Origin of the sequence: Nostoc sp. ChiQUE01b (genome assembly GCF_034531255.1) — a bacterium.
Taxonomy (GTDB): domain Bacteria; phylum Cyanobacteriota; class Cyanobacteriia; order Cyanobacteriales; family Nostocaceae; genus Nostoc.
This window is the reverse complement of sequence record NZ_JAVRBM010000005.1, coordinates 57,672-173,014: the sequence shown is the minus strand read 5'-3', so window position 1 is coordinate 173,014 and position 115,343 is coordinate 57,672. Positions and strand designations below refer to the sequence as shown.

The 115,343-nt window shown below is 41.5% G+C and carries 99 protein-coding genes, 5 tRNA genes and 2 pseudogenes (1 of these 106 only partly in view); 41 read left to right on the top strand and 65 right to left on the bottom strand.

What is annotated here, in order from left to right; all coding sequences use genetic code 11:
• Positions 1-965: 965 nt before the first annotated feature.
• Complete coding sequence (locus RMY63_RS05710; RefSeq protein ID WP_322727767.1) at positions 966-2,207, top strand: VCBS repeat-containing protein; 1,242 nt, start codon at positions 966-968, stop codon at positions 2,205-2,207.
• Positions 2,208-2,316: 109 nt separating this feature from the next.
• Here the strand turns inward: RMY63_RS05710 and RMY63_RS05705 are convergent, their stop codons facing one another.
• The 11 genes from RMY63_RS05705 to RMY63_RS05655 all read right to left on the bottom strand — a co-directional run bounded on the left by RMY63_RS05705 (position 2,317) and on the right by RMY63_RS05655 (position 16,758).
• Positions 2,317-3,084 (bottom strand): MBL fold metallo-hydrolase, encoded by a 768-nt coding sequence (locus tag RMY63_RS05705; protein WP_322727766.1) that lies wholly within the window; start codon positions 3,082-3,084, stop codon positions 2,317-2,319.
• 3 nt (positions 3,085-3,087) lie between these two features.
• Complete coding sequence (locus RMY63_RS05700) at positions 3,088-3,687, bottom strand: aminodeoxychorismate/anthranilate synthase component II (protein ID WP_322727765.1); 600 nt, start codon at positions 3,685-3,687, stop codon at positions 3,088-3,090.
• 475 nt (positions 3,688-4,162) lie between these two features.
• On the bottom strand, positions 4,163-4,618 hold the full coding sequence (locus RMY63_RS05695) for a diacylglycerol kinase family protein (RefSeq protein ID WP_322727764.1): 456 nt from the start codon (positions 4,616-4,618) through the stop codon (positions 4,163-4,165).
• Positions 4,619-4,771: 153 nt separating this feature from the next.
• Entirely contained in the window at positions 4,772-5,299 is a 528-nt protein-coding gene (gene ybeY, locus RMY63_RS05690; RefSeq protein WP_322727800.1) for an rRNA maturation RNase YbeY, read from the bottom strand.
• A gap of 160 nt (positions 5,300-5,459) precedes the next feature.
• A complete protein-coding gene (locus RMY63_RS05685) occupies positions 5,460-5,615 on the bottom strand; it encodes a DUF3285 domain-containing protein (protein ID WP_104904774.1) in 156 nt (51 codons plus the stop codon).
• Between the two features lie 133 nt (positions 5,616-5,748).
• A protein-coding gene (gene prfB, locus RMY63_RS05680) for a peptide chain release factor 2 (protein WP_322727763.1) occupies positions 5,749-6,871 on the bottom strand; the annotation gives its coding sequence in 2 pieces (ribosomal slippage) (positions 5,749-6,798 and positions 6,800-6,871; 1,122 coding nt in all).
• A 172-nt stretch (positions 6,872-7,043) separates the two neighbouring features.
• Positions 7,044-8,151, bottom strand: a protein-coding gene (locus RMY63_RS05675) for a PCRF domain-containing protein (protein ID WP_322727762.1) whose coding sequence is annotated in 2 segments (ribosomal slippage) — positions 7,044-8,075 and positions 8,077-8,151 — 1,107 coding nt in all. Because the reading frame shifts where the segments join, the coding sequence is not laid out codon by codon here.
• Between the two features lie 234 nt (positions 8,152-8,385).
• A complete protein-coding gene (locus RMY63_RS05670) occupies positions 8,386-9,114 on the bottom strand; it encodes a Bax inhibitor-1 family protein (RefSeq protein WP_322727761.1) in 729 nt (242 codons plus the stop codon).
• A gap of 112 nt (positions 9,115-9,226) precedes the next feature.
• Positions 9,227-11,980, bottom strand: a complete 2,754-nt coding sequence (locus RMY63_RS05665) for a pPIWI_RE module domain-containing protein (RefSeq protein ID WP_322727760.1) — start codon at positions 11,978-11,980, stop codon at positions 9,227-9,229.
• Positions 11,973-15,452 (bottom strand): hypothetical protein, encoded by a 3,480-nt coding sequence (locus tag RMY63_RS05660; RefSeq protein ID WP_322727759.1) that lies wholly within the window; start codon positions 15,450-15,452, stop codon positions 11,973-11,975. Before RMY63_RS05660 ends, RMY63_RS05665 begins: the two co-directional genes overlap by 8 nt.
• Complete coding sequence (locus tag RMY63_RS05655; RefSeq protein ID WP_322727758.1) at positions 15,445-16,758, bottom strand: Fis family transcriptional regulator; 1,314 nt, start codon at positions 16,756-16,758, stop codon at positions 15,445-15,447. Before RMY63_RS05655 ends, RMY63_RS05660 begins: the two co-directional genes overlap by 8 nt.
• A gap of 638 nt (positions 16,759-17,396) precedes the next feature.
• Between RMY63_RS05655 and RMY63_RS05650 the strand changes: the two genes are divergently transcribed.
• On the top strand, positions 17,397-17,594 hold the full coding sequence (locus tag RMY63_RS05650; protein ID WP_322727757.1) for a hypothetical protein: 198 nt from the start codon (positions 17,397-17,399) through the stop codon (positions 17,592-17,594).
• Entirely contained in the window at positions 17,555-18,340 is a 786-nt protein-coding gene (locus RMY63_RS05645) for an RNA polymerase sigma factor SigF (protein WP_229498888.1), read from the top strand. The genes RMY63_RS05650 and RMY63_RS05645 overlap by 40 nt, the downstream gene beginning before the upstream one ends.
• Positions 18,341-18,406: 66 nt before the next feature.
• Here RMY63_RS05645 and bchD read toward each other — a convergent pair whose 3' ends face one another.
• On the bottom strand, positions 18,407-20,437 hold the full coding sequence (gene bchD, locus RMY63_RS05640) for a magnesium chelatase ATPase subunit D (protein WP_322727756.1): 2,031 nt from the start codon (positions 20,435-20,437) through the stop codon (positions 18,407-18,409).
• Between the two features lie 120 nt (positions 20,438-20,557).
• Here bchD and RMY63_RS05635 point away from each other — a divergent pair, with 120 nt between their 5' ends.
• From RMY63_RS05635 to rnc, 4 genes are all read left to right on the top strand, one after another.
• The gene (locus RMY63_RS05635) at positions 20,558-21,145 is read left to right on the top strand and encodes a Uma2 family endonuclease (RefSeq protein ID WP_322727755.1); all 588 of its coding nucleotides are present in this window, start codon (positions 20,558-20,560) and stop codon (positions 21,143-21,145) included.
• 54 nt (positions 21,146-21,199) lie between these two features.
• Entirely contained in the window at positions 21,200-21,808 is a 609-nt protein-coding gene (locus RMY63_RS05630) for a hypothetical protein (RefSeq protein WP_322727754.1), read from the top strand.
• Between the two features lie 531 nt (positions 21,809-22,339).
• Complete coding sequence (locus tag RMY63_RS05625; protein ID WP_322727753.1) at positions 22,340-23,083, top strand: NYN domain-containing protein; 744 nt, start codon at positions 22,340-22,342, stop codon at positions 23,081-23,083.
• A gap of 137 nt (positions 23,084-23,220) precedes the next feature.
• A complete protein-coding gene (gene rnc, locus RMY63_RS05620) occupies positions 23,221-23,907 on the top strand; it encodes a ribonuclease III (RefSeq protein WP_322727752.1) in 687 nt (228 codons plus the stop codon).
• Positions 23,908-24,059: 152 nt separating this feature from the next.
• Here the strand turns inward: rnc and ftsH2 are convergent, their stop codons facing one another.
• The 8 genes from ftsH2 to RMY63_RS05580 all read right to left on the bottom strand — a co-directional run bounded on the left by ftsH2 (position 24,060) and on the right by RMY63_RS05580 (position 35,168).
• Positions 24,060-25,946 carry an ATP-dependent zinc metalloprotease FtsH2 gene (gene ftsH2 / locus RMY63_RS05615; protein WP_322727751.1) on the bottom strand — a complete coding sequence of 629 codons (1,887 nt, stop codon included), beginning with the start codon at positions 25,944-25,946 and terminating at the stop codon, positions 24,060-24,062.
• Positions 25,947-26,296: 350 nt separating this feature from the next.
• Entirely contained in the window at positions 26,297-26,791 is a 495-nt protein-coding gene (locus RMY63_RS05610; RefSeq protein ID WP_322727750.1) for a hypothetical protein, read from the bottom strand.
• A gap of 223 nt (positions 26,792-27,014) precedes the next feature.
• Positions 27,015-28,460: a glutamate--tRNA ligase gene (gltX, locus tag RMY63_RS05605; RefSeq protein WP_322727749.1), complete on the bottom strand. Its 1,446-nt coding sequence runs from the start codon at positions 28,458-28,460 to the stop codon at positions 27,015-27,017.
• Positions 28,461-28,599: 139 nt separating this feature from the next.
• A tRNA-Asp gene (locus RMY63_RS05600) sits at positions 28,600-28,673 on the bottom strand.
• Positions 28,674-28,776: 103 nt separating this feature from the next.
• Positions 28,777-30,303 (bottom strand): serine/threonine-protein kinase, encoded by a 1,527-nt coding sequence (locus tag RMY63_RS05595; RefSeq protein WP_322727748.1) that lies wholly within the window; start codon positions 30,301-30,303, stop codon positions 28,777-28,779.
• 101 nt (positions 30,304-30,404) lie between these two features.
• On the bottom strand, positions 30,405-32,027 hold the full coding sequence (locus RMY63_RS05590; RefSeq protein WP_322727747.1) for a serine/threonine-protein kinase: 1,623 nt from the start codon (positions 32,025-32,027) through the stop codon (positions 30,405-30,407).
• 324 nt (positions 32,028-32,351) lie between these two features.
• Positions 32,352-33,536: an esterase-like activity of phytase family protein gene (locus tag RMY63_RS05585; RefSeq protein ID WP_322727746.1), complete on the bottom strand. Its 1,185-nt coding sequence runs from the start codon at positions 33,534-33,536 to the stop codon at positions 32,352-32,354.
• A 183-nt stretch (positions 33,537-33,719) separates the two neighbouring features.
• Positions 33,720-35,168: a TM0106 family RecB-like putative nuclease gene (locus tag RMY63_RS05580; protein ID WP_322727745.1), complete on the bottom strand. Its 1,449-nt coding sequence runs from the start codon at positions 35,166-35,168 to the stop codon at positions 33,720-33,722.
• Between the two features lie 331 nt (positions 35,169-35,499).
• Here RMY63_RS05580 and RMY63_RS05575 point away from each other — a divergent pair.
• A pseudogene (locus RMY63_RS05575) lies at positions 35,500-35,676 on the top strand (IS701 family transposase); the annotation flags it as partial.
• A gap of 104 nt (positions 35,677-35,780) precedes the next feature.
• Positions 35,781-36,464: a hypothetical protein gene (locus tag RMY63_RS05570; RefSeq protein WP_322727744.1), complete on the top strand. Its 684-nt coding sequence runs from the start codon at positions 35,781-35,783 to the stop codon at positions 36,462-36,464.
• A 184-nt stretch (positions 36,465-36,648) separates the two neighbouring features.
• Here RMY63_RS05570 and RMY63_RS05565 read toward each other — a convergent pair whose 3' ends face one another.
• Both RMY63_RS05565 and RMY63_RS05560 read right to left on the bottom strand, forming a co-directional pair.
• Positions 36,649-37,068 (bottom strand): hypothetical protein, encoded by a 420-nt coding sequence (locus RMY63_RS05565; protein ID WP_322727743.1) that lies wholly within the window; start codon positions 37,066-37,068, stop codon positions 36,649-36,651.
• Positions 37,068-37,925, bottom strand: coding sequence for a ParA family protein (locus RMY63_RS05560; RefSeq protein ID WP_322727742.1), 858 nt, complete (start codon positions 37,923-37,925; stop codon positions 37,068-37,070). The genes RMY63_RS05565 and RMY63_RS05560 overlap by 1 nt, the downstream gene beginning before the upstream one ends.
• Before the next feature lie 99 nt (positions 37,926-38,024).
• Between RMY63_RS05560 and RMY63_RS05555 the strand changes: the two genes are divergently transcribed.
• The 5 genes from RMY63_RS05555 to RMY63_RS05535 all read left to right on the top strand — a co-directional run bounded on the left by RMY63_RS05555 (position 38,025) and on the right by RMY63_RS05535 (position 41,312).
• On the top strand, positions 38,025-38,804 hold the full coding sequence (locus RMY63_RS05555; protein WP_322727741.1) for a class I SAM-dependent methyltransferase: 780 nt from the start codon (positions 38,025-38,027) through the stop codon (positions 38,802-38,804).
• A 74-nt stretch (positions 38,805-38,878) separates the two neighbouring features.
• A complete protein-coding gene (locus RMY63_RS05550) occupies positions 38,879-39,718 on the top strand; it encodes an urease accessory protein UreD (protein ID WP_322727740.1) in 840 nt (279 codons plus the stop codon).
• Between the two features lie 42 nt (positions 39,719-39,760).
• Complete coding sequence (gene ureA, locus RMY63_RS05545) at positions 39,761-40,063, top strand: urease subunit gamma (RefSeq protein ID WP_322727739.1); 303 nt, start codon at positions 39,761-39,763, stop codon at positions 40,061-40,063.
• A gap of 120 nt (positions 40,064-40,183) precedes the next feature.
• Positions 40,184-40,852 carry a hypothetical protein gene (locus RMY63_RS05540; RefSeq protein ID WP_322727738.1) on the top strand — a complete coding sequence of 223 codons (669 nt, stop codon included), beginning with the start codon at positions 40,184-40,186 and terminating at the stop codon, positions 40,850-40,852.
• Between the two features lie 154 nt (positions 40,853-41,006).
• A complete protein-coding gene (locus RMY63_RS05535; RefSeq protein ID WP_322727737.1) occupies positions 41,007-41,312 on the top strand; it encodes an urease subunit beta in 306 nt (101 codons plus the stop codon).
• A gap of 55 nt (positions 41,313-41,367) precedes the next feature.
• On the opposite strand, the gene RMY63_RS05530 is transcribed toward RMY63_RS05535, so the two are convergent.
• Positions 41,368-41,634: a hypothetical protein gene (locus RMY63_RS05530; RefSeq protein ID WP_322727736.1), complete on the bottom strand. Its 267-nt coding sequence runs from the start codon at positions 41,632-41,634 to the stop codon at positions 41,368-41,370.
• 142 nt (positions 41,635-41,776) lie between these two features.
• A complete protein-coding gene (locus tag RMY63_RS05525; protein ID WP_322727735.1) occupies positions 41,777-41,989 on the bottom strand; it encodes a hypothetical protein in 213 nt (70 codons plus the stop codon).
• A 187-nt stretch (positions 41,990-42,176) separates the two neighbouring features.
• Here RMY63_RS05525 and ureC point away from each other — a divergent pair, with 187 nt between their 5' ends.
• Together ureC and RMY63_RS05515 are read left to right on the top strand one after the other, a co-directional pair.
• Positions 42,177-43,892: an urease subunit alpha gene (gene ureC, locus RMY63_RS05520; RefSeq protein ID WP_322727734.1), complete on the top strand. Its 1,716-nt coding sequence runs from the start codon at positions 42,177-42,179 to the stop codon at positions 43,890-43,892.
• A gap of 3 nt (positions 43,893-43,895) precedes the next feature.
• Positions 43,896-44,849 (top strand): transposase, encoded by a 954-nt coding sequence (locus RMY63_RS05515; protein ID WP_322727733.1) that lies wholly within the window; start codon positions 43,896-43,898, stop codon positions 44,847-44,849.
• On the opposite strand, the gene RMY63_RS05510 is transcribed toward RMY63_RS05515, so the two are convergent.
• The 4 genes from RMY63_RS05510 to RMY63_RS05495 form a co-directional block, all read right to left on the bottom strand.
• The gene (locus RMY63_RS05510; RefSeq protein WP_322727732.1) at positions 44,823-44,963 is read right to left on the bottom strand and encodes a hypothetical protein; all 141 of its coding nucleotides are present in this window, start codon (positions 44,961-44,963) and stop codon (positions 44,823-44,825) included. The two genes, RMY63_RS05515 and RMY63_RS05510, sit on opposite strands and share 27 nt — an antisense overlap.
• A 105-nt stretch (positions 44,964-45,068) precedes the next feature.
• The gene (locus RMY63_RS05505; protein ID WP_322727731.1) at positions 45,069-45,665 is read right to left on the bottom strand and encodes a hypothetical protein; all 597 of its coding nucleotides are present in this window, start codon (positions 45,663-45,665) and stop codon (positions 45,069-45,071) included.
• Positions 45,662-47,695: an AAA-like domain-containing protein gene (locus RMY63_RS05500; protein ID WP_322727730.1), complete on the bottom strand. Its 2,034-nt coding sequence runs from the start codon at positions 47,693-47,695 to the stop codon at positions 45,662-45,664. The genes RMY63_RS05505 and RMY63_RS05500 overlap by 4 nt, the downstream gene beginning before the upstream one ends.
• Entirely contained in the window at positions 47,695-49,278 is a 1,584-nt protein-coding gene (locus RMY63_RS05495) for an AAA-like domain-containing protein (RefSeq protein WP_322727729.1), read from the bottom strand. Before RMY63_RS05495 ends, RMY63_RS05500 begins: the two co-directional genes overlap by 1 nt.
• 348 nt (positions 49,279-49,626) lie before the next feature.
• Here RMY63_RS05495 and RMY63_RS05490 point away from each other — a divergent pair, with 348 nt between their 5' ends.
• Complete coding sequence (locus tag RMY63_RS05490) at positions 49,627-50,772, top strand: hybrid sensor histidine kinase/response regulator (protein WP_322727728.1); 1,146 nt, start codon at positions 49,627-49,629, stop codon at positions 50,770-50,772.
• Positions 50,773-50,956: 184 nt separating this feature from the next.
• Positions 50,957-52,339: an aldehyde dehydrogenase gene (locus RMY63_RS05485; RefSeq protein WP_322727727.1), complete on the top strand. Its 1,383-nt coding sequence runs from the start codon at positions 50,957-50,959 to the stop codon at positions 52,337-52,339.
• Between the two features lie 182 nt (positions 52,340-52,521).
• Here the strand turns inward: RMY63_RS05485 and RMY63_RS05480 are convergent, their stop codons facing one another.
• From RMY63_RS05480 to RMY63_RS05470, 3 genes are all read right to left on the bottom strand, one after another.
• Complete coding sequence (locus RMY63_RS05480; RefSeq protein ID WP_322727726.1) at positions 52,522-53,127, bottom strand: sulfite oxidase-like oxidoreductase; 606 nt, start codon at positions 53,125-53,127, stop codon at positions 52,522-52,524.
• Between the two features lie 284 nt (positions 53,128-53,411).
• A complete protein-coding gene (gene rpmF, locus RMY63_RS05475) occupies positions 53,412-53,585 on the bottom strand; it encodes a 50S ribosomal protein L32 (protein ID WP_094328804.1) in 174 nt (57 codons plus the stop codon).
• 184 nt (positions 53,586-53,769) lie between these two features.
• Entirely contained in the window at positions 53,770-54,261 is a 492-nt protein-coding gene (locus RMY63_RS05470; RefSeq protein WP_322727725.1) for a hypothetical protein, read from the bottom strand.
• A gap of 203 nt (positions 54,262-54,464) precedes the next feature.
• On the opposite strand from RMY63_RS05470, the gene RMY63_RS05465 reads away from it, so the two are divergent.
• Positions 54,465-56,342, top strand: a complete 1,878-nt coding sequence (locus RMY63_RS05465; protein WP_322727724.1) for a caspase family protein — start codon at positions 54,465-54,467, stop codon at positions 56,340-56,342.
• Between the two features lie 98 nt (positions 56,343-56,440).
• Here the strand turns inward: RMY63_RS05465 and RMY63_RS05460 are convergent, their stop codons facing one another.
• Together RMY63_RS05460 and RMY63_RS05455 are read right to left on the bottom strand one after the other, a co-directional pair.
• Positions 56,441-56,818 carry a Mo-dependent nitrogenase C-terminal domain-containing protein gene (locus RMY63_RS05460; RefSeq protein WP_322727723.1) on the bottom strand — a complete coding sequence of 126 codons (378 nt, stop codon included), beginning with the start codon at positions 56,816-56,818 and terminating at the stop codon, positions 56,441-56,443.
• Positions 56,819-57,804: 986 nt separating this feature from the next.
• Positions 57,805-59,847, bottom strand: coding sequence for a zinc-dependent metalloprotease family protein (locus tag RMY63_RS05455; protein WP_322727722.1), 2,043 nt, complete (start codon positions 59,845-59,847; stop codon positions 57,805-57,807).
• 642 nt (positions 59,848-60,489) lie between these two features.
• Between RMY63_RS05455 and RMY63_RS05450 the strand changes: the two genes are divergently transcribed.
• Positions 60,490-60,774 (top strand): hypothetical protein, encoded by a 285-nt coding sequence (locus tag RMY63_RS05450; protein WP_322727721.1) that lies wholly within the window; start codon positions 60,490-60,492, stop codon positions 60,772-60,774.
• Between the two features lie 217 nt (positions 60,775-60,991).
• On the opposite strand, the gene RMY63_RS05445 is transcribed toward RMY63_RS05450, so the two are convergent.
• The 3 genes from RMY63_RS05445 to RMY63_RS05435 all read right to left on the bottom strand — a co-directional run bounded on the left by RMY63_RS05445 (position 60,992) and on the right by RMY63_RS05435 (position 65,116).
• On the bottom strand, positions 60,992-62,764 hold the full coding sequence (locus tag RMY63_RS05445) for a ribonuclease J (protein WP_322727720.1): 1,773 nt from the start codon (positions 62,762-62,764) through the stop codon (positions 60,992-60,994).
• Positions 62,765-63,044: 280 nt separating this feature from the next.
• The gene (dapA, locus tag RMY63_RS05440) at positions 63,045-63,929 is read right to left on the bottom strand and encodes a 4-hydroxy-tetrahydrodipicolinate synthase (protein ID WP_322727719.1); all 885 of its coding nucleotides are present in this window, start codon (positions 63,927-63,929) and stop codon (positions 63,045-63,047) included.
• A 149-nt stretch (positions 63,930-64,078) separates the two neighbouring features.
• The gene (locus RMY63_RS05435; RefSeq protein ID WP_322727718.1) at positions 64,079-65,116 is read right to left on the bottom strand and encodes an aspartate-semialdehyde dehydrogenase; all 1,038 of its coding nucleotides are present in this window, start codon (positions 65,114-65,116) and stop codon (positions 64,079-64,081) included.
• 964 nt (positions 65,117-66,080) lie between these two features.
• On the opposite strand from RMY63_RS05435, the gene tig reads away from it, so the two are divergent.
• The 4 genes from tig (at position 66,081) to RMY63_RS05415 (ending at position 70,957) form a co-directional block, all read left to right on the top strand.
• Positions 66,081-67,520, top strand: a complete 1,440-nt coding sequence (tig, locus tag RMY63_RS05430) for a trigger factor (RefSeq protein ID WP_322727717.1) — start codon at positions 66,081-66,083, stop codon at positions 67,518-67,520.
• 345 nt (positions 67,521-67,865) lie between these two features.
• Complete coding sequence (clpP, locus tag RMY63_RS05425; RefSeq protein ID WP_104905916.1) at positions 67,866-68,564, top strand: ATP-dependent Clp endopeptidase proteolytic subunit ClpP; 699 nt, start codon at positions 67,866-67,868, stop codon at positions 68,562-68,564.
• Positions 68,565-68,573: 9 nt separating this feature from the next.
• The gene (gene clpX, locus RMY63_RS05420) at positions 68,574-69,914 is read left to right on the top strand and encodes an ATP-dependent protease ATP-binding subunit ClpX (protein WP_292775233.1); all 1,341 of its coding nucleotides are present in this window, start codon (positions 68,574-68,576) and stop codon (positions 69,912-69,914) included.
• 125 nt (positions 69,915-70,039) lie between these two features.
• Positions 70,040-70,957, top strand: a complete 918-nt coding sequence (locus RMY63_RS05415) for an alpha/beta hydrolase (protein ID WP_322727716.1) — start codon at positions 70,040-70,042, stop codon at positions 70,955-70,957.
• An 84-nt stretch (positions 70,958-71,041) separates the two neighbouring features.
• On the opposite strand, the gene RMY63_RS05410 is transcribed toward RMY63_RS05415, so the two are convergent.
• From RMY63_RS05410 to RMY63_RS05400, 3 genes are all read right to left on the bottom strand, one after another.
• Positions 71,042-71,629 carry a Uma2 family endonuclease gene (locus RMY63_RS05410; RefSeq protein ID WP_322727715.1) on the bottom strand — a complete coding sequence of 196 codons (588 nt, stop codon included), beginning with the start codon at positions 71,627-71,629 and terminating at the stop codon, positions 71,042-71,044.
• 255 nt (positions 71,630-71,884) lie between these two features.
• Complete coding sequence (locus RMY63_RS05405) at positions 71,885-73,084, bottom strand: FAD-dependent oxidoreductase (RefSeq protein ID WP_322727799.1); 1,200 nt, start codon at positions 73,082-73,084, stop codon at positions 71,885-71,887.
• 200 nt (positions 73,085-73,284) lie between these two features.
• The gene (locus RMY63_RS05400; protein ID WP_322727714.1) at positions 73,285-74,268 is read right to left on the bottom strand and encodes a GntR family transcriptional regulator; all 984 of its coding nucleotides are present in this window, start codon (positions 74,266-74,268) and stop codon (positions 73,285-73,287) included.
• Positions 74,269-74,582: 314 nt separating this feature from the next.
• Between RMY63_RS05400 and RMY63_RS05395 the strand changes: the two genes are divergently transcribed.
• Both RMY63_RS05395 and RMY63_RS05390 read left to right on the top strand, forming a co-directional pair.
• Positions 74,583-75,323 (top strand): dienelactone hydrolase family protein, encoded by a 741-nt coding sequence (locus RMY63_RS05395; RefSeq protein WP_322727713.1) that lies wholly within the window; start codon positions 74,583-74,585, stop codon positions 75,321-75,323.
• Between the two features lie 128 nt (positions 75,324-75,451).
• Positions 75,452-76,354 carry a S1 RNA-binding domain-containing protein gene (locus tag RMY63_RS05390; protein ID WP_322727712.1) on the top strand — a complete coding sequence of 301 codons (903 nt, stop codon included), beginning with the start codon at positions 75,452-75,454 and terminating at the stop codon, positions 76,352-76,354.
• 355 nt (positions 76,355-76,709) lie between these two features.
• Here the strand turns inward: RMY63_RS05390 and RMY63_RS05385 are convergent, their stop codons facing one another.
• On the bottom strand, positions 76,710-77,267 hold the full coding sequence (locus RMY63_RS05385) for a GUN4 domain-containing protein (protein ID WP_322727711.1): 558 nt from the start codon (positions 77,265-77,267) through the stop codon (positions 76,710-76,712).
• A 95-nt stretch (positions 77,268-77,362) separates the two neighbouring features.
• On the opposite strand from RMY63_RS05385, the gene RMY63_RS05380 reads away from it, so the two are divergent.
• The 3 genes from RMY63_RS05380 to RMY63_RS05370 all read left to right on the top strand — a co-directional run bounded on the left by RMY63_RS05380 (position 77,363) and on the right by RMY63_RS05370 (position 80,297).
• The gene (locus tag RMY63_RS05380; RefSeq protein WP_322727710.1) at positions 77,363-77,518 is read left to right on the top strand and encodes a hypothetical protein; all 156 of its coding nucleotides are present in this window, start codon (positions 77,363-77,365) and stop codon (positions 77,516-77,518) included.
• Between the two features lie 331 nt (positions 77,519-77,849).
• Positions 77,850-78,725, top strand: coding sequence for an SDR family oxidoreductase (locus RMY63_RS05375; RefSeq protein ID WP_322727709.1), 876 nt, complete (start codon positions 77,850-77,852; stop codon positions 78,723-78,725).
• Between the two features lie 63 nt (positions 78,726-78,788).
• Complete coding sequence (locus RMY63_RS05370) at positions 78,789-80,297, top strand: HlyD family efflux transporter periplasmic adaptor subunit (protein ID WP_322727708.1); 1,509 nt, start codon at positions 78,789-78,791, stop codon at positions 80,295-80,297.
• A 107-nt stretch (positions 80,298-80,404) separates the two neighbouring features.
• Here the strand turns inward: RMY63_RS05370 and RMY63_RS05365 are convergent, their stop codons facing one another.
• From RMY63_RS05365 to RMY63_RS05340, 6 genes are all read right to left on the bottom strand, one after another.
• Positions 80,405-82,249, bottom strand: a complete 1,845-nt coding sequence (locus RMY63_RS05365) for a S8 family peptidase (RefSeq protein ID WP_322727707.1) — start codon at positions 82,247-82,249, stop codon at positions 80,405-80,407.
• 583 nt (positions 82,250-82,832) lie between these two features.
• Positions 82,833-83,051, bottom strand: a complete 219-nt coding sequence (locus RMY63_RS05360; protein WP_322727706.1) for a hypothetical protein — start codon at positions 83,049-83,051, stop codon at positions 82,833-82,835.
• A 3-nt stretch (positions 83,052-83,054) separates the two neighbouring features.
• On the bottom strand, positions 83,055-83,984 hold the full coding sequence (locus RMY63_RS05355) for an SPFH domain-containing protein (protein ID WP_322727705.1): 930 nt from the start codon (positions 83,982-83,984) through the stop codon (positions 83,055-83,057).
• Positions 83,985-84,200: 216 nt separating this feature from the next.
• Positions 84,201-86,948 carry a peptidase domain-containing ABC transporter gene (locus RMY63_RS05350; RefSeq protein WP_322727704.1) on the bottom strand — a complete coding sequence of 916 codons (2,748 nt, stop codon included), beginning with the start codon at positions 86,946-86,948 and terminating at the stop codon, positions 84,201-84,203.
• Positions 86,897-87,679 carry a peptidylprolyl isomerase gene (locus RMY63_RS05345; RefSeq protein ID WP_322727703.1) on the bottom strand — a complete coding sequence of 261 codons (783 nt, stop codon included), beginning with the start codon at positions 87,677-87,679 and terminating at the stop codon, positions 86,897-86,899. The genes RMY63_RS05350 and RMY63_RS05345 overlap by 52 nt, the downstream gene beginning before the upstream one ends.
• A gap of 286 nt (positions 87,680-87,965) precedes the next feature.
• Entirely contained in the window at positions 87,966-88,763 is a 798-nt protein-coding gene (locus RMY63_RS05340; RefSeq protein ID WP_322727702.1) for a TIGR00297 family protein, read from the bottom strand.
• 323 nt (positions 88,764-89,086) lie between these two features.
• Here RMY63_RS05340 and RMY63_RS05335 point away from each other — a divergent pair, with 323 nt between their 5' ends.
• Complete coding sequence (locus tag RMY63_RS05335; protein WP_322727701.1) at positions 89,087-89,518, top strand: VOC family protein; 432 nt, start codon at positions 89,087-89,089, stop codon at positions 89,516-89,518.
• A 55-nt stretch (positions 89,519-89,573) separates the two neighbouring features.
• Here RMY63_RS05335 and RMY63_RS05330 read toward each other — a convergent pair whose 3' ends face one another.
• Positions 89,574-90,209 (bottom strand): triacylglycerol lipase, encoded by a 636-nt coding sequence (locus RMY63_RS05330; protein WP_322727700.1) that lies wholly within the window; start codon positions 90,207-90,209, stop codon positions 89,574-89,576.
• 517 nt (positions 90,210-90,726) lie between these two features.
• On the opposite strand from RMY63_RS05330, the gene RMY63_RS05325 reads away from it, so the two are divergent.
• Complete coding sequence (locus RMY63_RS05325; RefSeq protein WP_322727699.1) at positions 90,727-91,317, top strand: hypothetical protein; 591 nt, start codon at positions 90,727-90,729, stop codon at positions 91,315-91,317.
• On the opposite strand, the gene RMY63_RS05320 is transcribed toward RMY63_RS05325, so the two are convergent.
• The 5 genes from RMY63_RS05320 to sir all read right to left on the bottom strand — a co-directional run bounded on the left by RMY63_RS05320 (position 91,296) and on the right by sir (position 96,418).
• Positions 91,296-91,652 (bottom strand): after-VIT domain-containing protein, encoded by a 357-nt coding sequence (locus RMY63_RS05320; protein WP_322727698.1) that lies wholly within the window; start codon positions 91,650-91,652, stop codon positions 91,296-91,298. The genes RMY63_RS05325 and RMY63_RS05320 overlap by 22 nt on opposite strands.
• Positions 91,653-91,848: 196 nt before the next feature.
• A complete protein-coding gene (locus RMY63_RS05315) occupies positions 91,849-92,913 on the bottom strand; it encodes a tetratricopeptide repeat protein (RefSeq protein WP_322727697.1) in 1,065 nt (354 codons plus the stop codon).
• 68 nt (positions 92,914-92,981) lie between these two features.
• The gene (locus RMY63_RS05310) at positions 92,982-93,731 is read right to left on the bottom strand and encodes a 16S rRNA (uracil(1498)-N(3))-methyltransferase (RefSeq protein WP_322727696.1); all 750 of its coding nucleotides are present in this window, start codon (positions 93,729-93,731) and stop codon (positions 92,982-92,984) included.
• A 13-nt stretch (positions 93,732-93,744) separates the two neighbouring features.
• Positions 93,745-94,389, bottom strand: a complete 645-nt coding sequence (locus RMY63_RS05305) for a Uma2 family endonuclease (protein WP_322727695.1) — start codon at positions 94,387-94,389, stop codon at positions 93,745-93,747.
• 112 nt (positions 94,390-94,501) lie between these two features.
• The gene (gene sir / locus RMY63_RS05300) at positions 94,502-96,418 is read right to left on the bottom strand and encodes a sulfite reductase, ferredoxin dependent (RefSeq protein WP_322727694.1); all 1,917 of its coding nucleotides are present in this window, start codon (positions 96,416-96,418) and stop codon (positions 94,502-94,504) included.
• A 396-nt stretch (positions 96,419-96,814) separates the two neighbouring features.
• Here sir and RMY63_RS05295 point away from each other — a divergent pair, with 396 nt between their 5' ends.
• Together RMY63_RS05295 and RMY63_RS05290 are read left to right on the top strand one after the other, a co-directional pair.
• Positions 96,815-97,756 carry an ADP-ribosylglycohydrolase family protein gene (locus tag RMY63_RS05295; protein WP_322727693.1) on the top strand — a complete coding sequence of 314 codons (942 nt, stop codon included), beginning with the start codon at positions 96,815-96,817 and terminating at the stop codon, positions 97,754-97,756.
• Between the two features lie 87 nt (positions 97,757-97,843).
• Positions 97,844-98,794 carry an ADP-ribosylglycohydrolase family protein gene (locus RMY63_RS05290; protein WP_322727692.1) on the top strand — a complete coding sequence of 317 codons (951 nt, stop codon included), beginning with the start codon at positions 97,844-97,846 and terminating at the stop codon, positions 98,792-98,794.
• A 4-nt stretch (positions 98,795-98,798) separates the two neighbouring features.
• On the opposite strand, the gene RMY63_RS05285 is transcribed toward RMY63_RS05290, so the two are convergent.
• The 4 genes from RMY63_RS05285 to RMY63_RS05270 all read right to left on the bottom strand — a co-directional run bounded on the left by RMY63_RS05285 (position 98,799) and on the right by RMY63_RS05270 (position 103,488).
• On the bottom strand, positions 98,799-100,391 hold the full coding sequence (locus tag RMY63_RS05285; protein WP_322727691.1) for a gamma-glutamyltransferase family protein: 1,593 nt from the start codon (positions 100,389-100,391) through the stop codon (positions 98,799-98,801).
• A 417-nt stretch (positions 100,392-100,808) separates the two neighbouring features.
• On the bottom strand, positions 100,809-101,813 hold the full coding sequence (locus tag RMY63_RS05280; protein ID WP_322727690.1) for a transposase: 1,005 nt from the start codon (positions 101,811-101,813) through the stop codon (positions 100,809-100,811).
• Positions 101,814-101,834: 21 nt separating this feature from the next.
• A complete protein-coding gene (locus RMY63_RS05275; protein WP_322727689.1) occupies positions 101,835-102,686 on the bottom strand; it encodes a hypothetical protein in 852 nt (283 codons plus the stop codon).
• Between the two features lie 142 nt (positions 102,687-102,828).
• On the bottom strand, positions 102,829-103,488 hold the full coding sequence (locus RMY63_RS05270; RefSeq protein WP_322727688.1) for an Npun_F0813 family protein: 660 nt from the start codon (positions 103,486-103,488) through the stop codon (positions 102,829-102,831).
• A 357-nt stretch (positions 103,489-103,845) separates the two neighbouring features.
• Here RMY63_RS05270 and RMY63_RS05265 point away from each other — a divergent pair.
• Positions 103,846-103,918: transfer RNA gene (locus RMY63_RS05265), tRNA-Arg, on the top strand.
• Positions 103,919-104,620: 702 nt separating this feature from the next.
• Here the strand turns inward: RMY63_RS05265 and RMY63_RS05260 are convergent.
• Positions 104,621-105,058, bottom strand: a pseudogene (locus RMY63_RS05260) (transposase); the annotation flags it as partial.
• Here RMY63_RS05260 and RMY63_RS05255 point away from each other — a divergent pair.
• Both RMY63_RS05255 and RMY63_RS05250 read left to right on the top strand, forming a co-directional pair.
• Complete coding sequence (locus tag RMY63_RS05255) at positions 105,014-105,514, top strand: tyrosine-type recombinase/integrase (protein ID WP_322727687.1); 501 nt, start codon at positions 105,014-105,016, stop codon at positions 105,512-105,514. The pseudogene RMY63_RS05260 and the gene RMY63_RS05255 sit on opposite strands and share 45 nt — an antisense overlap.
• Positions 105,515-106,033: 519 nt before the next feature.
• A complete protein-coding gene (locus RMY63_RS05250; protein WP_322727686.1) occupies positions 106,034-106,222 on the top strand; it encodes a hypothetical protein in 189 nt (62 codons plus the stop codon).
• Between the two features lie 283 nt (positions 106,223-106,505).
• Here the strand turns inward: RMY63_RS05250 and RMY63_RS05245 are convergent.
• The 3 genes from RMY63_RS05245 to nadA form a co-directional block, all read right to left on the bottom strand.
• A tRNA-Thr gene (locus RMY63_RS05245) sits at positions 106,506-106,577 on the bottom strand.
• Positions 106,578-106,661: 84 nt separating this feature from the next.
• A tRNA-Tyr gene (locus tag RMY63_RS05240) sits at positions 106,662-106,744 on the bottom strand.
• A 124-nt stretch (positions 106,745-106,868) separates the two neighbouring features.
• Positions 106,869-107,843 (bottom strand): quinolinate synthase NadA, encoded by a 975-nt coding sequence (gene nadA, locus RMY63_RS05235; RefSeq protein WP_322727685.1) that lies wholly within the window; start codon positions 107,841-107,843, stop codon positions 106,869-106,871.
• Between the two features lie 149 nt (positions 107,844-107,992).
• Between nadA and RMY63_RS05230 the strand changes: the two genes are divergently transcribed.
• Both RMY63_RS05230 and RMY63_RS05225 read left to right on the top strand, forming a co-directional pair.
• A complete protein-coding gene (locus RMY63_RS05230) occupies positions 107,993-108,913 on the top strand; it encodes a TIGR04168 family protein (protein WP_322727684.1) in 921 nt (306 codons plus the stop codon).
• A 131-nt stretch (positions 108,914-109,044) separates the two neighbouring features.
• Positions 109,045-109,129 (top strand) — tRNA-Ser (locus RMY63_RS05225).
• 78 nt (positions 109,130-109,207) lie between these two features.
• Here RMY63_RS05225 and RMY63_RS05220 read toward each other — a convergent pair.
• The 3 genes from RMY63_RS05220 to RMY63_RS05210 all read right to left on the bottom strand — a co-directional run bounded on the left by RMY63_RS05220 (position 109,208) and on the right by RMY63_RS05210 (position 111,480).
• Positions 109,208-109,966, bottom strand: a complete 759-nt coding sequence (locus tag RMY63_RS05220) for a hypothetical protein (RefSeq protein WP_322727683.1) — start codon at positions 109,964-109,966, stop codon at positions 109,208-109,210.
• 7 nt (positions 109,967-109,973) lie between these two features.
• Positions 109,974-110,243 carry a hypothetical protein gene (locus tag RMY63_RS05215; protein ID WP_322727682.1) on the bottom strand — a complete coding sequence of 90 codons (270 nt, stop codon included), beginning with the start codon at positions 110,241-110,243 and terminating at the stop codon, positions 109,974-109,976.
• 100 nt (positions 110,244-110,343) lie between these two features.
• Positions 110,344-111,480, bottom strand: coding sequence for a hypothetical protein (locus RMY63_RS05210; RefSeq protein ID WP_322727681.1), 1,137 nt, complete (start codon positions 111,478-111,480; stop codon positions 110,344-110,346).
• 175 nt (positions 111,481-111,655) lie between these two features.
• Between RMY63_RS05210 and RMY63_RS05205 the strand changes: the two genes are divergently transcribed.
• The 3 genes from RMY63_RS05205 (at position 111,656) to RMY63_RS05195 (ending at position 112,989) form a co-directional block, all read left to right on the top strand.
• On the top strand, positions 111,656-111,922 hold the full coding sequence (locus RMY63_RS05205) for a FitA-like ribbon-helix-helix domain-containing protein (RefSeq protein WP_322727680.1): 267 nt from the start codon (positions 111,656-111,658) through the stop codon (positions 111,920-111,922).
• Complete coding sequence (locus RMY63_RS05200; protein WP_322727679.1) at positions 111,919-112,377, top strand: type II toxin-antitoxin system VapC family toxin; 459 nt, start codon at positions 111,919-111,921, stop codon at positions 112,375-112,377. Before RMY63_RS05205 ends, RMY63_RS05200 begins: the two co-directional genes overlap by 4 nt.
• Positions 112,378-112,545: 168 nt before the next feature.
• Complete coding sequence (locus RMY63_RS05195) at positions 112,546-112,989, top strand: thioesterase family protein (RefSeq protein ID WP_322727678.1); 444 nt, start codon at positions 112,546-112,548, stop codon at positions 112,987-112,989.
• Between the two features lie 40 nt (positions 112,990-113,029).
• Here the strand turns inward: RMY63_RS05195 and RMY63_RS05190 are convergent, their stop codons facing one another.
• Positions 113,030-114,430, bottom strand: coding sequence for a 2-succinylbenzoate--CoA ligase (locus tag RMY63_RS05190; RefSeq protein WP_322727677.1), 1,401 nt, complete (start codon positions 114,428-114,430; stop codon positions 113,030-113,032).
• A 23-nt stretch (positions 114,431-114,453) separates the two neighbouring features.
• Positions 114,454-115,343 carry the 3' portion of an o-succinylbenzoate synthase gene (locus RMY63_RS05185; RefSeq protein ID WP_322727676.1) on the bottom strand. The gene runs 130 nt beyond the window's last position, so 890 of the gene's 1,020 nt are visible here — the last part of the coding sequence; the start codon falls outside the window, past its right edge; the stop codon is at positions 114,454-114,456.

Here is a 115,343-nt window from a genome sequence, read left to right as displayed (position 1 = left end):
ACAGATGATGCTTCTTAATAGTTGCTAATCTAAGTTATTCTAACCAATATTTGTTTCCACTCAAGTTATAAATTATTGGAGAAGAATAAATTATCTCGAAACACTCAAATTTTCTAGTTTTTAAACAACTTGGAAATCTTGTTGTTATTAAATGATTTAGGATATCTATGAAATAATTTATAACGCTTTATTTTATTTAAATTTCATAAATCTAACAACACACAGTAAAAAATAGTGAATTTTCAGCCAATACTTGAGAAAGTGCCAAGAAAGCAAAGGTAAGATTATACAAATCTATTATGAATAATGTAGCGATCGCATCTATCTTCTGTAAGTCGGTATAATTAAACTTTAAAGAAAATTCTAGTTCGTAGTTAGAGATTCATCGCTCAAAACAAGGATTATCAAGACTATCTAAGTTTAGAAAAATATGTAGCTAGTGTGGATATTTTTATCTTACTGATTACCAGTTAAAGATACAATTAGATTTTTGATAAAACCTTTAAATGTCAAAGAAAATAGATAAAATAATCATTGATTGTCTAGCAATAATCATATATAGGACTACTATTTGATTTTTGAAAAGATACGTAGGGGAGCCAGTGCGTTGCGGAGGTTCCCTCCGTTGTAGCAACTGGCGTTGCGTTAGCGATAGCGTAACGCACCGAATCCTTAAGAATGGTGCGTTACGCAAAACGCGAACGCACCCTACAAATACCTAATTTTATTCAAAAATCAAATCGGATTATTATATAAAATACAAAAAATATTTTGTAATTGCTTATCTAGAACTTGAAAACTTTAGAATAATAGTTTAAAACAAATATTTATCTTCAAAAAATGACATTAATAAATAAAAAATAGTTATAAAGAAATCTTGAAGCTCAGGTAAATGTTATTTCGTTACAGAAAGAGATTGCCAAAAAAAGTTAAAAGAATATAACAACCAACCATAAAAATACACCATGTCTGGAAATCAAAATTCCTCACCCTTATCTTTGAATACATCTCGATTGTTATCAGATTCTTTTGCAAAATCAGAAATCTTGACAACTTCTCTTAAGAGTTTAAATTATGATTTGGGGTTTGGAAATAAGAGTTCTTCACTAGCAATAGAAAGTGAACCAGTGACTGCGCCTGTTAAAACGTCAGCAAATCCCAATCCTAATCCTTACTTAACTAGTGCGGCGATTACTCCTGACTTTAACGGTGATGGTAAAACAGACAAAGTTTGGGTCAATTCTTCAACTGGTGAGATTATCATTCGGTTGATGGATGGCACAACAGTTGTTGAACAGGGTTCTTTGGGTCAATTTGATCTATCCGCCTATGATTACAAAATTGCTGACTTCAATGCTGATGGCAAAACCGATTTCTTATTACGCAATAAGACAACCGGTGAGAATAGCATTGTCCTGATGGATGGAACCAAAGTTGGTAGTGCGGCTGCTCTAAGTAGCGTCGATCCAGCCTGGACTCCTCAGATTGGAGATTTCAACGGCGATCGCAAAACCGATATCTTCTGGCATAATGGCACAACTGGCGAGAACGCTATCTGGGAGATGGATGGCACTACTGTTCTGAATGCAACTGTTCTAGACACTACAGACACAGCACTAACTCCTACCATTGTTGATTTCGACGGCAATGGCAAGAGTGATATCTTCTGGCGCAATCAGACAACAGGCGATAACACAGCTTGGTTTATGGATGGTACGCAAAAGACTGAATTGGCACTGCAATCACAAGATCCCGCCTGGACTGCTAGCCTTGGTGATTTCAACGGCGACTATAAGACTGATATTCTGTGGAGAAACGCTCAAACCGGTGAGAACAAGGTTTGGACGATAAATGGTATCTTAGTCACAGAGGGTGCTTTGGGCACACTTGACTCATCCTGGACTTCCAAAATTGGTGACTTCAACGGTGATGGCAAGACCGATATCTTCTGGCACAATGGAACCACAGGTGCAAACACCGCTTGGTTGATGGATGGCACAACAGTTGCGACTGAAGCTTTCTTACCAGCTAATAACGCGGCCTTGACACCATCCCTTGGCGATTTCAACGGCGATGGTAAGACCGATATCTACTGGCGCGATCAGACAGCAGGTACAGACAACATTTGGACTATAAATGAAACGACAGCAGTTGAGAATCCCATCAGCGACGCAGATAAGCTTGGCCCAGAGTGGTATACGTTCTAAAGGCTGGAGTTAGGAGTAGAGACGCGATTAATCGCGTCTGTACAAAAGTTAGGAGTTTGGAATTCTTCCCCTGCTCCTTTCCCAGTCCCCAGTCCCCAGTCCCCTTTATTCAAAATTTGTAACTCAAAACCTGAATTTCCCCCTTTTCCGGCAATTTACCAGGGCTAATGGAAATACTATCTCCGTTACTACGCCGCACTGTCATCCCTTGCATCAAGGTCAGAAAATTATCCAGTGGCGAGAGATCGCACTTAGCAGCATCAGCCGCTTGTGTACGGTAATGGGTCGGAATCACTAACTTGGGATTTAACACTTGAACAGCCTGCTTTGCTTCCTCAGCATTGTAGGCTTTTGCACTGCCTCCCACTGGAATAAACGCTACATCGGGACGCCCCATCAGGATTTTTTGCTCAATGGAAATGGGTGCAGCGGCTCCGCCTAAGTGTAGGATATTAATTCCGCCTTGCTTCCAACTCCAAGCAGTATTTGAACCAAACTGTCTACCACCTTTGCGATCATGGTCTATGGCAACTCCTTGGAATTTAATACCTTTAAACTCATAAACTCCTGGTTCGTAGATGAGTTTTGCATTTCCCGGTAGTACATCCACAGCACCTTCATCTAACAGTTGGCTGCTAATCAGTACCAAATCTGCTGCAACTTTTGGTGGACGATACCCAGCAGTACAGCCGACCGTCCGAAATGGATTGACGAGAACTTTCGCACCACCACCAGTAAAAAGAAAGCAAGTATGACCCAACCACTGAACTGATAAACCGCTAGATTGTGCGTCAGCTTGAGATTCAGAACCCAAGGTAGTAACCAAAGCTGTGACTAACCCCGCCCCAGCATAGCCCATCAACTGTCGTCGTTTCATTAATTATGCTCTTGACTGTAACTGTTCCAGAAAATTTCGCAATAACTGTTTTCCTGAAGATGTCAGGACACTCTCTGGGTGAAACTGGACGCCCTGAATGTGAGGATAGTTCCGGTGTCGCACTCCCATAATGGTGTTATCTTCAACCCAAGCGGTGATTTCTAACACATCTGGGCAAGTCTCACGTTCGATTACCAAACTATGATACCTGGTGGCGGTCAGAGGATTTTCTAATCCCCGGAAAACCCCCACTCCAGTGTGAGACACTTGAGAGGTTTTGCCATGCATCAACTCTGGAGCAGAAATTATTTTACCACCGAACACTTGACCAATGCTTTGATGTCCCAAACAGACACCCAAAATTGGTAACTCTTGTCCTAGCTGTTCAATCAATTCTAAAGAAATACCGGCATCTTCCGGGCGACCTGGCCCAGGAGAAATAACTACAGCTTCTGGCTTTAATGCCCGAATCTCATCTATGGATATCTTGTCGTTACGAAAAACTTTAATATCATCTGCCACTGGGAACTCTGAAGCCAATTCTCCCAGGTACTGTACTAAGTTATATGTAAAACTATCGTAATTGTCGATAACTATAATCAAAGTTTATAACTCCTGGCTTCTATCACTCATCAGTTGCAACAGCATAGACAAATATCTCATACTAAGTGAGTGGGCGTGAATAATTAAAGGTTTGTAGTAAGTGACTTTAGCCCTTAAAATAGAGTTAGAGTCGATTACTACCAACCAATTTAATTTATTTCACATTGCGTAACATAATTTGATTTATTCTTGCCTACTTATTTATTTGTTCGCTAGATGTAAAAATAACCTTAAAGTGGACACGTAAATATGAAGCGGCTACTCTACGATAAGCCACTTGTTCAATTCTAAATTGCTTATAATGTATTCTCCAGGGGATCGGACATGCGATCCTCTTATCGGCTCACTTGACGATACCTACGGTGGTCACTGAGCTTTGTCGTACCACTTGCCTACGGCACGCTACGCGAACGTGGAAGCAAGCTAGCAAGAGCGTCTTGTAGAGAAGTGCGGGCTACATTGGAGCAAATCACTTCTACAAAGCCGATATAATTAACGTTACCAGGGGAGGGAGCAATAGCGTACCTGCTACTAACATCGCTACGAAAGCAGAGACAAGCACTGCACCAGCCGCACAATCTTTAGCAATTTTTGCCAATTCATGGTATGTCTGCTTAACGGTTAAGTCCACAACAGACTCGATCGCTGTATTTAGTAACTCTAATGCCAAAACTAAACCACTAGTTATACCAATTACCGCTATTTCCACCGCTTGCAGATGCAAAAAAACGCTTAAAGCGATCGCTAAAGCACAAACACTTACGTGGATGCGAAAGTTACGTTGAGTTTGAAAACTATAGCTGATTCCAGCCCAGGCATATTTAAAACTAATAAATAAATTAGAGGCTACTTTCCAGGAGAATTCCCGTTCGTTAGACACTAGTGTTTGTAACGAGGTAGGCGTTGGTGAGGGAGAAATTTTTTGGGACATACACTTAAAAACACAAGAACAGAGTTGCTACAGTGGGAATATTCGCCGATCTTAATGGCAGAATTAACTTTGAGGCAATCTTTAGGCAATTTTCCACAGAAGTATTATAAAAGTATTACCCAAAATTGACATTAAGAGATACATCAGCTACTGCTATTCCATGTCAATAGCAATACCTATTGCATTCAGCAATCTCACTTGCTGTTTTAACATTCGCTCTAAACTTTTTTCATCAGGATGATCCCAGCCCAACAGATGTAATAAACCGTGAGCAGCTAACCAGGCTAGCTCAGTAGGTAAGCTATGTTCCTGTTGTTGAGCTTGGCGTTGTGCTGTATCTACAGACACAATAATATCACCTAAATATAATGGTACAGAGGCAAGCATTTCTTTGCTTTGAGGAAAATCCACCTCTAAAGCAGCAAAGGCTAGAACATCTGTCGGCTTATTTTGCTGACGATATTGAGCGTTCAGTTCTTGAATTTGCGAGTCATCTGTCAAACGCAGCCCGATTTCATAACTTGGTGCTGGTGGAATCTGAGGCTGAAGAATTTCCAACCAGTGATTAAACCAGTTTTCCCAAGTTTCAGGAGTAATTCGGACATTAGTCTCGTCAATCTTTACAGATATTGTCGGGGACAAATCATAAAAATACTCCTCCACATATAGTTCAACTCTCAGAGGCACATAGTCTCCTTGTCTGAGGTTTCCGATTTGTCGTTAAGAGTGTCCTTTGTCATTGGTCATTTGTCCTTTGAAATATAAATGACTAATGACAGCCCTCTCCTGAAGGAGACGCTGCGCGAACACCAGTAAAGATACAACTTAAATGCGTAATAGCTTAGTGAGTGAGGTAAGCAAGACCAACAAGCAGAGCTAAAAGCCCTACAGCAGTCAACGCAAAATGCTTTAAGGAAGTTCCACCCTTCCGCACCATGTTTCGCATGGCGAGTTTAACGTAGCTAGGTTGAGGTTCTGTTGAAGGAGAGTTGCTCATAGTTATTTGTCTACAGACTCTTTTATAACTGTAACAGTTGGGTCTGCTATGGGATTGCGATCGCCCATATATTACTAAGGCGTTTCAAAAAGAAACGCCTTAGCAATCGGGATGTTATGTATTGAGCAAAATTCTATACCAGAGTGTTTTCTACTAGTTTATTTTCTTGGCGGAGATAAGTTTGGATGAATGTATCAAGTTCGCCATTCATCACATCGCCAATCGCTGTTGTTTCCGTAGCTGTACGCAAATCTTTCACCATTTGGTATGGATGAAATACATAGTTACGGATTTGGTTTCCCCAGGAGGCTTCTACCATATCGCCACGAATTTCGGCAATTTCTTGGGCACGTTGCTCTTTGGCGATGACCAACAGCTTTGCTTTGAGGCGATTTAGGGCTTTTTCTTTATTTTGCAGCTGCGATCGCTCTTCTGTACAGCGCACGGCAAGACCCGTGGGAAGGTGAACAATCCGTACCGCAGTTTCTACTTTGTTGACATTTTGGCCACCTTTACCACCAGAGCGAGTTGTGGTGATTTCCAAATCCTTGTCTGGAATATCTAATTGTACAGAGTTATCAATCTGCGGCATCACTTCCACCCCTGCAAAACTGGTTTGCCGCTTACCGTTAGCATTAAAAGGGGAAATTCGCACTAAACGATGTGTACCCATTTCTGAACGCAAGTAACCATAAGCATAACGACCAGTAATTTCTAGGGTTGCCGATTTAATTCCGGCTTCATCACCCTCCGACTCTTCAGCTAAAATTACCTTATAGCCGTGAGCTTCGCCCCAACGGGTGTACATCCGCATCAGCATAAATGCCCAATCTTGAGCATCTGTGCCACCAGCACCAGCAGTAATTGTCAGTACAGCACCTTCGGCATCATAGGGGCCAGAAAGTAACTGTTGTAACTCCCACTGATCGAGGTCACGATTCAGTTTAGTGATGGTAGATTCGGCTTCTTGGAGTAGTGCCTCATCAGTTTCTAACTCCAATAATTCAACAACTGCTTTAGTATCTTCTAGATTGGCGTGCCAGCGATCGTATTGCTGGAGGTGGGCTTTCAGGTCGTTGAGTTCTTGCAGTGTTTGTTGGGCCTGGGTTTGGTCATTCCAGAATTCTGGCTGTGCTGATATTTTTTCGAGGTCTTGAATTTTGGCTGTCAGTGCAGGTACGTCAAAGATAGTCCTGGGTTTTACCCAGGCGGTTAGACAACGTTTCGATTTCGCGTTTTAGTTCTAAAACTTCCATAGGGCTTGCTGAATGATAGATAGAGCGCTTTGGATTGGAAAATTGCTCTTTCTTCTACTTGTATTTATTAATTTTAGCCGTAGTTGAGCAAATTCTCTCTGCACCACTTAGGAAGTTACAAAAATTACTTTGAATTATCAAGCACTTCTTTCGTAAAAGAGGTGGTTTGATTTTATTGTTGCAGATAGGCTTTGATAAACAAATCAATTTCACCTTTTAAGACCGCTGCCGCAGCAGGTGTTTCTACATTAGTGCGTAAATCTTTCACCTTGGTGTAAGGATGCAAGATATATTCTCGAATGAGCTTGTTGGATAGAGATTTTATCTGCCGGGGTTGAATTTGGTCAATTTGCTGGACACTTTGGGCTAGTGCGTAGGCGTAGCCCGTCGTAGACATCGCAAACAGTTTACTCTTGAGAATAGCTAAGGCTTTCTCTTTGTTTTGCATCTGACTACGCTGTTGGTTAGAAGATACACTAATCCCAGTAGGAATGTGAACCATTTTTACCCATGTTTCTGTCCGGTTGACATTCCCCCGATAGCGAGGCCAAGTAATTTCCAAATCCTTCTCTGGAATCTCCCACTCAACAGACTCACCCAATATTGGGATAACTTGCACACTAGCTAAACTTGTCCGCAAGGTGTTAGTAACATCGAAGGGCGATATCTGTTGTAGTTGATGTGTGCCTGTTTCTGATTTGAGGTAGCCGTATGCACAACGTGCTGTAATTTCTAAGGTTGCATACTTAATTCCGCCCTCATTACCTTCAGAAATCTCTACTACATCCACTTGATAATTGTGGCTTTTTCCCCAACGCCAATACATTTGCAGCAACATATATGCCCAGTGCTGACTGTCTGCATTATCAACCTCAGCAGTAATAGTGAGTAATGCAGCTTTTTTGTCGTGGGGGTCAGACAATAATTGTCGTATTTCTGCTGTTTCGAGTTCTTGTTGGAGTTGGGTAAGGTTGGTTTGCGCCTCTTGCCACAATTGCTCATCGGCTGATAATTCCAACAATTCCAGTGCAGCCTTGATATCTTCTAGAATCGAACACCAGCGTTGATATTGCTGATGCTTGTAGAATATGGAGTATTCAATTTCTTGAAGTGTCTCATAAGCAAGGGTTGGATTATTCCAAAAATCACGTTGAGCAATTACTTGATCTAAATATTGAATTCTTGCAGTCAAATATTGAAGGTCAAAGACAGTCTTCGGCCTTCCCTAAGATATTAGACAATCTTTCTACTTCGATTTTGATGTTTAAGAATTCAAGCATAGTTTTGCTCACTTGAGGCTTAACTTATCTACATATTCTACTTATATTATAGGACTTACGCAAAACATAACGAAAGTAGCGGTAATTCATGAATTACCGCTACGCAATAATCAGGTTTTCAGGCACATCTTGCGTAAGTCCTGTATTAAACAAATGAAAAAAACCGTGGAGGCTAAAAATTTAACCACGGTTTTTACTTTATAAAACTTTACTTTTGTGAGTGCCTACAGACAATTAATCGCGGCCATTTATGGCAATTAGCAACCGCAAGATAAAGACGAACAAGTTGATGTAAGTTAAGTACATCGACAAAGCAGCAGGCAGATATTGGTCATCGCTGTAAGTGCGGGGCAAGATGTAGAAATCGACAACAGAAACCCCAATAAACAGGAATACTCCTAAACCGGAGATGGCAATTTCTAACCAATTTGGCGTGTAAACACCAAACATGGCAAACCCAAATTGGGCAAGGCACACAACCACCAAGGCGATAACGCCAAGATTGATTGTTTTTGTCAAAGCCATACCGTCTTGTTCAGAAAGATTTGAACCTATTTGACGGGCAGCAATAAAAGTGACACCACAACCAAGGGCAGCCAACCCAATCCCTTGAATGCCAACACCTTGGGATCTCAAAGCGACATACACCAATCCACTGAGAGTATATCCAGACAATAGGCTGTAGGTTGCCAATAGGGGTAATGCAAGACCCTTATTACCTTTTTGGGCAACATTTTGGGCAACAAAGAACAAAATTAACTCCAAAATCACTGCACCAATGAAGGTGGGAAAGAATATTTCGGGGTTAGTACGGATAACTCCCAAACCGCCGTAGGTTCCTAATGCTGTTAGCACTAATCCACCACCAACGTAGGGGAGGGCGTTGGCGATTACATTTGGGCCAACGAGGGCGTGAGATTTAGCCTCACGGATAGCTTCACGAAAATTACTGGTATTGCTCATATTGAAAAACTGTTTTTTAGGAAAACGTTCTGCTTATTCCTATTCTTACCAATCTTTGGGGTTAACAGCCACTGATTTAGCCTCGTTGCCAAATCTGAAGGGGGCTTTATTGTTAAAAGTTCGATTCGTCAGTCTCTGAGGATTCCAGAGGATCTTTAGTACTGACAGCATACTCTTTAGCCTTAATTGCAAAGGGGAAAGGCAATGGTAGAACAACGTCATTTGCAAAATAAGGCCAGCGACTCCTTAGAGAATGAACAAAGTAGGCTAGCTTGTCCTCTGCGATTTCTGGGTGGTGAATAAGGACTATTTCTAATATTCTGGCTTTTCCTGCTTGCCTATTGCCATTATCAAGGCGAAACTGCCATTTGCGTAATATGTCTTGTTCAGTATTTAGACCCTTTCTGATACTAAGGTAGAGCGATCGCTCCCCATCATCACATACATTCTGCCATCGATAAACACCACTGGTTCGACTACCGGGAGAATCTTTAACAATAGCGACTGGCACTTCACCATTATCTGCAACTCGTAAGCGCACAATCCATAGGCGATTTATTTCTTCTTGTGAAAGGTGCTGTTTCAGCGTTTGTAGTGGGTCATTACTTAGTAGATTTTTGTTTTGTAGCCAGTTGAGCGTTTTGCGGGCATTTTGTGCTTCTGCCATGAATAGCACACGCGGGGATTTATTATCAGTAATTGGAGTATTTAAGCAATCTTGCAAACATTCAGCAACAAATTTATTGATTAATCTTTGTTCTTTTGTTTGCTCCTTGCGCTTTTTTTCCTCGTCAAGTTCTTCATTACTTTCATCATAAGAGTTGGAGTCCCAGTCTTCATCAGAAAGGTGTGCGAGTCCGACAGGATATGATACCCAACCTTGTTTATTAAATAAGTCAGGTGTTGTTAACTCTACTTTTGCTGTAAATGGATTAACTCTAATCATCAAAACAACAGTTTTGGGAATATTTTCAGCATTTGTTTTGCGAGTGCGACGTAGGACATAAAAGCACGTTAACCAGACATCAGGAGTAATACCATCTTTTTTAGGATTGATTAAAGGAGTATCAGGTAAAATTCCAAATTGTCTAAGTAAGTCTGATACCGCTCGTTTTACTGGTTCTAAACCAGATTTTTTCAGCTTTTCCGGGTCTGCTTTAGTGGTTATTCGGTGGATGTGTTGATTGAGATAGCCTGCTTTCATTGCCCCAATTCGCCACGCCAGTTTAGGATCGGCTTCTGATATGAACGGTTTAGGTCTAATTTCGATTAAAGCACCACTTAGTTCTTTAGTTTGGGGTAGAAATGCAGTAATCTTGTTGATGCGTTCTGCTAATAAATTAGGGCGTTGCTGTTGATAAGTTTTCCTCAGTTCAGAGAAATTTTTAATTTCCAGGTCTTGTGTGAGGTCGCTAACGTGCTGAGTCTTGATGCACAGGGAACCGTAGAAACCTTGATAGATATTTTCTATTTTTGTGGGTGATAAATACAGTAATTGGCAAATTTCAGCAATCAGTGCATCACGACATTGTGGAGTTTCCCACAAAACAAGTATAGTACGGAGGGGATTTTCAGTTTCACGAAAAACTGCTGGTGCTACTAATTTTGGTCGCAGCATTGGGGTGTGTGAATGATTTGGGTCGTCAGATTTCTTTGCTTTTTTAGGTTTATTAGATTGGTTTTCTTCGTCAGCAAGCAGAGGAACAATTTTCTTTTTGGGTTTTTCTGAAGGCCAGAAAATAAAAACGTTACCTGTCACCCTCTCAGCCTCACCCACTCTTTGAACAGGGAGACGTGCTTCAATAGCTTGATCTAAACTAGCCAAATCCTGTGGACTGACACCAGCGTAGCAGGGTGGATCTCCTAATTTAGAAGTGTAGGCGATCGCAGCTTGGATACCATTAGGAATTGTGTTGACACTTGACCAGTTATGATTTGGGTTAGAAACGAAATTATTTGCGTCAGGAAGTTGAGAGTCATTGAGAGAAAAAAGATTGCTGATGGCTTGAGGCCATTTCACTTCCTTTCCATAACGGTTCATCATTAGTGGAATAAAACAAAAGGGTTGGCGTTGACCATCTAACCACCGACGGTTATCACCAATATGAGCTTTCACACCTGGATAAGGTACATATTTCAAAGGTTTAGTCAGCCAACGTCGAATTGATAAATGATGATAAACAATAGGTTTTTCGCGCCAGGGAACGGTTTGCAAAACAAACTCAATGACAAATGAAATGTAAGCTGTTTCTGTTGTTTCTTTTCCTGTTGTTACCGTAACTTGACAGGGAGGCCATGACATCAACTCAGCACCTTGGAGGCTCACCACTCGGTAAAATATCAGTTGATACTGCTCATCGACACCAAAGGAAACTGTTGGATTTTGGAGAAACTCCTTGGCAAGGTAATCTGGAATAGCTTGGTAAAGGTTGCTTGTTTCAACCTTATCTTGAGGATGAAGTAAATCATAGATTTTTGGCTCTTCCCAGTGCCAATCATCATTATTCAGATTTGCAAGCTGTGACTCAACATCTTCTAAAGAACTGAATTCTTCAATCAACCAATCTTTGATATAGTTACCCAAGTCAGAAAGGTCTGTGGTTTCTGTTGCTAACAACCAAGGTACATTGCCTCTCTGCCAGCCATTACGCACAGTCTTGATAATTTGAGGGAAGCTACCAACTATCAAAGGGTCAAGAGAATAAACTGGTACAGCTCGATAACCTTGACCTCTGAATCTGGCACGCTGTTGAGCAAGGTTGTTGGCGACTTGTCGCCACGCAGTAGGAACATAGATTGCAGAGAGTTCGCATGTTGGATTCGTTGCAGTAAGTTCCCAAGCACCAGGAAGAATAATTTTAGTCATAGTTTAAGTTTCTTTGTTGCATTTGTTGAAGTGCGTTCAAAAAAGTGCCATAAAGCGATCGCGCCAAAACATCCTCGCCTTCGATATAGGGTTCCAGCACCTTGATGATGGCAACCAAAAGTGAAGTGCTTTCGCTGTCTTGTTCGCCAATGGCTGAATTTGGGGCAAATTTCACATCGATAAAATGGACTACTGCTGGTACACCACCACGCACCAAACGCCCGATGATTTGCCAGATACTCACTAACTGAGTCCAGCAAAGTACTGATCGCTCCTCTTTTGTTAATTGCTTAAAAGCCCATGCCGTGTAGTTCAGGTTGACCATTTCGGCAGCAGCATTCTGGTAAAAGATATCTGCAACCTGAGTTAGGGTTAGGTTTCCCAATATTGATTGAGCTTCTTCGTAAAGAGTGGAGTCTTTTTCGTGCTTAAGCGCCCAAGCATTGAGTTGCTGAACGGTAGATTGCCAGCTATCAGGTATTGGCATAGGTCTATTGAGGAACAGGACTGCACCGAATGCGGCTTTACCTTGAGCATTCAAGATATTGTGACCCCGTTCTAGAGCCATCAAAGGAGCAACTACAATTTGAGTGGGTAAATGTTGTAAATTCCGAATTTCACTCCGAGGAATACCATGAAGATGAGCGGGAGCATTGTCACGCCGGAGGGTAGCAATACCGTCATCATTGATGTTTACGTCGAAACGGTAGCGCGATTGTAAGATAGACGCGACCCATTCGGACTCGTCATAGCTACCTACAACAATCAAGATGCGATCGCGATCGTTCCACCATTGGGGTTGCTGTTGTTTTCGCTGTGATAAATCCTGAAATACCCCATCAAGAAAATTCTCTGCACCTCTTAGTGAGTGGCACATAGCCTCGACCATTTCTTTAGCAGCAAGTTTGCGTTTTGCAGGTGGTAATCCTGATAAAGCAATATAGTTCGCTTCTCGATTCTGTTTGGGACTAAAGAAAAATTGACTCTCAGTTATACCTGCCTCACCCGTTCTAGGTTGCAGCAACACGGTAGGTTTTATGTTGATGTGATAGGCTGGCGAACCAGGAGCGTAGCTAGTACCTGATATCAGAACAGTATGTGGGCCTTCCCAGCCATCAACTGCGAACAGTTTTGGGAAATTTAACAGTAAAGCACGACCTACACCCACATAGCGGAAATAGTCCAGTTTGCCAGCATTTTTATTGCTACGTTCTTGCTTATATAAAAAGCCTAGAATATTTCCTACTGGTGATTCTGGTAAAACTGGGAGAAAGTCTTTTGGTGGGCGATGCAAGAGGTCTTGGTTCAAATCGTGCAAGTTCATTGCCCGACCAAGATCGCTCAAGTTATCAACTAAAAAACCTAGTCGGTTGTCGAGTATGGTAGTTAAAATCGCAAACTGAAGATTTCGGATTAGTTCCTCAAATTGAGCTTCATCTGGTAGAGAAATACTGTGATTTTCTAACCATCTTTCGCACCACGGGGTAATTTCAGCTAATGCTTGACGATCGCTTTCCGCAGTCAGTATTGTCAATGCCAAATCTGAAAGTTCACCACCACGACGGCGGTTAAGCGGATATTGCAAAAATCCGTCTAGTTCGTCCATCATTTGTTTGCGGCGGCAACGTTGTTCTGTGGGAGCCAAATCTGCTTCAATGATGCGTTTACGCCGTTCTTCCATGATTTGTTGGCGAGTTAGCTTTGGTTTCCCTGAAACAGTAATGTTGGGAGGATCAACGAGGTCACGGATAATCCGAGCAAATAGAGAACGACCTGTAAACGGAAGTGGCCCCAACCACGCAACCAGTTTAGAGTGGGTAAGGAGTAGATGATAGATGCGGTTAGTAGCATTTTGGGTGTGGTAATGTGCGCTTGTCCAAGCAACAACGCGATCGCCTGCCATGTCACCGCGATCAGAATTGTAAATCGTGGCAAGATTCAGTCCGAGTTTATTTAAAAATGAGTTTCCAGAAGCATCAACTAAGACTTCATCAGGGGCAAACTCTTCGTCAAATTGAATCTGTATGCGATCGGCTTCGTCAACAAAGAGATACTTGCATTCTCGATAAACAGCCTCAGCAAAGGTCAAGTCTTGTTCAAATCCCTGGCGGGGTACACGAGTATGAATGAAACTAGCAGGAGTGAAAATCCAAACTAAGGCTGTAGCAATATCATGTTCTAAATGGTGACGTGGACATTTGTAATAAAAGGGACAAGTATATTGTTTATAATCGCTTTCTTGCAAGTCTTCATCATCAGAATCATCATTCTCAGCTACAGAAACTTTTTGATAAAGCTTGTGACAAGGTTCATTACCAAATTCCCACTTCTCTTCTGATTGCACTAAAGCTAAAAGTGGGCAGACTGGACTAAACCAACGCCATGCAGGGTGCATCCCTCCCTTAGTAAGTTCCTGACCCTCACTTTTGAGAATTGGTTCATAGACTTTTATCAATTGTTCTTGGCGGTTACTACCCAGCACTGGTGCAGCAGGAATTTCTAATTTGTGGCAAAACAAAGAAGCGAGGCGAACTGCAGTAGCTACATCATTCACCATCAACCCACAGCGATATCCTTGTTTAGCCAAGAGGTAAATCAGAATTTCCAACAGCGTAGACTTGCCCACATTCAAAAGTCCAACAATGTGGATCAGCCCCTCAAAATTCAGCTGATTACCCTGATGGAAATTATCTGATTCAGCATCGTATAGCTGGAAGAGAATGTTTTCCAAGCGGTTATGATAATTTTCTTGTTGCCCAAACTGAGATAATTTATCGTCCATTTCTTGGGCAGCTAGTAATAATTCCTCACGGGTGATGCTATGCGGTGGATTCTGCTCAGTCCGTGTGCGGTGAAGGGATACTAAAGATTTGGTGGCTATATTAGCGACTTCACTGGGAATATCAATAGGAATCTCTACTGGGGAGTTACCTTTTTGAGAAATCTTCGCATACCATCGCCCCTCAGTCGCTAAGTTGACTTTTCGTGGTCTGTGCCGTGGGGTGTTTAATAAGATTGGGCGATATACATTCTGTAAACGAGTTGGGTAAATACTGGATGGAATAAGTTGAGGAACATTCCTTGCCTCTTCAAGGCTGTAGATTCTAATAATTTCAGGTAAGTTGATGTACTCTTGAAGCACTCGTAGCCATTGTCTACCTTTGCGCTGAATCAAATAGAAACGAGCATTTTGTATAAGTTGCCAGTTGCGATCGCTTTGTAGTTGTGCAACTGGAAAGCGATATCCTTTCAACAAAGCTTCCACAGAAGTTGCGGGTTCTTCTGGTGCTACTTCCTGAAGTAAGGTTAATCCCAATTCCACATCAGCAATGAGTTGGGCAAGACGCTTCATTTCTCGCTGACGTACTTTAGCATCTGCATTATTTAAACTAGATGCTACATACTCTTTTAATTCATCTGAGTTGCGGAGTTTTTTGCACAGATCCTTGCGCCAGCTAACAATATCACGCATTATTTTTCTTCCCTAAAATTGCTTGGGCTTGAGTGATGATTTCGCTAAACAAACGCAAGCGCACCCCCTCAAGTTTGGGTTCTAGTTGTTCGCGCACAACCTTTATCCGCAAAAAGTCTTCACGTTCATCTGGAAAAACTACAAAAGTTTCCGTTGCATCACGCCGATACTGCACCTTTTGCAAACGTTCTTCATCTACAGATGCCCAATCTTTGAAATCAATTGCCCAGCGAACTTTGCGCGGGAATTCTACAAGTAAGTCAAATTCATCGACAAAAGGCCAGAGAGTAACGCGTAAACCCAACTTTGTCAGTTCTTCTTTAAGTTGAATTTCCCAAATTCCTGGCAGTGTGCCATACAAATGCACGCCTGGCGTAACAGCTTTCCAATCCGCTGCTTTTTCTTTAAGAATAGGTGGCAATGGTTGAAGTTTTTTGGTTGCACAAAGTTTTTCACACCAAGGGTTACGGCAGCTATAAGTACCATCAGGGCGTTGGCGTTGCACATACTTGCAGCGCGGACACAGATGATAGACGTTGCCCTCTGCTAACTTATCCATATCGACATAGATTTCTAGCCGCGACAATAACTCGCGCAGTGGTCTGAGTTCGGGTAAACGTAGCTGTTGGCGATATTCTGAGTAATGAAGAGTGGGTTTAGGAATGATTAGTAGTCGAAAAGCCCGATAGGCATCGTTTAGCTGATTTCCCCGACAGTATTCCAGTACATCTTTCAACACTGACTCTTGTACCTGCGCCACCACATCATTACCCGAAACTTGCCATTCTCTAGCAAAATCGGAAACTACTCCGTCTTCTATAACGCTGACATCTGGTGAAAGGTATTTAATTTCTTGAGCTGGTTTCCAGAAAGTAATAGATGTTTCCGCCCAATCAAAAAATTGCGGTAGGTTCTCTGGGGCTTGTTCTCCCCGCAGTAACGAAGTTAAGTACATACGGGACATACCAATGCGGAGGGCTTCAGGTACTTGATTTCGCTTTTCTAGCTCTAGTTTTTCCCACTGCATCACGCCAGTAGCTAAATATCGCAGAGTGTCTGTCACAGATATTTGTAGAGATGGTGTCTCTGATTCAGATTGAAGGAGGCGGAGGCTGCGGGCGCTATGGTCATCCCATTCAACGTCTATACCGCGCATAGTCTGCAACCACTTCTGAACTGTTGCTTTCTGACGCGGTTGCATTCCGAGTTCTAGACACAATTCCTCCAAAGTTGGCCCCTGTTTATGGATTCTAAACCATTGCTCAAGTGCATCGAGAATTTTTTGTCGGTGTTTAGTGATTTTCATGGTTCACCCTGCTACTTAGGAGAAGTGTGACACCCAGCAAGCTTACGTGTCAATAAAGTGTTTCTATGTTTCTACTAAGTTTCTAAAGTTTCCATTTTTGCAATATTGAATGGAAATCTTCGGATATGTCCCTCAATACCCAACTAAGTACAAATCACCATAAAAATGAGTCAGATTCTGTTTTTTGTAGCTTGAGTTTTGTTCTTCAATCCAACTGCCAATTTGGATTTTTGACCTTTATTAACGGGACTAAAACATTTTTGAAGGAAAAACAAGTCTCAAACCCATGTATGGTAAGGGAAATACACCAAATGCTCAAAAATAGCCCAAACTCAGATGTATTAAGTTAAGCAAAACGATGTCAAAGTCTTTCTGTATAGAAATTTGAGGTTCTTTTTTGGGTTTTTTGTCTAAGTCCCATTAATGACGATGCGTACTAAGAGATAAAATTGCCCAGTCTATTTTGTGATTAATTCATTACCGATCCACTTGCACTCAGTATGACTGATAGGTATTAGGTCAGTCATGCATTTTTCAGCATAAATAGCTAGTTTTTGTTGCAAAAGCTAAAGATTATTTACCATTCAACAGTTATATAAAAAGCAAAAATAACCTGTAACAGAGAGGTTCACAAAATCATGCGTACAAATACTGAATTGTGGAGTTCGACCCCTGATAAGTTCAGTGAAACGACGATGGCTTATTCTGCCTTGACTAACGAAAATAATTACAGCTTAGAAGAAAATATACGCAACTCCATTTGCTCAGAAATAGGAGTCACAACAAAGGAATGTATATGGCAACAAGTGAGTCCTCTTTACGAACTGATGGTATAGAATTATTACACTTGTACCACCAGAATCCTTCTATTAAACTTCGTAATAAACTTGTACAGTTACATACTGGCTTAGTACGGAAGATGGCTCATAAATTCAGCCATCAATGTAATGAACCTTATGAAGATTTAGAACAAATCGGTTATTTTGGTTTAATTAGGGCAATTGAGCGCTTCGACCCAAGCCAAGGATATGCTTTTAGTTCCTTTGCTGTACCATATATTCGCGGTGAGATGCTGCACTTTTTGCGCGATCGCAGTACTCTATTAAAAATTCCTCGTCGTTGGCAAGAATTATATAATGAAGGACAAAAGATTCGCAAAGACTTATCAATCTCTTTAGGTCGCCCGCCCAAGGATGCTGAAATTGCCAGCCAACTTCGGGTATCGGTGCAAGAGTGGCAGGAAACTAAGTTAGCTGCTCAAAACCGGATGCCCTTGAGTTTAGATGCAACTGCAGTTAACTATGTTGATTGCCAAATAACCTTGGGTGAGGCACTTCCTTGTCCTCGTTCTCATGTGCTTCTCCAACAAGAAGAAGAACGCCAACAACTCCAAGGCGCAATAAATATGTTGGAAGAAAAACCCCGCATGGCAGTTGAAATGGTATTTTTGAAGGAACTTTCTCGCAAGGATGCTGCTAAAAACATTGGTACTAGTCCAATGACAGTAACGCGCTATCTCCAAAAGGGAATTCAAGATTTGATTTGTTATTTACAACCACAGGTAATGCCCACTGGCTCGTAGTCATTAGTCAATGGTCAGTGGTTAGTAGAAAAGCAACTGACAAATGACAAATGACAAATGACTAAATTATCTAGATTTTAAATCAGCGATCGCACCTTTGGTCATGGCAGCAATAGCTTGGTCTGTCGCTTTCGGCAAATGATAATATTTACCGCCTGCTGTTTGCGATAATTCTTTAGCAAAGCCCGTGGACACAAATTTACTTTCTGTATCAATTACTAATAGTTGCATCCCCAAAGCTCGGATTCTGGCAGCAATTTCTAATAATTCTCCTTTGATATCTGGCTTTTCTCCTGGTTCTAGCTGTTCGCCCAAAGAACGCGCTAAGGGAATATTACCCCTTCCATCGGTGATTGCTACAAGGACAACTTGCCCAATATCTCCACTCATCTGAGCATTTAAGCCGACGCGCACAGCTTGAGTTAAACCATGCGCTAGGGGCGAACCCCCACCACAGGGCAACCTTTCCAAACGGTTACGCGCCAAAGCAATAGAACGTGTTGGCGGCAATAGTACCTCTGCCTGTTCTCCTCGGAAGGGAATTAATGCTATTTGGTCGCGGTTTTGATAAGCTTCTGTCAACAGTTGCATCACCGCACCTTTAGCCGATTGCATTCGATTCAAGGCCATTGAGCCAGAAGCATCTACCACAAATACTACCAACGCCCCTGCTTTACGTACCAGGCGTTTCGAGCGAATATCAGCCTGTTCGACAATAACTTTTCTATCTGGGTGTCTTTCTCTTCGTGCTTTTTGATAAGGAGCCGCAGCTCTGAGGGTAGCATCTACTGCAATGCGTCGCGCTTTCCCCTTGGGCAACATTGGCTTAATGTAGCGTCCCCTGTCATCAGAAAAGATGACGCTGCGACTACCAGATTTACCTTGCCGCTTCGCCATTTGAGTAAAGTAAAGCACGGTGTCATCAAGAATTACCCCTTCTGGATCGAAAATGAATTCTTCCGGGATGCTAGGGGGTTCTTGCTCTTGATTTTCTTCCTGTTCTTCCTGTTCTTCGTCTTCCTCTTCTGATTCGTCTGGGGGTTCTTCTTGATTCTGTGGTGGAGGCGGAGGCGGAGGTGGTGCTTGTTGTTCTGGTGGTGTCTGCACAATTGTGGCGCGTGGCACTATTACCAATTCCACAGCATGGCGCAAATCTTCGGCATTCACTGTTGTTCGTCCCTCTAAAGCCGCCGCCGCCTTCGCAACCCGCGTGGCAAATAACTCGGCGCGATGTCCCTGAACTCCGCCGCGAATCGCTTCATCTACTAAGTAGGCAATTTGTTCGTGGGTAATGGTTACTTCTTTCAACCATTCCCGCGCCAAGATGATTTGGGTTTTGAGCGAGTCTAAATCTTCGTTGTACTGCTGAAGAAAATCTTGGGGAGATTTAGAATAGGCGATCGCTTGATCAACTGCTGCTACTCTTTGATCTAAGCCGAGTACACCGTCAGCAGAGAGTGCGATCGCAATTCTATCTAACAAATGCTCTCGTAATCCGCCTTCTTCTGGGTTGTAGGTGGCAATGAATAGGGATTTACACGGATGCTGAAAACTAATCCCTTCCCGTTCGATCTGGTTGCGTCCCTCAGATAATACTGTTAAAAGCTGATTTGATATTTGGTCATCTAATAAATTAATTTCATCTACGTACAGTACACCCCGGTTTGCTGTAGCGAGTAATCCGGGCTGAAAAATAGTATCACCTTGCTTTACCGACTTTTCCACATCTACTGAACCGAGGAGTCGGTCTTCGGTGATACCTAGAGGAATTTGCAAAAAAGGCGCAGGGATAATTTCGACGGGAACATCTTGAATGTCTTTGTCTGCGTACTCCGCCAAAAGTTGATCGTCCCAATCATCTGGGTAGTTGGGGTCACAATTACTGATTGAGCCTTTGACAACTTCAATCGGCGGTAGTAGAGCGTGGATAGCACGAGCCATTACAGATTTTGCCGTACCACGACGACCTGCGATCGCTACTCCCCCCAAACCAGGATCGACTGCCGCTAACAGCAAGGCTAATTTTATTGCTTCTTGACCAACTACGGCTGTCAAGGGAAAAGCAGTGATGGTGGGATTGATAGTAGGCGCAGGCATTGTTTGCTTTCATAGCGAGTCTTGGCCTTTAGCATACCAATTTCTGACACATTTAGAATATAAGTGCGATCGCTTCCAGTGGGCGGTTACACCATCGCATTTCCTTTGGGAGGAAGATTTATGAGTATTGCCCAAGCTAAACGCTTCACACTAGCTGAATACCACAGGCTTGGAGAATTAGGCTTTTTCCATGAAGATGACCACATTGAATTAATCAACGGGGAAATTATTGAAATGGCATCCAAAGGTACAGCCCATGAAACTTGTTTGCGAAACTTGTTGCGGGAACTTCCAAAACTTGTAGGTGATAGGGCAACTTTGCAATGTCAAGCTCCGATTGCTTTGCCACCTAATAGTGAACCTGAACCGGATTTTGCTATTCTTCAAAATCGAGATGATAATTATCTATCTGGTCATCCTCAACCTGATGAGGTGTTATTAGTGATGGAGGTTTCAGATTCTTCTCTGGATTATGACCAACTTGTGAAAATACCTCTCTATGCTAAAGCAGGTATTACTGATTATTGGATATTCAATTTATTCGATAATTATTTGGAAGCTTACAGTGAAGCATATCATAATAATCAAGGTAAATATAGTTATTTAAATAAACGAATTATTTTATCGAATCAAGTAATAAATTTTCCTTGCTTCCCAGATTTATCTCTTGATTTAGTGAGGGTGTTTCCGCCCAAACTGAATTTTTAAGCTTTGCTATAGCAATGAGATAAAATTCAGTCATCAGACCAGGGAGTAAGTTTTATGGCTTATAGTGATTTCAAACTTATTGAAATTATTGATTCTTTTGGGTTAATTATCCACGAGTCATCTGGACTATTTGCAAATGTGCAGGAGCAAGAAAGCAGTGATTTATTATCTACTATACTTAAAGAAAATGTTGATTTAGCGGTAGCGATAAGTTCGGAAAAAGCTCGAAGTGAAATGATAATCAGTCCAATTTTATTAGAAATTAGACGTAAATTTAATTATGAAATAAGTTTGTTTTCTGGAATTGATTTTACTGTTGATAGCCAGCGAGGATTAAACGGATTTTGTGATTTTATTTTGAGTCTTTCTTCGGAGCAGTTGCTTGTACGTAGTCCGGTAATTGTCCTAGTAGAAAGTAAAAATGAAAATTTGAGGTCTGGTTTAGCGCAATGTATTGCGGAAATGGTAGCTGCTCAGTTATTTAACGAGAGAGGTGGAAATCAAATCAAAGCTATATATGGTGCTGTTACTATCGGTACAATCTGGCAATTTCTCAAGCTTGAAGGAGATGTAGTTTCGATTGATTTGAGTGAATATTATATTAAGGATGTTAAGAAAATTTTAGGTATTTTGTATAGTGCGATCGCGCAAAGTAAGCCGTAAATTATTTATTAACTATAATATTTGTTTAAATAAATGATGGCTTTGAGAAAATACCATAGATGATTTTTAAACTTGATGGATATGGGCGATCGCTTTGACGAATCTTCATAAATAACTATATTGACAATCCAGCATCATTTATACTAAGGTATATCCAAGACAGCAAAATAACCGCACTCTAAAGCGCAGGTTTTTGGTGTTGTCTCAGCAGCAGAATTCCTAGTTTCCTGCCGAGCTTCGTGTCATCCCTTCGGCTGAATATTCAGCCCAATGTCAGGTCAACTGATTGACTAGACTTTCAACGGTAAGACAAGATGTTTGGGTGGATTTTCAGGGGAAAGGATGACGCAAAACTTGGTAGGAAGCCAGGAATTCTACGGCTGAGACTTGAACCAAACCAAAGCGACGGTAGATAGCTTTATTGCAGGAAGTACTTTTTGAGTACAAATTCTTCATATAAAGCTATGCTGCTGATTGAGGTGTGATTTTTTAATGCTGTCGAGCAAAAATCACAATTTTTAAGGTAAGAATATGGCTCGACAAATAAGCTTGCAACAATATTTAGTTTCAATGTATTGGGACTATCAAAATATCTCAGACCCAAAAATAGCCAAGGATTTGTTACTATTTGCTAGTTCACTAGGCTTTATTGCCAACCGAAAAGTTTATAGCAATTGGTGTGAAGGAAGTAAAGCTAAATCAGTTCTAGCAAGCCTGGATTTTGACTGTATCCATGTATCTCAGAAATTTACAAATGCTGTAGATTTTAAACTTGTCATGGACTGTGGTTGCGACAGTTCAGATATAGTTATCCTTATTTCTGGAGATAGCTATTGTGAAATTTTAATTGATTCTTTACATCTCAAGGGTAAAAAAGTGATAATTTTTGCTCATGAGAAAAGTGCAAAAATTAGCTTGAAACATCTCGCTGATATGTTCTACTTTGTCGATGATTTGCCTAAGTTAGTTGAAAATAAGACTCAGTTTAAAACCACTTCACTGGATGCAAAAATTAATTACAATGAGGCTATAGAATGCTTGACTAAAGCTATCACAACTACTTTAAGTCAAGGCAAACGTACAGAATTTGGCTACATTGACAAATTGATGCGTCAGCATTGTGTTAGTTATCAAGGGTTTTCCTCAATACATACACCTGATGGCAAGAAGTTTAAAAGCTTTGGTCAGTTTGTTGATGCTGCTGTCAGGGATTGTAAAGTCCAAAAGCAAGGTCATAAATTGTTTTTAATGGAGTTAGACAAACTAGCTGCCTAAAATAGCTTTTAAAAACCCAGTTTTTTACTCAACTGGGTTTTAGAAAAACCGCAAACTGCGGTTTTCTCATGTCTGAAGATAATCACACTTGTATAGTTTCCCAACAGTCAATTTACGCAACAAAACACAAGAGAAAAATGCACACACTTCTAATATTCCATGATGAAAAACTTCTACGCCGTGCGCTTACCCACCGTTCTTACGTCCATGAAAACCCCGGAGAAGGCGAACACAATGAACGCCTAGAGTTTCTTGGTGACGCTTTGCTAAATTTCTTAAGTGGCGAATATCTATATAGTTGTCACCCAGAAATGGGAGAAGATGAATTAACACGACGGCGTTCGGCGCTGGTAGATGAGAAGCAATTGGCAAAGTTTGCTGAAGAGGTAGGTTTAGACTTTAGGATGCGGTTAGGAAAAGGCGCAATTCGAGATGGAGGCTACCAAAATCCTAATTTGCTCAGTAGCACCTTTGAAGCAGTTCTTGGTGCTTACTATTTGGATAATCAGTCCAATATTGAAACAGTTCGCGCAATTATAGAACCACTATTTGATTCTGTAGATCCTAAGCATATAATTGTGTCTCGTTCTAATGTAGATTCAAAAAATCGCTTTCAAGAATGGGTGCAACGCAACGTTACTCCAAATCCCCCCAAGTATTTCACAGACCAAATAGGAGGCCCTTCTCATGCACCAGAATTCATCGCCAAAGTATTGGTAGATGAAAAAATTTATGGAGAAGGTAAGGGACGCAATAAAAAAGATGCAGAAAAAGCTGCTGCGGAAGATGCACTAGCTAAGTTGAAAAAACAAGGTTGGTTGTAGAGTTTATGGATTTATAAATTTTGAGAATTTTAAAATTAGAATCTTCCTAACACTAAAAAATCGCAAAAAAAATAAGGATGGTATACGCCATCCTCATTTTACTTTTTGTTACTTGACTCTTTTCTAGATACCATCAGGAAAAGAGTCAACTATTACAGTTGCGGTACGTACTGTTGCTTCTCAGGTACTTCAGCGTACTCAGCCACAATCTGGCGGAATTCTTCGCCATCAATGGTTTCCTTTTCAATGAGCAAATCTACTAAGCGATCGGTGACAGTGCGATGGTCACGGATGATCTTCTTAGCATTGTCGTAGCACTGCTCAACAATTTCCCTGACTTGTCCATCAATGCGGGAAGCGATGGATTCGGAATATTCAGATCGCGTTGTCCAGTCACGACCCAAGAATACTTCTCCCTGCTGGCTTTCTAACGACAGTGGGCCTAAGTCGGACATCCCAAAACGAGTCACCATTTGCCGAGCCATTCCCGATAATTGCTGCAAGTCTCCACCAGCCCCAGTTGTGACTTCCGCAGCCCCAAAAATCACCTCTTCGGCGGCGCGACCACCCAAAGCACCAGTAATTCTCGCTTTCAATTGAGAACGGGAAATTAATCCCTGTTCTTCGTTGGGCGTAAACCAAGTTAAACCCTGTGCTTGTCCCCGTGGAATCAGGGTAACTTTCTGTACTGGGTCATGGTCTTTTAACAAAGTCCCAACCAAAGCGTGTCCGATTTCGTGGTAGGCAATTAAGCGCTTGCTCTTGCTATCTACCAAGGGAGTGCCTTCCATCCCAGCTACTACCCGATCCACTGCATCATCAATTTCGCGGAGGGTGATGGCTTCTTTGCGTCTTCTAGCTGTCAGAATTGCTGCTTCGTTGAGTAAGTTGGCTAAATCAGCACCAGTAAATCCAGGAGTGCGGCGAGCGATCGCATCTAAAGATACGCTAGGGTCTAGTTTCTTATTTCGTGCATGGACTTGCAAGATTTCCAAACGCCCTTTGATATCGGGTGCATCGACTGTTACTTGGCGGTCAAAGCGACCAGGACGCAATAAGGCTGAGTCTAGTACGTCGGGACGGTTGGTAGCAGCAATAATAATGATGCCTGTATTACCTTCAAACCCGTCCATTTCGGTGAGTAATTGGTTAAGGGTTTGCTCTCTCTCGTCATTACCGCCACCGATACCAGCACCCCGTTGCCGTCCTACGGCGTCGATTTCATCGATGAAGATGATACAAGGGGCGTTATCTTTAGCTTTCTTGAACAAATCGCGGACGCGGGATGCACCCACACCAACGAACATTTCCACAAATTCCGAACCGGAAATACTGAAGAAAGGTACGCCTGCTTCGCCTGCGATCGCTTTTGCTAATAAAGTTTTACCAGTTCCAGGAGGCCCAACTAACAGCACTCCCTTGGGAATCCGTGCACCCACAGCTGTAAATCTTTCTGGCTGCTTCAGGAAGGTGACGACTTCTTGTAGTTCTTCCTTAGCTTCTTCGATTCCAGCTACGTCGTCAAATTTGACGCCCGTTTTTGCTTCCATTTGGAAACGCGCTTTGGATTTGCCGAAGTTCATCGCTTGACCCGGGCCGCCAGGGAGGTTGCTAGAACGCCGGAACAAAAAGAACAGCCCAGTAATCAATAAAACTGGAAAGATGAGATTGCCCAACAATCCCCAAATTGCGCCATCATTCCGCATGGGGTGAGCATCAAAACTAATCGCTTTCTCTTTGAGCTTGCTAATTAACTCAGGAGCGTTAACAGGCAAATCCACACGCCACCTTTGGACACGATTTTCCAGGTCTGGATCGCGGGCTTCTATAATTGCTGTCCTACCGCCTTCGTAAAGATCCACACTGCTGACGCGATCGCTGTCCAAGTATTCTAGAAAGCGACCGTAAGTCATGCGGGTATTGGCTGCATTCTTACTCATGTCGGCAGGCGCGCCTGCAAACGCTCCTTGCCAGAAGAAAAAGCCAATTACCAAAGCCGGCAACGTCCAGAGTGCTACGACTTTCCAAGAGAATTTCATTTTAATTTGCCTCTAGATGCCTATACAACTTGTTAGCTCTAGTAACCGAATGTTCATTACTCTGTCACTTTAAGCCTTAAACGGATGTTTATAAATCCATTTTGTTTAATTTGATCTCTTACATGCACTGCCATAAGGCAATTAGAGCATTATGGCGATGCCAACAAGAATCTTAATCAAAGTTAACTTAATTTTAATACAATATCGCACGAGAAAAGGGAGCGCAACGGGATGCAAAGACACGGAGAATTTCTCCAGAATGATCCTAGTGTCATTCAAGCTGCTCTCAATCATGATTCTGGGGGAGTGGGGGGGATGAGGGAGAATAATTTTCCCGTCTGCCCAATGCCCTACTTAACTTCTGTAATTTTTAGAGTGTAAGGAAGATACTTGCCTTTTTCGTAGGAACCAACCCAAATTTGGTAACTTCCAGGCAGCCATTCACCAACAATGCCAGCATTTTTGCCATCAAAATCGTCATTACACCAAGTACCACCAGGCCCTTTGATAATCATGGTGGTGTCTTCGGGACTTTGCACTTGCAGCTTTAGGTAGTCAAATTTACTTGTTAACGCTAATGTGTGGTCTGGTGTTTCATCCACAAATCCAGTACAAGGCCCGGTGGCTGTTTCGCTTCTCCCACCTACTTGACTTCCAGATAATGAGCCACCACTCATCCCGCGAACTGTCAGGGGGTCTGGTGAAAACTGAGGGCTAATGGTGACATCTCCAAATATCGTTGGCGCTTCCTGAGCATCAACCGCAGCATTAACTGTCGATATGATGAAGAGCGTAACTATCATGAACGATAATCTCATCCCTCTATTGAGCGCTTTTGTCGGCATTGTAATTACGTTCGCTTCTAAGTGTTTTTGAAGACATGAATTTTACACACCAAGTTCCCAACATGAGGAGAATTGACTAACTATTTTAGATGTGAAATTGAGAATAATTCATTAGTAATTAGTCAATGATTTCTTGTTTCCATAGTTGCTTTACCTTATGGATAGGGGCACACAAACGCGCGCCCCTAAAATCTAAAATATCTCTAAAATCTGCAAGTAATCGCTACTTAGCTTCCGTTATAGCTCGACTCAAGCGCGGCTTATCTAAACCAATCTGATTTAGTAGTAACCAAGATTGGATTAAGTCGGGGCCATGAACATCTCCAGTTAAAGCTGCTCGGAGCGATCGCATCACTAAGCCTTTTTTGACTTTTTGCTCTTTCACCACTTGTTTAATAATATCCTGGGCGGCGGCTTCTGATAGTTGCGGCTGATTTTCTAAAGCTGTGACAATCGCTTCCAGAACAGCAGTAGAACCTTCTTGCTTCAGTTGTGTACTGCCTTCATCGCTAAATTCAACTGTATCGCTCAAAAACAGTTGGCTTTGAGGTACTGCATCTACTAAACGAGTCAAACTCTGGCTAATTAAAGTTACTAGCTGCTCTAACCAGCGGCGTTCTCTTCCCCCATCAAATTTATAGCCCGCCGCTTCCCAAAAGGGGATGAGTAAATCTGTGAGTTTGTGTACTGGCGTATTGTGGATATACTGACTGTTCAACCAATCCAGCTTGTCCCAGTCAAACTTTGCCCCTGCTTTATTGACGCGCTCAAAACCAAATTCTTTAGCTGCTGTTTCTAAGGTAAATATTTCTTGCGTCGAGTCTGGTGGTGACCAACCCAACAATGTCATGTAATTTACCAAGCCTTCAGCAGTAAAACCCATTTGCTTAAAGTCAGAAATGGAAGTTACACCATCTCGCTTAGAAAGCTTGCGCCCTTCCATATTCAAAATCAATGGCGTGTGAGAAAACTCTGGAATTTTTGCACCCATTGCTTCATACAGCAAAATTTGCTTGGCAGTGTTGGCAATGTGGTCTTCTCCCCGGATGACATGGGTGATTTGCATATCGATATCATCCACTACAACGACAAAGTTGTATAAAGGTTGACCACTACCTTCTTCTGAGGCGCGGGCGATGACCATATCACCACCTAAATCACTACCTCGCCAAGACATCTTTCCCCGTACTAGGTCATTCCAGACAATTTCCCGCCCATCTTCGATTTTGAAGCGAATCACAAAAGAACGACCTTCTGCTTCAAATGCAGCGCGTTGTTCTGGGCTGAGGTTGCGGTGACGGTTGTCATAGCGAGGAGCTTCGCCTCTAGCTTTTTGGGCTTCTCGGAGCGCTTCTAGTTCTTCGGAAGTAGTGTAGCAGCGATAGGCTAATCCTCGATCTAGCAGTTTTTGTACTGCTTCTTTATAAAGATCCAAGCGTTGGGATTGGAAAAATGGCCCTTCATCCCAGTTAAGTCCTAGCCAGCGCAATCCTTCAAGAATATTGTCGGTGTATTCGGGACGCGATCGCTCTAAATCTGTATCTTCTATTCGCAGTATAAATTTCCCGCCGTGGTGACGGGCAAATAACCAATTGAATACAGCCGTTCTAGCTGTACCAATATGTAAATTTCCGGTTGGACTCGGCGCAATACGGACTCTAACAGTCACAGTTAATTCTCTCTTTCGCAAAGCGTGATAAATGTAGCTTATATTCAAACCCTGAATTCTGAGTCAATCCCTTTGGGGAATTCAAAATCTAAAATCACCGATAGTTCAGTTCGGTGATTTGCTACTCATAAATTTAGAACGGGACTGACGGGGCTCGAACCCGCAACTTCCGCCGTGACAGGGCGGTGCTCTAACCAATTGAACTACAGTCCCTTGTTTGGCAACTTTGCTATTATCGCTATTTTTTTTGTACTTGTCAAGTGTTTTGGAATTAGGAATTGTTTTTGCTTTGTATCTCCCAGGTGCGAATTATTCGTTAAAGAGAACGTGATAATACAACCTGTGGCTCTGATTCCAGATGCTGCAATATTCGAGATTGCATTTGTTTATACTGCTGTTTCAATAGCTGTTTGCTCAATTGGGGTTGAGAAGCGGGTGGTAGACTATGGCTCTGTTGCACCCAGGTTTTCAACATTTGCCGCTGAGTTGACTCAATGCGACTGCTGAGAACCTTGATGCAGGAATGTGGTGCTTCCAGAGTAAAGAAAATCAAAGGATATTGTTCATTTTCAGCCAGGAAACTTACCATCCTCAGATTTTGGGGATTTTGCATATCTAAGTAACACGGTAGCCACTTAGGAGCGAATTGCCGATTATAGAGTACAGTTACCCACAACAACATTGGGTGAGGCGATGTCACGAAGATAAACTGGTTGTAACGGGTAGAAACTGCATAGTTTTTGATTTCTTGTTTAGACAACATCAACCATAGCGCTGTTATAGATCCTTGTGGAGTGTCTAGAAGCTGGGGAAAAACAATTTCTTGAATTGGTTTATTTTGAGGCCACAAAAGTTGCCGATAGCTTTGTTCTACAGTGATTGGTAATGCAGAATTTAAGTGACTGCCAAGGATGGAGTTAGAGGCGAAATTTCTAGGTAAACTAGCACAATTAGACTGTTCTAAACTATTTAAGACTTGTAAAATTTCAGCGATATTTTGAGGGCGATCGCTGGCTTTTTTAGCCAGACAAGCCATAATTAAATTATTTAGCTTGTGAGGTATTTTAAGAGTAGGTTTAACATCTGCGATCGTTTTTGGCGTTTCAAAGTGATGTGCTTTATACCAAGCACCAAAGTAATCAGTTTCTGGTTGCCAAGGTTTTTTGCTTGTGAGCATCTCAAACATCATCACACCCAGGCTGTAAATATCAGAGCAACTATCTAATTTTTCTCCATCTAGTTGTTCTGGAGAACAGTAGGGTAAAGTGCCATTAAATCCGCTACTTGTACTAGCTGTTGATGCATAATTCAAAAATCTAGCAATACCAAAATCAAGAATTTTAACTAACTGACCCAATATCGGATCAGGAATAACTAATATATTAGCAGGCTTGATATCTCGATGAACCAACGGACAAATTTTGCCATCAATATTAATACCTTGATGGGCACACTGTAAACCCAAACAAATTTGACGAGAGAGAGTCAAAAACATGGGCAGAGGTAGCGGAATTAAATCCTTTAAATTCTTGCCACTTAGATATTCCATGACGTAGTATGGTTTTCCTTTCTGATTCACACCATAATCATACGCCCGCACTATATGTACGCTCTTTTGACTCAAGGCTGCACTCATTAAAGCTTCACGAGCAAAGTCTTGTTGCATCTTGGTATTAACAACAGTTTGAGTCAAAAACTTGATGGCAACTGGTGTTCCCCCTAGCAAAATATCATTTGCTAAAAAAACTTCCCCCATGCCACCGCTGCCAATTAATTGCTTGAGTTGATAACGATTGGCAAGCAAGCCCGTACTACTTGGAGATGTAAATAAGCTCTGATTCACTTTGTTTACCTCTGATGCTGAGTCCATTTAAAGTTAGCAATAAATATATAAAAATATTATTAGATAATGGTGGCAAGCATTTTGATTTTGATAGCAGACTTTCAACGACGTAATAGCAGTTTCAAAAATATTTCCAAGAATTTAGTCATCCAAGTTTTTAAACCGTCTGTCTCAGATTTTTGATGTGTGGCTAAGTTTCGTAATATGTCTAACTTCAGTTTTTCGTACTCTGTTTTCAGAATATTTTTGGCTTGACTAGTCAAAATTAGTTCATTTGACTGTTGACTCATATCTAACCAATCTACAAGTTGTTGACGCTGTTTAGCCGTGAGGTTTAAAGTCGTTACATGAGAGCAGTGAGTTGGATCTTCTAGGGGAAAAAATAGTAGATGATAGTAACCTACTTCTGCTAAACTACGTGCTATATTTTGACCTTTATTATCTTTTAGATCCAGAAAATAAGGTAGCCACTTAGTTGTAGAAGGTTGAGCGTCATATAGTACTGTTACCCACACTAGCATCGGATATACACTCATTTTACTAATAAATTCAGTACTATGTGTTTTATCTAAAAATCTTGCAATCTCTTGTTTGGACAACATTGCCCAAAAAGTTGGTATAGGTTTTTGAGGAGTTTGTAGTAAATGGGGAAACCCAATTGACGCAATAGGTTTATTTTTCGGCCAATTTTTCTGCAAACACTCTTTTTCTGATAATAAAGTTGCAGGTACTAATTGAACTGGAAGCGAGACTTGAAGAATCTCAGTGCTATTGCTAGGAATAACATCATTAACTTGAGCATTAACTTTTTCTAATCCTTCTAATATTTGGTTAATATTTTGAGGGCGATCGCTTACTTCTTTAGCTAAACAACTCATCAATATTTTTTCTAATATTTCTGGTATTTTAACTTGCGGATTTACTTCTTCAACTGTAGGTGGCATTTGAAAGCGATGAGCTTGATACCAAGTACCAAAGGAATTACTTTTTGTTTGAAATGGATGTTTCCCTGTCAGCATCTCAAACATTAGTACTCCCAAACTATAAATATCAGAGCGGACATCTAGCAGTTTACGCCCTTCCATGTGTTCTGGAGAACAGTAAGGTAAACTGCCAATAAAAGAGTCTGTTAGGGTCATCCCACTTCGCTCTGTTAAAAACTTGGCAATCCCAAAATCTAGTATTTTAACAATTTCTCCTTTTTTACTATCTTCAGTAATAAATATATTTTCTGGTTTAATATCCCTATGAACAATCGGATAAATCTCTCCTTTAAGGCTGATACCTTGGTGGGCACATTGTAAGCCTAAACAAATTTGATAACAAATCTCTAAAAACTTCGATATTGTTAAGGGCTGAATTTTTAGAATTTGTTTGAGATTTTTTCCTTGGAGGTATTCCATTACATAAAATGGAGTTTTATCCTCAGTGACACCATAACTTAAAATGCGAACAATATGTTTACTTTTGCGACCCAATTGAGCGCCAATAAAAATCTCTCTGGCAAAGCGTTGGGACATTTGTTGGTTTGCCAAACTAAGTGATAAGATTTTGACTGCGATCGGCATACCACCTTTAGCAGTATCTTCTGCTAGATAAACTCTACCCATCCCTCCTTTGCCAATCAAATCTCTGATTAAATAGCGATTATTTAAAAATTGTCCGATGTAATCATCTAATTCTGCTTTTTGCCCTACCATAATCTCAATTTTATTTTCTGGCATAAAAATCATTTATAAAAATCTTATTGGCAAAATACTTTAATTAAGTCTAGCTAATTATTAAATTTAAATCTAATAAATATCCGAATTTAGAGAAAATTAATTATATGCTGTAAATATGCTTAAGCTCTCTGCAAAAGCGACTAAACATTGTGTAACATATTTATTAAGGAGTACGGTTGAGAAATTACACGTAAACTATAAATAAGCTAAATAAAGTTACTTAGTAGATTCCGTGAATACACAGTAATAATCAGAAATAACTAAATAGCAGTCAAGCCGTGATATCTATGAGGGCTACGCTTATGCACTTTTACCTCTATACGGTTAAAGGTTAAAATTTGAGAGGAAACGGCGTAATAATCTAATTAGTGAATTTTCAATTTTAATTTTAAAGGCTAGTATTTGGGTGCGTTGCAGGGAGTTAAAATTATTATCACTGATGAGAATTAATGATTGTTGACCATCCAGTAGTTTTGGGCCAAGAGTTAAGCCTTCGATGTTGTCTAGCAGTACATCTAGTTTTCTCAAATCTAACAGCAGTTTTTTCTTAACTGGTTTAATATTTTTGGAATCAATTGCTAAAAGGCTATTAATATTATGAATATCATCGGCTCCTTCTAAAGAAACCTGAAACAGGGAAATAGCAAATCCTAAACCAGTAAAAGACCTTTCTAAACTTAAGAAATGTCCTTGATTATCGAGAGCAAGTAAATCAGGTAATCCACTAGCGAATTTGCCAATCAGATTCAAAAATGGTGTAACTGGTTCAGTTTGGTAAAGAAATTCCTTTTCTGGCTGATTGTTGAGCAAATTGTACTGCAAAATTCGGCAAGGACTACCGATATTAGGTTTAGCTGCGACACCATCTTGAATTAGAGCATTTTCGCTGGCTGTGAATAGATGCTTGTTATCGGGTGTGATGGTGAGGCTTTCAAAAGCCAAATTGTTGCGGATACCTTGTTGATTAGTTTTATCTGGTAAAAATTTGTTTGGGATGGGGAGTGTGAAAATTTCTTTGCCAGAAGATAGTGAAAACTCTTTAATAAAAGGATTAATTAATTTTGCAGCGTCGCCTTCAGAAGAAATGAATACAGTTCTTTTATTAGTTAGTGCAATACCTTCTGTATCTGTTTCACCAGGGCGAAATGTTTGACCATTTTCATTTAATAATGTGGTGACACTGACTGGAATAATTCCACCTTTTTGTAGAGAACCTTTGCTCAAGTCGATTTTCAAGGTGTAGAAACGAACGGCAGCTTTTTGACCACGATCGTCGGAAATAGCGTAATAGAGGTTGTTTTTGGCATTATATGTAATTCCAGATAAACCTCCGACTTCAGTTTTTTGAAAGATTAAACCTTTCGGGAGGGTGGCTTCACCGATAAATTTTATGCTACTGATTTCAACACCATTTGACGGAAAGTTTGTGAATACAAGGCTAATAATTATAATTGGAATCAAAAAGTAAATAATTCGTGGAAATGCAAAGATTTTTTTAATTATATGCATAGGTTTTTATTAAATCAATATTTGTAGCAATGGACACTTATACGTCCATACAAATAATATCAATTAAATCTCCCCTTTTAACTTTGTGGTAAGTCTGAACAGATGTTTCCTTTCCTTAGACTTTCCCAGACGTATTTTTAATTTTAAAATCTTTAAGAAATAATAAATTACTTAAGCTAATCGTCAATCATATTTATCTTGGAAAAAGTTGACAAGCCAATCTTTGACTTTATGAGTGGCGCGGCAGTCATCTTCGTTGTAGCGTTGGATGATTTCTAGTAAGGTGCGATCGCCTGTTTCTAACCATTGATCGTACCAGTAAATACACTTGGCACCACTAGCTTCTTGATCGCGCCACTTAAATCCGATCCAACGAGCGATCGCTTTCAAGGCATAGCTTTCTACGGGCAATGCTACACTTTGGGTTAATTGCTCATACACATCCACAAATCGATTCAGTACAGGACGCACTAAAGAGTGTGGAGTGCCGTAAAGTTTTGCCAACCGTTTGACTGTATCAAACTCGTAGACACAAAAATGATAAATTGGCGCTTCGGGATATTGCCAAACCAAATCCAAAAATTGCTGCCAAACTAATTCTTCATCTTCTGGTTTGTCTGCTAAAAAAGAATAAAATTGTTCTGTATTTGCTTGTCTATTAACAACCAAAACCCCTAAGAGATAATCTAAATCTAAGTCTGGCTGGGCTTCAATATCAAAATAAAGCTCTATGGGCGCTGTGAATGTAATATCTTCTGTTGGTAGCGGGTAGGGTAAAATTAGAGGTCGTTTTTCTAGTGCAGATTGAGCTTGCACTACCAATTTGGGCGCTACTTGGCTGTCAAAACCAAGTAAATTTTCTAAGTTGCTGGGACTGGTGTTAGCAAGAGATTCCAGTGTGGTAATGTCTAAGGCTTGGAGTTGAGTGTAGCGAAGGGGTGTTACACCTGGTAGCAGTGAGAGATGTTTTTCAGATTGAGCGATCGCATAACATTCACTATACCAATGGCAAAAATTGCACTTTTGGCGAGAAATAAATACCTCTGGCGGATTCGGTAACTCTAAAACTTGAATAAACTCCTCCAGAATCAGCTGCATCCGTGGTGTCCATTTGCACAGATCCACTGCATAATTAGTATTTTTGGTGCGCAAGATCAGCAAAGCTGTTTCAGGTGCAACTCCCTGCACTGTTGTCAACACTTGGGCATGAAATGCAGCGACAACCTGATATTCTTGCTTCGGGCGCTTACCCAGTTCAATACTAGCCGGAACATAGATCCAATCTCCAAAATGGGATTGTCCCGGTTGTTTCACGAGTAAATCTGGACGACTTAGCAGCGTGTCTGCTTCAGAATAATTTGCTAACAGTACTCCTTTGTAGATGTATTCAACCCCACGCTGCATCAATTCTAAAGTTGCCTTCTCTCCCTTTTCCCAGTTTCCATAAGGATAATCTGGTTGATGATAAGTCATCTGTGCTATAGCACTCAACTGATGAGCGATTTTGTCCTGTTGCAATTTCTGTAGCAACTCATTAGGAGCATCGCGCTGACTTTTGTCACCGTGGATATCTAGAAAAGGCCGGCGTTTACAGCGTTGGTATTGCAGTAGGAGTTCAGCATTAATTAGCATCCTTTTAAGTTAACAAGAATTAGCAGAATCTGGGAGTAACTCTGACAATTATCGCTCTTTCATCACCGAAACAGTGCTGATGCTGAGTGCCCAGTTATGAGTGCCCAGTTATGAAGTAATAATCGCACTCAGCACAGAAGGGTTCCAAGAAAGAGCTTTTAAGCATGGAAGAAGAAATAAATATTTATTTCGAGCAGAGAGTGTAACAAGAAATAATGCGTCCTTACTTCAATCCCCCTGTTTCGCTCATCAAAGGTTACTCTAAGCCGAGGCACTCCTGAATCTCATGAGAGAATAATATAGTAAAGTATCGCAAACTCTTTACAGGACTATGTTTTGGGGAAGGGAACCTGCATCGACAATAAAATTTGTAGACGATTACTGTGAATGGTACAGAAAGCTATTTCCAGAAGTTAGAAGTTTTGAGGCGTTTAAATATCTACACATTGGGATGATTTCTGATATTAAACGTAAAACACTACCAGCAATATCACGTGTAGTAGGATTAAGCAAGGTGCTGTTCCAGACACCATGTTGGATTTTTCAGAAGTTGTTGATTTAGTAGCTTGGTTAGAGCAGCAGAAAGAAGAAAAATAAGATAGGTATTAAACTATGGCTTTAATGGTTCCCGAATCTATATCATCATCTGCTAGTCAAGGCGAACAAATTTTATATAGAATACTTTGTGAAAAATTGCCAGATGACTTTTTAGTTTGGTATAAGCAAGTCGTTGAAAGTAATTATATTGATTTCCTGATTATTGCACCTAATTTTGGACTATTGATAATTCAAGTTATTACTTGGTATCCATCGCAAATTAACGGTACTGACATTAACAAAATTAAATTATTAAATTCTATAGAAAAAAATAAAAAAATAGAATTAAAAAATTCTCCGTCATATCTAGATATGCCGGGAAGACGAACTCGTAAGCGTTCTATAGAGATAAACGAAGAACAGGATACTTTCTCAGTATGGACAAATCCATATCAAGATTTGATAGGTCAATTATTAGTGAAATTACAAAAATATCAGATACTAACTCAGCTTAATGGAGATAATCAACAGAAATTAGCATTCCCTTGTAACTATGGCCTATTTTTTTCTAATATTACCACAGAGCAAGCACAGGAAAAAAATATTGATAAATTATTATCTCTATCACAAATTATATATCGTAATGAATTATTTTATAGTCAGAATATTAGTAGTGATGAATTACTAAACTGTGCTTCCATTAATTTAATCGCTACATCACGAGCAATTTCTAAAGTTTCAGCAACAGTCCGTCCTTGAGCTACTAAACTTTGAAGCTCATCGGATGTTGCTAAATAAACGCCTTCAGGTAATTTTTCAATGTGGATGTTTAGCAATTTTTCCATTGTTGTTTGCAGGTGTTACTTTTTCAGGTATGTTAATTACTATGATATCCTTTTTATAAACTCAGGGGAAGACCCTCCTTTTTACTTATAAAATTACTTTAGATTTTAGAAATACTTGCTGCAAGTAGTTTTCCGCTTTGATCTTGAGCTTGCAATTTTTGAATAATATGCTCAATAATACTATTCAAATCTTTGCGGCGGCGCATAGAGCGTTTCGGGTCAAGTTGACCGTGTTTCAATAATTCTCTAACCTGTTCTCCTAGCTCAGTTAAGTAAAGCCTCAGTTGTTCTTCACCCTGTTCGCGTAAAATTTGCCGACATTCAGTTAGGATAATATCGCCATTTTCGAGAGTTTTACTAGCGTCTGACTGTTTTGGTGTTGGGTCGGATGAATCTTTACTTTTTTGAGCGTTTAAAGTGTTAGCTAGACATTTTTCTACAGCCTTGGCAAGTTTAGGATCAGATTCTACAACTTCTGCGATCGCTCTTAATAAATCTGCAATTTGTGATGCTTCCATTATTTACCTACTCTCTGAATAAACTCTTTAGTTAATTTCACCATCGAATCATGAGAATCATCATATTTTTGTTTATAAGTCAAATAATTATTTAATTCTAACCCTTCGGCAATTTTTGCTCTTTCTAAAATTTTGGTTTCAAAAACTTGTGGATAGAACGGGTTAACAATAATAGAGTTTAAATTCTCACTTTGGGCTATAGTTCGGTTATAACGAGAAATTAATGTTCCAACTATTTTTAAGTTATGTACATAATCTCTATTAAACTTTTCAATATATTCAAGTAATAAATCTAATCCATGAATTGACATTCGGTTTGGTACACAGGGTATTATACAGGCATTACTAGCTAGAAATGCACTTTTAACTACTGTGTTAATATTGGGGGCACAGTCTATTAAAATATAATCATAATTATTTAATAAAGGTTTAAGTATTGTACGAATAAGAGCGACAGGTTTAAAATTAAGATAATAATAACCTGATGGTAATTCTTCCTGGATTTCAAATAGCCTTGGGCTGCTAGGTATCAGATGTAAGTGAGTAAAAGAATTTCTGTTTCTGACGTTTGAAACATTGTGTTTAACTATAAAATTTTCGCTTTTAACATTTTCTAAAAAATATTCAGGATCTTTAAATAAATAAGGCAATGTCAATTTTTTACTTTCAAATTCTTTTTCCCAAACCTCTTCTGACATTAAAGCACTAGTCAAATTACTTTGAGGATCAAGGTCAATAGCAAGTACACGCTTTTTGTACATGGTATCGCCGGCTAAATATTCCGCTAATGCCATGACTATGGTAGTTTTACCAACTCCACCCTTGAGGTTGCAAATGCTTATCACTTTAGCTGTCATAATTTTTGGTAGATTGACGCATTTCATCGGCTACAGCTTTATGTTTCCCTGAAAATATGCCCAACTAACAGGTTCATTTTTACTTTTACATCAAAACCCATGAGCCAAATTAATCCTGAAACAACCCCCTTATATAACTTAAACCCACTCAACCGATTTTCTGACAGAGTGGAGGATTATGTAAAATATCGACCTAGCTATCCCGCAGATGCAATTGATATTATCTTGGAAGGATTAGGTGAAAATTCACAACTCGTAGCAGCAGATATTGGTGCAGGTACAGGAATTGCTTCAAGATTGTTAGCTGAACGGGGAATTAATGTCATCGCCATAGAACCAAATGCAGCAATGCGAGAAGCTGCTAAACCACATCCTTTGATAGAGTTTCGTGATGGAACAGCAGAATTTACCCAACTACCTGATAATTCAGTTGATTTAGTTACTTGTTTTCAAGCTTTCCACTGGTTCAATCCTGAACCAACTTTATTGGAATTTCACCGCATTTTAAAACCATCAGCACGCTTGGCTGTGGTGTGGAATAATCGCGATCAAGAAGATGCCTTAACTAGAGAATATAGCCGAATAGTCCGCGAAGCATCTAATAATCACCCAGCAGAATCTCGAATGCAGTCGGTAGAGCCATTGTTAGTAACTCCCCATTTTATTAACATCCACGAATATACTTTTACTTATAGGCAACAGTTAGATTTAACTGGACTTATTGGACGAGCAATGAGTGTTTCTTACCTTCCACGTGAAGACTTGGCATACGAACAGCTTATTGATAATTTTCAAGAATTATATCAGCGCTTTTGTGATGAAGATGGTTTTGTTTATATAGTCTATCGCACTAGCGTACACCTTGGTGAAAAACAATGATAAATTGCAAGTAAAGTAGCAGAGAATGCATTAAATAAATATAAGGTCTCTGAACTTTAATCTTGAATTTATAAATGATCTGTAATCCGCAAATATCAGAAGGTTGGCATGGCAAACTTAATTTAGTCTATGCCGATCGCCAGAGTAAAACCCAATTAATTTACAATCATCAACAAGCACCCCTGAAGGTACAACGCCCATTTTACCCAGAAGGGAAAAAAGTTTGTCATAGCGTCATTTTACATACAGCTGGGGGAATGGTGGGAGGCGATCGCTTATCCTCTAACATCCACCTGCAACCCCAAGCCCAAGCCTTAATCACTACAGCTGCTGCAAGCAAGATATACCGCAGTAATGGCTTACCAGCTAGACAAACCATCCAGATGCAAGTTGATGCTGGTGCTTGTTTAGAATGGTTGCCCCAAGAGACAATTTTATTTAACGGTGCGATTTATCGGCAAGATTTACGGGTAGAATTAGCAACCGGGGCTAGTTGGTTAGGCTGGGAAATTACCCGATTTGGTCGCAGTGCTAGAGGTGAAAAATTTTACCTTGGAGAATGGCGATCGCACACGGAAATTTGGCAACAAGATGTTCCTTTGTGGATTGATCGGCAATGGTTACGGGGTAGTGAAGATGTTTTTCACAGTTCTCACGGTTTGGCTGGAAAACCAATAGCAGGTAGTCTAGTTTGGGTTGGTGGTGCAGTTTCAGGAGAAATTGTCGAAAAAACGCGAAATTTATGGAATGGGGAAGGAGAAGCGGGTGTTAGCCGGTTACAACATGGATTATTGTGTCGATATCGCGGTGCTTCTACATCTGAAGTGAGAAACTGGTTTATTGATGTTTGGCAGCTGCTGCGAGTTTCTTTTTTGAATCGTGGTAATTGTATACCAAGAGTTTGGCAGGTTTAAACGAACCGCCAAGAGGCCAAGAACGCCAAGAGGGATAGAAGAATGCAACTTACGCCGCAGGAAAAAGATAAGCTATTAATTTTTACTGCTGCTTTATTAGCAGAAAGACGTAAAGCAAGGGGTTTAAAACTGAATTATCCTGAAGCGATCGCTTATATTTCTGCTGCCATTTTAGAAGGTGCGAGAGATGGGCAAACTGTAGCTGAATTAATGAGTTATGGTACAACTCTATTGACGCGAGATGATGTCATGGAAGGGATACCTGAAATGGTGCATGAAGTGCAAGTTGAAGCAACTTTTCCTGATGGTACAAAGTTAGTTACAGTACATAATCCAATTCATTAAATTTACTTTATAGTGTGTTACTTTAAAGACAAAAGTCTTTTATAGACATTGATTAATAAAGTATATAATTTAACACATTATTAGAAGTATACTGCTTGACTATCATCAAGTATAAAGGCAATGATTACAGGAAACACTGGCTTTACAGCAACTATTATAACCACTGCCATAACTACTGCCTTTGCCGTTGTCGCCGGAATAGTTAATCACATTATGTCTGGCAACAGAGACAGAGAAAATCAGCAGACAACTGCATCGTTAAAATATACTGAGCAGCAGCTAGAAGAATTATACGGGCCACTTGCTTTTCTGATTTGGGAAGGTAGACGTACCTATACAGATTTAGTAGAAAAGTTAACAGAAATGCGGGGCAAAAAACATACTTCAGGATCTCTGAAAGTAGTAGAAAAAGATGATCGTATAATTTTCCCATTGCGAGACGAAGAAGAAATTAAACTGTGGGTTTTTTGGATAGAAAAAGATGCTTTTCCTCGCCACGAAAAAATCAAAAAGCTTTTGATGTCAAAAACACACTTAATTAAAGGTGAAATAATGCCAAACAGTTATCTAGATTTTTTGGATTACCATAATTCCTGGAAAATGGAACATCTACGGTGGCAAGAACAGCAAATTAAATATCCGTGGAAATCAAAATTTAACTTTCCATTCAAATTTGAAACTGACATTATTGAAACTTTTACAGACCTCAAGGGTCAACAAGCAAACTTTTTAAAAGTTAACAAAAATTCGGCAAAAATAGCTAAAAAGCTTAACTCATCGAACCGCTAAGACTCCTTCTCTATGAGAGAGTCCGCCAACGCGTTGGCGAAGCCTCTCGTAGAGAAGCGTCTGTCTGCGACACGCTGCGCGAAGGAAAAGAACAACGTCAGGAATTCGCAGAGTGTGTGTAAGTCCTAATTTAAATTATTTGGGTTGATTGAACATGATCCCAGGAGAAATCATTACACCAGAAGGTGAAATTGAACTAAATATTGGTCGTCCAACTATAAAATTGCAAGTGTCAAATACAGGCGATCGCCCCATACAAATCGGTTCCCACTATCACTTTTATGAAGTTAACACCGCCTTAAACTTTGACAGAGAACAAGCCAGAGGAATGCGCCTCGATATCCCCGCCGGAACCGCAGTTCGCTTTGAACCAGGCGACGAAAAAGAAATAACTCTAGTCCCCCTCGTTGGTACTCGCCAAGTCTACGGCTTCAACGCCAAAATTAACGGAAACCTCTAAAAACCCTCCGCGAACCTCTGCGCTTCCCTTAGCATCCCTTTGTGTTTAAAAAAGCTTATTGAATAGGTTTAATTTCAAACTCCAATTTGGAACGGTAAAAACAAACATCGAATTCCAAGAAAAAATTAGTTTGTCCAAGAATTAAAGGAGCGTTAAGACTGCTTACCCATGCAAATACTAACTGCACAGGTAGAAAATTGCTAATTTCAGCCCTTGCGAAAAATGCTATAGCAGGTTGATTGCTGAGATTTCCTACCAATTGAATAATAGCTTTACGCTCATCCCAAATCCCACCCAACTGAAGCCCTAGTTGATAAGGCATAACATTGACAGTAGCACCGCTATCAACTAAACCATTTACTTCTATGCTGTGATTTTCTCGACTAAAACTAGGGGAATTCTGGGTAAGCTATCAAATTCGTTTTAAGTGGAACTTGTAGTGGAATAATTGAATCGCATACAGCTTAATGACTGGAATTCTGTGAGTTGAGTGCTTCCATCATGACTGCAGCAGCTACAAAGCTATTATAAGGAGTAGGTAAATCGTAGGTTTTGAAGGGTTCTAATGGAGAAATATCCTCGACTGTATCTAAATCTTCGGCAAGGATACGAATTAGCTTGAGCTTTTCTGATGGAGAAAGCTTTCGAGCTATGGAAATTACATCTGCTAAAGTCATTCTGTCTACGCCTCCAAGAACGCTCAGTTATAGCATAAACCCAAATTCTCGAAAGCGCCTTAATATTTATTTCCCTAAATTTACTGCCATCGTCAAAATATCAAGTTATACAAAAATTATCACCTTATCTCCATAAGGTTGCTGAAAAATAAATATTAAAATCAACACCATCATCAGGAGTAGCATTATGCCTTACAGAATGGATCGCCGCGCCTACGCCGAAACTTATGGGCCAACAGTAGGCGATCGCATCCGACTTGCAGACACAGAATTATTTATTGAAGTTGAACAAGATTTCACCGCCTACGGCGATGAAGTAAAATTCGGCGGCGGTAAAGTCATCAGAGATGGGATGGGACAATCCCCAATTTCTAACGCAGATGGTGCTGTAGATTTAGTAATTACTAATGCCTTAATTCTCGATTGGTGGGGTATTGTCAAAGCAGATATCGGCATTAAAGATGGCAAGATTTTTAAAATTGGTAAAGCCGGAAATCCTTATATTCAAGATAATGTAGATATTATTATTGGCCCCGGAACTGAAGCCTTAGCTGGTGAAGGAATGATTCTCACTGCTGGTGGTATTGATGCCCATATTCATTTTATTTGTCCCCAACAAATTGAAGTGGCGATCGCTTCCGGTATTACCACTATGATCGGCGGTGGTACTGGCCCGGCTACCGGTACAAATGCCACTACCTGTACCCCCGGTCCTTGGAATATTTACCGAATGTTGCAAGCTGCTGATGCTTTTCCCGTCAACTTAGGATTTTTGGGCAAAGGTAACGCCAGTCAACCCCAAGGACTTGTAGAACAAGTAGCCGCCGGTGCAATGGGGTTAAAGCTGCATGAAGACTGGGGAACCACACCCGCAGCAATTGATACTTGCCTCAGCGTTGCCGATGAATATGATGTGCAAGTAGCGATTCATACTGATACCCTGAACGAAGCCGGATTTGTCGAAGATACGATCGCCGCTTTTAAGAACCGTGTCATCCACACCTACCACACCGAAGGCGCAGGCGGAGGACACGCACCAGATATCATCAAAGTTTGCAGCCAAGCCAACGTTCTCCCTTCTTCCACCAACCCCACACGTCCTTACACCCTCAACACCTTAGATGAACACCTGGATATGTTGATGGTATGCCATCACCTCGACCCAGCGATCGCTGAAGATGTCGCTTTTGCCGAGTCCCGCATCCGCCGGGAAACCATTGCCGCCGAAGACATTTTGCACGACTTAGGCGCATTTAGTATGATTTCTTCCGATTCCCAGGCGATGGGAAGGGTAGGCGAAGTGATAATTCGCACCTGGCAGACATCTCACAAAATGAAGATGCAACGGGGAACTCTTAATCCACAAGAAACTGAGCAACCAGCAGATAATTTTCGGGCAAAAAGGTATGTTGCTAAGTATACGATTAATCCGGCGATCGCTCACGGAATTGCTGAATATGTGGGTTCAGTGGAAGAGGGAAAATTAGCAGATTTATGTTTGTGGCGTCCGGCATTTTTTGGCGTGAAACCAGAGATAGTGATTAAAGGCGGAATGATTGCATGGTCACAAATGGGCGATGCTAACGCCAGTATTCCCACACCACAACCAGTGTATATGCGACCGATGTTTGGTAGTTTTGCAGGGGCGCGTCATGCCACATCATTAACTTTTGTTTCCCAAGCAGCTTTAGAGAAAGAAATTCCCAGCCAGCTAGGTTTACAGAAGGCAGCAGTTGCAGTTTCTGGAACACGCCAATTGAGTAAGCGGGATATGAAGCTGAATGATGCACTACCCCACATTGAAGTTGATCCAGAAACATACCAAGTCAGGGCTGATGGTGAGTTGCTGATTTGTGAACCTGCGACAGTTTTACCAATGGCACAGAGGTACTTTTTGTTTTAATTCATGACCGAGCAACTTACTGATTACGATAGTCCTTGGAAAGAAGTTATTGAGCTATATTTTCCCCGCTTTCTGGAATTCTTTTTCACTCAAGCTTATGCCGAAATCGACTGGACGCGACCTTATGAATTTCTGGACACAGAACTGCAACAGCTAGAACCGGATGCAGAAATTGGGCGGCGTTTAGTCGATAAAGTTGCAAAAGTTTGGCTACTGGATGGAGAGGAAGCTTGGGTATTGGTTCATGTGGAAGTCCAGGGGCAATATGACAGCCAATTTGCTGAAAGGATGTATACATATAATTACCGCTTGTTTGACCGCCATAAAAAGCGAGTCATTAGTTTAGCAGTTTTAGCAGATGAACAAGCGAATTGGCGACCTTCCAGTTATAGCTATCAACTGGGCGGATGTCGCGTTAGCTTAGAGTTTCCTGTGGCGAAACTGTTGGACTATGAGCAAAGGTGGGAAACCCTAGAGCAAACAACCAACCCCTTTGGTGTAATTGTGATGGCGCATCTCAAGACCAAGGCAACGCAACGAAACCCAGAAAATCGGCTACAGTGGAAACTAAGCCTAGTTAGACGGCTGTATGAACGGGGATATAGCCGGGAAGATATTCGGGAATTATTTCGGTTCATCGACTGGATAATGGTTTTGCCAAAAGAGTTGGCGCTTAGTTTTAAAATAGTAGTAAGAAGTTACGAGGAGGCAGATAGAATGCGGTACGTAACTAGTATTGAAAGGCTAGCAAAAGAAGAAGGAATTGTCGAAACTGCTAGAGAAAGCATAATTACAGTTCTAGAAACAAGGTTTGGAGAAGTGCCAAGCTCTATTGTGGAAGTTATCAATAGGATAGAAGAACCATCTGTACTAAAAACGCTTCATAAAAATGCGATCGCAATTCCTTCCACAGGAGAATTCCAGCAAGTTTTAGATAGTCTCACCTCTGGGAGATGAGCGTACATCCATAGTGGCTTGTCGCCAGACATCGCCTGCTTTGTGTGAGAATGCGATCGCTTGTTTGATGGTGAGAGTGCGATCGCAATTCCTTCCACAGCATAATTTCAGCAACTCTTGAATGATATAAGCTTTGGAAAATGAGTGATTGCTTGTTTTCTGATCACAGTATGATAGATTTTTTATAATCAAGAGTTAGTAAACCTATTCTGTTAATTATCAAAGGTCTTTGGGTGCATACACAAGCCGAGCTCTAATTCCTTGCTTTTTCAAAGAGTTACGCATACTTTCAGCTTCATTGCTGTTAGGATAAGCTCGGATATAAACATAATTCCAACCTTTTCTAGTTTTAGCAAACTGAGCATCTTCCAACCCAGGTACGTCACGTATTCTATTTAAAATTTTTTCATCACCATCAGTCACTATTAATACATAAGGATTTTCTTTAAAGTTTTCTCTTAACTTGTTTAAATCACTACCCAAAATTTCAGGTTGACGGCAAATACTGGTAGACCAAAGTAGAACATTATCGACCCTATATTCTTTGCCATCACGGCATTTGACAACAACTTTTGTGCCTGAAATTAGCCGCAGCATATCACCAATAAACAGATTATCGCCTAGATTTGCCTCTTTTGATTTTGAACTATTCTTCACAACCCATACTTTGCCTCCCTCAATATTTGTAATCCGGGCGATGGGTGTTTGCTGTGCTATGGCTCTCATTGTTCTGACGGTTATATTACTTATAATTACTATACTTATCGTTTTCAATATTAAGCTTAAGAATAAAGAAATATAACCTTGATGATTCATAGTTTTTTATTAGCCAAGCGTTTAATCGCTTTCTCAGACCATTTTTTATTTTCAGGAAAGTCTTCTTGATAGCTGAAACATTGCTGCCATTGCATCAAAGCTTTATCCTCACTACCTTGCTGTTCTAGAACTTCTGCCAATAAACAGTAAGCGCTACCATGCCATTTTTGTGTAGACCGCTTCTTATCTAACTCAATAGACCTCTGCAAGTAATCTTTAGCTAAGTCGTAGCGATTTTGCATAAACCAAGCCCAACCAAGGTTTTTGAGCATATCAGATTTCACATCATCCTCTATTTTGTGAGCTAGGCGTGGCTCAAGCAGTTTAACAGCATCGGATGAATTTTTACCTGGAATTTTTCCTATGATATATAGGCGAGCAAGTTTACTGAATGCTGCATCGAAATCACCTTTTCTTGCGGTTTCATAATCATGCCTAGCCTTCTCAAAATCATTAAGTTTATCATGCACAATTCCGCGATTGTAATAAGCTTCAGGGGAAATGGGGTTGAATTGAATTGCTGAATTAAAATATTGCAAAGCTTGTTTCCACTTCCCTGCCTCATAGTTAAGTAAACCTAGCTGATTATAAGCATTATAAAATGAAGGTATAAAAACTAAAAAGCTGAGTAAACTGCCAAGCGGTAACATTATAATTAATCCGGCAATAGTTATGTTTAAAATTTGTTTAGCTTTCTGTTGAGCTTGAGTCAGTACGTAATTAGCCTCAGCCAATATCCGAGTTTCTTCTTCTTTAACAGTTAAAGCAATTTGAATATTTTGTTTATCAAGTTCTTGACTAGCAGCTAAAAATTGATAATCTTGATCGCTCAAGCTTTTCCCTGATGCCCAGATTTGTGCATCTTGCAATGCTTTGCCGCGTAACAGATGTGATTCATCCAGACAATTAGAATCTAACCAGGCTATAATCGATTCTCCATAGGGACGTAGCTGTGCTAAAGCTTTATTAACCCAATTTTGATCAAAAACGGCTGCATAAATTTGATTATAAAGTCTTAACTTTCCTTGCTGCTTAATTACTAAACCAGATAGTCGCAATTCCATTTGTTCCGAAGTTTCATAAGCTGCAACTTCTCCTATGAGCAAAATTTGTTGATAAATTCCTAACAATCTACCTGTATGTTGCTCATCCCGGAAAATTCGATCGCGTATCGTCCTCAAATGCTCTGGTTCATCCTGAGATTCCCAATTTTCAATGATGCGTGATCGCACCAATTCTTCAACTCCAGCCGCTTCTATATCAGCAGGGATGAGTTGACAAAGCTTCTGGGTAAGAAATGGTTGTCCACCAGTCCAAGTTAAGACCTCCCTCACCACATCCTGAGGATTACTAACTTTGCCCACTAATCCCTTAGCCAAAGGTTCAGCTTCCTGTAACTGAAAACCATTTAGTTCAATCGCCCGACCAATATTAAACGAAGTCCGGTTTTTGTCCCGAATCAAATCTGAGGGTGTTGCTACCCCAAATAGAGCAAAACTAAGACGTTTGTATTCTGGCTGATCAGCACGTTGGTTATAGCAGGCTCGTATAAACGCAAAAAAATCGTCTTGAAAATCTAAGCCTAGAAGACTATCAATTTCATCTAAAAAAATAACAATTTTTTGATGAATCTCTACTAGTAGCACCTCATCAATAAACTCTCTGAATCGTTGCATAGGAGAAAGAAGGTCTCGCTCACGCCACCAAGTCCTTACATTAACTTTACCGGAGAGGTTGAAACTACTCGCTAGCCTTTGGACTAAGCCTGCATACCACTGGTTTAATTCGGTGTCTCTTACCGAAAGATCAATCGCAGCACAGGCAATACCTTCTGCTTTCAAGCGTTGCATAATTTGCACTCGCAAGCTAGACTTGCCCATCTGCCGTGAATTTAGAACATAACAAAATTCCCCAGCCTTTAATGCCTCATATAAATCTGTATCTGCTTGTCGCACTACATAACTAGGAGCATCAGCAGGCAAACTGCCACCAACTTGATATTCATAAGCTGGGTTTTGTTCTATATTCATCAGCTAACTCTCAAGCGATCGCAAAAATATTGACGATACAAATCACAACGTGGCGTTACATCATTTCCTTGCTGTTGTAATAAACCCATGCTGAGTAATTTAAAGCATTGTATCGAATCCAACCGAACTGGGCTAGTATTGGCAACTACCTTTTTGATAGCAGCAGCTAATTCTGGACGCTGTTCTAAATTCCACAAATGCCGACGTAAATGATCACTATAAGGGCCAGCTTCTGTGGGGGCTGTTTGCAAAAGCAGATTGAGCGTAATATCCTGTCTGGCAATATGATAAAGTGCCACTCGTACAAGATAGGGATGTCCTCCCACCATTGCCATTAGTTGTTCAACTTGGGTCAAACTCCAATTAAGTCCATGTCTTTGTGCCAAATTAAGAACCTGTTGAACGTTAAATTCTGATAACTCAATCGGCAAGCCTACATTAAATGGCGATTGATTGATATTCATTGGAATATAAACTTCTGTAGAATGCACTACTACCAACCGCAGTTTTTTCCAAATATCCCGGTTTTTAGCATCTTCATGCCAAGCGCGTAACAGTCCAAAAAAGTCATTAGCAATTTCGGGATATTGAAATATACGATCAACTTCATCCAATCCCAATGCTAGAGGTTGGTTGATTTCTGGCAAAAGATATTCCTCGAAATAAGCGGTGCAATTGTCCTTACTGCCAAAAATATCGTCCCAGTAATCTGCTAACTTGTTGGGTAGCCTCAACCTCCGTCCGATACTGGCACAAAACCACTGAAGGAACTTATCCAAATCTGCAAAAACCTTTCCATCTGCCAATTGAAAGCTCAAAGGCACGATTAAATAATCTTGTTGTGACGCTTGAGAAAGAATCCGCGCCATGAGTGAGGTTTTACCCATCTGCCGGGGCGCTTTGATCCGAATCAGAGATCCTGGCTTCAAAATTGCCTCGTAGCAGCGAGATTCGATGGGAGGACGCTCAATATAAAACGCCGAAGCCAAATCCACCTGTCCTTCAGGCAATTCTGGTTCTGCCACTGGTAGAGGCGGTGAAAGAGTCAGAGGGTGAAAGGGTGATGAAGGGAAAGAATAACTACTTTCTTCTCTCCCCATCTCCCCATCTGCCAATGTTTCTGCATTTCCGTCTGTCAGTAAACTAAAAATTTCCTGTAAAATTCTGGGAGTATCGGCAGGTGAATTCCACTCTCGTTGCTGAATCTGTTGTAAATAACCCCGCAAATCATAATTCAGTGGCGTACTCCAAGGAAGGTTAACGCGAATCGGCAAAATCACTGGCTTATGCTGATCGCTGCCATCCCGTAACTCTTTAGCCCGTCTCACCTCTTCTGTTACCATCTCGCTAGTTGCCGATCGCTCAGACAAAAGCAACAAAAAGTAATCACACAGTTTTAATTCTTCATCGATGCGCTGGGGCCATTTTTCCCCCAGACGAATACTCTCCCCCGCCATGAATGCTTCGTGTCCAGCAGCTTTAATAGCTTCATAAAAATCCTTGGCAAGGCTCAAGTCTGGATCTTGGCTGCGGTAGCTAATGAAAAATCTAGCGCTTTTGCTGGCTGCTGGCAAAGTTGGCATAGTCAGATAAATATCCAGAAATTTTGACAAATTTGACTATAATTATTGCAATTTACGGAACCGAAGCTAGTTTATGCTTTTCTCTAAACAATTTATTAGTAGCTGATACCCTACCTACTGATACATTTGGTAACTAAAATGGTACTGCGATGCTCTGTATTCAGTTCTAGAAGTTTACGAGCCATAATTCGATTAGCTTGTAGCTATCTGCTAAAAAGGTAAGTAAAGTAGTTTTTAAAACACATTTATATAAATTTCTTGGTAAACAATTTTTCTTTAGAGGAGTTTACTTAAGAGAACTATCTAAAAAACTATACCAGTAAACCAGTTTCCCAAAAAATTTACTTTATGACTTCACAATCTTCTCGCTCTGGAAAAATTCTGGTTGTTGATGACTCTCCTGATAATGTGTTTTTGATCAAAACTATTTTGGAAGAAGAAGGTTACACGGTTAGCACGGCAGAAAATGGAATTTCGGCTTTGGCAGAATTGAAAGCTTCTCTTTGTGACTTGGTTCTGCTCGATCTGATGATGCCAGGTATGGATGGGTACGAAGTCACTAAGCACATTCGAGGTGAGATGAAATTGCCGCAATACATCCCCATATTGCTGATCACTGCCCACGATGCGCCCAACGTCGCCCACGGACTAGACTTGGGTGCTGATGATTTTATCCGCAAACCTGTAACAGTAGATGAATTACTGGCACGAGTGCGATCGCTCTTACGTTTGAAGCATAGTATGGATGAACGTGATGAAATTGCCCGCCAGCGAGAAGATTTTGTCTCCCGTCTCACCCACGACTTACGCACTCCCTTGGTAGCCGCCGATCGCATGTTAATGCTATTTCAGCAAGGTGCATTGGGAACATTATCAACGCAAATGCAGGAAGTCATCGCCATCATGGCGCGTAGCAATATCAACCTGCTTTCTATGGTGAATACTTTATTAGAAGTTTATCGCTTTGAAGCAGGTCGCAAAAGTTTGGCATTTCAACCAGTTAATCTGGGCCAATTGCTAGATGAAGTGACTGGAGAATTGTCACCCTTAGCTCAAGATAAAACACTGTCCCTAAATTTGGACGTTACTGAAGAGTCAAGCACAAACACAGTGATGGGCGATCGCTTGGAATTACATCGTCTATTCACCAACCTCATCGGAAATGCGATCAAATTTACCGACTCCGGGTCTGTTACTATTCGTTTTACTTCCCAACGTCAGTTCAACAAAAGTAATCAATCTCAGTTCTCTGAAACATCCAATTCCGTTGATTACATTAGAATTGAAATAGCGGATACCGGCTCGGGTATTCCCCCTGAAGAACAAGCAACCATATTTGAACGATTTCGCCAAGGCAGTCACAAGAGTTCTGGTAGTGGCTTAGGACTGTATCTTGCTCGGCGAATTGTCGAAGCACATCAAGGCAGTATTCTGCTTAATTCTGAGTTGGGCAAAGGTAGTGTATTTATTGTGCTTATACCCACCAAAATATGATAAAATTACTAATTATAAATTATGAATTGTAGAGTTTTTTATTCTGATAATTCATGATTTATAACCTTACTACTATCTCCCGATAATTTAAATAAAAATTAAAATTAGAAAGTTAAACGCTAAAAATTGACAAGTCAAATATGTTGAGATAATAGCATTAAATAGTTTTTGAAAGGATAAAACAATGATTACCACTGAATTATCTAACATTGGCAATATTATCCAGAATCAGCGAGAGTTTTTTCAAACGGGCAAAACTAAAGATGTAACTTTTCGCATTGAACAATTGAAAACTCTTAAGCAAGCAATCATTGAGCATGAACAGTCAATAGTCGAAGCATTACAAGCGGATTTACATAAACCTGAAGTAGAAACTTACCTTACAGAAATCAGCGTAGTTAAGGATATTGATTACGCCATCAAACATCTTCAAAACTGGACTAAACCCCAAAAAGCAGCCGTTTCCTGGGATTTTTTTTCCTACTCAGCCAGAATTTATCCAGAACCTTTAGGGGTTGTCTTAATTATTGGGCCTTGGAACTATCCATTTCAGTTAATTATCTCACCGTTAATAGGTGCGATCGCAGCCGGAAATTGTGCAATTATCAAACCTTCAGAAATTGCTTCTCATACCTCCGATGTCATCGCTAAAATTATTGCCAAATGTTTTGACCCTGCTTATCTTGCAGTGGTTGAAGGAGGCGTGGAAGCAAGTCAAAAACTACTAGCAGAAAAGTTTGACCATATCTTTTTTACTGGTGGCACAGCTGTGGGCAAAATTATTATGGCAGCAGCAGCAAAATATCTCACACCAGTGACTTTAGAATTGGGTGGGAAAAGTCCTTGCATTGTAGATACTGACATTAATCTGGAACACACTGTCAGACGAATTACTTGGGGTAAATTTATTAATGCTGGACAAACTTGTATCGCCCCTGACTATCTTTTAGTTAACAAAACAATCAAAAAAGATTTAATAGAAGGTCTGGAAAAATCTTTAAAAGAATTTTATGGTGAAAATCCTGTAAACAGTCCTGATTATGCCCGGATTATCAGTCAAAAACACTTTGATAGATTGGTGAGTTTTCTCAAAGATGGAAAAGTTGTTATCGGTGGAGAAAATCAAGCTTCAGAGCGTTATATTGCCCCTACACTGATTGATAATCTCTCACTAGAAGATTCTGTAATGCAAGAAGAAATTTTTGGGCCCATTTTACCGATCATTGAATATACTGACATTGCAGAAGCGATCGCCTTGATTAACTCTAGACCCAAACCCTTGGCGTTATACTTATTTTCTCAAGATAAAAACCTGCAAAAACGAGTTTTGCAAGAAACTTCCTCTGGTGGAGTCTGTATTAACGACACAGTTATGCAGGTTGGTGTCTCGTCTTTACCATTTGGTGGAGTGGGAGATAGCGGTATCGGCAACTATCACGGTAAAGCTAGCTTTGACACCTTTTCCCATAAGAAAAGTGTATTGCAAAACTCCTTCTGGCTCGATTTAAAATGGCGATACGCTCCATATCAGGGCAAATTGCCGCTAATCAAGAAACTTTTGGGTTAAAAAAAGTTAGGAGTTATGAGTTAAGAGTTATGAGTTATGAGCTATGAATTTTTAACTCTAAATTCCTAACTTCTAACTTTTAACTATTAAATTTAACTCCAAATTCCTAACTCCTAACTTCCAACTCCTAACTTTTAACTATTAAATTTAACTCCAAATTCCTAACTCCTAACTATTAACTATTAAATCCCAAAAGCGTTGCTGTAACGCTCCTCAGCCCAAGGTTCACCACGGCGATGGTAGCCATTGCGCTCCCAAAAACCAAGTTCTTCAGCAGCTAAAAATTCCAACCCATTAATCCACTTAGCACTTTTCCAAGCGTAGAGGTGGGGCACAACTAGCCGCATCGGGCCACCATGTTCAGATGGAAGGTCTTCACCAAAGACTTTAAAAGCAAAGAAGTTTTCTTCGCGCAGAAAATCTTCTACAGAAATATTGGTGGTGTAGCCGCCATAACAGTGTTCCATAATGTGGGCTACTTTCGGGTCTAATTCAATCAGATTCATAAAATCTGTAACTTTAATGCCAGTCCATTTGACATCGAGTTTAGACCAGCGCGTTACACAGTGGAAGTCAGCTGTGAATTCATGTTGAGGTAGCGCCATAAAATCTGACCAACTAAAGGTAGCAGATTTTGCTAAACCCCAAACTCGAAACTCCCATTTCTCAGTGGTGACTTGGGGAGTTTCACCGTAAGTTAATACGGGGAAACCTTTAGCTAAGTGTTGACCAGGAGGAACGCGATCGCTTTCTTCTTTGCCTGGTTTCTGAAAAAATTTTCCTAGCATAGTTGGAGAAAAATAAGTTTTCTCAAGGTATTTACAAGCTTTTTTGCTGAGTTGCCAACAGCACCAGATGTTTTACTATTTATATGATTATTTGATCGTTACTCAAGAATGATAGGTAATGGGTAATGGATATTCCCAATTACTCACTACCAATTTTTTTCGATCTAATCAGCTTGTGAGTTTCAGCCGGGGTTTAAATCCCCCGCCGTTACCACAAACCAGGGAACTCTCGCAAAGCGCTGCTCTCCATCCGAAAATGTCTAAAATGTTTGAATTTTGAATTGTTAAGATTCTTCTTCCTCTTCTTCAGCAGCTGGATAAACAAATGTAGAACGTCCAGTCAAAATTGACTTGCCCAGAGATAGGGCTTTCTGAGCTTCAACGACGGCTTTATGCCTCCAGGTAGCTCGACGTTTATCTCGTTTTGATTTGGAAGTTTTCTTCTTAGGAACAGCCATGTCAGCAGATATCGCGATTCTTGACAACCTTCTTATTCTAGGCCATGCACTGACGCCAAGGACAACAATAAATAAGTTGGGTTAAGACTAACGCAAGGACGCAAGAACAGCAAGAATGACTTTCTTTAAATCCCCCAAGGTTCCGAGCCAAGAAAGCTTTGGCTCGGACTTCTAGTTCAACCCCTCATTTTGGCGTTGACACAGCGCTAGCTGCTGGAACTTGATTAGAGTTATTTTCAAAGAAAAGTAAAGATCGTGCAGTTTTGAAGTATGTCGCCCAAATTTGAGCATCGGGACGCGATCGCCATTGAGGACGACTGACATCTAATGTCAGAACTGGTGCGATCGCTCCATAATTTTGTACGGACACAATGATGGAAACATCTGTCACCAAGATATCTTGATCGAAGCTCCTTTGAGCAGCTGCCCTAGCGACCGCTTCCGCCCTCCTGAGAACGGTTTCATAGTTTTCTTCCGGCAGGCGGTCAATAGCTAGATCGACTCTAGCGGTGTAAGCTCGCACAACCTGCGGTGCGATCGCTTCCATCAAAAACCACGCAGGAACAGTAGATATAAGCAAAACTACTAAAGGAATTATCCGGATTCTTCTGGCAATTTGGCTAATAACTGAAAAGGGGGCGAGCGATGATGGTAGGTGAGCAGAAATTTTGCTCATGACCTTCTATCTCCTTAGTAATGATCTGTTATTGAAATTAGGTAAAAGTATTTTCCTACTAATTAACGTAATAAAAATTACATTCTAACTTAAGATTCAATCAGAATCACCTAGACTATAAGACATAGGTTAGCTTTGTTTTTTTTGGCAAAGCCAACGGCAATTTTAAGACCAGCAAACAACAATAACTGACAAAGAGCGGGATGGCAAATTACTGGGCGATCGCGATTGGTATCAATCAATATCAGTTATTTCAACCTTTAAGTTGTGCCCAAGCAGATGCTGAGGCACTAGAAGATTTTTTGGTGACAGAGGCAGGTTTTCTCCCCAAGCACTGTCAAGTCATGACAGATACTTCGCCGCCAATTGGGGATAGGTCAACTTACCCGACGAAGGAGAATATTTTGCTGCTGCTTGAAGATTTGGCAGCAACAAGTTGGCAACCGGAAGACTATCTGTGGTTATTCTTTAGTGGCTATGGAGTCAACTACAAGGGCAAAGATTATTTAATGCCAGCAGAGGGCAACCCCGAACTCGTGCAAGAGACTGGCATAGAATTGCGATCGCTAATGCAAAGTCTGCAACTTGCTGACTTAAATGTATTGCTACTACTCGATATTAACCGCGCTTTTGGCACTCAAGCGGATGCTCCCGTTGGTGAAGAAACAATAGAATTAGCCCAAGAACTACAACTGGCGACAATTCTTTCTTGCCAACCAGAGCAATTTTCCCATGAAAGTAGCGAATTAGGTCACGGATTCTTTACAGCAGCTTTGTTAGAAGCTTTACGTTCTGGTAATGGCAGCAACTTGGCAGATTTAGAAAGCTACCTAAGTCTAATCGTGCCAAAGTTATGTCATCACCACTGGCGTCCTATCCAAAACCCTGCCACTATCATCCCATCAAGGCAGCAAGTAATCTTGCCAAAATTAGCAATGGAAAGTAACTCTCAAGCCGAAGCGGTGATTTATCCTGAAGAATCTTTTGCTGTTGCCCTTGCAGCTCCTCCCCTCGACGATTCCTCTAGAACTTCAGTAGATCGGGGCAGACGGGGAGAAGCTAGTGTGAACTCCTCCCAACTGGTGAAGGGTAAAAAAGTCCAGGAGTCAGGAGGCGGCTTAGTTTCCCAGCCAATGGCAGAAACTTCCTTGGGAGTAAATACTAGAGGAAGATTTATCCCCAATTCCTCAAAAGGTTACGTCTCTCGATTGCCAGCGAATCAGCCAAGTATCCCTTTTTGGAAACAGTTTATCTTGTGGGGCGGAGGCAGCTTGCTGGTAGCAGGTTTAATCGCCGTAGTTTTTCTGCGTAATCAAGAAACTTTTAGAATTAAGCAAATATCAAGTAGATCACCCAATGCTTCTGTTAGCGATCGCCAGGTTGTCGAGAATTTACCAAGCGATGTCTCCGACGGGCTACGCCTACGCACTCCACCAGTTAGACTTAACAACCAATCTAGCACTCAAATAACCTCTAGTTCTCAGTCAAAAAAGCGAAATCAAGCAGTATTAGACCTGGCGAAAATGTCGCTCAGACAAACTCAGGCTAGCGATTTGAGCATGGCGATCGCTACAGCCCGGAAAATTCAACCCGGTGAACCACTGTACGAACAAGCTCAAGAAAATATTAATATTTGGAGCCAGATGATTTTAGATTTAGCAGAGGGTCGTGCTAAACAAAGACAGTATGCTGGCGCTATTGCTGCTGCTCGATTAATCACCAAAGATGAAGCCCCCTACGCCAAAGCCCAAGCAGCAATTAACCTGTGGCGGTTAGAGGGTAAGCAGTATGTGAGTAACAAAACTCTTTTAGATGCAGCTAATGCCTTAATTAAGTCTGAACAGGCATCTACCTACAATCGGGCGATCGAAGTTGCCAAGAAAGTACCAGCTGGTCAACCAGGCTTTGATACAGCCCAAAAATCGATCGATAAATGGAGTGAGAAAATATTAGACCTGGCCAAGCGTCGCGCCGCCGAAGGAGAACGTAATGCCGCAATTGCAACCGCAGCTTTAGTGCCAGAGGAGACAGGCGCTTACGAAGATGCTCAGGATGCCATCCAAAAATGGCAAAAGAAATAGTAAAAAAATAATAAAAAATAGTTAGGAGTTAGGAGTTAGGAGTTATATTTTTAATTCAGCACTTATTACTCTCTCCCTCCTCACTTTTCCCTCAGCACTCAGCAGTACTGCGATACATCTTCGCCACATTCGTCGGCTAGATAGCACAGTGCGCGGAAACGTAAACCAACTACTTCTTCATATAAAGGGTTGAGTTTGCACATGGGTGGGATGTGAAACAAGGTTTTCCCAAATAATTTGACATCGCGCTCAAAGGGGCACTGAGACGGAATCAGTTTGCACAAGCGATGAGCTAGTTGGCGATCGCGAATTTGAATGTTTTCTACTCGTTGCCGTAGGGGTTGGAGAATATCCCAGTGAGGCTTGGCGGCAGAATGGTTTAACTGGGTTAGTTTATGGTCAGTAGTCTCTGCTTGATTGATTGATACCCAGCTAGCCAGAAAAATCTTTTTTGTGGTATTGTCGAATACCTTCATGGTTAACCCTCTGTGTTATTGAGGCTATTCACCTTTTTGATGAATATATACAACGTGGCAACGAACTTTCCCGGAAAAATCGCGTTCTGACTGCGATATAATGTAATACCTGATTAGCCACTTAAGTCAGAACCTAATTTATTACTACGTCAAGTTAATCGCAAATTTCTGGGGATCGGTAGTGTAATATTACGATCTTGTTCATAACTTGATATAGTTTAGATTTTAATAAAGACATCCATCATTGGATAGGTTTTAGTGTAACATTTACAGAACTTAATATAAGGTCTTTCTGAAAGAATTTTTGCTAAGTATAAACATCAATAATATTCTAGAAGGCATTTTTCCTCTCTGTGTTCCCACTTTCTCACGTAAGTGTGTCCTGTTTATTGCTGGCTGAATACCGTAGAAGTAGTGATTTTTGATTGAGTAGAATCGATTGCATTTCACAAAACTTAGGTTGGCAGTGGCGATTTGAGAATAGACTTCTTGCTTGAAGAAGAATTCAGAAGTCAGAATTCAGGAGCGGAGCCGGAGACGCTCCGCCTCCGGTCAGAATGAATCAGTGGGGGATTCAGACCCGTCACTGATTGTAGACCGCTAAATCTTCTCTTTCAGAGACGCTGCGCGTAGCTTGCTTCCCCGCAGGGGTACGATTTAGCGGGGGTCTTAAACCCAGTTATTCATCCGCCCTTCGGGTTCGGCAGTCGCTCATGGGGGAAACCCCCAAGACCGCGCTGCCTCACCAGTCACACAGAATTCAATTCTGAATTCTGGCTCCTGATTCCTCAATTCTGTTTGATAAATCAAAAAAAGAACCCCACCCCGCTTTTGACTTACGTCAAATTCTCCCCTCCCCAATCCATCAGCCGATGGATTGGGGAGGGGTTGGGGGTGGGGTGTTAGGGACTTTTGCAAGAGATCTATTGTTCAATGGGGATGGCAAAGTAGAGGAGCAGGTTTAGCAACAGCTATCAGTCAATATTTCATGCTGAACCAAATATATCGATACTGGCTAGACCCCGATCATTAAAGACGTTGACTAAATCATCTTTCCCGTCTCTATTAAAATCGCCGATTAGCCATTTTTGAGTATCTACAAACCCGCCTTGACCAGTTGCCCATCGCTGGCTATCAAAACTCTCACCATTAGATAAGTGAGTATCGATACTGGCTAGACCCCCATCATTGAAGACGTTGACTAAATCATCTTTCCCGTCTGCGTTAAAATCGCCGACTAGCCATTTTTGAGTATCCCAAAACCCGCCTTGACCAGTTGCCCATCGCTGGCTATCAAAACTCTCACCATTAGATAAGTGAGTATCGATACTGGCTAGACCCCCATCATTGAAGACGTTGACTAAATCATCTTTCCCGTCTGCGTTAAAATCGCCGACTAGCCATTTTTGAGTATCCCAAAACCCGCCTTGACCTGTTGCCCATCGCTGGCTATCAAAACTCTCACCATTAGATAAGTGAGTATCGATACTGGCTAGACCCCCATCATTGAAGACGTTGACTAAATCATCTTTCCCGTCTGCGTTAAAATCGCCGACTAGCCATTTTTGAGTATCCCAAAACCCGCCTTGACCTGTTGCCCATCGCTGGATATCAAAACTCTCACCATTAGATAAGTGAGTATCGATACTGGCTAGACCCCCATCATTGAAGACGTTGACTAAATCATCTTTCCCGTCTGCGTTAAAATCGCCGACTAGCCATTTTTGAGTATCCCAAAACCCGCCTTGACCTGTTGCCCATCGCTGGATATCAAAACTCTCACCATTAGATAAGTGAGTATCGATACTGGCTAGACCCCCATCATTGAAGACGTTGACTAAATCATCTTTCCCGTCTGCGTTAAAATCGCCGACTAGCCATTTTTGAGTATCCCAAAACCCGCCTTGACCTGTTGCCCATCGCTGGATATTAGGAAAGTTTAGAGTACCACTGATAAAGTACTGCCCCAAACTGCCGTAATCCGTGTAGCCAGTTGAAAGAGGATTTTCTTTTCCTATACCATCAATTTTGAGGTAATAATTTCCAGCAACGACATTTGTTGTAATACTTGCAGATAGTAAATCTGTTGGATTGGACGATGCAATTAAGGTACCAGCAGAATTGTATAGCTCTGCCAAAATGTCTAAGTTTGGCCCTCGACTAAAAGGATTCACTGTCAAGCTAATCAAACCAGTATCTGTGACAAAACTATAAAAATCTATATCTGTATTGCGCTCAATGATGCCACTATCACTGATAGACGTACTAGAAATGGTTAGTGGCTTTGCTGTGGCAATTGTATCACCACAATCATCGGCCCGGTAGGTGAACCCATTTTGGGTCGTAATAATTTGCAAATCATCCTCAGTATTGTTAGCAGAAGTATACTCGCCTTTACTCCACTGGGTTAGCTTTTGGTAATAGGCTAATCCCATGATCGGTGCCCAGCCCGTCTTTCCACTACCATGTCCTTCGTAGTATTCTTCAACGGGGGTTATTCGTCCATCATGCTCAAGTCCCAGCGTATGACCTACTTCATGAGAGATAGCATCAGCCGTATACTTCTCATAACCGAACGTATCTTCAGCAAAAACAAAGGCAGGAGTATCACTATTCCAGTTGAAAGAACCAACTTTGGCAACTCCTCCGACTGCTTTACCATACCAATCGTCAGAGCTACCGCCGATCGCAACACGCACCCCCCAGCGAGTATCATTACTGCCGCTCTTAATCAGATCGTTAATATCTGCTGGAGCCTGCGTTGTGACATTAACATTAAATGGGCTGAAATCCTCAGCGACGCGCTGCCAGATATACTGAATTGTTTCAAGTTCAGCCGAGCTAAAGGATGCTGTATCGCCGTTGAAGTCGAAGGCAGGGGTGATAATGTTAGCCGGACGTTTACTTGTGTTCCAGGAAGTACCAGAGGTGATATTGCCGTCGAAATCTAAATAAATTGTCTGATTAGCTCCTAGTAAGCTGTTGAGGAAGAAAGTTTTAGACAGGTCTAAAGACGTTGATATTGACATCTGATTTCATGCTTAAAGGAAATCTCTATTTATTTCTCAATATCAAGCAGATAACTTTACCCAAGTTCCTATGCAATCTTTACAAAAAGTTAGAATCTGCTCTCACCGATACTGGAAATATTTGCATTTCATCTCGCAGTATGGTATAAACTAACTGACAAACTGCTGTTGATATACCATAGCTAGTATTTCCTTGTAAGTACATCCACTCTTGTTGTTAAGAATAAGTACTATTAAATTCGGTGCAACTCGATCCAATTCTTTGAGTGTCAAACGTATAATCTGTGCATTGTCGCTCAATGTATCTAATTGGTAAGTAGAGATATATATAGTAGTGTTTGTATATTATATAGAGGGATAAAGACAGCGATCGCCTGGTATGGATGTAAGCAATGCAACGCCTGATCGTAAAGTCATTGTAAAAGCAAGCTAGAACGATTTAACAGCCTTGGAGAAATTGCAGGGGAAGAAGTTTTGAGTGAGTTGTTTACTTTGTATTTAGAACCAGTGAGTGATTCGGCTGAATTCGGTCAAAACATTAAGTTGGCAAGTACAACTTGATGGCGCATACTTTGCTTCGCCTAGAAAAGCATATCTTTAACAGCATTACTAGAAAAAACATCTGTTGAGATTGAGAAACGTTTGTCACAGGAGCTATCGAGAAGAAAGTTTGCGAATGCCGATGAGATTGTTGAAAAGCTCATGTTCGGAGATCAAACTCTTGCTCCAACTGTGTTATCAACAGAGGAGTCATTGGGGCTTATATCCCATGAGCTAGTCAGTGAAGGAGCCAGCATTTTTCGACAGATTGATCCTGAAATATTGTTTGCAACAGATGAATGGTATCTTGACGACTTCGAGCGATGGAGAAATCTGTATCTTTCAGCAGCCGAGAAAAATGAGGAGATATTGGTTGGAGTTGCTTGAGGCGACAGCAATTTAACAAGTTAGATCGCTCTGTCGAGTTGAACATTGAAAGATTTAGGCGATCGCTTCCAAGAAACTATAGGCAAGTTCTATGCCCATGATAAAAGAAAGCGCAAAGACGTTCGGAAAAATTCTGTGTCTTTGCGCCAATCGAAATTTGAGTGGTGAAAGCCGCCGCTCAAACTTCTCTCTGTATGAGATTTTTACTTTAAATTTCCTACGATGCTACTTGAGCAGCAGTCCGAGTCCGCCGTCTTCTGCCATCAGCAACTTTTACAGGTGGCTCATCAGGGATTTGCATCAACAAAGTCACAGATGGCTGACATTGCAATTCCCGACGGATGGAACGTTGCAATTCTCGTTCTAAAGTCCCTTGCAATCCACCCCAGTCTATATCTGCTGGTTCACCTTCGTTAGGAGCAAATTCTGACCAACGCACAGAGAGGATTTCTTCAATGCGTTGTTTTACCCAGGTTTGTAGGAGCGATCGCTCTACACTTGTAACTACACCCCGGAGGTGAATTTCTGGTTTTGCCAACAGTTTACCATTCCAATCAATGGCAGCTGCGATCGTGATAATGCCTTCTGAAGCCATGCGTTGCCTTTCTTGCAGCACTTTGGCACTTACCATACCCGAACTGGTAGTATCCACCAATTCGATACCAGATGGCACTTTTCCAGCGACGCGAATAGCATCTTCCGTCAGTTCGACAATATCACCATTCTGAATAATGATCATGTTTTCTGCGGGAATGCCCATACTCTGAGCCGTTTCTCCGTGCTTCACTAGCATCCGATGTTCGCCGTGAAATGGCACAAAAAATTTGGGTCGAGTTAAGGCAATCATCAGTTTTTGTTCTTCCTGACAGCCGTGACCGGAGACGTGAATTCCTTTATCCCGTCCATAGACCACTCTTGCACCTTGAATCATCAACTTATCAATGGTGTTGACTACAGCGATCGTATTTCCGGGAATTGGGTTAGCAGAGAATACTACCGTATCTCCTTCGCGGATTTTAATGTGAGGATGTTCTTTGTTGGCAATGCGGGTCATTGCTGCCATCGATTCACCCTGAGAACCTGTAGTTAAAATCAGTACTCTTTCATCGGGTAGATTGCGGACGGCGTGCAATGGTTGCAGCAGATTATCTTCACACTTGATGTAACCTAAATTGCGGGCATGAGCAATCAAGTTCAGCATGGAACGCCCCACAACTGTCACTACACGGTTCTGCTTCTTGGCAATATCCAAAATCATGTTGATACGATGCACGCTAGAAGCAAAGGTAGTGACAAATAATCGCCCAGGTGCTTGACTAAATACTCTCTCCAGATTGGGATAAACTGAACGTTCCGAAGGCGTAAATCCTGGTACTTCGGAGTTAGTGGAATCACTTAGCAAACAAAGAACGCCTTTTTCCCCATGTTCTGCTAGGCGTTGCAAGTCAAACTTTTCACCATCCACCGGTGTATGGTCAATTTTAAAATCCCCTGTGTGAATAACTACACCCAGGGGAGTATGAATGGCAACAGTGAAACTATCAGCGATGGAGTGGGTGTTACGGATATATTCGACTAAAAAGTTTTTGCCAATCCGCACTACATCACGTGGTAGAACTGTTCTGATTTCTGTGCGATCGCGGACTCCTGCTTCTTCTAATTTACCCTCTAGCATTGCCATTGCTAATCTAGGGCCATAAATCACTGGAATATCAAATTGCTTGAGATGAAAAGCAATCCCGCCGATATGGTCTTCATGACCATGAGTAACGATCATCCCTTTGATTTTGTGCCGATTTTCCCGCAGATAAGTCGTATCTGGTAAAACAATATTGACCCCATGCATCGCCTCTGTTGGAAAAGCCAATCCTGCATCTAAGAGGATTATTTCATCGTCATACTCAAAAAGACAGGTATTTTTACCAATTTCGTGTAAACCGCCCAAAGGAATAATTTTCAAGGCGGAATTATTAGCTTCGTTTTTAGCCATTTTCTCCTGAGATTGTTACTTGTGATTAATTAAGTTGATAGTTAACTTTCCTTGTATTTAAGACAACATCATCTGTCTTTTAAGTCAGTCCCAAAGCAATCAAGTTTTAATTGAAGATTTCAATTTTTTATTCAATAAAATCAACTGTAAAACTCAAGGATTCATAGTATATCTATCAGTCCTAGCACAGGTTTTTAAATGCAACTTATGAACAATTATGATCGTTGTTTATATGTATCTTTGGGAAGGAGGAGACTACCAACATTTAAATAGCTGGTGGCTAGATTAAACTAAGTTCTTTCAGAACCGCTTCTAACTTTTGACTGACTTCTAAATCAGCTTCACATAGCGGCGGACGAGTTGAACCAACCTCCCAACCTTGAAGTTTCAGTGCTTTTTTCACTGGAATGGGATTTGAAGTGAGAAATAGAGCTTTAAACAACGGAAATAGTTGGAGATGAATCTCGCTGGCTACCTCAATTTTTCCGGCACTAAAAGCTTGAATCATCTGCTGTAGTTGGTTTCCTACCAGATGAGAAGCTACACTTACCACACCCTTTGCCCCGATCGCTAACAAGGGCAAAGTCATGTAATCATCACCAGAATAGATGTGGAATTCTTTTGGTGTCAAGCGACGAATTTCGCTTGCCTGATCTATATTACCAGTGGATTCTTTAATCCCGACAATATTGCTAACCTCAGCTAACCGGGCAACTGTTTCTGGCTGAAGGTTTTGTCCGGTACGACCAGGGACATTATATAACAACAACGGTAAGTCGGGACAGGCTTGTGCTATCGCCTGAAAGTGTGCTTCCAATCCCGCTTGCGGCGGTTTGTTGTAATAAGGAACAACTTGTAAGGAACCATGTACTCCTATTTTAGACGCTTTTTGGGTGGCTGCGATCGCTTCTTTGGTGGAATTCGATCCACAACCTGCGATTACCTTGGCTTTTCCGGCCACGGACTGCAATACCTCGACAAACAACTGGTATTCCTCATCCCAACTTAGCGTCGGGGATTCTCCTGTTGTGCCGCACATCACCAATGTATCTGTACCGTTGTTAGCTAGATGCGCCGCCAGTTCTGCCGCTACATCATAGTTGACACTACCATCTGCTTTAAATGGCGTAATCATAGCGGTTAAAACATTGCCAAAATCTCCCACCCTTTTTTCACTCCTGATTACCCATGTTTTTATATCTTTGGTGGTTCTCTATTGTAATAACCTATTTGCAAATTGCTTTCAAGTGTCATTAGTCATTTGTTATTTGTCTTTTGTCACTTTACCAATGACCCACGATCAATGACCAATGACTAATGACTAATAGCTAATGGTTTGAGTAGATTTTTCTCTACTAATAATTCGGCGATTTGTACTGCATTCAATGCTGCGCCCTTGCGAATTTGGTCGCCACACAACCATAATTCCAACCCACAAGGATGAGAAAGATCCTGACGAATTCTTCCCACTAGAACTTCATCTTGACCTGTTGCTTCAATGGGCATCGGAAAATGATTAGTTCCCCAATCTTCGACCAATTTTACTCCAGGGGAGAAATTTAAAATTTCTCTGGCTTCCTTCGCACTAAAGGGAGTCTCAAATTCTAAATTAATCGATTCTGAGTGAGCGCGGAGTACGGGAACCCGTATACAGGTTGCAGTGATTCTGATTTGCTGCGTACCAAATATTTTTCGGGTTTCGTTGACCATTTTCATTTCTTCCTCACAATAACCCAAATCGTTTAATGGGGAGTTATGCGGGAATAAATTAAATGCCAATGGGTAAGGCAATATTTCGGCAATCGGTGGCTGTCCTTGTAGTATAGCGCTTGTTTGGGTTTTGACTTCTGCCATTGCCCTAGCCCCAGCACCACTAGCAGATTGGTAGGTTGCAGCGACGATGCGTTGCACTGGTTTAACTTTATGCAATGGCCAGACTGCCACAGCCATTAAAATTGTTGTGCAGTTGGGGTTAGCAATAATGCCTTGGTGATTCGCTGCGGCTTGGGGATTCACCTCTGGTACTACTAAGGGAACTTCCGGGTTCATCCGAAAGGCACTGGAGTTATCAATTACCACTGCGCCCTTTTCGACAGCAACTGCTGCCCAAGTTTTGGATGTGGAACCACCTGCACTAGCTAGTACTATATCAACATTTTCAAAGGCGCGATCGCTAACTTGCTCTATTGGTATATTTTCACCTTTAAAGCGTAGCGATCGCCCGACACTCCGCTCTGATGCCAATAACTTCAAGTCAGCAACCGGAAAATTACGACTTTCTAATAATTCCAGCAACTCTGTGCCAACTGCACCAGTCGCTCCTAGAATAGCTAAACGATAGGATTTCGACAAACTTGTTTCCTCCTTTAATAGACTTAATCTGCAATTTCTTGGAACAATTGACAATTGGGTTCTATTTAAATAGCGAACGCAGACTGGAAATACATTTTTAATAGGTTTATATTTTTCTTTAATTTAGTCTATCTTTATATATTTAATACATTTATTTTTTTGTTTGTTTAATTAAATTAAGTGATGTTGCATTTTAAAATAACGGTGATTTATTGATTTATTTTTTTGATCAATTTTAACTATAACTATATATTATACTACAACAAACCGCCATTTCTCATAAAAATGTAGATATCTGCACTTAGGCGTTTAACTAAGCATCCTACCTCTAAAGAAACAAATGTATTGTTTGCAAACTTGCTGATCAAGATGATGAATAAACTAGGATCTAAATAAAGCCAGCACAACTTCAAACTGAGCTATACGGTTAAGTAACAGATGCGCTCTCGTACCACACACAACTTAATAATAGCTAGATAATAGCTAGACTCAATACTATAACTTTAATTTCGGGGTACTAACCACTCTTTGAGAACCAGGATATCACAGCGTTAGCGCACTGAATAATTAATTCCTAAGTTTTTGAGAGTGGGGAGTGGGGAAGATGAGCGAAATGAGGGAGTGGAAAAGCAGGGGAGCAGAGGAGCAAGGGAGACAAGGTGATAAGAGGTGAGAACTTGCAACAAGTCTTTCCCCTTGTCCCCAATTCTCCTTGTCCCCTTGTCCTCTTCCCCATGTCCAATGCCCATTAACCAAATTGTTATGAAGGTAAAATGTCAAGTCCTTGGTCATTGGCAGTAAACTGGATCTTTGCCCGTGGACAAACATCCATCCTTGGATGTCATCAGACCTTTTGGCAAACTCCCTTGCCCTTAAGAGACATCAAGCCATAAACGCAAACAATTATTTTATTGCGTTTTGTGTGTACTCGGAGTATAAAATACCAGAAAACTAGAGACGAAGCATGAAAGTTACCCAGGAAAAACTTCCCGCGAGCCAAATTGGCTTGGAAATAGAGATTACGCCGGAAATTACCAAGCAAACTTATGAACAGGTGATTAAAAACTTAGCGACTACTGCCAATATTCCTGGGTTTCGTAAAGGCAAGGTGCCTCGACCGATATTACTACAACGGCTGGGTACAACTCGAATCAAGGCAGCGGCGCTGGAAGAACTAATTCAAGATGGCATTGAGCAAGCAGTCAAACAAGAAGCCATCCCAGCAATCGGTCAGCCGCAATTGCGCTCCTCTTTTGAGGATTTGATTAAGAATTATGAACCGGGAAAACCCCTGACGATTTCGGCTGCTGTCGATGTAGAACCAGAAGTGAATCTAGTGCAGTACACTGATTTGCTCTTCCAAGCTGAAGAAATCAAGTTCGATCCAGAGCGAGTGGAGAACACGCTGGATAAGGAACGTCAAGAACTGGCGACATTGATTCCTGTGGAAGGACGTGCAGCCCAAATCGGTGATATTGCCGTAGTCGATTTTAAAGGTTCATTCGCCAGAACTGAGGGCGAGGACGAAACAGCGGAGCTAGAACCGATTCCCGGAGCCGAAGCAACTGATTTTCAAGTTGAGTTGCAGGAAGATAAATTTATTCCAGGCTTTATTTCGGGAATCGTGGGGATGAATCCTGAAGAAACTAAAGAAATTGCGGCACAGTTCCCAGATCCTTATGCTAATGAAGAATTAGCTGGAAAAGCGGCAACTTTCACTGTGACGCTCAAAGAACTGAAGGAAAAGGAACTACCAGAAATAAATGACGATTTAGCCCAAGAAATCAGCGATTTTGAAACCTTAGAGGAGTTACGGGCTTCTTTGGGAGAGCGATATCAAAAAGAGGCGGACGACAAAACAAAAACAAATAAGCAGGAAGCCTTGTTAACGGAACTGCTCAAGCATGTAGAAGTTGACTTACCAGCAACTTTGATTGAGCAAGAAGTGGATGCAATGCTAACGCAAACAGCAATGCGGCTGTCTCAGCAAGGATTAGATGTGAGAAAGCTGTTTACTCAAGATATTATTCCGCAATTGCGGGAGCGATCGCGTACTGAAGCAATTGAACGCATCAAACGCTCCTTATCCTTGCGAGAAATCGGCAAACGCGAATCTATCGAGGTAACACCAGAAGAAATCGCAGCCAGAGTCACAGAACTTTTGGAGCAATACCCAGAAGAACAAGACGTTGATGAAGATAAACTGCGCTCAATCGTGGAAAACGAATTGTTAACCGGAAAAATCGTCGATTGGCTCTTAGAACACTCATCAGTTGAACTTGTACCCGAAGGTTCTTTGAGTCCTGCGGAAGAAACAGAAGATGCAGAATCAGATGCTGATGGTGATGCACCTCAGACAGAGGAAGGAAACAGCGAAACATTTACAGAAGTCACAGAAGGATAATAAAAAATCCCACAGCCATTAATTCACCAGTTCTGAGTTAAAGTACTGGTGAAATGGGTAAGCTAAGGGAGATGAGGAATTACAGGGAGAAATAACCAATGCCCCATGCCCAATGCCCAATGCCCCATGCCCAAAGACTCAGGGATGAAGTCAAAATAATTAAAGAATTAATGAATTTTCGGCAAATAGTGACACCTGTTATCACTTGAGCTTGATAGTGTGTTACACGAGAGGAAATTATATGAGGCATAATGGTTAACACGTAGCTTATAAAAATTCCATTCGTTGAAAAGCAGCATCTGCTGCTGAAACATTTGTCCTAAATAATTGTCAAAGAAAGCTTGTATGCTTGAATCGCAGTCGGGAAATTCCCCAATCAGCAACTTAAGTCGAATAAACATTAACTCCCAGTTAAGCAGCCCTAGCAACATCGTGCCGATGGTGATAGAGCAATCTGGCATGGGAGAAAGAGCTTTCGACATCTACTCCCGCCTGCTGCGAGAGCGGATTATCTTTTTAGGAACGCCAATAGACGATGCCGTAGCCAACTCAATTGTGGCTCAGTTGTTATTCCTAGACGCCGAAGACTCAGAAAAAGACATCCAACTGTATGTTAATTCTCCTGGCGGCTCCGTCTACGCAGGGATGGCAATCTATGATACAATACAGCAAATTCGCCCTGATGTTGTTACCATCTGTTTTGGATTAGCCGCGAGCATGGGGGCATTTTTGTTGACAGCAGGAGCTGCCGGTAAGCGAATGTCTCTGCCCGACTCCCGGATTATGATTCACCAACCACTTGGTGGCGCTCAAGGTCAAGCCATTGACATTGAAATTCAAGCCAGAGAAATTCTTTACGTTAAGGCTAAGTTGAATCAGTTAATGGCTCACCATACTGGTCAACCCTTAGAAAGAATTGAAGCAGATACTGAGCGCGACTTTTTTATGTCGGCGGAAGAGGCAAAAAACTACGGTTTGATTGATCAGGTCATTTCCAGACAAAATCTTCCCGTAGCAGGGGAAAACGTCACCATTCTGAAATAAGAGGCTGGTATGTCTAAGTACGACTCCCATTTAAAGTGTTCATTTTGTGGCAAGTCTCAAGAGCAGGTGCGTAAATTAATCGCAGGGCCGGGAGTCTACATCTGCGATGAATGCGTTGACTTGTGTAATGAAATACTAGACGAGGAGTTACTCGATACCAATGGTGCGGCAGCACAACCAGCACCAAGAGCAGAGCCACCTGAAAAACGGCGTACCCACTCTGCTAGTATTTCGTTTAATCAAATACCCAAGCCAAGAGAGATTAAAAAGTATCTAGACGAACACGTTATTGGTCAAGACGAAGCGAAGAAAGTGCTATCAGTCGCTGTTTACAATCACTACAAGCGGCTGGCAGTCATTCAGTCTAAAGCCAGTGGCAAACCTGGGGCGGATGATGCCATAGAACTACAAAAGTCCAACATCTTGTTAATTGGCCCGACTGGTTGCGGCAAAACTCTCTTAGCGCAAACTCTAGCGAAAATCTTGGATGTACCCTTTGCCGTCGCTGATGCGACGACGCTGACGGAAGCAGGGTATGTGGGAGAAGATGTGGAAAATATCTTGCTGCGACTGTTGCAGGTGGCAGATTTGGATATAGAGGAAGCGCAACGGGGAATTATTTACATTGACGAAATTGACAAAATTGCTCGTAAGAGCGAGAACACGTCAATTACCCGTGATGTTTCTGGCGAAGGCGTGCAGCAAGCCTTGCTGAAAATGTTAGAGGGAACGATCGCTAATGTACCACCCCAAGGAGGGCGCAAGCATCCTTATCAAGACTGCATCCAGATTGATACAAGTAATATTTTGTTCGTCTGTGGTGGTGCCTTCGTAGGCTTAGAAAAGATTGTAGATCAGAGAGTTGGCAAAAAAGCAATCGGCTTTGTGCAACCGGGAGAAGGGCAATCGAAGGAGAAACGAGCAGCAGACACTCTTCGCCATCTAGAACCGGATGATTTAGTAAAATTTGGCCTGATTCCAGAATTTATTGGGCGGATGCCAATGGTAGCAGTTGTAGATCCGCTAGATGAAGAAGCGCTGATGGCGATTCTTACTCAACCACGTAGCGCCCTAGTGAAGCAGTACCAAAAGCTGCTGAAGATGGATAATGTCCAGCTAGATTTTAAAGCAGATGCTTTACGAGCGATCGCTCAAGAAGCTTACCGCCGTAAAACTGGTGCTAGAGCATTACGTGGTATTGTTGAAGAATTGATGTTGGATGTAATGTATGAGTTACCATCCCGTAAAGATGTGACACGCTGTACAGTAACACGGGAGATGGTCGAGAAGCGATCAACTGCTGAACTGATAATACATCCATCTTCACTACCGAAGCCAGAATCAGCCTAATAGTCATTAGTCATTAGTCATTAGTCATTAGTCATTGGTCAACAGTTAATATGTAAGGACAAAAGACAAAGGACAAAGGACAAATGACAACTGACAACTGACAAAGGACAAGGGACAAATGACAAATGCCTTATATTAATGTTCGTGGCGTTGAGCATTACTACGAATGGGTGAAAAAACCATCCGGTTCTTTGGTAAAGCCGATGATGGTTTTCATCCACGGTTGGGCTGGTTCGGCTAGATATTGGCAAAATACTGCTAATGCTCTATCGGAGCAATTTGATTGTTTACTCTACGATTTGCGGGGATTTGGCCGTTCTCGTGGAAAGCCAACCATCGCCCAAGCAAGTGAAGCTGTTGCTGAGTCTGAGTCACCAGAGGAAGAATCAGAGGCAATTAGAGAATTAACCTATGAATTGGAGGAATACGCTGATGATTTGGCAGCTTTGTTAGATGGGTTGCATATTCAGCGTGTGTATATTCATGCTCACTCAATGGGCGCTTCTGTTGCGACTTTGTTTTTTAACCGCTACCTGCAACGAGTAGAACGAGGAATTTTAACCTGTAGCGGCGTTTTTGAGTACGACGAAAAATCCTTTAGTGCTTTTCATAAATTCGGTAGCTATGTAGTAAAATTTCGTCCCAAGTGGTTAAGCAAAATCCCATTTGTTGACCAGATGTTTATGGCCAGATTTTTATATAGTTCCATACCACATTCTGAGCGTCAAGCTTTTTTGCAAGATTTTCTCGAAGCAGATTACGATGCGGCTTTAGGGACAATTTTTACTTCAGTCAGTAAGGCTCAAGCTGAATTGATGCCACAAGAGTTTGCCAAGCTGACAGTGCCGACTCTACTCGTGGCGGGGGAGTATGACAAGATTATTCCAGCCGAGATGGGGCGTCAAGCAGCAGCACTGACTGATAAAGTAGAATTTGCAATAATTCCCAATACAGCACATTTCCCAATGTTGGAAGATGCAGCAACTTACCTGCAACGGGTACAAGAGTTTTTGCAAATTTCCATCCCAGAACCACAGGTGTGATAACTTGTTAATCTCTTTGTTGAGCTTTCGTTTTTGATTAAGATATTTGTTATCTGTTCTCGCATCAGAGTTAGTTCCAAGAAGTTATTTTCGGATAGCCTGCACGAATTCGGCAACAGCGTCGTACTGGTCAGGATGTCCGATATATTGCAGCAACAAAGCCGGGTCTAAATTCGGGAAGAAATCACTACGATTTACTTCTTCATACTCGCCAGCCGCATTTAAACGGAATATCTTTATCTGGTCAGATTTCCAGAACCAAACTTCAGGCACTTTCTTGGGTTTGAATAGCTCTTTGCGGTTAATAGTGCCACTAGTAACGATGATTTCAATAACAATATCTGGCGTTTCTTTATTGCTGCCAATGCAGTAAGATTCATCTGGGGTTCCAGAAGCATACCCAGGTTCTTCTAGAGTAAAACCACCGCGGCCGTAGAACCGGATACCCAACTCTCTCATGTAAGCTTCTAGCAAATAGCCAAGAGTTCTTTTAACGTACTCATGTTTTTCACCAATGGGCGACATAATTTCTAATATTCCTGACAAATAAGAGAGTCGGACATTGCGGTTGTCCTTTAACTGTGCCTCAATACCTTTGAATTCCTCCCAAGAAACATCTGCGACAGTCACTAGTTTCTCTTGTATGGGATGGTCTAGAAGTGGGATAGTCATATCGCCTCTTAATAGTTCCTTTATTGGATAATTGTAGGACTTACGCAAAAATCGCCCAAAAGCTTAATTTGTCGAACCGCCAAGACGCCAAGAACGCTAAGAATTCGTAGAGTGTGCGTAAGTCCTAAATTGATAAAGGTTGCATTACCACAATCATAATCCTGAGTTTATTCAAGTTAGTGCCGATATAATTTTCAACCTTAATCAGCTTTGGTGGACGAATAATATCTAAGTGGGATAACTGATAGCGGTTTTTTAGACAGTTAAGTGTACCTGTGTGATACCTTGACGCATTTCATATTGTCGGTTTAACCAAGACTTTTGAATTATTTTACGGAGCAAGGGGGCAAGTTGAATCAACAGCGATCGCAGCAGTGCATTTTTTCGCAGTAGTTCACCTTGTCTAGCTTCCTCTAACTGGAGTTGCTGGGCGCGGATAATTTCTGGCTCACGTTCTGCTTGGATGTGCGATAGTGCCATGTCAATATCCTGGTGTCCAGTTTCTTTGTGCAACAACGGCACAAGATGATTAGCGGCGACAATCACATCACGTAATGCTAGATTAATTCCTTGAACACGGACAGGAGACATTGGATGTGCAGCGTCACCTAGAAGCAATACCCCTGGTACGTGCCATTGTGGACAATAACCAACCACAACAGAAAGCCGAATCGGGGATTCGATAGTGTCTGCATGATTACGGAAATGCTCTGCTAGCCATGAGGGTGATAGTGAGGCAAAAATTTCTGCCCAGTTGGCTTGTTTGGAGTCAGTGTTTTCGGTTGGTGACATTACCCAAGCCAGATGCAGTTTTCCTGACTCTGCTCCGTGAAAGATGCTAAATACGCGATCGCCATTTAAAATTGTACGAAACACATTATTCTCTGCAAACTCAGGGCTGGCGGCAAGTTTAAACCAGAGAATATCAATATTTTTGGGCTGGCGTACCAATTCTAATTTTATACGTTGTCGCACAAGGGAATTTCGACCATCTGCCCCAATCACTAGGTCAGCAGCAAATTCTCTCCCATCGCTCAGTACTACACCTGCGACACGTTGATTACTCCATAGTAAATCTTTGACAGCAACACCCTGAATGAATTCAAACCCATCATTAGTTTGAGCTTCCGAAATCAGTGCTTTGAGCAGTGGTGGTTGTGAAACCAGTGTACAGGGTCGGGTTGCTCCCATTGGTTCATCAACTCGAAACAACTGCTTACCCCCGATAATGAATTCCCATGCGTCGAGTTGCCGATGGGGAATATCCTCCAACAACGCCGATAGACCCATTTGCTCTAGGGCATCTAAGCCACTAGGCATTAATCCTTCGCCGCGAAATACCCGATGAAAGTCTTTTGCGGCTTCAATCAAGGTTACAGCAATACCACGTTTTGCAAGGAGCAGTGCAAGGGTTACACCTGTTGGGCCTGCGCCCACAATCACAATCTGCACTATCCCATCCCTCCTGTATCAGTTGCTCTCAAAGATGTTACTCGAATTATCTTGATATTAATTACGGAATAGGGAACTACAGAGGCGCAGACAAGCCAGTGCGCCCTTGCGGTTAAGAGACTTGTTCGCTTTTAGCGTTCCCGCTCTTTAGCAACTGGCGCGGCACAGAGAATGAGAGTTTGAGAAATATGCGTAAGTCCTAATTAACTCAAACCCAGTTCTCGTTTTAGCAAGTTAATCGAGTTAGCGCCGATATAATTTTCAACTTTAATCAGCTTTGGTGGACGAATAATATCTTCATCAGATGCTTGCAGGGCTGCTTGTACTGCCGCAAAACTGGCTTGGTCGCTGATGATGACCTCAGCCCGCTTAACCATAGCCTGAAGTTTATAGGCATCTTTTGGTTGCGAAGTCATCACCAGTAGTTCATCACCTCGTAAACCGTGGAGGATGACTTCTGCAGCTCGTGCAATCCCGGAACTAAGGCTAACTATTCCAACACAGTTTTCTTTTGGTAGGGTTTTTAATAGGTTGAGTTCCTTGCTGTAGTCGTAGATATCTAGAGGAATTACCCGTGCAGCTTTTGGAGCTGCGATCGCTTCTACATTACTGATAAAATATCGACTTGTAACTACTGTCGCAGAGGTAGTTTTATCTAACACAGCCGTTAATTCTTCCATTGCTACCAACTGGACTGGGATTTTTAGCGATCGTTCTAATTCATACACCATCAACTCACCAGCGCCCATGTCATAAGATGGAACTGCAACCAGTACCCGCGCACTACAACGCAAGCGCCAGTCAATTTCCGCTAAAAATAGCTCTCTAGCTTGATTCAGCGAACATCCTTGAGAGAGCAGCTCGTCAAGTGCTTGCTGGACAACTTGATAGGCATCAGGATTTTGTTTGAGAATTGGTGATTGCAGCCTACTACCGCCCTCATGACCTTGGGCACGAACATAAATACCCGAACCAGCCATACTTTCAACAAATCCGTCTTCCTCTAGTTGACGGTAAACCTTACTTATGGTATTACGGTGTAACCCGGTTTGCATTGCCAGTGCCCGTGTGCTTGGTAATTTGTAAGCCGGGGGATATTGCCGAGAGGCGATCGCAAATCGGATTTGATTAAACAGCTGGGTTGATGCGGGAATTTCGCTGTCTGGCTGAATACGGAATTGAATCATCACCAAACCTCCTGAATACTAAGTGGGGAGTGGGGAAGGTGGGGCCCCCTCTGGGGATAAGGGGTAATGGGGAGTGGGGAGTGGGGAGTATTTGTTGTTTTTATACTTAACACTTTTAACTCAGCATCCTTTTGTGACCAGCTACATTTGCTACATCTCAAATATGTTTATTTACATATAAAGTTTTTCTGATACAAATTTCTAATGCGCTCACTATTGGTAATTGATAATTTAATTAGAAAAAAGCTAGGCATACTGGCATAGTTATATCAAATAAACACACGGCTAATCACATAGCACTGGTAAAAATTATTATGACAGAGCAGGCAACAATTACCACAACGGTTAATCTTTTGCAAGACAATATTCAAGTGTCTGCTTATTTGGCAGAGCCAAAAGAACCTGGATCTTACCCAGGAGTCGTGGTATTACAGGAAATTTTTGGTGTCAACACTCACATTCGGGAAGTTACAGAACGAATTGCCAAACTTGGGTATGTAGCGATCGCACCTGCCCTTTTTCAACGAATTGCTCCTGGCTTTGAAACCGGATACACACCCAAAGATATTGAAACGGGCAGAAGCTACGCTATGCAAACTCAAGCATCACAATTATTGAGCGATATTCAACTAGCAATTGACTACCTCAAAAATCTGCCTCAAGTGAAAAAAGATAGTTTTGGCTGTATTGGCTTCTGCTTTGGCGGTCATGTCGCATATCTTGCAGCCACCTTACCAGATATAAAAGCTACGGCTTCCTTCTACGGTGCTGGAATTACCACTCGCACGCCGGGAGGTGGCGCTCCTACTGTCACCCGTACCAGAGAAATTCCAGGTACTCTCTATGCCTTCTTTGGCAAGGAAGATACTAGCATCCCAGCCGAACAAGTAGATGAGATTGCAGCAGAGTTAGAAAAATATAAAATTCCTCATCGTGTGTTTCGCTACGATGGAGCTGATCACGGATTTTTCTGTGACCATCGCGCCAGTTATAATCCTAAAGCTGCGGCTGATGCTTGGGAGCAAGTAAAACAACTCTTTGGTCAACTAAACTGAAGCATACACAGCCAAGTTCGTCATTGGTCATTGGTCATTGGTGAATAACAAAGGACAAATGACAAATGACAAATGACAATCTAAACTTCAGTTGCACCATATCAAATAACAACTAATCTTCAAAAGTCATGAATTCCGAATCGAAACTTTCTCAAACAGCCAATTCGCCCTTTACAATGGACGATTTTGCCAAAGCACTAGAAAAACACGACTACCAATTTCAAAAGGGACAGATTGTACATGGCAAAGTTTTCCAACTTGACCATGATGGAGCCTATGTTGATATTGGTGGCAAGTCGTCAGCTTTTCTGCCGCGCGATGAGGCTTCTTTGAGAGCAGTTACCGATTTGTCGGAAGTGCTGCCATTGCAAGAGGAAATGCAATTTTTGATTATTCGAGATCAAGATGCAGAAGGTCAAGTCACCCTTTCTCGAAAGCAGTTGGAAATTCAGCACATCTGGGAACGACTGGCCGAAATGCAGGAAAATGCTCAGACTGTGCAAGTACGGGTTATGGGTGTGAATAAAGGTGGTGTCACTGTCGATATTCTCTCTTTGAGGGGATTTATTCCGCGATCGCACCTGGCAGAGCGTGATAATTTAGAAGCACTCAAAGGTCAAAATCTGACTGTAGGCTTTTTGGAAATTAATAAAAACACCAACAAACTTATCCTTTCCCAGCGATTAGCAACTCGTTCTAGCAACTTCAGCTTATTAGAACTAGGTCAACTGGTGGAAGGCAAAGTTACTGGTATCAAACCTTTTGGTGTATTTGTTGATTTAAGTGGGATGAGCGCCTTACTTCATATCAAGCAGGTAAGCCAGAAATTTATTGATTCTTTAGAAAAAGTATTTCAAGTTGGTCAGCCAATTAAAGCTGTAATTATTGACTTGGATGAGGGTAAAGGGCGGGTTGCTCTTTCTACCAGAGTTTTGGAAAACTTCCCTGGCGAAGTGCTAGAGAATTTTGATGAGGTGATGGCTTCAGCTGAGGCGCGTGCTAATAGAGCTAATAACAAAGCTGCTGAATAGTTTTGAAGTGGGCTGTTTGCACAAAGCGTTTAAATCCCCATCTGAAACAATTTTGAATTTTGAATTGTTAATACTCCCCCTGCATTTATAAAGATGTGGGGGGATTTTAAATTGGGAAAACTTTTAATTACGAATTGTTTATGACTAAATACGGTTCAGAGACGCGATAAATCGCCGTCTCTACAAGTGTTTTGGTCTTATCTGAACTGTATTGGTTTATGACTCGTTCACCGCGAAATTTTCAACCTATCAACCGCCAGTGCCAGGTATCGGATCTCTCAAAAGTTGATTAACTCGTAGAAAACAACCTTATTACAAATATTCATAAAAGTCTGAAGTGCTTATATGTTAAACTTCACAAGTCTTGATGCGAGAAAAGAAGACGAAAAAGACGCAGTGATAGTCGAATGGATAAAGTCGGATATAGGAAACTTGTTGTTACTGGCAGGTGTCCCTCTGGTGCTGAAGTGTTATAAGCTACATCTTCTTTCTTCCAGTTGTTTCCTTTCACTTTCCATCCTACGCGATCGCAAAATTTATCCCAGGCTTCTTTATAATATTCACCGTCAGCTTTCCCACCAAATTCGAGATAAATTTTCTTCTGAACGCTAAAGCCAAAGCGCCTATTGCTATATTTTACCCAAAGTTGGTCAATGGTGCGTAAGTCAGTACAGGGAAAATTATTGATAGATTCGGTATCAAACCAGCCTTCCTTTTCCCTACTAGATGCCTTGAGCATGACAGTTAAAGTTTCCTCATCCGCTTCTTTCCACTCGCCTGCTCCTAGCAAATCTCGCAATCGCGTGTAGTTTACTCCCTTCTCAGAACTGAGGTCATCGGCTTGAATTACTGGCTGTAGCTTTGGTTTTCGCTCTGGGCGTTTTCCAGTAATACCCCAAATTAACCGCTCCATAGCCTCTGTATCTGTCCGAAAGTCAACCCACGTATAAAGGGTTAAAATTCCCTAACTTTAACGCTATCCAGGTCATCAGTTCTGCTATAGATGAGATGAATTCACCTACAGATGAGCAAGCTGCACTAATTCGGATAACTTTAGAGGGCAGGAAAATGAGCCATCCTGACCGATACGACCAGGAAAATCTGCTGAATTTGCACAAGGCTAAGATGTCGCTTGAACAAGCTATTGACTTGTTGAGCCAGTAAAACTAATCCCATTATTCTATCCCCTGCATCTACAAGGATGTGGGGGATCATTTTTAAAGTATTAAAATAAATAAGGTGGGACTTATTGGCATGACAATATCTTGAACATGGTAACAAAGTATAAAAATATCCTCATATCTCTATTTAAGTTAGGACTTACGCAAAATAAACATAACGAAAGTAGAGGTAATTCATGAATTACCGCTACGCAATAATCAGGTTTTTAGGCACATCTTGCGTAAGTCCTGTAAGTATTGCTCAATGAATTTTGAGCATATATCGAGCATTTTGACAACTATAAACGCTGTAACTATTCAATTTAGGTATTTATATGTTTCTGGTAACTGGTGCAACCGGAGGAATTGGCCGTAGAGTTGTGCGGCTCCTACGACAACGAGAACAGTCTGTGCGGGCATTTGTCCGCCTTAATTCGCGCTACAGCGAGTTAGAACATCGGGGTGCAGAAATTTTCATCGGTGACTTGCTAGAGGAAAAAGATATTCAGAAAGCTAGTCAGGGTGTGCGGTATATTATCAGTGCCCACGGTTCTGATAGCGATGCCTTATCTTTAGATTACCGCGCTAATATTGAACTCATCGACCAGGCGAAAGCCAATGGCGTAGAGCATTTTGTCTTCATTTCTGTACTGGGAGCCGATCGCGGTTATGAAGATGCTCCTGTTTTCAAAGCCAAACGAGCAGTAGAGCGATATTTAGCAGCTAGTGGCTTAAATTACACTATTTTGCGCCCAGCTGGATTAGCATCTAACTTGCTGCCACTGGTAGAACGATTTCGGGAAACGGGATTGTATCTGCTGGTTGGCGATCGCAAAAACCGTACCTCAATTGTCAGTACAGATGATTTGGCAAGGATAGTTGTGGATTCTGTGACGGTTGAAGGCGCTCGTAACCAGATTTTACCCGTCGGAGGGCCGGAGATTTTATTGCGAGAAGATATTCCCCGGATTTTTGGTCGGATTTTCGCCAAAGAACCAGTAATAATTAACTCACCCCTATTTCTCATTGATGGGTTACAGAGTGCATTAGGTTTATTTAATCCCCAAACCCAAAAAGCTTTGGGAACTTATCGTACATTGCTAGCAAATGAATTTTTCTGTACAAAAGATGAAATTGCCAATTTAGAGGCGATTTTTAACTTCCAATTAGAGACATTAGAAGGTTTTTTGCGGCGCTATTTAGCAGTTTGAATAGTCATTAGTCATTAGTCATTGGTCATTCATGAATAATCAAGGACAAATGACAAATGACAAATGACTAATGATAAAGGACAAAAATATATGGTAAATGCTGCTCAAGCACGTCAGACAAAAGAGCGATTCGCCCAACCGGAGGAACAACTTACTTATGAATTAGGGAAAGCGGTACAGGAATTGCCACCCCTGTACACTAGATTATTAGCGGGAACGATGAGCGCCATCGTCTTTGGGGCGATCGCTTGGGCGTACTTCTCACAAATAGATGAAGTCGCAACAGCACCGGGGGAATTAATTGCTTCTACACAGGTAAGACCGGTGACATCTTTGGGTGGAGGGTCAATTGTCGCTGTTAAAGTACAAGAAGGCGATCGCGTTACTAAAGGTCAAGTTCTGATTCAAAAAGATCCAGACTTGCAAATAACCGATGTTTCCCGCCTAGCTAAATCTACCAGATTGATTCAAGACGATTTAAAACGTTTGGATGCAGAACGTGTTGGAGGCAAAACTACTGGGACAAAACTGCAAGATGAACTTTTAAACTCCCGCCTGCAAGACTACCAAGCGCGTCAAGCTGCGGCGGAAGCAGAAGCAAATCGTCAAATAGCACTTATCGATCAAGCTAAAGTCCGCTTGACTCGATTGCAAGACAACTTAGTTAATGCCAAAAGCAGCTTTGCCAATGCTCAAACCAACCTTGTGAATGCAGATAGCATCCGAATTAAAATTGAAAGTAATTTAGCCCTTGCTCAAGAAAGGGAAAAAAGCCTACGCACTCTAATTACTCCTGGCGCTGTGCCTCGTGTCGATTACCTGGATGCCCAAGAAAGATTAACTCGTGCAAAGACAGAAATCACCAGAGCGCAAGATGAAGTGATCAACGCCCAGAATCGAATTACAGAGGCTCAAGATAAAGTCACATCATTAGAAAAAGATATTGCTGCTCAAGTCCAGGAAATTCGCCAAGCAGAACAAGCTTACAACGCTGCACGCAGTCAGGCCCAGCGTGTAGCATCAGAACGCCAAAGCGAAATTTTGACGCAGTTTAATAAGCGTAAAGAAGAACTGACAACTGTACAAGGTCAATTAGAGCAGGCGAGGAAGCAACAAGCTCTAGAAACGATTGAGGCTCCCGTAGCCGGTACAATTTATAAAGTAAAAGCCACCAAGGGGCCAGTACAATCGGGTGAAGAATTGCTGTCAATTTTGCCCGAAGGGGAAGAAATGCTTCTAGAGGTAAAAGTTCTCAACCGCGATATTGGGTTTATTCGTCAAGGAATGAAGGCAAAAGTGAAAATGGCGACTTTTCCCTTCCAAGAATTTGGCATTGTGGATGGCGAAGTTATGCAAGTCAGTCCAAATGCAATTGCTGATAAAGAATTGGGTTTAGTTTTTCCGACAAGAATTAAGCTAAATAAACATGCAGTGAATGTTCGGGGTCAAGAAGTAGAATTTACACCAGGGATGGCTGCTACAGGTGAAATCGTCACTCGTAAGAAGTCAATTTTGACCTTTATTACTGAGCCTGTGACACGGCGATTCAATGAGGCATTTTCAGTTAGGTAAGAAAGTCTGTTAGATTAGCTACAAGTAAGGGTTTAGCATTGTTAAACCCCTACATTTATTCACGACCGACGAGCAGTATTGAACTTAACTGCAAATCGCTATAATTTTCAAGCTATACCCAAAAATTTTCTATACTGATCTATTTGTTTTTGCATTCCCTCTAGTAGTTTGACAAAATCTAGATTATTCTCATCCTGATTGCTATTCACATTGATGCTACCCAGAATCTTCTCATAGTTTTGAAATTGCGACCATAATTCTGGATTTGTTGATATGTTATTACCTTCGGCTGATATCAGATATTTTGTGGTTTCTGTAATTGCCTGACCAATTACAGGGCTAAAATCAGAATTATTCCAACTAGCGATCTTTTCTGGTGTTAGATATTTTGCGGATTCTGTAATTGCCTGACTCGCTAGAGAACTAAAATTGGAATTATTAAAACTAGCGATCTTTTCTGGTGTTAGATATCTTGTAGTTTCTGTAATTGCCTGACCGATTAAAGAACCAAAATTGGAACTATTAAAACTAGAGCTTGTAGTTTGTGTGTTATTTCCTGCTGTTTCTGCAATCACCTGACTCGCTAAAGAACCAAAATTAGAACTATTAAAACTAGAGTTTGTAGTTTGTGTGTTATTTCCTGCTGTTTCTGCAATCACCTGACTCGCTAAAGAACCAAAATTAGAACTATTAAAACTAGAGTTTGTAGTTTGTGTGTTATTTCCTGCTGTTTCTGCAATCACCTGACTCGCTAGAGAACCAAAATTGGAACTATTAAAACTAGAGCTTGTCGTTTGTGTACTATTTCCTGCTGTTTCTGTGACAATCTGACGTACTTGGGCATCAGTCAGGTTGGGGTTAGCACTAAGCATCAGGGCAACAATACCAGCAACGTGGGGAGCAGCCATAGATGTGCCGCTATAAGTTGCATACTGATTATTCGGAACTGATGAATAAATCTTGACTCCTGGAGCTGTGACATAAGCTATTTGATTTGTTCCAGAGCGGTTAGAGAAGTCGGCCAAATTATTATTCTTATCTACTGCTCCAACGGCAATTCCCGACTTGGATGCATAGCGGGCGGGATAGTCTGGTGATGAGTCACCATCATTACCTGCTGCCATGACGACAATCACTCCTTTACTGCTGGCATAGTCAATAGCTGACTCTAGAGTGCGATTAGAAGATCCGCCTCCTAAACTCAAGTTAATCACATTAGCTCCATTATCTACAGCGTAGCGAATACCTTTAGATATGGAACTATAGGAACCAGAGCCAGAACTATCTAAAGCTTTGACAGGCATAATTTTGGCATCGTAGGCAATACCAGTGACACCGTAGTTATTATTTTCTCCTGCGATCGTGCCGGAAACATGAGTACCATGACCGTTGTCATCTAAAATGTTGTTGTTTTGATCGGCAAAGTTCCAGCCGTAAGTATCATCAACATAGCCATTGCCATCATCATCTATACCATTACCCGCAATTTCCTTGGTATTCGTCCAGATATTATTTTTTAAATCCTCGTGGTTATAGTCAACTCCAGTATCTACAACAGCGACAACAACGCCTTTACCTGTATATCCCTGTGCCCAAACTTCCGGTGCTTTAACCAGGTCTGCTCCCCAATTATTGCCACCAAGATTGGGAACATCAGCAAAGGTATTCTGACCAATAGTTCTAGCCACTGCTGCTGCTCCATTAATCAAGCCATAGCCATTAGTGGAGTTATAATTTTGAGTGCTAAAAGCATTATTAGTAGCGTTATTGCTATTTCCAGATTCATCGTTATTTAGCAACTGCACATCAGCATCGGCTAATTTATAGCTACTACGTCTGCTGAAAGTGAGGCTGTATTCATCTTTCGTATTAAAGCTATCTAATGAAGAGATTGAAGTGGCATTTAGCTGTTTTTTTGACAATATATTGTTATTAACATCATCAATGTGCATAAATTTTTTCTCAAAGATAGCAATCTTTTTTTGACAGATTGAAGCGTTAAAACCTTTGAAAAAAAGGTTTTAATGTGTGAAGAAACTCTATTGTCAAAAATTACTATGGAATTTAATAATAAATTGCTAATTTTACTACCAAAAAACATTCTAAAAATAGTGGTTTTTCTTAAGAGTCAATTGATCAAGTCAATTTTAAACTTTTACTAGTTAACTAGTCGAAATTGGTGCAATATAAAAATTGCATTATATTTCTAAAATTAGAGTTTCCAGAGATTTTTAATGCACTACCTTAACTGTGTCACGCCAGTAGGGTGCGTTACACTCCGTTAACGCAGATATTTTTATACCTTAAAAAGAATTGTTTCTAGTTCCCTTCCCAGCGATCCAAGACTAATACCATTTCACGAAATACTTTATACAAATGATTTGTGTCTAACTCTTTCTCCCTGCTCCTCTGCTCAAGAGCTCCCCTGCTGACTATTTGTATCAACCTTAAAGTGAAATGGTATAAGACGACAAATACCTGATTTAAAAGCGCACCATTCTCATCACACCTGTAATACGAGTGTTGGATTTAGAATTAATCATCTAATGTGTCTTGCGTGTGTGTATCCATCTTGTGCTTTTTAGTATTTTTTTGGCGCTTATCTTCTTTCCATCTCCCTGTTTTGCGTGCTGCTTCTGTCAGGAGATACTCAATTTGAGCATTGACGCTCCTTAATTCGTCAGAAGACCATTTTTCCAGCACTTCGTATAACTCAAGGTCTAAACGCAGTAAAAACCGTTTTTTCTGGCTCATGTCTTAGGCGTAAAGGCTGCCAGTGTTAATCACTGGTTGGATGTTCTGTTCTGAGGTTAGGACAACCAGCAGATTGTTAATCATAGCGGCTTTACGTTCATCATCCAAGTCAATCATTTGTTGTTCACTGATCCGTTTTAGTGCTTCATCAACCATTCCTACTGCACTATCAACAATTTGCCGTCGTGCATCAATCATTGCTTTGGCTTGTTGACGACGCAACATCATTTGAGCAATTTCTGGAGCATACGCAAGATGAGAAAGTCTCGCTTCTAACACTTCAACTCCCGCGACTTCCAGTCTCGCTTGCAATTCTTTTTGGAGGAAAAGCGCGATTTCATCGGGTACTGCACGCAACGAAGGAATTGACTGTTCATCAGGCGCGTCATAAGGATAGCGGATTGCTAAGGCGCGTATTGCTGTCTCACTCTGGATAGCAACAAATTGCTCGTAGTCATCAACCGCAAATCTAGACTTGGCTGATTCTACTACTTGCCACACTACCACGGCTGCAATCTCAATCGGGCTACCTTGAGCATCGTTTACTTTCAATATTTTGCTGTTAAAGTTGCGAACCCGTAAAGATACCTGGCGTTTATTGGTCAAAGGGTTAGTCCACCAAAACCCTGGTTCCTTGACACTACCAACGTAACTCCCTAAAAAGACTAGTACTATTGCTTGATTTGGCTCAACTGTAAACAAACCCGACAGTGAAGGAATTACTACTACGATAAGTGTTGCCCCTAACCATGCACCTATTTCTGTTAAATCGCCAAAATCTTCTACCTTAAGACTTCTGCCTAATACTTCTATCAATCCCTGTATTGTTGTCCAAATATGCCAACTGCCAAAAATTGCTAAAGCTAGGATTATGCTCAAAGCTATGAAGCCATTGACTTTAAATGCAGGAAATTCTTTGATTTGCTGCTTCATTATCTATTTTTTGTTATCAAAATGATATCATTATAATAACAAAAAAGGAGCAAATTCCCAAGTATAGCCGTTTCCAAACCAAACAGCAAAACGCTCTCTGGGATTGAGAGCGCTTTTAGTTGAATTATTGAGGTTAAATAGGGGTTGGCTGCTTATCCAAGAAGTGTTTTAAAAGCTGAACTACCAAAGGTGGTGTTAAATCTAGACTTGGCATCACTAGATATTTGCTTGCTGCCGTTGATATAGTGACCAGTACAAACCTTTTTGTTGCAACAATTGTGAGTGAGTACCACGTTCGGCAATTACGCCTTGCTCTAATACCAAAATCAAGTCAGCACGTTTGAGAGGGGCAAAGCGATGAGCAATCAGAAACACGGTACGGTTGGCGGAAATTTTTTGCAGGTTTTGCAGTACTTGTTGTTCAGTTTCACTATCCAAGGCGCTAGTAGCTTCATCCAAAACTAAAATCGGCGCTTGGGAAAGAAATAGCCTTGCGAGGGCAATACGTTGTCTCTGTCCACCAGATAAAGCTGTACCGCGTTCGCCAACATTGGTTTCGTAACCGTAGGGTAATTGACTGATGAAGTCGTGGGCTACCGCTAATCTTGCCGCTTCTACTACTTGCTCTGCGGTAATGTCGGGACTACCGAGAGTGATATTTTCCAAAATAGAACCGTTAAATAAAAAGTCTTCTTGGAGAACTACACTAACTTGTTGCCGCAGTGAGGCTAAATCGGCACTTTTTATATCAAAACCATCAATCAGGATGCGTCCTGATTCAATTTGATAGAGGCGTTGCAATAGTTTAGACAGGGTACTTTTCCCAGAACCGCTACGTCCGACAATGCCAACAAATTGCCCTGGTTCGGCACTGAAAGAGATTCCCCGCAGAATTGCTTCAAAGTTGGGCCGGTAGCGAAAAAATACTTGCTCGAAGGTGACTTGTCCTTTAAGCGGTGGTAAAACTAAGCCAGTTCCTAATTCAGCTTCTGGGGAGACGTTGAGAATATCACCAATGCGATCTACAGAGAGTAGCACTTGTTGAAGGTTTTGCCACAACTGTACTAAGCGCAAAAGCGGGCCTGTGACTCTACCAGACAACATTTGAAATGCAACAAGCTGTCCAATTGTGAGTTTTTGTTCGATGACTAACTTGGCACCAAACCAGAGAATCAACATCGTGGACAAATTGGTAAGGAAGTCACCAATGTTGCTGCTGATATTGGAGGTGGTAGAAGCTTTAAAACCTGTGCGAATGAAGCGGGCAAATAAGCCTTCCCAGCGATCGCGGGCTACTGGTTCAGCTGCATGGGCTTTAACGGAGTGAATTCCGGTGATTGTCTCTACTAGAAACGATTGACTATCGGCACTCCGGTTAAAAGTTTCGTTCAGCCAGTTACGCAGAATTGGTGTTGCAACTATTGTTAATGTGGCAAACAACGGCAGTACTGCTAGGGCGACAAAGGTAAGTGGGATATTATAGTAAAACATCAATGCCAGGTACACCACAGCAAAGATGCTATCTAGAATCACAGTTAATGCTGTACCTGTGAGAAACTGACGAATTTGTTCGAGTTCCTGGACTCGTGCTACTGTGTCTCCGACGCGCCGCGACTCAAAATAAGCTAATGGCAGACGCATCAGATGGCGAAATAGCTGTGCTGATAAACTCAAATCCAGACGACGAGCTGTATGGGTAAAGATAAATAGGCGCAGAATGCCCAGTACGGACTCAAATATGGCTACGCATAAAAGTGCGATCGCCATCACATCAAGAGTTGGCAAACTTCCCTGCACCATCACTTTATCAATGACGACTTGGGTAATTAGCGGTGTTGTTAACCCCAAAAGCTGCAAGGTAAAAGATGCTAACAATACTTCTGTGAGCAATCCTTTATACTTCCAAACTGCTGGCGTAAACCAACTCAGGTTAAATTTTTCTTGTTGGGATATGAGTTCTACTTGCCACAATTGTCCATCCCAAGATACCTCAACTATCGACTGCGGCAAGGTTTCACAAATCCGTTCGGGATTTAAAGGATTAGCGATAATTAAGCGATCGCCTTTAACTCCATAAGCTACCACCCAGGATGGACTCTGGGGTGAGTCAGAATTCCATAGTAGTAAAGCTGGAAATGACAACTGTCGCAACTCACTCCAACTCACTTGTAACCGCCGCAATACTAACCCTAACTTTTCTGCTGCTTCCACAACCTGTTTTGGGCGTTGTCCTCTGAGTTGACGCTGCACCCATTCCAATTGCACAGAATTTTCTAACTGTTGCGCCACCATTGTTAAACAGGCAGCAGCGGTATTCCAACTGGCAACAAACGGATAAATTGAAGTGATTAGATTAGCGGCTGGGAGTCCTCTTTGGGGTTGGAGGCTGTGGGGGCTGGAAGTCCCGTCCGAGGCTGATGTTACTGAAGGAGTGGCAGAGAAGGAAAATGTCTCCCTTTGTCCCTCCATCTCTACTGGTAACGCTTGCCAAAATTCCTGAATTTGTGGGTGAGAAAATTCTGCCCACAGTGCAGTATCCCAATAAACTACTATCACTTCTTTACTAGCAGCTACAGCTTTAAAATCCGCAGACAGCTTTTGGAAGTCACCAAACCAATCCCCTGCATCTAGGGCGGCTATTGGTTTGCCAATTCCTTCTTGAGACAGCCCATTGGGCGGCTTTGCCGACTTGTTGCGACTGTCGTCTCGCAAGCGAACCTTCCCAGCCACAATTAAAAATTGATAGCCACCGAGATCGTTTGACCAGATTTTTTCTCCAAGACGATACTGGCGGGTTTGGCACTCATTTTCCAATCGGAATTGTTGTTCGGGAGTCAGCCAGCATAGCGGTGGCTGATTCCAAGGCAAAGAAGCTAGCACTTTTAATCGTAAAGATTCATTATCCAGAATTTTTAACTCACTTGTAACTTGACTGTCAGTTTTTGAATTTTCTCTGCTAGCCATTTTTCAAACAACTCATTTTGTAGTGCTTGCTGTAGTTGAGTATCTTCTAAAGACGCTGGTAGAAATTGTTCTACTCGAAACAAACCATAAGGCCCTTCTCCTTGGGGAGAGTCTTGGCCAACGACTTCTATTGGGCCTATCAATTCTCCAGGACTAGCCACATCAATAGCTGCCCGTAATATATCCGGCATACTACCTCGGCTGACGATTCCCATCATGCCATTCACAATTCGATCATCTGAAAGTGAATACTCTTTAGCTAGTTGCTCAAAACTACCTCCTTCTTCAATTTGGGTTTGGAGTTCGTCTGCTAATTCTCGATTATCAACAACAATCCGGGAAAGTACCACCCGATCCAAGAAAATCTTGCGCTCAATAAAATATTCTGGGAGTTTTGCTTGGGTGACTACAGCTTTCAGCTTTTCTAACTTGTAACCAAAAGTGACCGATGTGTGAAAGGTAGTGTAATCCGTGTTATTTGTCTTTAACCATTCTTGAAAACTTTGTGGGTCAGTAAGTTGATTTTTCAGCCTAAAGTCAATAATTGACTGTTCAGTTATTGCGGTGCCAATTTCAATATCATTTCGTGTTCGGATTTCTTCCTCAATTACGTACTGGCGGAGAATATCCCCAATGAACTGTCCCAATTTTCCAGAGGCTTGCAGGTACTTTACTGCTTGCTCAATAGAAATTATTTGGTCATTAATTGTCAAAAATGATAAAGATTCCATGAACTAATTATGTGAAAATGGTTAAACACTTATAGGACTTTTTTATTAAATCATATAGAAATAATCTGGTTATTGATGGATAAAAATGATAAAGATTCCATGAAATAATTACATCTAAATAGTCAAAAAATTATATAGCTAGTAAATAAAATAATTTGCCACGATCACTTTTACAGTCTTACAGGGAGAAAACAGGATTGAAAATATCATTGTTAGCACAATAGTAAGGCAATTAGTTATTTTCTACCAATGCCCCATCTAAACAGAGTAATTGTTTCTTTCCAGTCTACTTAATGAAAGTTATCCATGTCCAGGCAAATAGCACAGATGCGATCGCACCGATTAATGTATTAAAAATATTTACTACTTCATTGGTCAGCCAGGTATACTTAGATTGCAGTGTTGCACCAATCACACTTTCTAAGTTGGTGGCAATAAATGCTGCCAGCACACACCAAGCTACTCCCAATAGATCGATTAAGCCAACTCCCCAACCCACAAATGCGATCGCTACAGAAGCCACAATCCCAGCTAAAGTTCCTTCCAAGCTTACCGCTCCTTCTGTGCCGCGAGGTACTGGTTGGAGTGTGGTAATCAAAAAGGTGCTTTTACCATAAGCTTTACCGACTTCACTAGCAGTGGTATCAGCCAGCTTTGTACTGAAACTCGCTACATAAGCTAGCAATAATAGGGACTGGGAATTGGGGATTAGGGACTGGGGAGTAGGTACGAGGAATCCCGAATTTATTATTCCTACTCCCAAGGCACACAGCGCCCCAGTTAAAGCCGAACCCCAGACATTTTCTGGGCCTCTTGCCCCAGAACGCTTTTCGGCAATTCCTTCTGCCTGCTTCTGCGCCATACCGATGCGGGTAACGCCAGAACCAACCAAAAAATAGAACATTACTACTGCATATCCTTGCCAGCCTAGAGTTACCCAAATTAAGATGGCCAAAAACCAGGCATGGAATAATCCAGCAGGGGTAAGTAGCTTTTTCGGAGCAATCCAAGCTAAACCCAATAAAATCGTGTTTAATACTACTGCTACTAACCAGGGATTTACAGAATCAAATGAGAATGACATCAGCAATTAATCATGAGTAATTTTGTCTGAATATCAACAGAATAACCAATTTGTGATGCTTAGTACATAATTTCGTAAGTTCATAGCGAATCCCTTTGCGTACCTCTGCGTTTCCCTCAGCGTTCCTTTGCGTTTAAATAGGTAAACTTTTCTCCATAACCGCAGAGTACAGTAGCTGAAGCATTACTCAGTCACCAATCTTAGTCATCAGAATAGAGAATATAAGTTAATGTCAATAAAAACTGTGTTCAAGTTAACCACAATCAAAACTTAATAGCATAAATTGTAGATAGCATTAACTACTAGTTTTTTTCATCTAAGCTATGAGCCAAACTTTATTCCATCTAGCTTTCCCTGTAACTGATATTGCCCAAACAAAAGCATATTATGTAGATGGTTTGGGCTGTATTCCTGGTCGTGAAAACCACCATGCCCTAATTCTCAATCTCTACGGTCATCAATTAGTGGCTCATGTCACAAAAGAACCTTTGACACCGCAACAAACTATCTATCCCAGACACTTTGGGCTAATTTTTACCCAAGAACGTGACTGGCAAGACTTACTCAAAAGGGTACAACAACAACAGCTACTTTTTCGTGAAGAAACCAAAAATCGCTTTGTCGGTTCTACTCTTGAGCATCGTACTTTCTTTTTAGAAGATCCTTTTTATAACATTATGGAGTTCAAGTATTATCGTCACCCAGAGGCAATTTTTGGGAGTTACGAACATACGCAAATTGGAGATAGGACTTAAGAAATTCGTAATTCGTAATTAAAGATGAATAAATCAAGCGTAGCAAGCATTCTAGCTACTGACTGGATTTTTTATTCAGCAAGGGTAGCTGAATAGGCTTTGCTAAAGCTGCTGTGACTACCGCTAAACTCCTGGAGTCTGTCAGCATCCAAGGGTGTAGAGAAACTGGTACTATTACTTGGCTTCCTACGGGCATTTGTGAACTATTTGCTGGGACAATCATTAAATCATAAGGTGTCCAGATAGACGTAAAATCTAGCTGCCCCAACATTACAGCATCAGAATTTAAATCCTTGAGAAAAATGCTGTCGGGGCGCATTTGTAGGCAACCAGGACGCCGGGAACCATAAGCAACCACAGTTCCATAATGGGGCGAAGAGATGGTAATAAATCGCTGCACGCGGTTAATTCCTCCCAATCGCTGAACATAGTAACGGCTGACAATTCCTCCCATGCTGAAGCCTACTAAATCTAGGCGTTGTTCTGGTGCAAAGGTCGCTGTCACATAATCGGCTATTTGTTTTGCCAATTCATCAAGACCTACATCACCATTATTAGGTACGAGATCCAGGGAATATACAGACCAACCCTGTAGTCTTAATTGAACCGCCATTTTCTGGAAAACTGCCCTCGTATCGTCAATGCCATGTATTAACAAAACGGGATTGCGTTGTTGATTTTCAATGTTCATTTACAAAATCTGGCTGAATTAAGGGGTGTATTTCACTTTTGTCGGTACATACTGCTCTACAAACTGAAGCTATTGCTTTTCGCATTCTTTAAAAGATATTCTTGCAAGCAAAACTGAAATGCTTTCAAAAATAGTTTGTATAAAATTTAACGAATTAATCTTGCTATCTGCCATTCGGCTATGACACTCTTTCCATTGGTTGAGAGTAAACTGCTTGTTTAACTCCAATTGGGTATTTACCAAACAAAGAAATGTTAATTATTGTAAAGCTTGCTTTCAGAATCTTGCTCTTAGCTACAGTAAAATTTAATAATTAGTTCTCGGTGTGTGCAGGTTGCAAATGCTTGCAATAGAACATTTGCCCTGTGGTTTTACTACAATGTTAATTAAGCACAAGGCTATAAGGGTTGTCACCAGAACGGGGTGATGCCAACTAGATAATGTAACATTTTGTCGTAATTTTTAACAATTACGGTCGAGTTCAAAATATAAAAGGTAAAAGGCAGGAGTAATTGTAATGGATTTTATCAAAAAGTTAATTTCGGGTGTTCAGGGTTTCCTTGGCGGTATTTTGGGTTTCATTACCGGATTGTTACCAGGGAAGAAGAAAAGCAACGGCTACTTCTTAGAATTGGACGAAGCAAAAGATGCTGCCAAAGATGCTGCTAAAGAGGTAGCATCGAACGCGAAGAAAGTGGCAGAGACAGTTACATCGACAGTTACATCGAATGCTAAGAAAGTAGCAGAGACAATTACATCAGAAGCACCAACTTCATCATCAGAAGCACCAACTTCATCCAAGCCAGATTCGTTGAACGGAACAAAAACCGCGCCTGCTAAGGCTAAAGCTAAGGCTAAGGAAAAATCAGCTAAAAATCCCAAACCAGCTGACGTTCAACTAGTCCAGACTGCTGAAGGTCTTAAAGTTGAACCGGGCAAACAAGCAAAAGCCGCAGCAGCCAAAGTACTTAAAGAGCAGCCAACTGAAACAACCTTTGCACCAAAATATCTTGCTCCTTCGACTAATAGTACTAATGGTCGTCGTCGCCCAGGAGCGAATATGAGTGCTTATTTAGACATGGCACGTCAGATTAAAACACCTAAATAATTCATAGAGACCGTAAATTTATAGTCTCTATAGATTAAGCGTGAAGATGCAAGGTTAAGATAACTTTGCCAGTTGTAGATGGGGGAACTCTCCAAAGTTAGGAGCGATCGCTTAATTTTCTCCACTACAACTGGATTTTTTAGAATCGAGGCTTTTTCATCCAAAACTACCTGTCCTACCCGACTTTTGTTGACAGTGAACTCAAAGACGATTTCACCACTGAAACCGGAAGGAAAGTTTAGTTGTTGAAGGTGTTGGGCTACTGGAGATTGTAGCGATCGCTTTTTTTGAAGAAAATCTGGAGCTTCTGCTGAGGCTGGCGCTGATTTCTTCAAATATAAAAAAAATTACGAATTAAACCGCGTCCACCTTGAAAACTGTAGTTCTTTCTGTATGAAAAGAAAAAACCCTCATCCCCCAGCCCCTTCTCCCAATATTGGGAGAAGAGGAGCCGGAAAGAAGTCCTTCTCCCTACTTGGGAGAGGGATTTAGGGTGAGGGCAAAAACTACGGTTCTCAACGTAGATGAGGTTTATTTAACAAACACCAGTCCACTATATAAATGAAAAGCTGAATCCCAATTAGTCTGTTCTCGACGAAACAGATCGATGTGAGACTTGATATGACTTAGCATTTCTGTTTGATCTAATGTTGTATCTGCAAAAAACGTGAAATCTGACCAGATTTTAACTTGAGGAAGTTGCTGGTCAATCCAACTCGATAAACTATTCCAATTAATTCTGATTGTATTTTGGCTAGCTTGGGGAATGATTTTTAAAGCTTGCTGAAATTCATAGCCGTGATCATAAAATCGGAGAATACAACGTCTACCAGGTATGTGTAAATCACAAAACTGAGCATAGTCTTGTGTTTGAGTTTTCCATTCCAGTTTACGGCGGACATCAACATCTACAACTTGTTCAAAAATGGGCAACAGTCCTATTACTCTTGTTGTGATTTCTGACCAGTCAAAAGTGAGAGAACCAAGTTGATTTAGCTCGTTTCGGCAAATAACAGTAGCTTGTGGGGTAGATGCTTGGAAATATTTGACTTGATAAACTTGAATTTGCTGAATTTGCGTTATTGTTGCCCAAAAGCAAGGAATACCAGCCTGCTGTAGCTGTTTGCCATAAAATTTTAGTTCTCCTACTTGACCAGTGCGGTACAACCTCCAGCCACGACTTGGCAGTATTAATCGTGCAGTATAGGGGTCTAGCTGCATAATCTGGGCAAATTTTCGAGACGCTTCTGTTTTTATCTCCTTACTGAGTGGCTCTAAGACTAGTACGCCAAGTTCAATGTCACTTGCTTGGGTCGTTGCTTGAGAAATAGCTCTTTGTCTTTCTTCTAGCTCAATTTCTTGTAGCCGTCGTAAACCTTGGCGTGTGAGCGTTACTATTTTGGCATTCCTTGTATCTCGCAGCAGTTGCCGATAAATTTTTTCTGCATCTTGGTGCTTTTCAGTTACTTCATGTAACCGACCGAGATAATATTGTACCCAAGAATTTTCAGGTGATTCTTTTTGCAGCTGTTTGAGTAATTTAGCTGCTGTTTGATAGTCTTTATGCTCAAAAGCGATCGCAACTTGCTCAATCATCACTTACTTTAAATACACGTTGGAGTGATGTCTCGCGCAAAATATCTTTTGCGTGAGCTATAAATCATTTATACTTCACAAGCTGCGGTAATCAAGGATAATGCTACTACTGGGGCTGTAACTGCTCTCAGGATGCGGCGACCAAGGGAAACGGGTTGAAATCCAGCTGACTTGGCATTCTCAATTTCTTGTGTTGTCCATCCGCCTTCTGGTCCAGTGGCAATGACAATTGTTTCTTGTCCTTTGTCATTTGTCATTTGTCCTTTGTGGTGTAAGCAATCTTTTAAATGAGGAAAGTCACCACGCGCGACACAAATATATTGTTGGCTATTCGCCAATGACAAATGACTAATTACTAATGACAAACCCGTATTAAAAGCAACAGGTTCTAAAATTGTTGGCACGAATGAGCGCTCTGATTGTTCAGCGGCTTCGGCTGCGATGCGCCGCCAGCGTTCAAGTTTTTGAGGACTGGGATGAAGCAAAGTGCGATCGCTCAATACTGGTGTAATACAAGCTACTCCCAACTCTGTACAACACCGCACCACTTCATCAAATCCATTGCCTTTGGGCAACGCCACCATTAGCGTAATCGATACAGGTAATTCAGTTTCTACTAAAAGTGGTTCTAAAACCTGTGCTTGTTCCTCTGCTAACTGGGCTAACCACCATTTTCCCTTACCATCCATTGCAATAAAGCGATCGCCTTCACGCAAGCGCAACACACGCCCTAAATAATGTTGCTGTTCTTTTGTAAGTAAAATTTGCCCTTGTTGAAATTGGGAGGGTGCGATCGCAATTCTTTGCAGTTGAGACATTTTTCTTAATAAATTATTGCCCTGCTATAGATATCTGCTGTTTAACCCAGGTACGGAAAGCACGAGTTGCTGATACTTGTCCAACTTTCTTGCTTTCTTGGATAAATCGGGGAATCTCTGTCACCAGCACAGACGCAAAAGTTGGACTGCGATCGCTTTGGGAGTATTGTCCAGTATTAAGAACGTAGATTCTCAAGACATTTCCGTTATACCGCCAGAATTCTGGAACTCCCATTGAAGCATAAAGAGCCAACTTGTCTATCTTGGGTCTGGAATATTCTACTTCCAGTACTAGGTCTGGTGGTGGGTCTGTATTCAGGTCAATATTTTCTTTGTTGCGGACTAATAATTCGTTTTGGATATAGTAACTACTGTCCGGCTCCCCTCCTTGCTCCAAATCATCCCGTGTCATAGTCAACGAGCCAGCGCTTTTAACTTCTAAACCAAATTCTTCACACAGCACAAGAACAAAACCTTCAATGAGACGGTTTGAATTTTCATGTGGCATCAACGGCGTCATAATTTCTACTATTCCGTTGTCATAAGCTAGCCTTTTATTTCGCTCAGATCCCATATCTGCCAGCATCGCTTTGAATGTCTGCCAGCTAATGTTTTGCAGCACATCCCTAGTTTCTGCGAATTTTACTGTCGTTACCATAGTTCAGTTTTCCTGTGGATGTGTTACCTAACTGTATTAGGACTTATGCCAGAAAGACACAGATGGATTTATCTGTGCCTCTCTTTGATTTCATTATCTTCAATTTTTCGGCTTACGAAAGATTCTGGAAGTAAGCCTCTAGCGCTTCACTCACCAACTGAGTCATCGGCTTACCTTGACTTTCTGCTACTTCCTTCAACTTAGTATAAATCTCTGCTTTCAAATTTACCCGATGGCGCGATTTGTTTGCACCATTGGCTGATTGGGGTTCATAAGTGGCAGCAAATTCGCGGATGGCATCAAAACCAATGCGATCGCAAAAATCACCGAAGCTTTCCTTCGATTTCCGAGATTTCTTAAAGTAAACAAAAATCGGCTCTAAAAAACTCTCTAAATCATTATGGTGCAGCTTTTCTGTGTAAGGTTGTGCCAATCGAGTCTGATTTGGCGAACCCCCTAACCATAATTGGTAAGATTCTGGAGCGCTACCGACAAAGCCCAATTCTGCTAAGTAGGGACGAGCGCAACCGTTGGGACATCCTGTCATCCTTACCACAAAATGTTCTTTTTGTAAACCTAATTTATCTAACAGAGCGCGAATCCGTTCCAAAATACCCGGTATTGCGCGTTCTGATTCCGTGATTGCCAAGCCGCAAGTGGGCAAAGCCGGACAAGCCATTGCATACCGCTCTAAAGGTTCAATTTTATCAGGATCAGAAACGACACCGTGACTATTGAGAATTTCTTGAATGACTTCTTTGCTATCTGGTTCGATATCGTAAAAAATCAGGTTGTGGTTGGGTGTCAGACGGATGGGTAAGTTGAACTGCTTGACAATTTCCCGTAAGGCGGTTTTCAGTTGAAACGAACCTTCATCCTTGATTCGACCATTGTCAATGGAAATTCCTAAGAATAGCTTGCCATCACCTTGTTCATTCCAGCCGAGGAAGTCGTAATATTTGAAATCTGGCAGTGGTTTGAAGGCTTCAACTGGTTTACCGAAATATTCTTCAACTTGGGCGCGGAATTTATCTACGCCCCAATCGTTGATTAAATATTTTAATCTGGCATGACGACGATCGGTGCGATCGCCATAATCTCTCTGGGTAGCAACAATCGCTTTCACGATGTCGTAAACGTCATCCTTCGCCACATAACCGATGGGGTCTGCTAACCTAGCGAAAGTTTCTTCTTTACCGTGGGTTCTACCTAAACCACCACCAGCAAAAATATTAAATCCTTCTAATTGCTTCTTCTTATTGGTAATTACTACCAACGTCAGGTCTTGAGAATACAAATCAATCGAATTATCCCCTGGCACTGTCACACAAATTTTAAACTTGCGGGGCATATAGTACGTGCCATAAATCGGTTCTTCGTTCTCATGGATAATTGTCCCATTTCCATTGCGTTGTCGCGCCGCCTTCACCTCTGGGTCTTCTTCAGCACTAATTGCTTTTTCCCCATCTAACCAAATTTCGTAATAAGCGCCTGTTTGCGCTGTCAGCAAGTCAGCAATATTCTGGGCATACTCCCAAGCATACTGATACTCTGGGCGATTCTTAAAGGGGGCTGGTGGTGCCATCACGTTGCGGTTAATGTCGCCGCAAGCTCCCAAAGTTGAACCCAGATTGTTGACAATTGTGGCGATCGCTGCTTTAAGATTCTTCTTTAAAATACCGTGCAGTTGGAAACCTTGACGGGTAGTTGCTCGTAACGTATGGTTGCCATACTCATCAGCTATTTTATCTAAAGCCAGATACAGTTGCGGCGGTACTAAACCACCCGGATTTTTTGTCCGCAGCATAAACTGGTAATCTTTTTCCTGTCCCTTGGTGCGGTTGTCGCGGTTATCCTGTTGGTAAGAACCGTGATACTTCAAAAGCTGCACCGCATTTTCAGTAAAATGGGTAGTGTCTTGAAGGATTTCAGTTGCTACAGGTTCACGCAAAAAATTACTATTTTCCTTGATTCCTTCTACTTTGGAAGGCTTACGGCTAGCGATGGGGGAAGGAGCAGATTTAACCATTAGACTTGTATAGGATTCTCAATAAAGCATTAGTAGACGCTGAAGCAGCACCCTTCGGCTACTTTATCCCCGGTAATCCGGCCGGAATAATGAGGAATATTTTAATTTTACCACGGCAAAAGCCGGCTTTGTCAGTGATGTAATACTTAGCAAAACCAGCTGTTTGGAGTAGTAAGTTTTTAGCGCTGAGTCCTGAGTACTAAGTAAAGTATAAACTGACTGAGGACTCAATAATCTTTTATTTGAAGTCGGGATATGGTAAATAAAATACCCAAATAACAATTTTTTGCCGAGTTTTTCACAGAGGATGAAAAAGTAGGCTGTAACATCTGTTGCAACAAGCTCTAGAGGGAATCTATAAAGTTAATTCTGAGCAATTCTTGTGGAGATTGAATAATGCTAACCGCTGCAAAAACGTTGTCTGGTTTGATGGGTTTATGTGTCGGTGATGCGTTGGGTGTGCCGGTGGAGTTTACTAGCCGTGCTGAACGAGCAAAATCTCCAGTGACAACGATGCAGGGTTATGGCACATGGAATCAACCACCAGGAACTTGGTCAGATGACAGTTCTTTAAGCTTTTGCTTGGTAGAATGCCTTTGTAGGGGGTATTCGTTGGATGCTATAGCCAATTCCTTCTGGCGGTGGTACAAGGAGGCTTACTGGACTCCACGCGGCGATGTCTTTGACATTGGTCAAACTACTCATACAGCAATTATGCGCCTGAAGCAGGGAGTTGTTCCCCATCAGGCGGGTGGAAAGGTTGAAAATAGTAATGGCAATGGTTCGTTGATGAGAATCTTGCCGATGGCTTATTGTCACAGAAACTTAACTTTAGGCGAATTGCTGGCGCGGGTGCATGATGTTTCGGCAATTACTCATGCTCATGCGCGATCGCAAATGGCCTGTGGCATTTATATTAGTATTGCAGTGGCGCTCTTGGAAGGGGCTGACCCTCAAACAGCTTATATACAAGGATTGCAAGATATTCAAACAATGTATTCTGTGCGAGAATTTTTGTTAGAGAAGCCGCATTTTGGCAGAGTTTTGAGTGGTGAGATTGCCAAGATACCAGTAGAAGAGATTAATTCTGGTGGCTATGTAATTGATACCTTAGAGTCATCTCTGTGGTGTTTGTTAAATAGCTCGTCTTATTCTGAAGCAGTATTGAAAGCTGTCAACTTAGGTGGAGATACCGATACTACGGCCGCCGTCACTGGTGGGTTAGCGGGAATTTACTATGGGGTGGAAAATATTCCTCAAAAATGGATGAACCAAATTGTTCGTAAACAAGACATTATTTACTTGGCAGAGCGTTTTGCAAGGTCTGTTTACAGCTAGTTTGGAATTAGAAATTATACCAATTATTTAATCAGTAGCTTTTCGCAAGTAAAATCAGTTGTAGAAAAGTTTCATGCTGGTTGAACAATGCTAACTTCTGCAAAAACGTTGTCTGGTTTGATGGGTTTATGTGTTGGTGATGCATTGGGTGTGCCAGTGGAGTTCACCAGCCGCGCTGAACGAGTAAAATCCCCAGTCATATCTATGTTGGGTTATGGAACTTGGGATGTTCCTGCTGGTACGTGGTCAGATGACAGTTCGCTGACCTTTTGCTTGGCAGAATGTCTTTGTCATGGATTTTCACTAGATGCGATTGCTAATTCCTTCTGGCGCTGGTATCACGAAAGTTACTGGACTCCTCAAGGCGAAGTATTTGATATTGGTAACACCACATTTTTAGCAATTGTGAACTGGAAACAAGGAACTCCACCCCTGAAAGCAGGTGGTACTAGTGAAAATAGTAATGGCAATGGTTCTTTGATGAGAATCTTGCCGATGGCTTATTGTCACAAAAATTTAACTCTGGATGAATTGATTGCGCGGGTACATCAAGTTTCTTCCATTACCCATGCCCATGCGCGATCGCAAATGGCCTGTGGCATTTATATTAGTATTGCAGTGGCGCTCTTGGAAGGGGCTGACCCTCAAACAGCTTATATACAAGGATTGCAAGATATTCAAACAATGTATTCTGTGCGAGAATTTTTGTTAGAGAAGCCGCATTTTGGCAGAGTTTTGAGTGGTGAGATTGCCAAGATACCAGTAGAAGAGATTAATTCTGGTGGCTATGTAATTGATACCTTAGAGTCATCTCTGTGGTGTTTGTTAAATAGCTCGTCTTATTCTGAAGCAGTATTGAAAGCTGTCAACTTAGGTGGAGATACCGATACTACGGCCGCCGTCACTGGTGGGTTAGCGGGAATTTACTATGGGGTGGAAAATATTCCTCAAAAATGGATGAACCAAATTGTTCGTAAACAAGACATTATTTACTTGGCAGAACGTTTTGCAAGAGCTGTTTACCAAACTCAGTGCTAAGTGCTTAATATGCTAATGCTAAACCATCAGAACGAGATTCAGAAGCAGCAACTAACACTCCATTATGTCTTAGAATCATTTGACCTTTACCAAACATGATTTCAGAAGCAATTTCTTGATTATGACCTCGCTTTCTTAAGCCTTCAATAATTTCAGAACTTACACCCTTTTCTAAAAGGATCTTATTGCCTTGTAAAAATCGCCATCTAGGTGCATCTAAAGCAGCTTGAGGATTCATTTGATAGTCAGATAAATTAACTACCATTTGTAAGTGTCCTTGTGGTTGCATTGGTGCACCCATAACCCCAAAAGGTCCTAAAGGTTGATTATCTTTAGTGAGAAAACCGGGGATAATAGTATGAAATGGAAGTTTTTGTGGTGCAACTTGATTAGGATGTCCCTCTTGTAAAGTAAATCCTGCTGCCCGACATTGTAAAGAAATTCCAGTTTCAGGTATTAAAATACCGCTACCAAATCCTTCATAGTTAGATTGAATAAAGGATACCATTAAATCTGGATCGGCAGTACATAAATAAACAGTTCCTCCTTGAGTTAATCCTGTATTAGCTAGAGTAATTGCTGTATCTTCGATTAAGGATTGACGCTGTATAGCATAATTTTTATCTAGTAGCTGATTAACAGAAACCTTCATCAAATCTGGATCGCAAACATGAGAATAAACATCAGCGAAAGCAAGTTTCATCGCTTCAATTTGATAGTGGAAACTTTCGGTTGAATCACGAGCATATTTTTCGATTTTCAAGCCTTCTAAAATATTTAGTGCCATTAATGCAGCAATTCCTTGCCCATTGGGAGGGATTTCCCACACTTGTAATTGCTTGTATTGAGTTGAGATTGGATCGCACCAAATGGGTTGATGATTGGCTAAATCAGTTGTTGTTAAACATCCTCCTGTGTCAGCAGAAAAATTAGCGATCGCAGCTGCTAATTTTCCTCGATAAAAGCTTTCTCCTCCACTATTAGCAATTTCTTTTAATGTTTCTGCAAACCATAAACTCCCCCATATTTCTCCTGTTTTAGGAGCACGATCATTAGGGAAAAATACTTGTTTGAACGGCTGAAATTCTGGAGAATTTAGAGATAGATAAATATTTTCTTGACGTTGCCAATTTTGTGCAGTTATGGGAGACAAAGAAAACCCACTTTCTGCATAACGGATTGCTGGAGTAAATAGTTGTTCAAACGGTAATTTTCCCCACTGATTCCATAATTCATACCAAGCAGAAACTGCTCCAGGAACAGTTACAGATAACCATCCTAATTGAGGAATTTTTTCCATACCTAAGTATGATTTTAAATTCAGCTGTTGAGGACTTCTTCCAGAAGCATTGAGACCATGTAATTTTCCATCCCAAATAATCGCAAACGCATCTGAACCAATTCCATTTGAAGTAGGTTCAACAACGGTTAAAGCAATCGCAGTGGCAACGGCAGCATCAACTGCATTTCCTCCTGCTAAAAACATTTCTATTCCTGCTAGGGTTGCTAAATGTTGACTAGTAGCAACAGCATATTTTTTGCCTAAAATAACTCGACGGTGGGAATGGTAAGGATAATGATTGAGATTGAACTCCATAAAATGGCTCTGTAGTAATATTTTTTTGCCATGTCACTAATGCTTTACCATTTGACCACATTTCTTTGGAAATGATTTACCGAAGACTTTATCATTTCAGCGTTGCCTATGATCAAGGCAAGACCCTTGACCCTATTAAATACTTTGCTGCAAAACAAAACCAAGACAGGACTTACGCAAGATGTGCCTGAAAACCTGATTATTGCGTAGCGGTAATTCATGAATTACCGCTACTTTCGTTATGTTTTTGACAAATGTGCAATCGCTCTAACCTCTCACAGGTGGTAGGGCAACGCTGTTTCATTTCCTAAAAGATGTAAAATTACAACCATCTAGGGGATGAAAAATCATGGATGCAAACATGAAACAGCCTTGCTTTTAATTACTGAATCGATGCTCTACTCCAACTGCTAACTCCTAAACCGTAGACAACGAATAGACTTGACCATCGATTAGCAGTCGTGTGATGCCCTTAGCTTGTAGATGAGTACGAGCTTTATGGAGCATTTTACTATCTGGAACTTTAATCACGCGATCGCGCTTTGTAGAAAAACGCTTGGCGACGCGATGGTTATCAAACACCGGCAGAGTTCTTTGCTGGGTTTCCAGGCTGGGAATTTGTCCCAAGTCACCAAAGTCCTTCAGAGGTCGCGTAATTAATTCTGAGGAACGGTCAATTACCAAATAGCAAGTTTTGGGCAAATTGGCTATTGACAGAGGTAAAACTTCAACTGATGCTTCACCTGGTCTTCTTCTTGTAACTAAAGGTCTTTGCTCATCTAGGTCATCATCATCAAAGTCTTCTTCCTCAAAGTCATCATCTTCTAAATCATCATCTTCTAAATCATCCAAATCCTCTGATTCGTCGAGCAAATCTTCGCCCAGCATCTGCGCGATGACAGCCGCTCCTGGATGTTCATTCTTTAGCGGTGAGATGGGAATGCTGACTATTTCCGGCGGCTTTGGCTCTGGAGTTTCTAATTTCTCTGTGACTCGGAGTTTGGGTTTCTCCGTCGCCGAACCGCGTCGCCGCACTCGTCTACTAGCAGCAATTGACTCCGCTGTTTCCTCTGAGTAAAGTTCCTGCTCTACACGAATTATCTTACGTGGTAATGGCTCAACCTTTGGCACTTCCAAGGGTTGGCTTTCGCTGGGTAGAACTTCTATCTCCGGCTCTGGTTCTGGTTGACTCAGCAGGGGTAACTGCTCATAGCTTACCTGTGCCCTTCCTTCAGGAGTTCTGGCAGCCCGCTTTAAAGAGACCAAGTATTCATACTCATCCTCTGGCAAAGTGCTTTTGAGCAGGCGACTAATCGTCGAGTTACTCACACCATAGCGGTCTGCCAAAGTTGAGGTTGTTTCGGCAGTCTCTCGATATAACTTAAGAATTTCTTGCTTGTCAGAGTCTGTTAATTTTCTCACGGTAGATACCAAAAATCCTTACTAAGCTCGTTTCCGTCCGCTGGTACGCCGTGTTCGTCTTAGTGATGCGTCATATTCTAAGACAGCGCCCATGCCAAATAACACTCCACTAAACACCCAAAACACTTCTAATATCTCCCCACTTTGATAATTGGGGCCTTGGGCGTATTTAAACCACATATCTGCAATGTAGAGCGAAAAGGCCGCCGCTGCAATCATTCGCCAAGACTGGGAAACTCTTCCCCCCCAAAAGGCTAGTAGCAGGATGGTAGCAATAATTAACAAAACCACATCGCTAACTACGTAAAACCAATTCAAAATAGCGACTAGCTGTTCTGAGGGTGTTTCCTGTTGCATAGAAATCCACCATGCCAACAAACTACCGAATACTGCAATTGCTAACACAATTAGCCACTGCCATTTTTCCAGATTGATTCGCCTGGAAGCCACAGCTAAAATCATGCCTGCGCCAAGTAACAGATAACTCAATACAAAAAATATATCGCCTAAAGACACATCCGGTTCTTCTTTTAAAACTATTTCCGTATACCCGAAAATTATCCCTCCAACGAAATAGGAAAGCATACCTAAGCCAATAGAGAGCCAAACATTCCGACCACTGACGATTTGCGGACTAAGCCAGTTTCTCAAGCATAAGATACCGGCGCCCAAATAAGCTAAGGCTTCAAAAATATTTGTGCCAATCACATACCACTCGGCTCGGCTTTCTATGCCATCGGCTCCGGGAACTTTGGCACTAAATAACAAAAAGTATAGCAGTGCCAGTACGGCCCAGCCAATATTAGCTAAGACAATGTTCTGAGTGGTAAAAATGGATTTAGAAAGAAACGAATTCTCGTAAGAGTTATTCATAGGATCAAGACTTATGTAGATGCACTCTGGCAGTATTTTGAGTTAGAGGACTGTATATCTAGCAGTGTATCTGTCAGGAAATACACAATCTGACACCAAAAGCAAGTGCCAATGGCAGGAATTTTGTAAAAAAATTTCCATGCTACTGCCATAGTTTACCCAGAGGCGATTGATTTAGCCAACTGAGAAACAGCGATCGCTCGGCTTCTGGCATATCTTCTAGCTTATAAATCACTTGTTTGGTAAAATTGGCGTTGCCAAAATAGGCTTTTCCTAATCGATGCAGTTCTTGTAACAGGATAACTACATGATTTTCTTGCCAATCAGGTATTTTGGCTGTCGGCAAAGGATTAGTAGATACCAAATATTTCACTGCTTCTAGGGAGGATGTTTGGGGAAATTGCTTCTGCTTAAATACCTCGGCAATATCTTTTTCAAATAAGGCAGCTTGCCTAGCACCTAAAAACTCTTCAATATCGATAGAAACACCTTGCAACAGCAAAATACTGGCTTGGATTAAAATCGCCGTTTTGCCATGACTACCTGTATCACTATCCAGCTGCTCTAAACGGATTTTACCCCAAACGCTAAAGCGTTCCGGTTCCTCCAGTAAAACACAGGCTTTACCCCGGTTATCCGTTAATTCTCTCCATAAGGCTCTAGCTTCTTCTTCTTGACTAGCTTTGAAGACACTAATCAAGCGAAAAGTCTGCCCTTGATAATCTAGGATCGGCACCTGCTGATCCCGTTTCGGGTGCTGAATGCTTGATATTTCAACATCCTGCCGTTTGAGAATAAACATGGCACTAGCAAATAACTCCTCACAGGGGCATTCTTAATATGGAATATATAATGGCATTTGGCAGCATCGCCAAGGCTGAAATTACCTAGCATACTGTGGAAATGAGCCTAGCGATCGCCAGATCCTTCTTGAAGGTAGCCGCCCAGAGGAGGGTGGCGCTAACAGGCAAATAACCCGTTGACAACTCAATATATCTAAACCAATACCCCATCTATTTCGTTTTCGGTGTAGATTAACTAACTAGCGACTAGCATCTTAGCCTTGCTAGTGGTAAATCTGCAATTTTCGATTGCTTCTTGGTAGGTGAAAACGATATAATAGTGTAGATGACTCCTTTGGGAGCCATTAATTTATGTTGGGCGCGTAGCTCAGTGGATAGAGCCACGGATTTCTAATCCGTTGGTCGCAGGTTCGAACCCTGCCGCGCTCGTTTTAAGGAAATATAGAACCTTAAAGAAGCCTTTTTTGGTCGTTAATAACTGCACCCTAATACCATAAAAGTAACGTTTTTTCGATGCTATGTAACCCCTATACTGTGCCGACTGGATGATTTTTACATTAAAGATCCGAATGTTGTCGCAGATGGGTACGGGAAATGAGTCTAAAAGATATTCAGTGTCATCACTAATCTCTTTCAGGATCGTTCCCACTTGATGAAACAAGTCGTTAATTAACATTGAGACACTGTGTAATCTCCGGTTAAATCGTGACTTTTCTAACATATTCGATATCAAGTTATGGTCTTTCATATAGCTACAAGCCTTACTATGATTCCCATTAAAGAACATTGCCGCGCAGATAGCCGTTGTCATAATTTCTGCGTCGTTCATGGCTCGACGACAATCTTCTTTGTGTCCAATAGCCTTTAACAGGTCGTCCGTGATAGCATATATGGCAATTATTTCGTTTAGCATATAGCCCTCCTAATTTTCTTCTTGGAGGGCATTTTATTGCTTAATCGGAGCAATGCGATCGCTCGTAAGAGTAACTAGCAACTTGGGTTATTAGAGAATAATCGCGCGATGCCTGCGGCGGGCTACGCCTACGCTTGCTATACAAAAGCTCTAGAATTCAGAAATGACAAATGTTTTCGGAAAGTGACAGAAGAGGGATATAGCAAGCGCCAGGTTAATTAGGACACTAAACTCAGAACATGCTCCATCGCCGTTCGCAAGGTAGGAAAGTACTCCAGTTGCTTGCGGATACGACTTTTTAGCCAAGACTTTTCCCCGCTCAATTTTATTTAAATCAGGAGAGTAAGGTGGCAAGTACGCGACTACGAACCAGCAGCTTGCACCAGTTGGTCAATGCGTCCACCTTTGTGAAAGGTAGCGTTGTCAATCACCAACTTCTGCCCTGGTTTTAATGCCGGAATCAAGCATACTTCTAACCACGTCTCAAAGACTTGGCGCTTCCTTGCTCCCTCAATGGTGAATGGTGCAAGCAACTGCTGGGCACACAATGCCGCAATCATATTAACTTGCCCCGTTCTCCGACCTGACTTGAAATCATAAAAGCGTTTTCCTTGGAGACTGTAGCCACAGGGGTCAGAACAGCAGAGGCTATCGGGCTACAGTGGAAACACATAGATTTCATCAAAAACGAAATCATAATAAAGGAAAGTCTACCCATAGACCCTTTGGGTAATGGTTATACCAGATCACGTAAAGGGACAAAAACCGGGAATATAAGATATATTAATATGTCTGAGGGACTTAGGGCACTTTTGTTATGCCTTAAGAAGCCTGGGGACACTTTAGATACCCTGATTTTTACTGGGCCTAAAGGTGGCACAATAGATGCCGACAACTTTCGTGAGCGTTATTGGGCAGTAGTACTAGAAAAGCAAGGTGTGCCTTATAGGACTACTTACACCACTAGGCATACAATGGCTAGTCATGCCATAGAACAAAAAATGTCTTTAACAGGGGTAGCATACTTGTTAGGCCACACAGATACAACAATGGTAATGAAGACTTACGGGCACATGATTAATAGACCAGATTTACCTGATATTCCTATCTAGTAAAAATACAACCATTGAATATCAGCTTAATCTCTCAGGAATACTGGGGGATTTTTCTATGATTACCAAAAGGCTACTTAAGATCCCTTTTCAGGGATTTATGTTCAGCTAAAACTGTTGCGTAAACCTTACCAGATAAAAACTCTAGTGTTTTAGGGTAGATTTCTGATTGCCACCATATATAGCATTGAGTTAGTTTTCTAGTAACTAAATATACAAAAACATTTCTATATTTACTGATATAGCTAGTGTATTCATCAGATATATTGGATATATGAAAAGCGAGGGGTTATGGGTAAGTCGATATCGGTTAGGTTCTCAGATGAAGATTATGAAACACTTAAAAGAGAACATTTTGAGTATTGCCAACAAATCGGTGAGCTAATATCTCTTAATCAATACATGGTTATGAGGTGTTTGAATAAACCCTCGTCTAAGTAGTAAAAGCAAATACCGGAAATAGTTCGCACCTATCCCCGGTATTCAAAGTAAATGTTTGAATCTTAGGAATATAATATCATGTCTAATCTAGCATTACAAGGCTCCTCAGTATCCCCTGTAGCTACTCGTGAGGTTTACGTTACCGTAATCGATAAGGTTCTCGACAGAATCCTAGAAGAGATGGAGAAGCCAGGTTGGGAATGGGACGGAACCCTATGGTCGATGATTTTTACCGTGAGACTAAAATCGCGGAGTGGTGGAATCTAACCCCCAGGAGGAAGAAGGTTAATAAGGCAATAATCAAATACGTTTACGCTATCTGATGGATTCTGAGGGTAGACTTTGGTAAAACTCAGTCTACCCTTAATCGTTAATGATTGAAAAGTAGCATTACAGTAACCCTGTAGTTGACTAGGTGGCCCCAGAGTGGCTAAAGCTTTGGTAAACGGGAAGATTTGAACCATTGCCAAGTAGCTTAAACTGTCTTAAACTTTAGGACAGTCTTAGGACAAGCTAAGGTACTTTAGGACTGCTAGATTGATCTGGCATAAGCCCGTGACGAGGATTGAACTCGTGACCTCACCCTTACCAAGGGTGTGCTCTACCACTGAGCCACACGGGCGAAAGATAGTTTTTGTCTCTTAAAGTTAGAATGCTGGGATTTTTACTAATACCCAGCTATTATAACTTATTAATTCGTAAGAGGTGGGCCGGGCTGGATTTGAACCAGCGTAGGCGCTAGCCAACGGATTTACAGTCCGTCTCCATTAACCACTCGGACACCGACCCGATTTGTCTCACGATTTAAAATCTTAGCACTAAGTTTCATAAATAGCAAGTGATTACAAAAAATCACTTGCGGGTAGAGAGCGCAACAAAACCGCGTCTCTACCTTATAGATAAAAAATACTGGTTACACGCTCATCTCCAGCATTCGTTGCATTGGTAGCAGTGCAGCAAGCCGAATATCCTCTGACATGGTAATTTCGGGAGTACGATTTTTCATTGCCCAGTAGAGCTTTTCTAGGGTGTTTAATCGCATAAACGGACATTCGTTACAAGCACAATTATTCATGGGTGGGGCAGGAATAAAATGCTTGTCAGGAGCTAATTTTTGCATTTGGTGAATGATTCCAGGCTCCGTAGCAACGATAAATTCTTTGGTGGGGCTGTTTTGACAATACTTGAGTAAAGCGGCTGTGGAGCCAATAAAGCTGGCATGGCGCAATACACTACTTTCACATTCTGGGTGCGCGATCGCCTCTGCTTCTGGATGGGTAATTTTTAACTGGACAATTTTCTTTTCCGAAAAGGTTTCATGGACAACACAGCTACCTTGCCATAGCACCAAATCTCGTCCAGTTTCTTCCATCACATAGCGCCCTAAATTCCGATCTGGGGCAAAAATAATCGGCTGTTCCTTTGGTATCTGCTCTACAATCTTGACAGCATTGGAACTGGTGCAAATAATATCGCTCATCGCCTTGATATCAGCAGAGCAGTTGATGTAAGATACCACTAGATGATCTGGATGCGCTGCTTTAAAAGCTGCGAATTCGTCTGGTGGACAACTGTCTGCTAAAGAACAACCAGCATCCAAATCTGGTAAAAGTACTAATTTATCGGGATTAAGTATCTTTGCTGTTTCTGCCATGAAGTGAACACCAGCAAAGACTATCGCATCCGCATTGGTTTTTTCGGCGGCTCTTGCCAGTTGTAATGAATCCCCAATAAAGTCGGCAATATCCTGAATATCTGGCTCTTGATAATAATGTGCCAGGATAACTGCGTTGAGTTCTTTTTTGAGACTCTCAATCGCCGCAAACAAATCTAGTGGTAGTTCACCCAGTTGGGTGTTTTCTCGTTGAGCTAATGCAGTGGTAAACACAGTTTAGGGGTGCTTTATGTTGCAAATTTATGTCCTGTGGATTCAATTATAGTAGTTTTTACCAAAAATAGTGGACGGTTGATATTTTGGGGTTGTGTCCAAATCGGGCTGAGTTTCATATCCTGGAGATAGACGGCAAGGAAAGTGGCATGACCAGTCAGAAAACTCAATCGATAAACCTCAAAATTGCTGTAGTTGGAGATATTCACGACCAATGGGAAGTGGAAGATGGCGTTGCACTCAAGCATTTGGGTGTTGACTTAGTGCTGTTTGTCGGGGATTTTGGCAACGAGTCAGTGGAAGTGGTCAGAGCGATCGCATCTCTCGATATTCCCAAAGCAGCCGTGATGGGCAACCACGATGCTTGGTACACCGCCACCGAATGGGGACGCAAAAAGGCTCCTTATGACCGCTCTAAGGAAGACTGGGTACAGGAACAACTCGATTTATTAGGCCCGTCCCATGTCGGTTACAGTAAGTTGGATTTTCCCGCTTGGAATTTAACTGTAGTGGGGGGTCGTCCCTTTACCTGGGGTGGCCCAGAGTGGAAATTCGCGGAAATCTGTCAAGAACGTTACGGTGTGACAAGTTTGGAAGAATCCGCCGATCGCATCTTCAAAGCAGTCAAAAGCGCCGCTTACGAGACAATTATATTTTTGGGTCACAATGGGCCTAGTGGGTTAGGCGATCGCCCCGAAGACCCCTGCGGCAAAGACTGGCATCCAATTGGTGGCGACTTTGGAGATCCAGATTTGGGCGAGGCGATTTCTCAAGCCTTGACTGCTGGTAAAACCATTCCTCTGGTGACATTTGGTCACATGCACCGAGATTTACGCCATACCAAAAAGGTGCAGCGCAAGCCCATCTTTAGAAGTCCAGAGGGGACAATTTACTTAAATGCGGCTAGTGTCCCCAGGATTGTGGAAAATGACAGCGAGAAGTTGCGTAATTTTTCCATTGTCTCCTTAGAGGCGGGTGTGGTTTCGCAAGTGTCCCTCGTTTGGGTGGGGAATGACTTTCAGGTGGCTAAGGGGGAAATTTTGTATGAGCGATCGCGTATTGTGTCGTAGACATTCGCATTCGGTAGTGCAATCTGCGTAGATGATAGGGTATAGTATGATCTGTCAGCTTTGGTGCTAACCAACAAAAGCGCCTGAATAGCGACTGAAAGTAGGTTAAGCACAAGCTAGACAGATTTACTGGAGAGGTGGCAGAGTGGTCGATTGCGTCCGACTTGAAATCGGATGAGGCTAAAACCTCCGGGAGTTCGAATCTCCCCCTCTCCGTTGAATAGTTTGAAAATTAGATATTGGTTAATAGCTATTGCTTAGTAGTTCAGCAGGAAGCTGATACAAAATTTTGTATCACACCCATAGTTGGTTTAAGTGATCAGGCAAATCTATTTCCTCTGTTTGCTCAACTGATGGAGTTGGAAGACCGCTCAGTTGGTCTAAATCTCGGATTTTTCTAACAAGGATCTGAATTAGAGAACCATTTATACCTAACTCAAAAATGTCATTTTTGTCTAAGACAACTATTCTTTTTTGAGTCTTAGCATGAAAAATTACTTGACGTAATCTACAGTCACTGATTGCCCTCTGTCTAGTATCACCTGATTGAGGAAAGCCTGCTGCTCCGTTCAGTGTAAAAAATATTCCCAGTCCGACTGTGCTTGAGAGATTTAAGTCTAAGATGCTGCATAGTCGAGCAAACTGTTTGTCAGGCAAGCGATCTTTGGTTGCCTTTGCTTCAACAACTATGCCTCTTTGATTCTCTTTAAGATAGAGCTGATTACAAACATATAACCAAGCTAGTTGATCTCCACTAACTAGAAAGTCGTATTGAGGCCCTGCTGACTGAAAGCTCTTGAAGCTTGTGGCTCCTTGAAGTCCACGAAAGACAAGACAGACAATTTGCTCAAGCAACTCACCAGCTTGTTTACTTTGTGGAAGTGTAGGATTTTTCAGTTGTGTAAAGTCTTTGAGTTGTTCTAGATATTTTGAAAGTCTTGGGTCTTTTACGGTGTACAAAAAAGATGCTAACTTATCTGATGCTGGGTCGTCTCTGTTAAGAAGTACCAGAGTATCGAGAGCTGATTGAACTAACTCTTCTTGACTGAGCATACCTTAATTAGAGAAATTCGATTGAATGCATAGACTTTGCCATAATATCAAAGGACAATTCATTGTAGTCTTCAACACTCTTTTCGCAAAATGGACAAACCCAAGGCAAATTGGGAAAGCCTTGACCATAGGGAATTGACCCTGCTGGCACATCTGGGTCACAGTTGTGATAAATGAGAAGCTGATTTTCACAGAGTCCCTCAGCTTCGAGAACAGCTATGACTGCAAGCGCTTCAAAGTATTCCAATCCCAATCTGACGGCAAGCTGGTGTGGCATAGCCGTTTTTGATGGTTTCTGAAAGTGCCTACTCAGTTCAGCTCTTTGCTCACCAGATAGGAAATCTAAACGTCCTTTACAAATCAAGCTGACCATTGCCTTAGCCTCGAAGTCCAAGTTCCTTTAGAAGAAACTTTAGTACACCAGTACTCCCTCCATAATATCCTGAATGGCATTTTAGGTGCTGAAGAGAATCTTGGGTTTTAGAACCGGGTTTGAGTCCAAAGTAACAATGTGCTTTGAAAAGCTTTTCTAATTGGGCTTTGGTTTTTGAACCTTCAGTGTCAGCTTCCCTCAAATTGACTTCTCTGTCTAGACTAAATTCATAAGATTTAGTACCCCATTCTTTGAGCAGAGTACGCAAAAGGGCATTTTCAACATTACTGATTTTCTCTATATCATCTGTAAAGCCAAGTGTCTCTAGTGCAGACTCAGCTAATTGTCGAGAGAGTGCCTGTAACCCACTCGCATCAATTTCGCGTACTCCAGAACTATGAGCATTCAAAGCCACCCCGGCAGATTCTGCTCTTATCCGCAAGTGCTGCCATTTATAGTGAAAATCATTGATAGATTTGTTGAGATATTTGTTCCACATTTCATGCAGAACTAAACGAGGAAGATTGGGGTGAACCCATTGACCTTGCAGATAATCAGCTAATTGATCGAAGAATGCCGGAATATACAACCAGAAAGGAAACTGCGTTGATTTCTCTGTGTGTTCATCACTGCGTGGAGTAAATGAGAAGCCTTCCCATGATAAAGCAACATAATTATGACCAACCTCAGCAATGACAGACCACCGAATATTGCATTCCTCAAATTGACTAGTTTCACCAGTCTTCCTGCGGATGTAATCAGGAATCTTATAGGTGCGAATATACCATTTCTTTAATCCCATAGTCTCTTGAATAGGGCCATACCAGCCCTCTTCACCAAATTCTCTTAATAGCAAAGCGGGCGACTTTAAACTAGGTGTATGGGCACTCTGTCCTTGCTTGATGCTCAACCACATCCTTGGCTGCTTGACATACGCTAGTAGAACTTTGTGTGTAGTAAGTTCACCCGTTTCAAGAGAATCAGCTATGTATAAAGCTATTTTTTCTTTCTTTTCTTTACTCGTAGCTGACGGAGCAATTTCTCTGAGGGTTGCAGCCTTAAACTCCGAACTAGACAAAAATTGTACGCAAAAATCTCTGCCAGAAGGTAAGCCATAATCCACAAAAGCGTTAATGCTCATAGAATTTTTTTGAGGAGTTCAATTTTACTAAGTGGAAGTGATATTAGCACTCAGAGCATACTAAGATAGCGTCTACTTTAAGTATTTAGTTTTGATATTTGTTTCAAAAGCGATCGCTCCTCCTTTTGCTTGCATAGTGCTATCATTTTGATAAATTCTACTTTGAGGTAAAGCGATGGCTACTCTTTATGTAAGAAATTTACCCGATGATTTGTATGCAAAACTGCAAGAGTTAGCGGCATCTGAACATCGTTCCATTAACGCCCAAGTTATAACTCTGTTAGAGCAAGCTTTGAAAACTGAAGCACAGCAAATAGAAGACCATAAACGACAGAATGTACTTAAAGTTCTAGAAGAAAGTCGTCAGCGTCGCCGTGTGAATCCAGCAGACTTCGGATTACCTGATAGTACTGAAATTATTCGAGAAGACCGCGACAGATGACTACCCCTTTAAGATGCGTGTTAGATACCAGTGTGTGTATCAAGTATTTTATCGCTGATCCACTAACTGCCAAAGTTAATCAGCTTTTTGACCATTTTGCCAATCCACAGACGGAAATATTTGTTCCAGACCTCTTTTACATTGAGTGTGCTAACGCCTTATTGAAGTACGTCCGTGCAAAGATGTACACTGCTGCTGAGGTTCAGACAGATTTAGCCACCCTCAAAGCTTTTCCGTTGCGTGTTGTCTCCACAGCTGATTTGATGGCGGATGCAGTTACGATCGCATTAAATTATGGAATCTCCGCCTACGATGGCTCTTATGTTGCACTTTCACAGCAGGTTAATGCTACTTTGCTAACTCTCGACGGTAAGCTGGTAAAGGCAATAGCCGCTTCGTCTTACAATGTTTGCTCGTTTAATGACTTCGAGGTTCCGCCGTTGGAGTCAATGTAAAAGCAACCGCTCTTTCTTAGCCCCAAAGCATTGGATGAGGCTAAACAAATTGATACAAACTCAGAACTGGGGTAATTGAATTTTTATCACCGATTTACTTAGTTGCAATAAAATTAGTTTGTAAAGCAGGGAATAAACCTGCTGTTTTTTAATATTCAATTGTCAAAAATGCCTTTTACTTATAACCGCACGGTTCGCTTTCAAGATACTGATGCTGCTGGGGTAGTTTATTTTGCTAACGTTTTGGGCATTTGCCATGAGGCTTACGAAGAATCTTTAGAAGCATCAAGTATTAATCTCAAAGATTTTTTTACTAATCCATCTGTGGGGTTTCCTATTGTTCATGCTAGTGTGGATTTTTTGCGCCCTATGTTTGTCGGGGATAAGTTGCTGATTAGCTTAATTCCTCAAAAAATAGGTGTTGAGAAGTTTGAAATTAGTTACGAAATTACAGTAGCTGAGGTGATAGTTGCTAAGGCTATTACTAGGCATGTTTGTATTGATGCAAATAGTAGAAGTAAGCAGGAATTACCTGATGAGATTATTCAGTGGTTGGAAACGAACCGCAGAGACGCAGAGAAGCCAGTGCGTTGGGCGGGTTCCCCGACTTGAAGCAACTGGCGCGACGCAGAGAGAAGAAGGTCGAGAGAGATTATGTGATGGGGTTTTGCAGGAATTCTGTGGCTATTTGCTGTAGCTGTTGGCGGTTAATTTTTCCTTGTGAGTTACGGGGTAAGTTTTGCTGCGGAATCCAATATTTAGGGATTTTAAATTTGCTGAGTTTGTCTTTAAGTAGAGTTTGGATTTTTAAGGCAGAGGTATCTGATTGTTTGGGAATATAAATTGCTGTTAATGCTTGTCCCCACTGTTTATCTGGGATGCCGATGACACAAATATCAGCAACCATTTCAGTTGCTTGTATAGCTGATTCAATCTCTGTTGGATAAATATTTTCTCCACCTGTAATTATTTTATCGCTGTTACGTCCGACAATATTTAAATGACCTTGAGCATCTAAAAAACCTAAATCGTCTACTTGGAAATCAGCTTGATTTTCTCTGGGTATCGGATAGTAACCACGGGCTAAAGATTGAGCCTGAATAGTAATATTTCCTATTTGAGTGGAATTTAAAATCTCGCCTTGCTGATTGCGAATAGTTACTTTTGCATGGGGAAGAATTTGACCACTGCTAATTTTACCGCCGAGAAAATCATCAGGTTTGAGGGTAGCAATTTGAGAGGCGGTTTCTGTCATGCCATAGGTAGGTGCTAACCGGATGCGATGAAATCTGGCTTTTTCTAGTAATTCATTCCATGCTGGCGCACCTCCTAAAAGTACAGTATTAAATTGGGTTAGCCATTCAGTTAATTCTAGATTTTCTAGGAGGCGTTGTAACTGTGTTGGTACTAAAGATATGAAAAATTCTGACTGTTTAATATTTAATGTTTGACCTGCTTCTACTCCTTTGAATGGTATAATAGCTAGTTTACCTCCAGTGGTGAAAGAGCGCATAAATTGCATTAAACCACTAACGTGATATAGCGGCAATATGCAAAAAGAATTGACTTGTTTTAGTTGAAAGTATTCTGTAAATCCTTGTACCGATGCTATGAGAGTTTCCCAAGTGTGGATGGCAAATTTAATCTGTCCCGATGAACCACCAGTGGGAATCATTATGAGTGGGGAGTGGGGAGATGAGGGAGATGAGGAGGATGAGGGAGAAAGGGTAGTCTTTTCTTCCCAATCTTCACTCCCTATTCCCCAAATAATATCTGGTTTTACTAAATCAAAGACTTGTTGCCATTCTTGTGTTCCCCAATCGGGGTTACAAAGAAAAACTGGACAATTCGCTGCACAAGCGGCAATAAAACTTGCTAAAAATCGTAATGGTTCGCGTTCGGCTAAGATAATTTTTGGTGATGTTCCACACGCTGATAGTTGTGTTAGTTCTAAATATAATTCTTGAGCTATTTGATTAAATTGACGGTTGTTATAACCGATAAGCCAATTATCCCGATCCAGGTTATTAAGACAGTCTAAAGGTCGTTCCATAAAGTTTGAAACCACGTTTCTTTTTATTCAAAAAAATGGTCGATACCAAAACCAATTGCTCTGTTGTTTTGGGATAATTCGGCTGCTAGTTTGAGTGCTGCAAGTCTAGCGATCGCAGTTTCAAATACTGACGAAAATACAGCATCAATTTGATACTGATGGCAAAACTTTCTCAGACGAGATGGTGATCCCACTATCCCAGGCTTGATGACAAAAATCCCTCGCCAACCTTGTTGATGACAAGCAGCAAGTTGCCCAAGTGTGGCAACAGATTCATCTAAAGCGATCGCAGTTTCATAACTTGTACTCAATTTCAACATCTGCTGAAATTGTTCAACAGGTAGCGGTTGTTCGATAAATTCAATTTCTAGGGCTAGTTCTGGATTTGTCTTGAGATTGTCGCAAGTCCACAGCCATAAGTTAGCTTCTTCATAGGTGAGTCCACCGTTAGCGTCTAATCGCAGTTTGGTAAAGGCTGGTAAGGTGTGTATCAGTGACTCAAAAATTTCTAGTTCATCAGCGATCGCATCCACACCAATTTTCCACTTAAACGTGCGATATCCCTTTTGCCATAAGGTTTCCCATTGATTCAAAGCCGCTTTCCCCGCTGGTAATAAGCCGCTGTAGAGGAGTGAAGAGTTAGGAGTAGAGACGCGATTAATCGCGTCTGTACAAGAGTTAGGAGTTATAAAATTATCTCCCTCATCTCCCTCATCTCCCTCATCTCCCCCACCTCCCTCACTCCCCATCTCCCACGCTGACTCAAAGCCAAATTGACAAGCAGGTAACTCATCTGAAATGGAAAAAATCGTTTCTTCTGTGATTTCTCCTGAGAGTTGACAACAAAAATCTAAGGCTTGTTCTAGGGTTTCAGAACCGAACCAGCTAATAGGGGCGATTTCTCCCCAGCCGA

Coding starts and splice junctions, on each gene's coding strand:
- RMY63_RS05375 (WP_322727709.1), top strand. CDS start 77,850: ATGTTTCTGGTAACTGGTGCAACCGGAGGAATTGGCCGTAGAGTTGTG.
- RMY63_RS05460 (WP_322727723.1), bottom strand. CDS start 56,818: ATGAAGGTATTCGACAATACCACAAAAAAGATTTTTCTGGCTAGCTGG.
- RMY63_RS05625 (WP_322727753.1), top strand. CDS start 22,340: ATGGCTCGACAAATAAGCTTGCAACAATATTTAGTTTCAATGTATTGG.
- RMY63_RS05695 (WP_322727764.1), bottom strand. CDS start 4,618: ATGTCCCAAAAAATTTCTCCCTCACCAACGCCTACCTCGTTACAAACA.
- RMY63_RS05380 (WP_322727710.1), top strand. CDS start 77,363: ATGAATTCACCTACAGATGAGCAAGCTGCACTAATTCGGATAACTTTA.
- clpP (WP_104905916.1), top strand. CDS start 67,866: ATGCTTGAATCGCAGTCGGGAAATTCCCCAATCAGCAACTTAAGTCGA.
- RMY63_RS05465 (WP_322727724.1), top strand. CDS start 54,465: ATGGCAAATTACTGGGCGATCGCGATTGGTATCAATCAATATCAGTTA.
- RMY63_RS05550 (WP_322727740.1), top strand. CDS start 38,879: ATGATCTGTAATCCGCAAATATCAGAAGGTTGGCATGGCAAACTTAAT.
- RMY63_RS05285 (WP_322727691.1), bottom strand. CDS start 100,391: ATGGAGTTCAATCTCAATCATTATCCTTACCATTCCCACCGTCGAGTT.
- RMY63_RS05490 (WP_322727728.1), top strand. CDS start 49,627: ATGACTTCACAATCTTCTCGCTCTGGAAAAATTCTGGTTGTTGATGAC.
- RMY63_RS05635 (WP_322727755.1), top strand. CDS start 20,558: ATGAGTATTGCCCAAGCTAAACGCTTCACACTAGCTGAATACCACAGG.
- RMY63_RS05610 (WP_322727750.1), bottom strand. CDS start 26,791: ATGCCGACAAAAGCGCTCAATAGAGGGATGAGATTATCGTTCATGATA.
- rpmF (WP_094328804.1), bottom strand. CDS start 53,585: ATGGCTGTTCCTAAGAAGAAAACTTCCAAATCAAAACGAGATAAACGT.
- RMY63_RS05310 (WP_322727696.1), bottom strand. CDS start 93,731: ATGTCTCAACTGCAAAGAATTGCGATCGCACCCTCCCAATTTCAACAA.
- RMY63_RS05525 (WP_322727735.1), bottom strand. CDS start 41,989: ATGACTTTAGCAGATGTAATTTCCATAGCTCGAAAGCTTTCTCCATCA.
- RMY63_RS05665 (WP_322727760.1), bottom strand. CDS start 11,980: ATGACTAAAATTATTCTTCCTGGTGCTTGGGAACTTACTGCAACGAAT.
- RMY63_RS05390 (WP_322727712.1), top strand. CDS start 75,452: ATGAATTCCGAATCGAAACTTTCTCAAACAGCCAATTCGCCCTTTACA.
- RMY63_RS05340 (WP_322727702.1), bottom strand. CDS start 88,763: ATGTCATTCTCATTTGATTCTGTAAATCCCTGGTTAGTAGCAGTAGTA.
- RMY63_RS05220 (WP_322727683.1), bottom strand. CDS start 109,966: ATGCTCAGTCAAGAAGAGTTAGTTCAATCAGCTCTCGATACTCTGGTA.
- rnc (WP_322727752.1), top strand. CDS start 23,221: ATGCACACACTTCTAATATTCCATGATGAAAAACTTCTACGCCGTGCG.
- RMY63_RS05190 (WP_322727677.1), bottom strand. CDS start 114,430: ATGGAACGACCTTTAGACTGTCTTAATAACCTGGATCGGGATAATTGG.
- RMY63_RS05590 (WP_322727747.1), bottom strand. CDS start 32,027: ATGCCAGAAAATAAAATTGAGATTATGGTAGGGCAAAAAGCAGAATTA.
- RMY63_RS05485 (WP_322727727.1), top strand. CDS start 50,957: ATGATTACCACTGAATTATCTAACATTGGCAATATTATCCAGAATCAG.
- RMY63_RS05370 (WP_322727708.1), top strand. CDS start 78,789: ATGACTAATGATAAAGGACAAAAATATATGGTAAATGCTGCTCAAGCA.
- RMY63_RS05655 (WP_322727758.1), bottom strand. CDS start 16,758: ATGAAAATCACTAAACACCGACAAAAAATTCTCGATGCACTTGAGCAA.
- RMY63_RS05685 (WP_104904774.1), bottom strand. CDS start 5,615: ATGAGCAACTCTCCTTCAACAGAACCTCAACCTAGCTACGTTAAACTC.
- RMY63_RS05410 (WP_322727715.1), bottom strand. CDS start 71,629: ATGACTATCCCACTTCTAGACCATCCCATACAAGAGAAACTAGTGACT.
- RMY63_RS05705 (WP_322727766.1), bottom strand. CDS start 3,084: ATGAAACGACGACAGTTGATGGGCTATGCTGGGGCGGGGTTAGTCACA.
- RMY63_RS05330 (WP_322727700.1), bottom strand. CDS start 90,209: ATGAACATTGAAAATCAACAACGCAATCCCGTTTTGTTAATACATGGC.
- RMY63_RS05650 (WP_322727757.1), top strand. CDS start 17,397: ATGCGTACAAATACTGAATTGTGGAGTTCGACCCCTGATAAGTTCAGT.
- RMY63_RS05290 (WP_322727692.1), top strand. CDS start 97,844: ATGCTAACTTCTGCAAAAACGTTGTCTGGTTTGATGGGTTTATGTGTT.
- ureC (WP_322727734.1), top strand. CDS start 42,177: ATGCCTTACAGAATGGATCGCCGCGCCTACGCCGAAACTTATGGGCCA.
- RMY63_RS05270 (WP_322727688.1), bottom strand. CDS start 103,488: ATGTTTATTCTCAAACGGCAGGATGTTGAAATATCAAGCATTCAGCAC.
- RMY63_RS05215 (WP_322727682.1), bottom strand. CDS start 110,243: ATGCCACACCAGCTTGCCGTCAGATTGGGATTGGAATACTTTGAAGCG.
- RMY63_RS05530 (WP_322727736.1), bottom strand. CDS start 41,634: ATGCCTTATCAACTAGGGCTTCAGTTGGGTGGGATTTGGGATGAGCGT.
- bchD (WP_322727756.1), bottom strand. CDS start 20,437: ATGCCTGCGCCTACTATCAATCCCACCATCACTGCTTTTCCCTTGACA.
- RMY63_RS05345 (WP_322727703.1), bottom strand. CDS start 87,679: ATGGAATCTTTATCATTTTTGACAATTAATGACCAAATAATTTCTATT.
- RMY63_RS05670 (WP_322727761.1), bottom strand. CDS start 9,114: ATGAGCAATACCAGTAATTTTCGTGAAGCTATCCGTGAGGCTAAATCT.
- ureA (WP_322727739.1), top strand. CDS start 39,761: ATGCAACTTACGCCGCAGGAAAAAGATAAGCTATTAATTTTTACTGCT.
- clpX (WP_292775233.1), top strand. CDS start 68,574: ATGTCTAAGTACGACTCCCATTTAAAGTGTTCATTTTGTGGCAAGTCT.
- RMY63_RS05355 (WP_322727705.1), bottom strand. CDS start 83,984: ATGAAGCAGCAAATCAAAGAATTTCCTGCATTTAAAGTCAATGGCTTC.
- RMY63_RS05565 (WP_322727743.1), bottom strand. CDS start 37,068: ATGGAAGCATCACAAATTGCAGATTTATTAAGAGCGATCGCAGAAGTT.
- RMY63_RS05580 (WP_322727745.1), bottom strand. CDS start 35,168: ATGCTAATTAATGCTGAACTCCTACTGCAATACCAACGCTGTAAACGC.
- RMY63_RS05415 (WP_322727716.1), top strand. CDS start 70,040: ATGCCTTATATTAATGTTCGTGGCGTTGAGCATTACTACGAATGGGTG.
- RMY63_RS05250 (WP_322727686.1), top strand. CDS start 106,034: ATGTCTAATCTAGCATTACAAGGCTCCTCAGTATCCCCTGTAGCTACT.
- RMY63_RS05455 (WP_322727722.1), bottom strand. CDS start 59,847: ATGTCAATATCAACGTCTTTAGACCTGTCTAAAACTTTCTTCCTCAAC.
- RMY63_RS05400 (WP_322727714.1), bottom strand. CDS start 74,268: ATGATTCAATTCCGTATTCAGCCAGACAGCGAAATTCCCGCATCAACC.
- RMY63_RS05365 (WP_322727707.1), bottom strand. CDS start 82,249: ATGCACATTGATGATGTTAATAACAATATATTGTCAAAAAAACAGCTA.
- RMY63_RS05480 (WP_322727726.1), bottom strand. CDS start 53,127: ATGCTAGGAAAATTTTTTCAGAAACCAGGCAAAGAAGAAAGCGATCGC.
- RMY63_RS05540 (WP_322727738.1), top strand. CDS start 40,184: ATGATTACAGGAAACACTGGCTTTACAGCAACTATTATAACCACTGCC.
- RMY63_RS05555 (WP_322727741.1), top strand. CDS start 38,025: ATGAGCCAAATTAATCCTGAAACAACCCCCTTATATAACTTAAACCCA.
- RMY63_RS05535 (WP_322727737.1), top strand. CDS start 41,007: ATGATCCCAGGAGAAATCATTACACCAGAAGGTGAAATTGAACTAAAT.
- RMY63_RS05445 (WP_322727720.1), bottom strand. CDS start 62,764: ATGGCTAAAAACGAAGCTAATAATTCCGCCTTGAAAATTATTCCTTTG.
- RMY63_RS05360 (WP_322727706.1), bottom strand. CDS start 83,051: ATGAGCCAGAAAAAACGGTTTTTACTGCGTTTAGACCTTGAGTTATAC.
- RMY63_RS05350 (WP_322727704.1), bottom strand. CDS start 86,948: ATGGCTAGCAGAGAAAATTCAAAAACTGACAGTCAAGTTACAAGTGAG.
- RMY63_RS05275 (WP_322727689.1), bottom strand. CDS start 102,686: ATGAATAACTCTTACGAGAATTCGTTTCTTTCTAAATCCATTTTTACC.
- RMY63_RS05500 (WP_322727730.1), bottom strand. CDS start 47,695: ATGAATATAGAACAAAACCCAGCTTATGAATATCAAGTTGGTGGCAGT.
- RMY63_RS05495 (WP_322727729.1), bottom strand. CDS start 49,278: ATGCCAACTTTGCCAGCAGCCAGCAAAAGCGCTAGATTTTTCATTAGC.
- RMY63_RS05205 (WP_322727680.1), top strand. CDS start 111,656: ATGGCTACTCTTTATGTAAGAAATTTACCCGATGATTTGTATGCAAAA.
- RMY63_RS05710 (WP_322727767.1), top strand. CDS start 966: ATGTCTGGAAATCAAAATTCCTCACCCTTATCTTTGAATACATCTCGA.
- RMY63_RS05505 (WP_322727731.1), bottom strand. CDS start 45,665: ATGAATCATCAAGGTTATATTTCTTTATTCTTAAGCTTAATATTGAAA.
- RMY63_RS05560 (WP_322727742.1), bottom strand. CDS start 37,925: ATGACAGCTAAAGTGATAAGCATTTGCAACCTCAAGGGTGGAGTTGGT.
- tig (WP_322727717.1), top strand. CDS start 66,081: ATGAAAGTTACCCAGGAAAAACTTCCCGCGAGCCAAATTGGCTTGGAA.
- ftsH2 (WP_322727751.1), bottom strand. CDS start 25,946: ATGAAATTCTCTTGGAAAGTCGTAGCACTCTGGACGTTGCCGGCTTTG.
- RMY63_RS05325 (WP_322727699.1), top strand. CDS start 90,727: ATGGATTTTATCAAAAAGTTAATTTCGGGTGTTCAGGGTTTCCTTGGC.
- RMY63_RS05195 (WP_322727678.1), top strand. CDS start 112,546: ATGCCTTTTACTTATAACCGCACGGTTCGCTTTCAAGATACTGATGCT.
- RMY63_RS05305 (WP_322727695.1), bottom strand. CDS start 94,389: ATGGTAACGACAGTAAAATTCGCAGAAACTAGGGATGTGCTGCAAAAC.
- RMY63_RS05200 (WP_322727679.1), top strand. CDS start 111,919: ATGACTACCCCTTTAAGATGCGTGTTAGATACCAGTGTGTGTATCAAG.
- RMY63_RS05335 (WP_322727701.1), top strand. CDS start 89,087: ATGAGCCAAACTTTATTCCATCTAGCTTTCCCTGTAACTGATATTGCC.
- sir (WP_322727694.1), bottom strand. CDS start 96,418: ATGGTTAAATCTGCTCCTTCCCCCATCGCTAGCCGTAAGCCTTCCAAA.
- RMY63_RS05315 (WP_322727697.1), bottom strand. CDS start 92,913: ATGATTGAGCAAGTTGCGATCGCTTTTGAGCATAAAGACTATCAAACA.
- RMY63_RS05470 (WP_322727725.1), bottom strand. CDS start 54,261: ATGAGCAAAATTTCTGCTCACCTACCATCATCGCTCGCCCCCTTTTCA.
- RMY63_RS05385 (WP_322727711.1), bottom strand. CDS start 77,267: ATGGAGCGGTTAATTTGGGGTATTACTGGAAAACGCCCAGAGCGAAAA.
- RMY63_RS05630 (WP_322727754.1), top strand. CDS start 21,200: ATGGCTTATAGTGATTTCAAACTTATTGAAATTATTGATTCTTTTGGG.
- RMY63_RS05645 (WP_229498888.1), top strand. CDS start 17,555: ATGGCAACAAGTGAGTCCTCTTTACGAACTGATGGTATAGAATTATTA.
- RMY63_RS05585 (WP_322727746.1), bottom strand. CDS start 33,536: ATGCATATAATTAAAAAAATCTTTGCATTTCCACGAATTATTTACTTT.
- RMY63_RS05210 (WP_322727681.1), bottom strand. CDS start 111,480: ATGAGCATTAACGCTTTTGTGGATTATGGCTTACCTTCTGGCAGAGAT.
- RMY63_RS05230 (WP_322727684.1), top strand. CDS start 107,993: ATGACCAGTCAGAAAACTCAATCGATAAACCTCAAAATTGCTGTAGTT.
- RMY63_RS05570 (WP_322727744.1), top strand. CDS start 35,781: ATGGCTTTAATGGTTCCCGAATCTATATCATCATCTGCTAGTCAAGGC.
- RMY63_RS05660 (WP_322727759.1), bottom strand. CDS start 15,452: ATGCGTGATATTGTTAGCTGGCGCAAGGATCTGTGCAAAAAACTCCGC.
- RMY63_RS05515 (WP_322727733.1), top strand. CDS start 43,896: ATGACCGAGCAACTTACTGATTACGATAGTCCTTGGAAAGAAGTTATT.
- RMY63_RS05395 (WP_322727713.1), top strand. CDS start 74,583: ATGACAGAGCAGGCAACAATTACCACAACGGTTAATCTTTTGCAAGAC.
- RMY63_RS05295 (WP_322727693.1), top strand. CDS start 96,815: ATGCTAACCGCTGCAAAAACGTTGTCTGGTTTGATGGGTTTATGTGTC.